The organism is Myxococcus dinghuensis (assembly GCF_024198235.1).
Taxonomy (GTDB): domain Bacteria; phylum Myxococcota; class Myxococcia; order Myxococcales; family Myxococcaceae; genus Myxococcus; species Myxococcus dinghuensis.
Genome location: NZ_JAKCFB010000038.1, coordinates 1 through 86,119 on the forward strand (window position 1 = coordinate 1; position 86,119 = coordinate 86,119).

The 86,119-nt window shown below is 69.4% G+C and carries 63 protein-coding genes, 1 tRNA gene and 1 pseudogene; 42 read left to right on the top strand and 23 right to left on the bottom strand.

Features of this window, described 5'->3' with window-relative positions:
- Positions 1–95: 95 nt before the first annotated feature.
- Complete coding sequence (tnpA, locus tag LZ198_RS33645) at positions 96–410, bottom strand: IS66 family insertion sequence element accessory protein TnpA (protein WP_253976231.1); 315 nt, start codon at positions 408–410, stop codon at positions 96–98.
- Positions 411–686: 276 nt separating this feature from the next.
- Positions 687–1,817: a protein kinase domain-containing protein gene (locus LZ198_RS33650; RefSeq protein WP_253976232.1), complete on the bottom strand. Its 1,131-nt coding sequence runs from the start codon at positions 1,815–1,817 to the stop codon at positions 687–689.
- A 210-nt stretch (positions 1,818–2,027) separates the two neighbouring features.
- Between LZ198_RS33650 and LZ198_RS33655 the strand changes: the two genes are divergently transcribed.
- The 12 genes from LZ198_RS33655 (at position 2,028) to LZ198_RS33710 (ending at position 14,798) form a co-directional block, all read left to right on the top strand.
- The gene (locus LZ198_RS33655) at positions 2,028–2,312 is read left to right on the top strand and encodes a hypothetical protein (RefSeq protein WP_253976233.1); all 285 of its coding nucleotides are present in this window, start codon (positions 2,028–2,030) and stop codon (positions 2,310–2,312) included.
- Entirely contained in the window at positions 2,312–2,845 is a 534-nt protein-coding gene (locus LZ198_RS33660) for a M15 family metallopeptidase (RefSeq protein ID WP_253976234.1), read from the top strand. The genes LZ198_RS33655 and LZ198_RS33660 overlap by 1 nt, the downstream gene beginning before the upstream one ends.
- 17 nt (positions 2,846–2,862) lie before the next feature.
- Positions 2,863–3,315 carry a hypothetical protein gene (locus LZ198_RS33665; RefSeq protein ID WP_253976235.1) on the top strand — a complete coding sequence of 151 codons (453 nt, stop codon included), beginning with the start codon at positions 2,863–2,865 and terminating at the stop codon, positions 3,313–3,315.
- Complete coding sequence (locus LZ198_RS33670) at positions 3,312–3,611, top strand: hypothetical protein (protein WP_253976236.1); 300 nt, start codon at positions 3,312–3,314, stop codon at positions 3,609–3,611. The genes LZ198_RS33665 and LZ198_RS33670 overlap by 4 nt, the downstream gene beginning before the upstream one ends.
- A gap of 259 nt (positions 3,612–3,870) precedes the next feature.
- On the top strand, positions 3,871–5,193 hold the full coding sequence (locus LZ198_RS33675) for an AHH domain-containing protein (protein WP_253976237.1): 1,323 nt from the start codon (positions 3,871–3,873) through the stop codon (positions 5,191–5,193).
- Positions 5,190–5,774, top strand: a complete 585-nt coding sequence (locus LZ198_RS33680; RefSeq protein WP_323383187.1) for an imm11 family protein — start codon at positions 5,190–5,192, stop codon at positions 5,772–5,774. Before LZ198_RS33675 ends, LZ198_RS33680 begins: the two co-directional genes overlap by 4 nt.
- Before the next feature lie 148 nt (positions 5,775–5,922).
- Positions 5,923–6,783: a DUF2381 family protein gene (locus tag LZ198_RS33685; RefSeq protein WP_253976238.1), complete on the top strand. Its 861-nt coding sequence runs from the start codon at positions 5,923–5,925 to the stop codon at positions 6,781–6,783.
- Positions 6,780–8,567 carry a serine/threonine protein kinase gene (locus tag LZ198_RS33690; RefSeq protein ID WP_253976239.1) on the top strand — a complete coding sequence of 596 codons (1,788 nt, stop codon included), beginning with the start codon at positions 6,780–6,782 and terminating at the stop codon, positions 8,565–8,567. The genes LZ198_RS33685 and LZ198_RS33690 overlap by 4 nt, the downstream gene beginning before the upstream one ends.
- A 155-nt stretch (positions 8,568–8,722) precedes the next feature.
- Positions 8,723–9,961: a serine/threonine protein kinase gene (locus tag LZ198_RS33695; RefSeq protein WP_253976240.1), complete on the top strand. Its 1,239-nt coding sequence runs from the start codon at positions 8,723–8,725 to the stop codon at positions 9,959–9,961.
- 208 nt (positions 9,962–10,169) lie between these two features.
- Positions 10,170–10,255 (top strand) — tRNA-Leu (locus LZ198_RS33700).
- Between the two features lie 454 nt (positions 10,256–10,709).
- Positions 10,710–12,356 carry a signal recognition particle protein gene (gene ffh, locus LZ198_RS33705; protein WP_253976241.1) on the top strand — a complete coding sequence of 549 codons (1,647 nt, stop codon included), beginning with the start codon at positions 10,710–10,712 and terminating at the stop codon, positions 12,354–12,356.
- A 270-nt stretch (positions 12,357–12,626) separates the two neighbouring features.
- Positions 12,627–14,798, top strand: coding sequence for an Ig-like domain-containing protein (locus LZ198_RS33710; protein WP_253976242.1), 2,172 nt, complete (start codon positions 12,627–12,629; stop codon positions 14,796–14,798).
- A gap of 53 nt (positions 14,799–14,851) precedes the next feature.
- Here the strand turns inward: LZ198_RS33710 and LZ198_RS33715 are convergent, their stop codons facing one another.
- The 11 genes from LZ198_RS33715 to LZ198_RS33765 all read right to left on the bottom strand — a co-directional run bounded on the left by LZ198_RS33715 (position 14,852) and on the right by LZ198_RS33765 (position 42,634).
- Positions 14,852–15,952 carry a TIGR04552 family protein gene (locus tag LZ198_RS33715; protein ID WP_253976243.1) on the bottom strand — a complete coding sequence of 367 codons (1,101 nt, stop codon included), beginning with the start codon at positions 15,950–15,952 and terminating at the stop codon, positions 14,852–14,854.
- Between the two features lie 117 nt (positions 15,953–16,069).
- A complete protein-coding gene (locus tag LZ198_RS33720; protein ID WP_253976244.1) occupies positions 16,070–16,360 on the bottom strand; it encodes a toxin-antitoxin system YwqK family antitoxin in 291 nt (96 codons plus the stop codon).
- 386 nt (positions 16,361–16,746) lie between these two features.
- Positions 16,747–17,676 carry a hypothetical protein gene (locus LZ198_RS33725; protein WP_253976245.1) on the bottom strand — a complete coding sequence of 310 codons (930 nt, stop codon included), beginning with the start codon at positions 17,674–17,676 and terminating at the stop codon, positions 16,747–16,749.
- 253 nt (positions 17,677–17,929) lie between these two features.
- On the bottom strand, positions 17,930–20,017 hold the full coding sequence (gene gltJ / locus LZ198_RS33730) for an adventurous gliding motility protein GltJ (protein ID WP_253976246.1): 2,088 nt from the start codon (positions 20,015–20,017) through the stop codon (positions 17,930–17,932).
- A gap of 135 nt (positions 20,018–20,152) precedes the next feature.
- A complete protein-coding gene (locus tag LZ198_RS33735; RefSeq protein ID WP_253976247.1) occupies positions 20,153–32,428 on the bottom strand; it encodes a tetratricopeptide repeat protein in 12,276 nt (4,091 codons plus the stop codon).
- A gap of 129 nt (positions 32,429–32,557) precedes the next feature.
- Positions 32,558–34,219, bottom strand: coding sequence for a CLH domain-containing protein (locus LZ198_RS33740; RefSeq protein ID WP_253976248.1), 1,662 nt, complete (start codon positions 34,217–34,219; stop codon positions 32,558–32,560).
- 210 nt (positions 34,220–34,429) lie between these two features.
- The gene (cglE, locus tag LZ198_RS33745; RefSeq protein ID WP_323383189.1) at positions 34,430–35,062 is read right to left on the bottom strand and encodes an adventurous gliding motility protein CglE; all 633 of its coding nucleotides are present in this window, start codon (positions 35,060–35,062) and stop codon (positions 34,430–34,432) included.
- 105 nt (positions 35,063–35,167) lie between these two features.
- On the bottom strand, positions 35,168–37,108 hold the full coding sequence (gene gltG / locus LZ198_RS33750; protein ID WP_253976250.1) for an adventurous gliding motility protein GltG: 1,941 nt from the start codon (positions 37,106–37,108) through the stop codon (positions 35,168–35,170).
- 92 nt (positions 37,109–37,200) lie between these two features.
- Positions 37,201–37,473, bottom strand: coding sequence for an adventurous gliding motility protein CglF (cglF, locus tag LZ198_RS33755; protein WP_253976251.1), 273 nt, complete (start codon positions 37,471–37,473; stop codon positions 37,201–37,203).
- A gap of 122 nt (positions 37,474–37,595) precedes the next feature.
- On the bottom strand, positions 37,596–39,059 hold the full coding sequence (gene gltE, locus LZ198_RS33760) for an adventurous gliding motility TPR repeat lipoprotein GltE (protein ID WP_253976252.1): 1,464 nt from the start codon (positions 39,057–39,059) through the stop codon (positions 37,596–37,598).
- A complete protein-coding gene (locus LZ198_RS33765) occupies positions 39,059–42,634 on the bottom strand; it encodes a tetratricopeptide repeat protein (RefSeq protein WP_253976253.1) in 3,576 nt (1,191 codons plus the stop codon). The genes gltE and LZ198_RS33765 overlap by 1 nt, the downstream gene beginning before the upstream one ends.
- A 282-nt stretch (positions 42,635–42,916) precedes the next feature.
- Between LZ198_RS33765 and LZ198_RS43290 the strand changes: the two genes are divergently transcribed.
- From LZ198_RS43290 to cutA, 3 genes are read left to right on the top strand one after another with little or no spacing between them, the layout of a single operon-like run.
- Entirely contained in the window at positions 42,917–43,573 is a 657-nt protein-coding gene (locus tag LZ198_RS43290; protein ID WP_267145496.1) for a hypothetical protein, read from the top strand.
- A gap of 57 nt (positions 43,574–43,630) precedes the next feature.
- On the top strand, positions 43,631–44,593 hold the full coding sequence (locus LZ198_RS33775; protein ID WP_253976254.1) for an ATP-binding protein: 963 nt from the start codon (positions 43,631–43,633) through the stop codon (positions 44,591–44,593).
- A 32-nt stretch (positions 44,594–44,625) separates the two neighbouring features.
- Positions 44,626–44,976: a divalent-cation tolerance protein CutA gene (cutA, locus tag LZ198_RS33780; RefSeq protein ID WP_253976255.1), complete on the top strand. Its 351-nt coding sequence runs from the start codon at positions 44,626–44,628 to the stop codon at positions 44,974–44,976.
- 97 nt (positions 44,977–45,073) lie between these two features.
- Here cutA and LZ198_RS33785 read toward each other — a convergent pair whose 3' ends face one another.
- Positions 45,074–47,755, bottom strand: a complete 2,682-nt coding sequence (locus LZ198_RS33785; protein ID WP_253976256.1) for an ATP-dependent Clp protease ATP-binding subunit — start codon at positions 47,753–47,755, stop codon at positions 45,074–45,076.
- 243 nt (positions 47,756–47,998) lie between these two features.
- Here LZ198_RS33785 and LZ198_RS33790 point away from each other — a divergent pair, with 243 nt between their 5' ends.
- The 3 genes from LZ198_RS33790 (at position 47,999) to LZ198_RS33800 (ending at position 50,692) form a co-directional block, all read left to right on the top strand.
- Complete coding sequence (locus tag LZ198_RS33790) at positions 47,999–48,166, top strand: FmdB family zinc ribbon protein (protein WP_253976257.1); 168 nt, start codon at positions 47,999–48,001, stop codon at positions 48,164–48,166.
- The gene (locus tag LZ198_RS33795; protein WP_253976258.1) at positions 48,166–48,585 is read left to right on the top strand and encodes a hypothetical protein; all 420 of its coding nucleotides are present in this window, start codon (positions 48,166–48,168) and stop codon (positions 48,583–48,585) included. Before LZ198_RS33790 ends, LZ198_RS33795 begins: the two co-directional genes overlap by 1 nt.
- A 490-nt stretch (positions 48,586–49,075) precedes the next feature.
- A complete protein-coding gene (locus tag LZ198_RS33800) occupies positions 49,076–50,692 on the top strand; it encodes a right-handed parallel beta-helix repeat-containing protein (protein WP_253976259.1) in 1,617 nt (538 codons plus the stop codon).
- A gap of 76 nt (positions 50,693–50,768) precedes the next feature.
- Here the strand turns inward: LZ198_RS33800 and LZ198_RS33805 are convergent, their stop codons facing one another.
- Positions 50,769–51,962, bottom strand: coding sequence for an aspartate kinase (locus LZ198_RS33805; protein ID WP_253976260.1), 1,194 nt, complete (start codon positions 51,960–51,962; stop codon positions 50,769–50,771).
- 217 nt (positions 51,963–52,179) lie between these two features.
- Here LZ198_RS33805 and LZ198_RS33810 point away from each other — a divergent pair, with 217 nt between their 5' ends.
- The 7 genes from LZ198_RS33810 to LZ198_RS33840 all read left to right on the top strand — a co-directional run bounded on the left by LZ198_RS33810 (position 52,180) and on the right by LZ198_RS33840 (position 59,842).
- Positions 52,180–52,902, top strand: a complete 723-nt coding sequence (locus LZ198_RS33810) for an ABC transporter ATP-binding protein (protein ID WP_253976289.1) — start codon at positions 52,180–52,182, stop codon at positions 52,900–52,902.
- Positions 52,903–52,940: 38 nt separating this feature from the next.
- Positions 52,941–53,744: an ABC transporter permease gene (locus LZ198_RS33815; RefSeq protein ID WP_253976261.1), complete on the top strand. Its 804-nt coding sequence runs from the start codon at positions 52,941–52,943 to the stop codon at positions 53,742–53,744.
- Between the two features lie 13 nt (positions 53,745–53,757).
- A complete protein-coding gene (locus LZ198_RS33820; RefSeq protein WP_253976262.1) occupies positions 53,758–55,329 on the top strand; it encodes a GldG family protein in 1,572 nt (523 codons plus the stop codon).
- Positions 55,326–56,792, top strand: a complete 1,467-nt coding sequence (locus LZ198_RS33825; protein ID WP_253976263.1) for a DUF4340 domain-containing protein — start codon at positions 55,326–55,328, stop codon at positions 56,790–56,792. The genes LZ198_RS33820 and LZ198_RS33825 overlap by 4 nt, the downstream gene beginning before the upstream one ends.
- A gap of 244 nt (positions 56,793–57,036) precedes the next feature.
- On the top strand, positions 57,037–58,110 hold the full coding sequence (hppD, locus tag LZ198_RS33830) for a 4-hydroxyphenylpyruvate dioxygenase (protein ID WP_253976264.1): 1,074 nt from the start codon (positions 57,037–57,039) through the stop codon (positions 58,108–58,110).
- A 32-nt stretch (positions 58,111–58,142) separates the two neighbouring features.
- The gene (gene hmgA, locus LZ198_RS33835; RefSeq protein ID WP_253976265.1) at positions 58,143–59,477 is read left to right on the top strand and encodes a homogentisate 1,2-dioxygenase; all 1,335 of its coding nucleotides are present in this window, start codon (positions 58,143–58,145) and stop codon (positions 59,475–59,477) included.
- A complete protein-coding gene (locus LZ198_RS33840) occupies positions 59,474–59,842 on the top strand; it encodes a Rieske (2Fe-2S) protein (RefSeq protein ID WP_253976266.1) in 369 nt (122 codons plus the stop codon). Before hmgA ends, LZ198_RS33840 begins: the two co-directional genes overlap by 4 nt.
- A 32-nt stretch (positions 59,843–59,874) precedes the next feature.
- On the opposite strand, the gene LZ198_RS33845 is transcribed toward LZ198_RS33840, so the two are convergent.
- Together LZ198_RS33845 and LZ198_RS33850 are read right to left on the bottom strand one after the other, a co-directional pair.
- The gene (locus LZ198_RS33845) at positions 59,875–60,579 is read right to left on the bottom strand and encodes a metallophosphoesterase family protein (RefSeq protein ID WP_253976267.1); all 705 of its coding nucleotides are present in this window, start codon (positions 60,577–60,579) and stop codon (positions 59,875–59,877) included.
- Positions 60,563–61,420, bottom strand: a complete 858-nt coding sequence (locus LZ198_RS33850; RefSeq protein WP_407667484.1) for a nucleotidyltransferase — start codon at positions 61,418–61,420, stop codon at positions 60,563–60,565. The genes LZ198_RS33845 and LZ198_RS33850 overlap by 17 nt, the downstream gene beginning before the upstream one ends.
- Positions 61,421–61,626: 206 nt before the next feature.
- On the opposite strand from LZ198_RS33850, the gene LZ198_RS33855 reads away from it, so the two are divergent.
- The 9 genes from LZ198_RS33855 to rpoZ all read left to right on the top strand — a co-directional run bounded on the left by LZ198_RS33855 (position 61,627) and on the right by rpoZ (position 70,702).
- A complete protein-coding gene (locus tag LZ198_RS33855) occupies positions 61,627–62,613 on the top strand; it encodes a hypothetical protein (RefSeq protein ID WP_253976268.1) in 987 nt (328 codons plus the stop codon).
- 25 nt (positions 62,614–62,638) lie between these two features.
- Positions 62,639–63,181, top strand: coding sequence for an RNA polymerase sigma factor (locus tag LZ198_RS33860; protein WP_253976269.1), 543 nt, complete (start codon positions 62,639–62,641; stop codon positions 63,179–63,181).
- Positions 63,178–63,942: a zf-HC2 domain-containing protein gene (locus LZ198_RS33865; RefSeq protein WP_253976270.1), complete on the top strand. Its 765-nt coding sequence runs from the start codon at positions 63,178–63,180 to the stop codon at positions 63,940–63,942. Before LZ198_RS33860 ends, LZ198_RS33865 begins: the two co-directional genes overlap by 4 nt.
- Complete coding sequence (locus tag LZ198_RS33870; RefSeq protein ID WP_407667486.1) at positions 63,942–65,531, top strand: caspase family protein; 1,590 nt, start codon at positions 63,942–63,944, stop codon at positions 65,529–65,531. The genes LZ198_RS33865 and LZ198_RS33870 overlap by 1 nt, the downstream gene beginning before the upstream one ends.
- 11 nt (positions 65,532–65,542) lie before the next feature.
- Positions 65,543–66,499, top strand: a complete 957-nt coding sequence (locus LZ198_RS33875; RefSeq protein ID WP_253976272.1) for a hypothetical protein — start codon at positions 65,543–65,545, stop codon at positions 66,497–66,499.
- Positions 66,500–66,612: 113 nt separating this feature from the next.
- A complete protein-coding gene (locus LZ198_RS33880) occupies positions 66,613–68,238 on the top strand; it encodes an AmpG family muropeptide MFS transporter (RefSeq protein WP_253976273.1) in 1,626 nt (541 codons plus the stop codon).
- Positions 68,239–68,335: 97 nt separating this feature from the next.
- A complete protein-coding gene (pgm, locus tag LZ198_RS33885; protein WP_253976274.1) occupies positions 68,336–69,973 on the top strand; it encodes a phosphoglucomutase (alpha-D-glucose-1,6-bisphosphate-dependent) in 1,638 nt (545 codons plus the stop codon).
- Positions 69,974–69,988: 15 nt separating this feature from the next.
- The gene (locus LZ198_RS33890) at positions 69,989–70,342 is read left to right on the top strand and encodes a DoxX family protein (RefSeq protein ID WP_253976275.1); all 354 of its coding nucleotides are present in this window, start codon (positions 69,989–69,991) and stop codon (positions 70,340–70,342) included.
- Positions 70,343–70,456: 114 nt separating this feature from the next.
- Complete coding sequence (rpoZ, locus tag LZ198_RS33895; RefSeq protein WP_253976276.1) at positions 70,457–70,702, top strand: DNA-directed RNA polymerase subunit omega; 246 nt, start codon at positions 70,457–70,459, stop codon at positions 70,700–70,702.
- Between the two features lie 10 nt (positions 70,703–70,712).
- Here rpoZ and LZ198_RS33900 read toward each other — a convergent pair whose 3' ends face one another.
- From LZ198_RS33900 to LZ198_RS33910, 3 genes are read right to left on the bottom strand one after another with little or no spacing between them, the layout of a single operon-like run.
- The gene (locus tag LZ198_RS33900) at positions 70,713–71,192 is read right to left on the bottom strand and encodes an NUDIX hydrolase (RefSeq protein WP_253976277.1); all 480 of its coding nucleotides are present in this window, start codon (positions 71,190–71,192) and stop codon (positions 70,713–70,715) included.
- Between the two features lie 36 nt (positions 71,193–71,228).
- A complete protein-coding gene (locus LZ198_RS33905; RefSeq protein WP_253976278.1) occupies positions 71,229–71,870 on the bottom strand; it encodes a hypothetical protein in 642 nt (213 codons plus the stop codon).
- Positions 71,871–71,889: 19 nt separating this feature from the next.
- Positions 71,890–72,489 (bottom strand): hypothetical protein, encoded by a 600-nt coding sequence (locus tag LZ198_RS33910; RefSeq protein ID WP_253976279.1) that lies wholly within the window; start codon positions 72,487–72,489, stop codon positions 71,890–71,892.
- Between the two features lie 420 nt (positions 72,490–72,909).
- Between LZ198_RS33910 and groES the strand changes: the two genes are divergently transcribed.
- From groES to LZ198_RS33940, 6 genes are all read left to right on the top strand, one after another.
- The gene (gene groES, locus LZ198_RS33915) at positions 72,910–73,200 is read left to right on the top strand and encodes a co-chaperone GroES (protein WP_002640434.1); all 291 of its coding nucleotides are present in this window, start codon (positions 72,910–72,912) and stop codon (positions 73,198–73,200) included.
- Positions 73,201–73,236: 36 nt separating this feature from the next.
- Positions 73,237–74,877 carry a chaperonin GroEL gene (gene groL / locus LZ198_RS33920; RefSeq protein WP_253976280.1) on the top strand — a complete coding sequence of 547 codons (1,641 nt, stop codon included), beginning with the start codon at positions 73,237–73,239 and terminating at the stop codon, positions 74,875–74,877.
- 144 nt (positions 74,878–75,021) lie between these two features.
- Positions 75,022–75,279 carry a glutaredoxin 3 gene (gene grxC / locus LZ198_RS33925; RefSeq protein ID WP_253976281.1) on the top strand — a complete coding sequence of 86 codons (258 nt, stop codon included), beginning with the start codon at positions 75,022–75,024 and terminating at the stop codon, positions 75,277–75,279.
- 94 nt (positions 75,280–75,373) lie between these two features.
- Positions 75,374–75,781 carry a hypothetical protein gene (locus tag LZ198_RS33930; protein WP_253976282.1) on the top strand — a complete coding sequence of 136 codons (408 nt, stop codon included), beginning with the start codon at positions 75,374–75,376 and terminating at the stop codon, positions 75,779–75,781.
- A 370-nt stretch (positions 75,782–76,151) separates the two neighbouring features.
- Positions 76,152–77,537 carry a sigma 54-dependent Fis family transcriptional regulator gene (locus LZ198_RS33935; RefSeq protein ID WP_323383195.1) on the top strand — a complete coding sequence of 462 codons (1,386 nt, stop codon included), beginning with the start codon at positions 76,152–76,154 and terminating at the stop codon, positions 77,535–77,537.
- 38 nt (positions 77,538–77,575) lie between these two features.
- A complete protein-coding gene (locus LZ198_RS33940) occupies positions 77,576–78,784 on the top strand; it encodes a hypothetical protein (RefSeq protein ID WP_253976284.1) in 1,209 nt (402 codons plus the stop codon).
- Between the two features lie 158 nt (positions 78,785–78,942).
- Here the strand turns inward: LZ198_RS33940 and smc are convergent, their stop codons facing one another.
- Positions 78,943–82,545, bottom strand: coding sequence for a chromosome segregation protein SMC (gene smc / locus LZ198_RS33945; protein WP_253976285.1), 3,603 nt, complete (start codon positions 82,543–82,545; stop codon positions 78,943–78,945).
- A 333-nt stretch (positions 82,546–82,878) separates the two neighbouring features.
- Between smc and LZ198_RS33950 the strand changes: the two genes are divergently transcribed.
- Entirely contained in the window at positions 82,879–83,592 is a 714-nt protein-coding gene (locus LZ198_RS33950; protein ID WP_253976286.1) for a TapB family protein, read from the top strand.
- Between the two features lie 26 nt (positions 83,593–83,618).
- Here the strand turns inward: LZ198_RS33950 and LZ198_RS33955 are convergent, their stop codons facing one another.
- Together LZ198_RS33955 and LZ198_RS43295 are read right to left on the bottom strand one after the other, a co-directional pair.
- Positions 83,619–85,055 (bottom strand): hemolysin family protein, encoded by a 1,437-nt coding sequence (locus LZ198_RS33955; protein ID WP_253976287.1) that lies wholly within the window; start codon positions 85,053–85,055, stop codon positions 83,619–83,621.
- Positions 85,056–85,058: 3 nt separating this feature from the next.
- Entirely contained in the window at positions 85,059–85,874 is an 816-nt protein-coding gene (locus tag LZ198_RS43295) for a tetratricopeptide repeat protein (protein WP_267145497.1), read from the bottom strand.
- Between the two features lie 63 nt (positions 85,875–85,937).
- Between LZ198_RS43295 and LZ198_RS33975 the strand changes: the two are divergent.
- A pseudogene (locus LZ198_RS33975) lies at positions 85,938–86,119 on the top strand (CapA family protein); the annotation flags it as partial.

Below are 86,119 nucleotides of genomic sequence, written 5' to 3' on the forward strand. Positions count from 1 at the left end.
TCACCAGCGCCATGAGGCCATCAATCGACTTGCGCATGTCCACCGCCTCGGTGGCCAGCACCACGCGCACGGACGCAGGAAGCGTGAACACTCGCTCACCTGCCCAGCGCGGTGACGAGCCGGGCCACGTATTCGATGTCGGCGCCCACGGGGAACCGCAGCCGGGCTCCGCTGGCCAGCACCACCTCGAGCAGCACGGGCCCCACCTGCGCGACGGTCGCCACTTCCACCGGCAACAGGCGCACCGCTGGGGCCTTCCGGGCGTGCTGGCGTCGGCGCCGGTACACCCACGACTGCAGCGTGCTCAGCCTCAACCCTCTCTGCGCGGAGAACGCCTTCTGCGTCAGCCCGCTCGCCTCGAACGCCTCGGCGACCTGCAACCACTCCTGCTTCTCACCCAGCTTCGACATTCCGGCCAGGGTCCACCACGACTGCTACCCCGGCAATGCCTCCCGACACGTCGCTCGCCGGACGGTTACCGCGGCTGGACTCGCACGGACGCACTTCTCCCGGGGGAAACGATTGAGGGCTTCGCCCCGGGCAGCGTGGCGTGCGTGGAGCCGACGGACTCAGGCGACGTGATGAAAGTCACCGTGCGCTGGGCGAAGACCTACGTCGTGCAGGGGTTGCTGGCGCACAATCTCAAACTGCGGGGCTGAGATGAGCGTGAATGTGTCGAGATTTGACTAGTATAGATGCTTCCAGTGCAACCAGTCTTCGGCAAAAAGTCCACACACCGAGCACCTACTTCCAAAAGGAGCTGTGAGTTGCTTGCAGTTTGGGCACACCCAGACGTCCCCATTGTTTTTCATGTATAGATCAATGAAGTAAGGGTCGTTGAGTTTATGGACGAGCCCTGCGAATAGCATGTCGGATGCCATTTTTGTAAAAGAACCATTATGTAGGCGGCGGTTTACGTCGACCTGAAGAAGCCCGTGAAGTAGGTGAAGAACGACATGGGCCTCGTTGTCGGTTGCTCCTACTATTGCTGGCTCTTGGAACTGGCCGGACCCGATGATGTTAATCAGATCGAAGTATGTCTCGCCAAAAAAGGGAGGCGCCCCGGAGAGCAGTTTGTAGAAAATCACCCCCAAAGACCACATGTCGGATTTTCCGGTGCCGGCTGTGGGAGTTTTGATTGACTCAGGGCTTGAATGGCTGATGGCGCCTACAGGCCGAAAGGTGTCTTCTGCGAAGTCGTCCGTTTTAAATAGCTTGGCGAGGCTGTTCAGGTGGACACCGAAATCAAGGATCTGAATGCCGGTGTTGAGGCATTCTTGCGTGGTTGGATCATATTTAAACGCGGAGTTGTTGACCATTATGTTTCCGGGGTGGAGGTCTCGATGGACAATGCCTGTTGTTAGGGAGGGGGTGAGTGCGCAGGCGATGCGCCATGTCATCATGAGTGCCTGCTCCCAGTTCCAGGGAGGAGGGGTGTTTTGAATGAATTTCGCGAGAGACTCGCCCTTGGCCAGTTCCATGAAGAAATAATGGACGGGGAGATTTGGAACCTGCTTTGCTGGCGTTAGGCCCTGGATGATTGAGGGATCTCGTGGGAGTTCAGTTCGACCTGCTGAGTGGTATCTGTAGCTGGGGGCACTTAGTTTCAGAAGGGCATCTGCCTCTCTGTAGAATCTATCCACCTCAGTGCTCTTCTTGGGTGCAATAAGAAACTTCGCCGCAACATGTACGCCGTTAGGATCTGCGTAGACGAACGTGACGCCCTGACCGCCAGCGCCAAGAGGTTCTATGAGTCGGTGTCCATCCAGTGATTCAAGACCTAGGCGCTTTAGTAGTTCGATGCTGTCTGTATTCATTGGGTTTGGCGGGGCAATGAGGGGTGGGCGTTGTGTTTTGGTGTATCAATTAGGGGTTGGAGAGTGCTGCGGTGTTCGGGTTGAGCTGCAAGGCGCAGCAATTCAAGAGTAGCCGATTGGCCCTAGATCGGCCAGACGCTGTGCTGGACTGAACCACTTCTAGAAGTCACACCCATTTACCAAGGGCAACCTCAAGCCCCTGGTGATGTTGTGACAGCAGAAGAGACCCAGTCCCTACAGCTCGTAGTCGGCTCCCTGCTCGGAACGGCAGGAGTCGGCGTCCTCACCTGGGCCGCGAAGTCCCTCGTGGGGGAGATTCGCGCCCTGGTCGAGAAGGTCGCGCGTCAGGACGAGCGCATCAACACCCTTGCCGTGGAGCTGGGCGCGCTTCGCAGGTGGCGCGACGAGTTCAGCACGGGCCTTCCCGCCCAGGTCCGGCAGACCGTCGAACTGGAGCTGCTGCGCATGTCCCAGGCCAGCAAAGGGGACGCCTGATGACCCGGGCCAACTTCAAGCGGGTCGACCTTGACCGCGTCTATCTGCCGTTCGTCGTCGTGTCCCTGGATGTCATCGCTCGGTGTATGGCCCGGGGCGCTCGCTACGTGGCCACATACGGCTTCCGGAGCCTCGAAGAGCAGGGCGAACTGCGGCGCCTCTACCTCGCGGGCAAGGGCGGCAAGGCATCGGCGGCGGGTCTGTCCGCGCACAACTACGGCCTCGCCTTCGACTTCGTCTGTGACGGCGACGCTCGGCCCGGTGTCCAACCCGATTGGCGCCTGCCGGCCTATCGCGTGCTGGGCGAGGAAGCGACGAAGGGGGGACTCGTCTGGGGCGGCCGGTTCGGTGACGCGCCCCATGTCCAGTGGCCGGGCTACGTGAGCGCGCTTCAGCTCACGCCCCTTCGCACGCGGGTTGAGCGCGAGTCGCTCGCGTCGGTGTGGGCCCAGTTGGACGAAGAACGCCAGTCGCCGAGGTGGCGCGCGGCAAACCCGAAGCTCGCGGCCGAACTGTCTCGGCTGGGCTTCTAACCCTGGAGGCAACACACATGGTCGACGTGAATGTCATCGGTCCGAACCCCGAGCAGTTCGAAGCCTTCGCGCAGCTCCTCCTCGACGCCGTGACGAGCCGGAACTACGCCCTCGTGGCGTCCCTGGTGGTCGTGGTGCTCGTCTACCTGCTGCGGAAATTCGGGAGCGCGTTCGTTCCCTTCTTCAACACGGACAGGGGCGGCGCGGTGCTGGTGCTGGCCGTGTCGCTGGCGGGTGCCGTCGCGAACGCACTGGCCGCTGGGGCGTCGTTCTCCCTGGCCCTGGTACTGACCGCCGTGAAGGTGGCCCTGACGGCGGCGGGTGGCTTCACGCTCATCAAGCGGCTTCTCTTCGGGGACGCCGCGATTGAGAGCGCCGAGGTCGCGGGCGAGATTGCCGCCGGCCAGGTCGCGGGCAAGGCCGCGGCGATTGCCGTCCTGGAGCAGCTCGACAAGCGGGGCGAGAAGTGAAGCTCGGCGCGCTCGTGCTGGCGGTGCTCGTCGCGGTGCCCGCTGCGGGCTCGGAGGTCGTCAGCGTCGAGCGCGCCCAGCTCTTTCCGGATGGAGGTGCGGCAGCCGTCGAAGTGAAGGGCGGCTGCTGGCTGTCGGAGGCGCGCTGCATTCGCACGGCTGCCGAGCTGGAGCGCCTCCGGGCTGAGAATGCTTCCTTGCGCGAGCACGCGGGCGACGTGTCCCTCACCGTTGCCGTGGTGGCGCTGGTGCTCGGACTCGGGGCCGGGGTCGCCGTCGCGAAGCTTGCGGACTGACAGGGTGGGCGTTTGTCCTGGGCGGATAAGTCTGCCGTTAGCCCGCACGGGTCCCCTGGCGGCATTCCCCAGCGAGCGACTGGCTGAGCGGGTCTAACTCCCTGGATAGACACGTAGAATGGCCAGTGAGCGGCATTCGACCTTCAAGGTCATAGACCTTAGAGGTTGAGTCAAATGCCATGAACTCTTGAGGCTGTCAGAGTCGGCTGCTATGCCGCGCATCGCCTGCCGATGTGCTGGCGGCTGACCCGGGGGCCACATGAGAGCTGTAGTTCTTGCTGCATTGCTGCTGCTTGCGAGCGGATGCGCTTCGACTCGCGTCGTCCACCTCGACACGGGGCGAGGCGACGCCATCGCCTTCACGCCTGAAGAGTCCGAACCCGTCGAGATTGGCGAAGACGCGTTCAAACGTGCGGTTGCACAGCTCGTCCTCGACATGCGGCTGGACGTCGCGTTTCGAGAGGTAGAGCAGGACGACCGCCGTTCGCTGCTCGCGTCCTCCGCTGGCATCGTTGATGGGGCCCAGGGAAGGTCGGTCCCCCCATCCTACGAGCGCATCTGCCAGCGACAGGACGAGCCCCAAAGCTGCCTGAGCCTGCTTGCCGGTGGACTGGTGCTCGGCCCCACGGAGCGGCGCATGTTCGCGCTCTACTTCGCGCTCGACACGGTGTGGGAAGGCGTCGAGGAAGCGATTCGGGACATGGTGAACGCCGCCGCCCTGCGTGCCATGGTGACGACGATGATAGGGACGGCGCTCGTGATGCTGGTGGCGCCCGAGCCCATTACGAAGCTGATTGCCATCGCCCTGACCGCCTCACTGATTGCGTACCTGGGGACGGGGCCGGTCTGGAACATCGGACAGGGCTTCCTCCGCCTCATGGACGAGTCTCGGGATGCGGTGCGCGTCGACGAGCTGGCGAGCGCTGGTCATCGCTTCGGGAGGGTGCTGGGGGACAACGGGGCCCGGGTCCTGGTGGTGGTCGCCCTCGCGGCGCTGGGTGGGAAGAACGCCATGGCCGCCCAAGGTCCCAGGATGCCGGGCTTCGCTCAGGCCGCGAGTCGGGCGCAGATGGAGGGCGGTTTTCAGCTCGCGGGGGCGTTGACCGGGGAGGTCCAGGCCATTTCCGTCGCGTCAGCCGGGGTCCTGAACGTGACGCTGGCGCCAACGGCGGTCGCCGCGGTCGCGATGGGGGCTGGCAAAGGCACTGGGGCCGTGACGGGAGCCGTGGGCGGCATCCAGGGCGACCCCGACGGGGAGGTGCATCACATCTGCACGGACAAGAACACGAAATCCGACGCGACCGGCGGACCCTGGACGCCTGAGTTCGAACGGGTCTTCAATCGTGCTGGGATGAAGCTGGATGACCCTGCGAACCTCATCCGCATCAGGGAGCACAAAGGCCCGCACCCGCGCGAGTATCACGAAGCGGTCTATTCGCGCATAGATCGTATGACGCGAGGCTGCCGAGGAACTGCGCGCTGCCGGGCGCTATTGGTGGAGGAGCTTGCCAAGATTGCTCGGGAACTCGTAAGGGAAGGGTCGGAGCTGCGCGCCCTCGTCACCAAGAGGGCTCAGGAATGAGCATGGACCGACGCTTTTACAGCCTGAAGATGGATCTGTCGGTGAAGGGGGGGCGCTGGCGGCTGGACGACCCTGTTGATACTCAGGGCACGAAGATTGACGACCTTTGGTTGTTTGGGCAGGGGAAGCCTGTTGCTCTTCACGAACAGTTGAGGATCCCGGTGGAGCAGTCGAGGGAGCCGCTCGACATCGGATTTGCTGGTGAAGGTCTCACACCGGTTGTTGCTGAGCGTGTGGCGTCTATTTTTCGAGAGATGGCGCCAAACGATGTGCAGCTCTTCCCGGTCGAGGTCGAAGGGCAGTTTCATCCCTACTTCATTCTGAATGTGGCGCGGGAGATCCGGTGCATTGACGATGCTGCAAGCAAGGAAGTGGAACTCATCTCGGCTGACGAAGAGCTACACGCAGATATGGCTGGGCAGTACAGGTCCGTCATCGGATTGCGGATCGACAAGTCGAAGGTTGGCGGGGCACGAGTGTTCCGATTGTGGGGATGGCCGTTGCCGATCATCGTCGACGAAGAGGTCAAGGATGCCTTGGAGGCAAATGGCATCTTCGGTGCGAGTTTTGAGGAGGTCTGAAGTGCCCCTTCGCAGTTGTTGAACTCGCCCCGGCGCTCCTCACGGCAGCGTCGGGGCGTTGCCGTTTGGCCAGGGCGTGCTGCCTCAATTGGTCCCACTGCGCGAGTTGCCTGGATGGTAGCTTCCGGCACCGGGAGGTCGTGCGCCTTTGAACCAGCCGGTTAGATTGGCCCTCGCGTTCGTTCTCGCGTGGGGAGCTGCGGGGCCTGCCGGGGCGGCACAGGCGGAACGTGGGAAGAGGGAGCGGGCATTGTCCGTTGCGGCCAGTCCCAGCGAGCCGCTTCCCGTCGTTCGCGTGGCACACGACACGCCGACGCTCTTCCTGTTCCCGGCCCCCATCAACAGGAAGACCCTTACCTTCGACGAGACGCGCATTCGTGTCCTCGATGCCGGTGAGCGCTCCATCATCGTTCAGCCCGTGGCCGACCTGCCGGAAGGCGAGCGCTACGAAGTCGGGGTTTTCTTCGCCGATGGTCGGGCACCCGCGAGAGCCGCCTTCGTCCTGGTGACGGACCCGGCCGAAGTGGACATTCGCATTGACGTACAACGTCCCGAGCAGGGGGCGGCATGTCCCACCGATGTGGTTCGCGAGCCCAAGCCGGAAGACTTCGTGTTGCTCGGACTTGTCGACCAAGAAGGTGTCACGGTGACCCCCATCAAAGGGCATGAGGATCCCGAGCGAGGGTTCTCCGTGTCGCGTGCATCGGCCTATCGAGGGAGTGGATGGGTACTTGTCGATGTCAAATTTGTGAACCAGTCGGGCGGCTCTCCCTGGACCCCGAGGGATGCGATGCTGACTGGGCGAGCAGGATTGCCAGTTCGAGCACGGGTCGTGACGGTCGAAACAGGCAGTTTTCAGCCTGGGAGCGTCGGGCGCGTCCTGGTTGCTGCTGATGTTGAACAACTAAGCGCTAACCCGGTCTTCACTCTGGAGATCTTGGGGAATGGTCGCACATTGGTCCTTCCAAACGTACGCCTTCCAAAGCGAGGCCCTGGGAGCAGTCAATGACGGTTCCGCCGCATGCGACGCCGTTGGGATTGTCCATCGATGGGTGGACCGTCCTGAAGGAACTCGGGAACGGTGGGTTTGCCGTCGTCTATCTCGTCGAAAAGCACTCGCGACAGTGCGCCCTCAAGCTGGCGCGCCATCGCGATTCGAGCGGCGACGACAAGCAGACCCACGCCCGAACGATGCGGGAGCTGGCGGCCCTTCTGCATCTCGACCATCCGAACATCATCCGGCATCAGGGGTACGGGTACTCTGAGCGAGGGAACGCATATCTCGCCCTTGAGTACGTCGACGGCTGGACGATGGCGGAGTGGGCGGAACGGAAGCATCCGACGGTTCGCGAGATTCTGACCGTCTTCGACAAGCTCGCGAACGCGCTTTCGTACATGCACAGTCGCGGTGTCCTGCATCGCGACCTAAAGCTCTCCAACGTGCTGGTTCGACGGAACGACGGAGAGCCCGTCATCATCGATTTTAGCTGCGCGACCTATGAGTCGGCCGAGGAGCTGACGGATAGCGGGCTTCCTCCGGGGACGGATCGCTTTCGTGCGCCGGAACAGTTCCGCTGGCTCCAAGCGCACAAGGACGAGCATCGAGCACGGTACGCCTATCAGGTCTCCGATGAGGTCTTCGCGTTGGGGGCGATGCTCTACGACCTGCTGACCGACTCTCGCCCGACTGCCGTCGAGGCACGGTTCTCGCTCAACAGCCCGGTCGTGAAGCCGCCCGCTGCGCGCACTTTGAATGCTCGTGTGCCGGAAGCCCTGAGTGACCTCGTCGAGAGCATGTTGTCGCGCGAGCCTGGACGCCGGCCGGTCGACACGGAGGCGCTACGCCGGGAACTAGGGGAACTGATGGCCGACCCCAGCGACGAGTACCTTCGCCCTGCCCATCCACCGTCGGAGCAGCTCCAGGTTGAGGCGGCTGGAGATGGGCTCCCTTTGCCGGGTGCGGTGTCGTCGCGTCCTGTATCGTCGGGGGCGATGATGGCGCGGGGGCTTGCCGCGTTCGTCACCTTGGGCGTCCTTGCGACGGCTGCGGCCCTCTGGTTCAACCCCGGGAGTCCTGCCCCAGTCCCCGCAGCTCAATCCGAGGGTGCGCGCTCGACGTCCCCGGCCCCGATTTCGCCCCCGCTCCAATCGGCTCCCCCTGCTATGTCCCAGACCAACCTCGCAGCCGTGGCGCAGCCGGGCCCGGAATCCGTAGCCGTCCAGGTCCAGAAGGAAGGTCCCACCGTGAAGAACACCCCGTCACCCGAGGCCACGACCCAAGGTCGCCAGTCGCGCGGGAAGGCAATTGCCGCAGAGTGCGCGACCATGACGCTTGTGGCGGCCCTCGCGGCGGGATGCCCTGGAGCGCAAATCCGACCGGAGTCCTTCACCTGCCCAGCGGGTTCCGAAGACGCAATGCGGGAAGATCTTCACTGGAAGATCAACGAGGGCTTTGACCTCACCTTGGATAGTCGCCATGACCCAATCGGCCGAGTGTGGTTCACGGCAGGGGCGGAGGTTGTGGGAATTGTGCCGCAGGGAGTGACGGATTCGAGGCAGAGGGCTGTTGCTCCACCTGGGACGCGCTTCTACGGGAAGGCGTATTACCTCTCCGACAAGATGGGGCGTGCGGAAGGTCCGGCGTTGGTTGTGCGCTATGACCGCGTGAAGTTGCCGGGACAAGACGAGCGGCCGGTGTGCTTCGTGGTCGAGATGACCGCCTACAAGTACGAGGACGGGCGTGTTCAGGCGAGCAATCTCGGGGGAGGCTACGTCGTGGACCGCTGGCCCTGAGTTCCCCGAGATTACCCATCAGGTAGGGCGTTCGAATTTGGCGATTGCCCCGATTTTGGGCAGGGGACTCGTGGAGGCGTTCACCCCACGGGGGGCCCTAGGTAGCTTGCCCGCCCTTCGCTTTCGCGAGATCACCAGCGGCAGGGGGTAACGGCATGGCAGCTTCGGCTATTGAGTTTGGGCTCCCCAGAGGGGCCATCCTCTTCTCGGCAGGCGGATTCTCCTACGAGTTCCGGGAGGACTTGGGCGCGTCGCACCATGGGCAGAGCCTCTTTCTGGCGAGGCGCCGGACCCCCGATGGCCACCCGCGCGGGAAGGTGCTGCTCAAGGCGATTCCCGACCAGTCCGCCGCGTCGGGGAATCGCGTCCGACGGGCTCGGGCGAAGCTGGATGAAGAAGTCCGCCTTGCCGAGCAGCTCGACCACCCCGGCATCCTGAAAGTGTTGGGGCTGCACAAGGTCTACGGCTACTGGTACGCCGTCCTGGAGCATCCAGCGGGAACCAGTCTGGCGGACCTGCTCACGCTGGTTGGTGAGCGGGGAACCTGGTTCTCGCCGACCCTGACGCTCTACATCGGCATGCAGGTGGCGAACGCGTTGGATCACGCTCACACCGCAAAGGACGACCACGGGAAGCCGCTCAATATCGTTCACCGCGCGATCGACGTAGACCGCATCTTCGTGGACTGGGACGGTTCGGCACAGCTCGCCGACTTCGGGCTCGCCCTGTGTTCCCTTCCGGGGCGTATCACGTCGTCGGTTCGTCGACCGCAGGGGGACTTCTTCTACGCATCCCCCGAAGCGTTGCTAGGCGGGAAGGTTGACGCGCGCTCAGACCTCTACAGCCTTGGCCTTGTGATGTTGGAGCTAGCGACGGGCAAGTGCCTCCTCTACCCCGACGAGCCGGTCACTGCGGAGAAAGGCTCGGCATTGTCTGAGCGGCGCCGTCGACGTGTTACTCGCGCCATTCGACGGGCGACACTGGCGGGAATGTCCCCCACTGTCGAGGACGCCATCTGGCGGGCCGCGACGTACACGGAGGCGGACGTAGACGAGATGACGCGCAAGCTGCCGCAGAGCCTTCGCGTTCTTCTCGGGAGATTGCTCGCGCCCTCCCCCGCTGCTCGCTACCAGTCAGCTCAGGAGCTTGCGGGGGACATCAAGGCGTGGATGGGAGGCATCTTCACAAAGGCTGATGCCATAGCCGAGCTGTCGCGCATCGCGGCGAAGTCTCTCGTGGGACGCAGGTTGGAAATGGGGGAGGCCGAGGAACAGGAAGAGGCAGGGCCGGCAAGTCACGAGGCGACGACGACAGCACGGCACCTTCGGACTTCGCCGCGAGCATCCGCGAAGGGCCCGCACGGCACCGATGATGGGGGCTCCAGCCGCAGCTAGTGACACGTCCCTTTCCTTCCGAATCTGGCTTGCTGGACTGTTCAGGGCGGGCCAGGATCAGCGGCGGAGTTGCAGGAAGGACACGAAGAGTGAAAGCCCCTTCGTGGCCGATGAAGGGTTGGAAGGCAGCGGGAACGGCCAGATTCGTTCCAACTCTCTTCCAACTATTGGGGACCATGGGGGACCACTAAGGTCCTGAAAACACTGAGCACGAGTGGCGGAACTGGCAGACGCAGCGGACTTAAAATCCGCTGACTCGCAAGGGTCGTCCGGGTTCGAGCCCCGGCTCGTGCACACCCAACCCATTGAACTTACTGGTGAATCACCGTCAGTTGGCCCTTGCGCTCCAAGCGGAGCCCGCCTTCGGAGGTGACAGCTCCGACCAGGAGGAGGGCCAACGAGGGCTTGGGGCTTCCTCGGAAGTCCCGGCGCCCGTTCGAGCGCCTCACGGCACCTTCCGTCCTGGCTCCTGGCGTCTGGAACAGGACCGTGAGGTCCCGCGCCTCGTGGTCCCTGGCCTCGTCGACCGCCAGGTCGGCGTGCCCGCGTCGGGAGGTGCCCCTTGTCCTGGGGTGGCCGCGACGGAGGCCGGGATGCGCCGTCCCTCGACGGGCGTTGAAGAAGACGGGCTTCGACGCCCTCGGGACCGTTCTCGGCTGGGGGGCCGGGGCCGGTGTCTCCACTCTTCGACGGCCTGGATGCGCTCCGCCGTCGCATCCCACCTCCCCCCTGTTATAAAGCGCCCCCCATGCTTGAGACCGTCACCAAGGGCTTCCGCGCCGCCAAGAACCGCCTCGCCGGCAAGAGCGAGCTCACTCCGGAGCTGGTCGACGAGTCGCTCCGCGACATCCGCGTCTCCCTCCTCGAGGCGGACGTGGCCTTCGACGTGGTGAAGAAGTTCGTCGCCCGCGTCCGCGAGAAGGCCGTGGGCGAACTCGTCCAGACGACCATCACCGACCCTTCGGGCAAGAAGCGCAAGGTCAGCCCGATGGACCACTTCATCAAGATCTGCCACGACGAGCTCGAGGCGCTGATGGGGCCGGTCAACACGGACCTGAACCTCAAGCCCAAGGGCCAACTGTCCGGCATCATGATGGTGGGTCTGCAGGGCTCCGGTAAGACGACCACCACGGGCAAGCTCGCCAGCCGCCTGCTCCAGCAGGGGCGCAAGCCGCTGCTCGTCGCCGCCGACATCTACCGTCCCGCCGCCGTGGATCAGCTCAAGGTCCTCGGCGAGCGCCTCAAGGTGCCCGTCTACCACGAGCCCGGCGTCCAGCCGCCCGAGCTCGCCAAGCGCGGCTACGCGGCCGCCCGCGAGCAGAAGTGCGACGTGGTGCTCATCGACACCGCCGGTCGCCTCGCCATCGACGAGGCCCTGATGACCGAGCTGGAGTCCATCAAGGGCAACGTCCACCCCGACAACATCCTCCTCGTCTGTGACGCGATGATCGGTCAGGACTCCGTGCGCACCGCCGCCGAGTTCGACCGCCGGCTGGGCCTGGACGGCTTCATCCTCACGAAGCTCGACGGCGATGCCCGTGGCGGCGCCGCGCTCTCCATCAAGGAAGTCACCGGCAAGCCCATCAAGTTCCTCGGCATGGGCGAGTCCATGGACAAGCTCGAGGAGTTCCGCCCGGAGGGCCTCGCCGGCCGCATCCTCGGGTTCGGCGACATCGTCGGCCTGATGAAGGACTTCGAGAAGGTCGTCGACGAGAAGAAGGCCGAGGAGGACGCGCGCAAGCTGCTGTCCGGCCAGTTCTCGATGAAGGACTTCGTCGAGCAGATCCGCATGGTGCGGAAGATGGGTCCGCTCAAGGACCTGCTCGAGAAGTTCCCCCTCTTCGGCGACCTGACCGAGCACCTCAACCCGGACGAGAAGGAGCTGACCAAGATCGAGTCGATGTACGACTCGATGACGGCCAAGGAGCGCCTGCGTCCGGACACCATCAACTCCAGCCGCATCAACCGCATCGCCAAGGGCAGCGGCCGCAAGCCCGAGGACGTGCGCGAACTGCTCCAGAAGTTCGGGATGATGCAGCAGGTGATGGGCACCATCGGCCAGAACCCGGGCCTGCTGGGCCGCATCCCGGGCTTCAAGCAACTGGGCCAGCTCTCCCAGATGCGCAACATGGACCTCTCCAGCATGTTCGGAGGGGACTCCAAGATGATGGAGAAGATGATGAGCGGCGGGATGCCCGGGATGGGCATGCCCATGCAGTTGCCCCAGGTGGCCCCCGGGTACACCCCGCCCATGGGCCAGGCCGCCATGGCCAAGGCCCGCCTCATGGGCTACGCCCCGCCCTCCAGCTCCGGCAAGCCCGAGGACCGCGACGCCATCAAGGAGCGCCGCAAGCGGGAGAAGGAAAACAAGAAGAAGAACCGCAAGAAGAAGTAGCGGCGGAGCCACCCCCTGGGTGGAGCAAGGCCCGTGCCCCAAGGACATCGTCCTCCTGGAGCACGGGCTTCGTCGTTTCGAGGCACCAGCCACCATGGACAGGCGTCCACCCGGAGAGACCACCTCCTGAGTGTCACTGCCCCCTTGGGCCGGGTCTCCAGGAAGTGTCGCGTTGGGGGACAAGAGGGGCACCGTGATACGCGTTGGGGCCAGAGCCCCAGCCCGCGTCCACGCAAGCAGTGGAACGACGACTGCATCCCCCGTCCCGCCATGACGCCCCGTCCCAGCCTGAGCCTTCTCCTCGTCGCGATGCTGACGTCGCTCGCATGCATCGACATCCCAGACGTCGCCCCCCCAACCGAGACACCAGACGCCGATGGAGGCTCGCAGCCCGACGGAGGCATCACACCTGACGCGGGAGTCGAGCAGGAGTCGGATTTCACTCTTTCCGTGAACCCCTCCGAGGACTCCATCCTCCAGGGAAGCGAGCGAAGCTTCACGGTGTCGATCCATCGCCAAGGCGGATTCACCGAGGCGGTCGACATCCAGCTTGCCTCTGCCCTATCAGGCATCTCGGCAACGCCGCTGAACATTGGCGCCGGCAGCACCAGTGGCACGTTGACGCTCTCTGTTTCGACGAGCACGACGGCCGGCGCGACGACGGTGACGGTACGTGGCACCTCCGGAACCCGGGTGAAGGAAACCCAGCTCATGCTGCAGATCGTCGCGCTGGGCGACCTGTCTGTCGGGTGGATCGAACCCACGGACTCGACTCGGTATACGCGCGAGCGAGCATCCTTCGACGTCCGCGTCGAAGGCGGACAGCCGGAGCAGGTCGAATTGCTGCATGGAAGCACGCTCATCCATCGCTGGACGGAGCCCCCCTATCTCCACGACTGGGACACGTCCAACCTCCCCGAGGGGACCTATGAAGTGACGGCTCGGGCCATTCGCGGAGGGACGACGTTCACGAGCCTGCCACGAACCATCATCGTGGACCGGACCGCGCCTCGCGTGGAGAGCCACCTACCAGCCCCTGGATTCGCGACGGTGAGCGTCCACACGGACATCGAAGTCACGTTCAGTGAGCCCATCCAGCCAAGCAGCCTCGCGGTGGGAGAGGTCCGCATTGTTACCGGTGGTGGCGCCACGCTCACCGTGACTCCGGAACTCTCCACGGACGGACGGAAACTCAAGCTCATCCCGAGTCAACCGCTGCCGGCGCCAAGCACCATCCGCGTGGAGCTGGGGTCTCCGGAGAAACGCGTCACGGACCTGGCGGGGAACAGCCTGAGCACCGGCAGCACGTGGGAGTTCACCGTCCCGGCGTGGCTACCGCTGGGCGGCATCATCAGCGCTCATCCAGGGAACACCCCAGCCGGGCAGGTGGTCATGAAGCGCGGCCTCAACGGGCTTCCTGTGATTGCGTGGTCCGAGTTCGATGGGACGACCAAGAACGTCCACGCGGCCAGATGGAACGGGAGCACCTGGGAGATGCTCGGGGGAGCGCAGAGCGCCCTTCCAGGCCCCGAGACTCATGCCTCCGAACCCGCGCTCTATGCAGATGCCACGGGGACGATGCTTCTCGCCTGGAGCGAGATCGCGGGCCAAGGGCTGAAACGCAGCACCTTCGTGCGGAGATGGGGCAACAACACGTGGCAATCCGTCCCACTGCTACCGATTTCAGGCGAGGCAGAGGTCTCTGTCGACTCGCCATCCATCACGACAACTCAGGCGGGAGCCATCATCCTCGATGTGGATGTCGACAACCAAGGAATTCTTACCATCGGGGCATTCAGCCTCGCCCCTGATGCAGCCACATGGGCAACCACTTTCGTCCAGATTCCGTTCGAGCAATTCAACGTCGGAGACTCCTCCGTCACTCGAAATGGAACCCAGCTCTACACTGTCTATAGCGCGTACTTCGACAACCTCGAGATTCGAGGGCTCGTGGTCCTTGTCAATCACAGGGATGCCCTTGGCGCGGCGCCCATCAATCGCTCGCCGATAGGCCCTTCCACGGATGCAACCATCGAGACCAACGGCAATGGCGAGCCCTCCATCGCATGGGTCGAGACCGCAATCGGGAGTACAGACGGGGCCCTCTTCTTCACGCATTGGAATGGAAGCGCGTGGGAGACGATCCAACGTATCAGCCCCCAGACGTCCTCCAACCTCACGCCTAGCATCGCCATTGGGGAGGACGGCAATCCAGTCGTTGCATGGAGCGGGTTCTCTGCCCCTGAGCGGTCCATCTTCGTCACGCGCCAGATCGATGGGAGCTGGGCTGCCGTCGGAACGCCTCTGAGTGCGACAACGGGAATCGACAGCCCCGCCGCGAAACCTGCCGTCATCGTCGGGCCCGACAATGTCCCGATCGTCGCGTGGCAGGAGCGCGATGGGACCAGCGAGGCCATCCACGTGCGTCGGCTCAACCAATAGCCAGAGACACTCTCGGGGCGGCCACGACGGTTTCCATCAGGGGCCGCCCCGAATCATGTCTGCTTCTTGGGAACCACGAGCCCCTGGCTCAAGCGCTTGAGGACCCGCTTCTTCTGGCGACGCTTGTAGGACTCGTGCGAGTTCTCCCCCAGCTCGTTCTGCCGGGCCGTCTCCTCGTCGACAATCTGGAACTCGACGAGGGAGATCACCACCCGCCCCTTCCGAGGCCGGGTGTCCTCCTCGGGAGGAGGCAGGTACGAATCCATCCGGATGGGGATGTCCACCACGAAATTGAGCGCGCGGTAGGAGTTCCCCGAGAAGGTATTTCCATTCCGGGACTCCCGAGCCTCGTAGTCGCGGTCCAGGTGGAGATTGGGGATGAACTGCTCGAAGTGCGGGTACTCCTCCAGCACTCCCTTGAACGGAAGGAGTGTGTTCTCCGTCTGGTCTGGAACCACCAGGTGGAACGGGAAGAGTCGCTGAGTCAGGTAATAGAGAACGGGCAGGAGGTCCTCTCGCGTGCGCGTGACGACCCGAAAGCGCGTCCGGTCATAGACCTGGGCCGCCACAGTCTCCTTCTTCGCGAGCAGCTTCGTGATCAGGGAGTCCTGCGTCTTGATGGAGTGCGCGAACTCGACGACGGGAAGCCCCTTCTCCTGCATCTCCGTCGCGACGCGGAGAACCTTCTCCATCACCAGTTCCGCGAGCTCTGCCTCGGAAACCGCCAGCCGGAAGAGGAGATCCCGCCCCTCGATATGCTGGATGACATGCATCACCTTCAGCACGACGCAGGCAATCCGCCGATGCCGGGAGTTCCCCATGGCGCCTGAGGCCAGGAGGAACAGGTCGTGGATCTCCCGAGGCTTCGCGACCGCATCCGCGACCCGGTAGTTGAAGGTCTTCCGGAGGTACTCGACGGCCTCCGCCAACACCAACTGCGCCCAGGCCTCGTCATAGGGACGAGAGACGTCGAGTTGGCACAACCGAAGGAACCGATCGACCTCGTCCCGCTCCTTGAAGTGCATCCGTCGCCAATCGATGACGGAGCCACCACGCAAGATGAGCCGGATGCGCTCGAGCTCGCGCAGGCCCATCTCCGCCACCGTGCGGATGGGGATGTCGGGAAGTACTGGGGCGAGGGAGGGGGGCTTCACATCAGGGTTCCTATCCGAGCCTCCCTCTCCAGGAAAGCCCTCAGGCGCGGGAAGACCCTCTCCGGACTTGACCCGGGAGGGTCCTCAACCGCCCCAGCGGACGAACCGGACCTACCGCTACTTCGACGCAACCTCTCGGTTGTTGCGCCACTCCGACTGCTTCACCAGCTTGCCGTCCGCGGCGAACTCCTGGACGGTGCCCTCGCGCGAGCCGTGGACGTAGTGCTCGACCTTCTTCGTCTTTCCGTTGGCGTGGAGTTCAACGACGTCGCCGTGGAAGTTCCCCCCCTGGAGCTGGGCGGTTCCGTTCACGTTGCCCTTCTCGTCGAAGAAGGTCCACTTGCCCGAACGGAAGCCATTCTCAGACTGGCCTTCGGCCTGCTTCGCCCCGTTGGGATAGAACCACATGGCGGGACCATGAGGCTGACCGTCACTCGTGCGCACGCACATCGTGGTGTCCTTGCCCTGCTCAACGCCACCCGTCTGGCGGGTCCCTGCCGGACAATTCAGCCTGGGAGTCGCAGCCATCGCAATGGAAGGCATCGCAACCAAGACAGTCAGGCCAACGAACCGGGTCCACTTTCCGAGCATCATGCTTTTCCCTCTTTCCATTCGACGAGACAGCCACCGTCACTTCGATACAAACAGACGGGCCGGACCTTCCTGATATTCAGCCTCACACCCGACCCGCCACCAGCGAACACGTGCGCTGAAATGCGAACCGCCCCACTCCCGAATGAATCCGGAAGGGGGGCGGCTCGAGGCATCAACACCTCAACCAAGAAGCCAGCGTCTTAGCGGGTGATGTTCTGGCAAACAGGGTTGCCGTTGGTGAAGTAGAAGCCCACCTGGATCGCCTGGGAACCCGTCGGGCGGCACAGGTAGACCTGGAACTCCGCGTCACGCAGGTTGGTCGTGCTGCGGTTGTAGCCCGTGCCCGGGACCAGCAGCCCCTTGCCGAAGACGTCGGTCTGCGACGCCGCCGTGGTCACGTAGAAGAAGCCAGCCAGACCGTTGCGGGTCGCCGGCCAGTCGGTGTCCGTGCGGTAGGCGCGAACGCTCACGATGAACGCGTCATCGGCGCCGGCGCCCTGCGCGCAGTAGCTGGAGTTCGTCTCATAACGAACGCGGGTCACCTGGTAGATGACCGGACCGTTGCTGCTGGTCACGTTCCAGCTCGGGCGGTTGCTCGAGAAGTTCTCGCAGGTCGACGGGGCCACCGGGGCGGCGGTGCAGGTCGAGCTGCTGCAGAACTCACCGTAGGAGCAGGTGCTCTGGGCCGTGCCGCTGCAGGTCTTGCCCGTCGTGTCGTCCTCCTCGCACTGACCCGTGCCGGTGTTGCACACGCGGCCGACGGAGCAGTCGGTGTCGGAGCCGCACTTCGGCACGCACACGTTGTCGAGGTCGGAGCAGACCAGGTCGGTAGACGTGGAGCCCGTGCCACCGTTGCAGAGCACGTCGGTGGAGCACTGGCAGATCTTGGTGTTCGCGTTCGAACCCGTGCCGCCCAGGGCCGCGCAGGTCTTCGCAGTGTCGGGACAGTCGGAGCCCGACTCACACGTGGTCACACAGACGCCCGCGGTGGGGTGGCAGATCTCCGTGCCCGCGCAGTCGTCGTTGGTGTTACAGCCGCTGGCGCTCGTCTCGTCGTCGCCGCAACCCGCCATCAAACCGCTCACCGCGCCCAGTGCCGAGAGCACCAGCATCATCTTGCGAAGCTGCATGTTGGGATTCCCTCCGTCAGTCTGCTTGGAAACGTCGCGCGGGGTCTCCGGCCTCTGAAGTCAGACCCCGACGTCCATGCGAACGGGCTCGGCTTTAGTCCTGCCCGTCCTGATGTGTCAACGAGTGTCGACCACACTCTAGACGCCGCGTTCCGAGCGAAATTCACCCCACTCGGAAGCGAACATTCCCACCGGACCGCACCGTGGCACAGTGCCACCCATGTCACGTGCGACCCTACCCTTCGCTCAAGTCTTAGAACGTGAAGGGGAAATCGATGGGGTCGCCCTGCTTCTTGTGACGAGGGAAGTTCCAGCTCTTGATGAGCCCGGAGATGCAGGACGCCATGTAGGTGCTCTTGAACTCGTCCGTCTTGCACGTGACATTCGACGTCTTGCCGCTCGGCTGGATGGTCCACCGCATCACCAGCTTGCCGCTCAGCGACGGGTCCTTCTTCTTCTGCTCGTTCACGCACTTCACGATGGCGGGCTTGTTGTTGAGCACCACCGCCATGACGTCGGAGGTCTGCAGCCGCTCGGGCACGGCGCTGCCCGGCTCCGGCGGGACATACGCGGTGCGCGTCGTCTCCGCCTGCTTGGTCTCGGGCTTCGCCTTCTTCACGCCGAACAAGTCGTCGAAATCGTCATCCTTGCTCGACGACTCCACGCGCTCGGTCCGAGCCACCGGCTGCTCGTCCGCCTCCTCGCGGCGGTTGTTTTGCGAGGAATTGGACCGTCGCGTCGACGGCCGCTCCACCTTCGCCACCACGGCATGCTCCGGAGGCTTCGCCGCCTCCACAGGCGCTGCGGGCGGAGGCGTCACAGGCGCTGAGGGCTGAGCCGTCGCCACCGCGGGCGGCGGCGTCGCCACGGGAGCACCCGCCACGGGAGCACCCTCCGCGGGTGGCGTCCCTGTCGTGGGAGTCCCCGGCGCGCCGGTGCCTGCCACGGGAGCCGTCCCCGCCGCGGGCACCGCGGCGACCGTGGTGGGCTGCGTTGGCGCCGCCGGCGGAGGCGTCACAGGCGCCGTCGGGGGAGGCTGCGTGTTCACCGCGACCTGCGCGGGAGGCGGCGGTTGCGCGGCCGCCACGGGCTGCTGCGCCGACTCCCCCTTGTTCGAGAGCATGGCGACCGCCGCGCCCCCCAGGCCCAGCACACCGACGACGATGCCGACGATGAGGCCCACCTTCCCCTTGCCCCCCGACGCAGGCGGAGGCGGGGCATACGCGGGCGCATAGCCCGGAGGCGGATACGGCGCGGGAACAGGCTGCGCGTAGTGCGGGGCAGGCTGCCCGTAGGGCACGGGCGCCGGCTGCCCGTATGCGGGCATGGGCTGCTGCGGATAGGGCGCGGGCGCCGGCTGCATGTGCGCCGCCATGGCCGCGCTCGCCCCCATCAGCGACGGCGACGACACAGGCTCCGGCGGCGGCATGGGCACGTCGAGCAGCCGGGACTGCGACACCGGCTCGCGGCCCAGCGCGGGAGCGGGCGTCGGAGGCGGCTTGGTCAGCGCGTCGTTCTCCTCCTTCACCAGCGAGGCCAGCACGCTGCCCACGGAGGGCTTCCACCCCACCGGGGCCTCGGCCGCGGAAGGCGGCGGCGTGGGCGAGCCCTTCGACTTGCCAGCGCTGAACGCCGACTGCACCGGCCCCGAGGCCACGGAGGGCGTCGTGCCCGACACCGGCTCGGGCGCGACGATGGTCGGCTTCGAGGGACGCGGCGCCAGCACCGACGCCAGCTCCGCCGTCTCCGACAGCGGAATCCAATCGCTGAAGCCCGAGCGCCAGCAGAGGCTGTCGGGCCCCACCTCGCCACGGTCCCACGCGTCCTTCACCTTCTCGACCGAGAGCGGGCCCACCTGCTTCTCGTCGATGGCGACGTACCACTCGTGCGACGTGGCCGCGGGCTTGGCGTCCTCCTTGTCGGGGGCATCCTCCGCCTCGGCCAGCTTGCGCACGTTCTCCGCCGTGGCCTCGCGCGCCGCGGCTTCGCCCGAGGACTCACCCGCCGGAATCTTGTGCGTCCCGGAGCTGAGCACCTGGTCGAACACCGCGCCGATCTCGTCCTCCTCCACGTCCGTGAAGAGGCCGCCTTCGGGCGGAGTCCCCAGCGACGTGGGCAGCGCGGCCGCCGCGGACGACTCGGCCTCCTTGCTCGCGCCGTTCGAGGTGGAGGGAGCGGTCGACGCGGAGTCCCCGGCGGCGTCCTTCCCGGCGGACGCACCTGCGGGACGCACGGTGATGGTATGGCCGCACTTCTTGCAACGAACCTTGACCCCCTTGGGGCCAACCTTGTCGTCGCTGATCATGTACTGCGCGCGGCAGCTGTCACAGACGAAGCGCATCTTTTCCGCCAAGCCTCGGAAATGACGGGAGAAATCCCGTCGGAATCGTAGAAGTCGCCACACGAGGGGTCAAGGATCAGCTCCTCGACCGCCCGGTTGGTCATCAACGCGTGAACCCTCGCTGGGGTTCTACCGCTACTTTCGTGCCTGGACCTCCACATGTGTGCCAACAGCCACACGGAGGTGCTGCAGCTCCTCGGAGGTCGCGAACACGAGCAACTCCTTGAGCTTGGTCCGCGGCGGCACCCGGAAGGAAGCCCCCGTCTCGCCCTGGACCATGCGGCGGACCGGCTCCATCTCCCCGGCGACGAAGAGCCCCACCCGCGCCGCGGTGAGCTCCGCCCCCTCCAGGAACTGTCGGACCGCCTGGGGTGTCGCGGTGGGCAACCAGGCCCTCGCGGCCTTGGCCAGCGCCGCCCGGTCCACCTCGGTGAGGCACTTCTCCAGGGCGCGGCGCTCCGGCTCCACGCCGTGGAGCGACTCGGCGACGCGCACGTTGCCCACCACCAGGTTGAGCGCCGCCTGGAGGATGGCCTCCAGCCGCTCCGCGGGCACGTAGTGCGTGAAGGCCAGCTCGGGACGCGCCAGCGCCAGCGCACGGCCCAGCAGGTAGTACACCTCCTTCTGCCCCTGCTCCGCGAAGTACTTGCCGCCCACGCGTACGCTGGGCGGATGCGTCTGCAGCAGCTCGACGTTCACGAGCGGCTCGGGGGCCGGCTCGTTGGAGCGACGCGCCATGCGCTCGCGCGTGGCCACGAGGAAGGGTGAGTACAGCTCCACGGCCTCCATGCCCAACAGCCGCGCGACGTAGCGGTAGTGGTGGACGTGGTACTCCTGGGCGCTGCCCACGTCGATGCGGTGCTTCTTGGGCACGAGCTGGTATTGCGTGAACGGCACCCCGTACAGGTGTCCCGCCTTCGCGAAGAGCAGGCCCAGCAGCTCCGCCAGCGGCCCGCGCGCCTTCGGGTGGAACAGGTGCGAGTGCCACAGCTGGTCGTCCACCGGCCGCTGCGCCACTTCCTTCTTCTTCGCGTAGGGCCCCAGCTTGGTGAGGATCTCCTTCTCGTCCTCGCCCGCCTCGCCGAGCAACCCCGACGCCGCCTGCGCCGCCAGCCAGGCTGCGTCGTAGTCCTTGCGCAGCGCCGACAGCCGCACCAACTGACCGCACACCTTGCGCGGGTCGGTGGTGTTGGGGAGCGCGCGGCGCAGGGCGACGACGGCCTCCTCCTCCTTGCCCGGCATGCTCCCGGCCAGTTCGGCGAAGGTCTCCTGCACGGCGGCGTCCTCCGGCAGGCCCTTGGCGGCCACGCCGTACGCGGCCACCGCGCCCTCCGGATGCTTGAGCACCTGGTGGTACAGGTCGCCCAGCGCGCGCCACAGCGCCATGCGCGCCGCGTGTGTCTCCGGCGTCTTCGGCAGCCGGCCGAGCATCTTCGTGTAGTTCTCCTCCAGCGGCTTCCACTGCCGGGCCCCACCCAGCATCGCCTCCAGTGCGCTGAAGGCCTCGACGAAGCGCGGATCCAGGTCCAGCGCGGCGTTGAAGGCCAGGGCCGCGCCGTCCACGTCGCGCAGGTCGTCGCGGCGTAGCTCGCCCAGCGCGAACCACACGCGCTTGGCCTTGTGCGGCTCCAAGGCGAGCGCGGGGAGCGCCAGCATGCGCGCGAGCACGTCCGCGGCCTTCTGGCCCTGCCGCGTCTCGCGCAGGAGCACGTACAACTGGTCCATCACCTCGAGCGTGTCCGGCTGGGCCCGCAGCGCGCCCGTGAAGGCGTCGATGGCCATGTACGGGTCGTGCAGCTCGTCGCGCGAGACGCGCCCCAGCTCCAGGTAGACCTTGGCCTTGGCCTCGCCCTCCAGCACGCCGACGAGTTGCTGGCGCAGGTCCGCCGACTTCTCGAACTGGCCCGCCTTGTCCATCAGGATGACGAGCGCGCGCAGCGTGGGCTCGTGGCCCGGGTCGATGGCGAGCGCCTTCTCGAAGTGGTTCTGGGCGCGGTCCGTCTGGCCGAGCGCGGCGTGGATGTCGCCCAGTTGCCAGTACACCTCCACCACCTCCAGGTCCGTCAGCTCCTCGCGGTGGTGGATGAGGATGGTCTGGAACACCTTGAGCGCGCCCTCGTAGCGGCGCGTCTGGACCAGCAGGTTGCCATAGCCCTCGAGCGCGGGCAGGTACGTCGCGTCCCGCTCGTAGGCCGTCTCGTAGCAACTGAGCGCCTTGTCACGCCGGCCCAGCTTCTCCGCGACGTAGCCCAGGCGATAGAGCTGGCGGCACAGGTCCGCGGCCGTGGCGGAGTCCTTCTCCACCATGGCCTTCTCCGACAGCTTGCGCGTGACGATGTCGAGCATGCGCTCGGCGGACGGCCACTCCTCGTGGGCGATGTAGATGTCCGCCAGCGGCCGCGCGGCCTCGATGCTGTCCGGGATGTGCTTGAGCGCCTCCTCCCAGTAGCCCGTCGCCGTGTCGCGGTCCTCGCGCGTCTCCGCGTGGTAGCGCGCCACGTCGAGCAGCGCGCGCCCCTTGGCCGCCGGGTCCTCCGTCTGCTCCGCCTCCTGGCGCAGCGTCTGCTCGTAGCCGGTCCAGTCCTTCTCCTGCTCCTGGATGCCCTTGAGGGCGCGGATGCTGGGCAGGTGGCCCACGTCGATGGCCAGGGCCTGCTGGTACGCGGAGCGGGCGCTGCCCGCGTCCATCAGCATGTCCTCGTTGATCTTCCCGAGCCGGTAGAACAGCTCCACCGCGTCCTTCGTCTGCCCGGCGAGCTCCGCCTCCTTCTGGAGCATCTCCAGGGCGAAGGGCCAGTTGCCGCTGCGCTCGTAGAGGTTGCCCAACGCGTGCAGCGCGGGCCGGCACGCGGGGTCCGCGGCGAGCGCGGCGTGGTAGCTGTTCACCGCCTTGTTGAGCGCCTTGAGCTGCTGGTACTGGACGTTGCCGATGTCGACGTACAGCTCCGCCTGCTCCTGCGTGCTGGCAGCCAACGAGAGCTGACGCTCGTACGCGACGATGAGGTCTTCCCAGCGCCCCTGGGCCCGCCGCAGCCGGATGAGCGACTTGATGGCCTGGACGTTCTGCGGGTCGATGGACAGCACGCCCTCGACGCACACGTCCGCGTTGGCCGGGTTCTGGTACTTGTCCTCCCAGATGGTGGCGCTGCGGAACAGGACGCGGACCTTCTCGCGCCAGTCCTCGCTCAGCTCCAGCATGCGCTCGTAGATGGCGAGCAGGTCGGCGGGCTGGTCCAGCTTGGTGTGCAGCCGCTCCAGCGCCTCGAGCGCCTCGCGGTTGACCGGATCCAGCTCCAGCGCCTGCCGGTAGGCCGCCACCGCGGACTCGTCGTCCCCGATGTCGCGCTCGTAGACGCCCGCGACCTCCACCTGGATGCGCGCGCGCTCCTCGGCCGTGTCCGCCAGGTCCCGCGTGCGCAGCAGGGTGATGGCCACGTCGCGCCACGCGCGCTGCCGCCGGTACAGCGCGGTGAGCACGCCGAGCGTCTCCACGTCCGGCTCCAGCTCGAGCGCGCGAAGGAGCGCGCCCGCGGACTCGACCGGGTCTTCCAGCTTCTCGTCCCAGACGCGGGCAATCTCACGGAGGATGCCCTTGCGCTGCTCGATGGAGCCGGCGGCCTCGAGCTTCTGCTCGAGGGCCACCACGTACTCGCGCTCGCGCCCGCGCCGCTGGAACACGGCGGCGAGGCCGTCCAGCGCCGTGGCGTTGGTCGGGTCGAACTCGAGGATCTTCCGGAACGCGCCCTCCGCGGCCTGCGGGTCATCCAGGCGCGTGTCGTGGATGCGCGCGAGCGTGACGTAGATGCGCTCGGCCAGCGGGCCGCGCGGCAGGCTCTCCGCCACCTCCTCGTAGACGGCGGCCATCTCCTCGTGGCTGCCGGTCTCCACCGCCAGCCGCTCGACCTCCTCGCGCAGCGTGTCGTCGGAGGCATCCAGTTGCAGCGCCCGGCACAGGGCCAGGAACGCCACGTCCTTCTGTCCCAGCCGCTCCTCCTGCACCCGGGCCAGCTCTCGCAGCGCGGCCAGCTTCTCCTCGTCCGTGACGAGGTGGGGCATGTACCGGTCCACCACGGTGGCGTAGGCGCGCCAGTCGTTGTGCGCCCGGTACAGCTCGCACGCGCGCTCGTACGCGGTGCGGTTGGCGGGGTCGAGCTCCAGCACCTTCTCCAGCGCGCCGGCGGACAGCTCCGGCTTGCCTCCCTGCCCCACCCACAGGTCCGCCACCATGAAGTACGTGGCGACGGCGTGCTCACGCTCCTCGGCGGCGAGGTGGACCTGCACCTTCAGCTCGAGCGCGCGGACCGCGTCGTTCCACGCGCGCAGGGACACGAACAACAGGTGCACGCGCTCCAGTTCGGGCACCCGGTGCGGCTCCACCTCGAGCGCGCGGCGGGCGGCGTCCAGCGCCTCCTCGCGACGCCCCATGCCCGCGAGCACCTCCGCGAGCCGCAGGCGCAGCGCCTTCACGCCCTCGCTGCTCTCCTGGAGGGGGATGAGCCGGCGCAGCACGCCCACCAGCTCCTCGCGCTGCCCCGTCTCGTCGTAGAGCTCCCGCAGCGTGTCGAGCACCGCGCGGTTGCGCGCGTCCCGGTCCAGCGCCGCCTTGAAGTACGGGACCGCCGCCTCGGGCTGCTTGAGCAGCCGGTACACGACGCGCCCCAGGCGCTCGTTGAGCCGGATCACCTCGCGGGGGTCCAGCGTCATCGCCAGCCGGCCCTCGAGGAGCTCGCGCAGGTCCTGCGGCCGATCCGCGCGCTCGTACAGCGACTCCAGCGCGGAGAAGGCCTGGTCGTTGCGCGCGTTCTTCGCCAGCAGCTCGCGATACAGCTCGATGGAGCGCGACAGGTCCGACAGGCCCTCGGCGGAGACCTGGGCCATCTTCGCCAGCACGCGGTCCCGCTCCGGGCCCGCCACCTTCTCCGACTGGAGCGTGAGGATGGCGTAGAGCTTCTCCGAAGCCCCCGCGGACTCGTAGATGCCCTCCAGCAGACGCGCGGAGGCGAGGTGCCCTGGCTCCAGCTTCAGGATGGCCTCGTAGGCCCCCGCCGCGCGGTCCGGACTGTCGAGGCGCTCCTGGTAGAGCTGGCCCACGCGGAACAGGTAGCCGATGCGCTCGGCGTTCTCCGTCGCCGTCGAGACGAGCGCCTCCAGGATGCTCGCCAGCTCCGGCCACGCCTGGAGCTCCAGGTAGAGGCGATCCAACGCCACCAGCGCCTTGTCCTGCACCGCCGCGTGCAGCGTGCGGGCGCGCTCGTAGTAGGTGACGGCGCGGTCGGCGTCGCGCAGCTTCGACTCCAGCATCTGCCCCAGCTTCAGGCAGACCTGCGCCGCGTCCGCGGCCTCGGCCACGCGCGGCAGGGCCTCCTCGTAGGCCACCACCAGCTCGTCGTAGCTGCCGGACGCATCCGTCGCGTTCTCCAGCCGACGGCGCACCTCGCCGTCGTTGGGGTCCTCCTTGAACGCGCGGAACAGCGCGAGGAACGCCAGCTCGGCCTCGCCCTGCGCCTCGCGCAGCGTGGCCAGCTCGCCCAACAACGCCTTGCGCTCGAACGCGTCCGAGGAGACGCCCACGCGCGTCTCGATGACCTGGGCCAGCCGCGCCACGTCTCCGCTGGCGCGGAAGGCCCGCAGCAGCGTCTCCACCGCGAGCAGGTTCTGCGGCTCGCGCGCCACCAACCCCTCCATCCGGCCCACCGCGCCCGGATGGTTGGGCTGCACCGACAGCACCTCGCCGTACAGCGCCAGTGCGCCCGTCTTGTCCAACAGGCGCGTCTCACGCACCTGCGCCAGCCGGAACTTCAGCTCCAGGCCCGCCTCGGGCGGCATCAGCGCGATGCGGCGGGACAACACGTCCGCCAGCTCCGGCCAACGCTCCTGCTTCTGGCAGAGCCCCTCCATGCGCTCCAGCGCCGCCACGTCGTCGGGCTTGAGCTCCAGCAGCCGGCGGAACGTCGCCAGCGCGCCCAGCGCGTCCTTGAGCTGCTCCTCCTGGAGCACGCCAATCTGGAGGAGCACCGCCGCGCGACGCGCCGGGTCCTCCGCCACCGCGAGCTGCCGGCGCAGGACCTCCAGCAGCTCCGTGGGCTTGCCCTGGGAGGCCACCAACCGGACGGTCCCGTCCAGCGCCTCCGTGTCCGTGGGGCGCAGCTCCAGCACGCGCTTCCAGGACGCCAGCGCCTCGGCCGGTTCACCCAGGTCCGTCTGAAGCCGCGCCAGGGCGCGGTACAGCTCGGCCCGGGAGGTGTCGCCCGCCTTGGGGGCGACCTCGGCGATGATGGCGCCCAGCTCTTCCGGAGCCTCGGCCTTGTCCACCAGGGACACGCACAGCTCCAGCGAGCGGAGGTCGTCCGGCAGCTCGCGCAGGGCGCGGGTCGCCGCGAGGAAGCCCATCTCCGCGTTCTCGAGCGGCCCGGCGTACATCTCCGCGATGCGACGCAGCAGCGCGACGCGCTCCTGCGGCACCGCCTCCGCCGACACGCGCGACTCCAGCATCTCCACCTGCTTCAGGTGGTTGCCCACGGAGACGAACACCGGCTCCAGGGCGCTGGCCGCCGCGCCGCGCAGCGGGCTCTCCGAGCGCGCCATCTCCTCCAGCGCGCCCACCGCGCCGGCGTGCCCCGCCCGGCGCCCCAGCACCTCCTGGTACAGCTCCAGCGCGCCGCGCGGGTCGTCGAGCCGCGAGAACCGCAGCCGGCCCAGGCGCACGCGCAGGTCGGACGCCTCTTCCTGGGCGCCCCGCGCGTCCGCGAGCTGGATCTCCCGCTCGATGTGCTGCGCCAACTCCGCCCAGCGCTCCATGTCCGCGAGCACGCGCCCGAGCAGCTTGAGCGCGTTCGTGTTCTCCGGCCTCAGGCCGAGAATCTCGCGGTACGCCTGCGCCGCCAGCGCCTTGTCCGCCAGCGTCTCCTCGGCCAGGTGCGCCAGCTCGAACAGCAGGTTCACCTGGGACGCGCTGTTCGGCTCCGCGGCCACCTGCCGGCGCATCACCAGCGCCAGCTCGCGGTGCGCCCCCGTCCGTCGGTGGACGCGGGCGATGGACTCCAGCACCACCTTGTTCTTCGGATCCCTCCGGCTGACCTCCTCCAGCGCGCGCACCGCGAGGTCGTAGCGCTTGAGGCGGTTGTCGTAGATGGCCGCGAGCCGGCGCCACAGGTCGCCCGCCAGGGGCTCCTGCGTGTCACGCTCGAGCTGGTCCTCGTACGCGCCCGCCACCTCCTCGAAGGAGCCCGAGTCGGCCGCGAGCCGCTCCAGCTCGTCGCGCACGGACACTTCCTGGGGGAACTCGTTGAAGGCCCGCAGGCGCGCGACGAAGGCCAGCGACGTCTGGCCCAGGGCCTCGCGCAGGGTGGCGATCTCCTGGATGTGCTCCAGCCGCCGCTCGGGCGCGACGCCCGGCAACAGCACATCCAGCACCTCCACCAGCTTCCGCGTGTCGTTGAGCCCGCGGTACACGGGCTCGAGCAGCCGCGCAGACTCCACGCGCGGGCCGTCGTGCGCCATCAACCGCTCGAGCCCCGCGACCACCTGGCCGTCCCCGGGCGCCAGCTCCAGCAGGCGGCGGTACACCGGCAGCGCCTCCGCCGGGCCCACTTCCTTCTCCAGCAACTGCGCCCGCTTGAGCAGCCAGCCGCGGCGCGTGCCCTCGTCCGTGGCGGCCTCCGCGAGCTGCTCCAGAACGTCCGCCTGCTCCACGAAGCGCCGTGCCTTCGCATACAGCCGCTCCAGCGCCAGCAGGCCCTCCGGTACGCGCCGCAAGGCCAGGGCCGAGCGGTACGTCTCCACCGCCTTCGCGTCCTCGCCCGCGTTCGCGTACGCCTCGCCCGCCTTGAGCAACAGGCCGACCCGCTCCTCGGGGTCCTGGGAGAGCTGCGCCTGGCGCGTGTAGACCTCGGAGAGGCTCTTGGCGTTCTGCCCCTTCTCGTACAGCCGTGAGAGGGCCTCCAGCGCCTGCCGGTCCTGCGGCGCGTCCGCCAGCAGGTTCTTCCAGAGGCGCGCGGCCTCCTCCGGCTGGTTCAGCGACTCGCGCAGCTCCGCGGAGCGCCGCAGCAGATCCAGCGCCGCGGGGTCCCCGGAGGGCAGCTCCGTCGCCGCCGTCTCGTAGATCTCCGCGAGCACCTCGTGGGAGCCCGTCTCCCGCGCCAGCCGCTCCAGGTCCGCGCGGACGCCGTCACGATCCCACCCCTGCGCGAACGACTTCACCGCGGACATGAAGGCCAGCGACGGCTGGCGCATGTCGCGCTCGTAGATGCGGCGGATCTCCCCCGACAGGAGGATCTTCTCCACGGACAGCGCCGACTCCATCCGCGCCTCGCGCAGCGCCACGCGGCGGGCATGGTCCCCCACCTGCACCAGCACCGGGTCCAGCACCTCCAGCGCGGCGCCACTGGCGGGCACCGCCGCCTTCACCCACGCCTCGAGCGCGGCCCGGGCCCCGGGGTGTCCGGAGTCCTCGGCGAGGATGCGCTTGTACAGCGACAGCGCCGCGTTCGGGTCGTCCAGCACCGTGCGCTGCAGCTCCGCCAGGCGGAAGGACACCTCACGCCCCTGCGGGCTCTGCCCCTCCTGCGTCCGCCGCAGCGCGAGCGTCCACGCCAGGTCCTGGTGGCGCTCCAGCTCCGTGTAGAGGCGGTCCAGCGTCGCCGCCGCCTCGCGGTTCCCCGCGTCGCGCTCGGCGAGGATGCGCCACGCGCTGGCGGCGCTCTCCGGGTCCGACAGCCGCGTCTCGTGCAGCAGGGCCGCCTCGCGCAGGAACGCCGACTGCTCGGCCGGCTCCGGCGACGCCGCGGCCAGCTTCTCCAGCACCTCGGCGAGCGCCGCCCACTCCTCGCCCGCGCGGTGCAGGCGCTGCAAGGCCCGCAGGCTGTCGAGGTTGCCCGGCTCCAACGCCAGCAACGAGCGCAGGGCCTTCACCGCCCCGGCCTTGTCGTCGAGCTTCTTCTCCTGCACCTCCGCCAGCTCGCGCAGCAGCGCCGCGCGCGCGGGGCCCACCTCGCCCTCCTCCGCCAGCTCGCCGATGATCTCCGCGTAGCTGTCGACCGCGTCCGCGTCCTCCGCCGCCTGCCGCGCCGTGGAGCGCAGGCCCGCGTCGCCCGGGGCCAACCGCAGGGCGCGCGCCAGCGCCGCGAAGGCCAGCTCCGGCTGACGCAGGTGCGCCAGGTGGACCTGCGCCGCCTGCCGCAACACCTGCACGCGCGCCCCGTCGTCCTTCGCCACCTCCGCCAGCACGTCCAGCGTGGCCACCAGCTTGCGGTGGTCCTTGGTCCGCTCGAGCGCGGGGACCAGCACGCGCGCCGCCGCCTCTCGCGACGGGCCCGAGGCGAGCATCGCCTCCAGCGCGGCGATCGCATCCGGGTCGGACGGACGCTGCAAGAGGATGTCCGCGTAGCTGCGCACCGCCTCCGCGCCACCATCCTGCAAGCCCTGCAACAACTGCGCGCGGCGCAGCTTCAGGCGAGACGCCTTGTCCGTCTCACCCGCGGACTCCGCGAGGCCGATCATCCGCGCCAGCGTGTCGCCCAGCTCCCGCGTGCGCCCGGCCTTCTCGTACAGGTCCGCCAGGCGAGGCAGGTGCCGCCCCTCCTCCGCTCCGTGCGACAGCGCGGACTGCAGCGCGTCCGCCGCCTGGTCGATGCGGCCCAGCTCCGTGTTCAGGTCCACCAGTTGGAGCAGCAGCTCCAGCCGCTCCGCGCCGCGCGCGCCCTGGATGCGCTTGCGCAGCAGCCCTTCCGCGTCCGCCGCGCGCCCCGCGCGCCCGTACAACCGCACCAGCCGCTGGAGCACCGCGTTCGACTCCGGCGCGCGCCCCACCGCCACCTCGAGCGCGGCGATGGCGTCCGCCACCAGCCCGCCCTCCTCCGCCAGCCCCGCCGCCTCGACGAGCAGCGGCACCGCCAGCCCCGGGTCCTCCGACTCCGTGGCGAGCGTACGCAGCACGCGCCCGAGCTCCGCGTGGGCGGAGAGGTCCCGCGCCAGGCGCAGCGCCTCGGCCCGCGCCGCCTCGTCCTTCGGGTCCTCGCGGAGCACGCGCACGCGGGTGTCGAAGGCCGCGCGGCTGTCCGCCAGTTGCTTCTCGTGGATGCCGGCCAGCACCCCGAAGAGGCGCTTGCGCGCCGCCAGGTCCGTCGTCGCCTCCAACTGCTGCTGGAGCGCCGACACCTGACGCTGGTGGTCACCCGCGCGGCCATAGTGCGCGGCCAGCGCCTCGGCCACCTCCACCGTGCGCACGCCGGCCGTCGCCAGCCGCTCCAGGCCGCCCACCACCACGCCCGTGGAGACGTTCTCCGACAGGAGCCCCAGGAAGAGGTCCGCCGCGTCCTGCTGCCGCCCGAGCCGCTCCGCGTACAGCTTCGCCTGGCGCGCGGTCCACTCGTTGCGCTCCAACTGCGACTCGGCGAGCCCGGCGAGCCGCCCGGCCAGCGCCGCCGCCTCGTCGAAGCGAGACAGCGCCACGCACAGGGCCTGCAACCGCTGCACGGCCGACAACTCCTCCGGCGCCAACTGCACCCACTCGCGCACGAGGGGCTCCAGCTCCTCGGGCGCCGCGCCCGCGGCCTCGCGCCGCGTCACCTCCGCCTCGAGCTTCGCCTTCGGGTCGTCCGCGAGCGCGGCCGCCGCCTGCAGCGACTTCACCGCCTCCGCCGCGACGGCATCCCCCGGCACGCGCGCCAGCACCTCGCGCCACGCGGCCTCCGCGCGCACGGGGTCCGCCAGCGGCCCCTGGAGGAGTTGGGCGAGCTGCCGCCACAGCGTCGCCGCGACCTCGGCCACGGGCGCCGCCTGCGCCGCGCGCTGGAGCGCCAGGGCGAGCGCGGGCTGCGCCTGCGCCTTCTCCGCGTGCTCCACCACCGAGCCGAGCAGCAGCGGCCGCGCGGGGTCCAGCTCCAGCGCCCGCGACAGCACCTCGAAGGCGCCGCGCGCGTCCTCCTTCTCCTCGAACATCAGCGCGAGCGCCTCACAGAAGGCCACCCGCTCCGCGCGCGGACGCGGCGCCAGGAGCGCCAGGTCCAGCAGCGGAATCACCGCCTCCAGCTCTTCGTCCTCGGCCAGCAGCCGCGCCAGTTGGAACGCCGCCAGCGCGTGCGCGGGGTCCAGCTTGAGCGCGGCCTCCAGGTGCGTGCGCGCCGAGGCCCCGTCCTTCAACTGCGACAGGCACAGCTCCGCCAGACGCAGGTGCATGGAGGCCTGGGCCGCCTTGTCCTTCACCGTGGCGAGGTAGCGCGCCAGCACCGCCACCGCGTCCTGCGCGCGCCCGCCCTCCAACAGCAGCTCCGCCGTCAGGCTCGCCGCGTCCGCGCGCGCGGCATCCGCCGCCACGGCCTTCTCGAAGGCCGCGAGCGCGCCGGGCGCGTCGTTCAGCCGCCCCAGCCGCAGCGTGCCCACGCGCAGCCAGAGGTCCACCTGCGCGGAGCGGTCCTTCACCTCGCCCGCCATCGCTTCGATCTGCTCGATGGCCGGCGCGAACTCCCCGCCCGCGCGCGCCGCCAGCTTCTCGATGAGCGACAGGCCCTCGGGCATGCCCGGCCACAGGAGGAAGCAGCGGTCCAACGCCTCCTTCACCTTTCCGGCCGAGCCCGGGTCGTACCAGGCGAACAGCTTCGCCACGAGCAGCGACAGGCGCGCCGCGCTCTTCCGGTCGCGCTCCTCCAACGACATGCTGCGCAGCATCCGCACGCGGTCGCGCCACGTCTGCTCGAAGCGCTGCAGCGCGCGCCCGGCCTTCTCCACCCGCGCGCTCTGGGGGTCCAGCCCCCGGGCCACGTCGAGCACCCGCTGCGCCAGCTCGTGCTCGGTGGGGTCGTCCACCAGCCGCTCCGCCAGCGCCGCGTACTCCTCCGCCATGCCCGCGTCGCCCAGCGCCGCGCGCTCCCGCTCCAACGCCTCGAATGCGGGCTGGAAGCGCTCCTCGGACAGCAGCAACTGGCGCACGCGCCGGAAGGTGCCGCGCTCCACCTTGGCGCGCGCCGCGCGCTGCAGGCACAGCACCGCGCGATCCCTCCGGAAGAGCTTCTGCTCGTACAGGTCCGCGGCCTTCAGGTAGTGGCCCGCGCTCTCCTCGCCCTGCGTGGCGCTGCCCAGCCGCTCCAGCACGTCCGCCAGCGCGGCCGAGTCCTGTCGCGTCTCGTGCAGCCGCTTGAGTCCCCGCAACGCCGGCAGCGGCTCGTGCGCCACCAGCAGCGCGCGCTTGAGCAGCTCCTCCGCGCGGGGCGCGTTGCGCTGACGCTCGTGGGCCAGCTCCGCGGCGCGGCACAGCAGGCGGACCGCCTCGTCGGAGACGACGTCGCGCGCGCGCCCCTCGTAGAGGCGGATCAGCTCTTCCACACGGCCGGCCTTCTCCAGGGCGGCTTCGGCTTCGGCGAAGCTCCGGTCATCGGACACGCGCAGCGTGGGTCGCGGGGACGTGGGCTGTTGCATGGGGAGGGCGGGCCTCGGGGGGTCAAAAGGAACGACGCGGGGGCGCCAGCCGCCGGACTCTACCGGCCGCGAGCGCCCCCGATCAATCGTGCAAAACCCGCCAAACGGCGGGAATCATTGGCCTTCTTGCTACTCCGCCGGGGGAGTGGCGGGCGGCTCACCGCCCCCCTCGCCCTCCGAGCCGGCATCGCTCGGGTCGGCGGGGGCCGGGGCCACGGCGGGCGCCTCCGGGAGGACCTTCGCGCGCTCGAGGCCAGCCTCGTCACCCAACTGGGTGTACAGGGCGATGGCCTTGTCACGCTGCTGCAGCTCCTCGGCGAGCTGGGCGGCGCGAGCCAGGTTGCCGAGCTTCTCGTGCAGCGGCAGGGCCTTGTCCTTGCGCCCCGCGGCCTCCCACGCCTCGGCGGCGGCGGTCACGTCACCGAGCAGCTCCAGCCACCGCGCGCGGCCGGCAGGCTTCTGCTCCTGCTCGGCGCGGGCCAGCTCGCGCTGCGCCAGCTCCTTGGCCTCCTCTTCGAGGTTGAGGCGCTGCATGAAGTGGAAGGCCTTGGGCGGAGGCAGCGTGCCCAGCACCTCCACCGCCTCGCGACGCTGGCCCACCGCCACCAGCAGGGTGGCCGCGCCCAGGCGATCCCCGCGCTCCACCAGGCTCTTCACCTCGAGCCCGCGGATGCGGTTGGCGCTGGCCATGTCGCGCGAGCGCTCGTACGACTTGCGCGCCAGGGTCAGCTTGCCCGCGCGCTCGTAGGCGAGCGCCGCCTGGTCGAACTGGCGCGCGCGCTCGTAGAGGCGGGCGACGTTCTCGAAGTCGGCCTTGCCCACGTAGTGCTCCATGAGGAGCTCGTAGGCACCGGCCTTCTCCAGCGTGGGCGCGAGCTGGTCGGCGGGCAGCGTCCCCACCAGCCGGCGCGCGGTGTCGTTGTCGGACCCGGCCAGCGCGTTGCGCAGGGCGCTCTTGAGGTCGCCGCCGGCCTCGAACAGGCGCGCGGCGTCCGCGAAGGCGTTGTTGCGCTCGAACATGCGGCCCGCGTCACGCGTGCGGCCCATGGCCTCGAGCTGCTTGGCCTGCTCGCGCCAGTCACCCGTCAGCTCGGGCATGGGGCGACGCTCGGGGCGCTCACCGCGCTCACCGCGCTCCGGACGGTCCCGACGCTCGCCGCGCTCGGGACGCTCCCGGCGCTCGCCAGCGGCGCCGCGCTCGGGACGCTCGCGACGCTCACCCCGCTCGGGACGCTCCCGACGCTCGGTGCGCTCGCGACGCTCCTCGGTGCGGGCGGGAGCCGCGGGCTCCTCGGCCTCGGCGCCGGGCTGGCGACCGCTGGCGGAGAAGGCGACCTCCGCGCGGTCGCCGTCACCCGCCGCCCGCCAGACCTGGCCCACCAGGAACATGACGTCCGTCCAGGCGTCGAACTTCTCGCGCGCCGGGTCCACCGCGGGAGCGGTGGGCGCCGTGCCCTCGGCGGGGGCGGCCCCTTCCGCCGGGGCAGCGCCTTCCGCGGCCTCGGCGGGCGCGGTGGCCTCCGCGGCGGGAGCCTCGGCCGGAGTCGGAGCGGCGGCCTCGGCGGGCGCGGCCTCCGGTGCGGGCGGCTTGGGCTGACGCTGCACGCGCAGCATCGTGGTGATGAGGCGACCTCGGGTGTTGAGGTCCAGGTCCTCGAGGGACTTCAGGCGCATGGGGCGCAGCGAGCGCACGATGGCCTGCAGCGGGGCCTTCTCCGCCGTGAAGTCCGTCTTCGAGAGCGCCTTCTCCAGGGTGCTCAGCTCGACGATGACGCGCTGGCCCGGGCCCACGGGCCCCTCGTCGCGCCCGCGCCCGCGGCCCTCGCCGCGCCCACGTCCCTCACCCCGTCCAGGGCCACCCGGGCCGCCTCGGCCTCCAAAACCACCGCCAGGACCGTCACGACGCTGGCCCTGACCCGGCGCACCCCCGTCACGACCACGCCCGCCCTGGCGCGGCCCACCGCTTCCATTCTCCTGAGGCACGTCTTTCTCCCGCTGGAACTAGAACGCGTAGCGAATGTTCGGCGCCACCGCGAACCCGAAAGAGCCTCCGGAGACGAGGTAGTTCCCCGTCACCTCGAGCCCCACGGAAAAGTGGCGCAACCGTGTGTAGTACTCCACTCCGGGCCCGGCAAACACAAGAATGTCGGAATCCGGAAGGAGACGCTTCGGCGAGAACATCGCATAACCCGCGCCAGCGCGGAGGTAGAACCACGTACGCTTCACTTCCTGACTGTCGGCGATGCCCACCAGGCGGGCGCGCAGGACGGCGCCGGGCACCAGGGTGGAGAAGTCGCCGGAGACGGAGCCGCCGGACTCGCCGATGTACTCGGCGCTCGTGCGGGTGCTGGAGCCCATGATGAACAGGCCCACGGACACCCGCTCGCCCAGGTCCACCCCCACCTCCACCTGGGCCATGGGCCCGGAGGAGAACGGCCGGGGCGTGCCCTCGGCGGCCGGCGGGTTGGTGACGAAGAGCGGGCCGCCGAGCAGCGCGAAGTACACGCCACGCTCGATTTCGTCGTAGGCGACGGCGGGGCGGTCACCCGCTGCCGTCGCGGAGGGTTGCTGTGCGCTCGCGGCCATGGGGAGGACGAACGCTGCGCACAGGGCAAGGGGAGCGAGGGCTTTCATGCGGTCCTGAGGGTGTCATGGCCCCCGTGGGGGACGGAGGCCGAGGTGACTTCCCGAGCGGGCCCTGGAAGGGGCCCGCCCGTCAAGCGCGGTGGAGCTCCGGCGTCACTCGCCGGACTGCTTGAAGATGAACGGGTAGGTGACGACCACCACGCCACCGCCCTTGGGTTCGGGGAACTTCCAGGTGCGCACGCGGCCAGCCACGCACGTCTCCAGCTCCGCGTTGCCCGCGGTGCTCTGCGCCACGGACGACGACGCCACGGAGCCCGTCGCGGTGATGACGAACTTCACCGACACCTTGCCTCCCAGCTTGGGGAAGCGGTTGAGGAGGCTCTCGTAGCAGTAGCGGATCTGCCCGCGGTTCATCTGGATGACCTTGCGGATGAGCTCCTTGTCGAGCGAACCCATGACGTCCACGTCCGACGACGTGATGCCCACGTCCACGCTGGACTTGCCACCCAGCACGCCCACGCCGGTGCCGTAGCTGCCGGTGCCACCGCCGCGGCCCTTGGTGCCGATGCCGCCGATGCCCACGGTGTCACCCGTGCCGCCGCCTCCGCCGCCGGAGCCGCGCATGCCCAGGCCGCCGAAGCCGCCGGAGTTGCCCGTCTTGGCGCCGAACATGTTGCCCATGGCGCTCTTCAGGTCGCCGCCCAGGCCGCTGCTGCCGAAGACGGTGGAGATGCCCCCCTTGCCGCCGCCGAAGATCTTCGCGGTCAGCGCGCGGGCCTCGTCCTTCTTGTTCGGGTCGCCCTTGGGCGCGGTGCGGTTGTTGGTCTTGGGCGCGTCCTTCTTGCCCATCTGACCCTCGTCACCGCGGCTCTTCGCCGCCATCTCCCCGCTCTTCTTCGCCTCCTTCTGCTGGTTGAGGCGCTCGAGGAACTTGTTCTTTTGCGTCTCCGGCGGCTTGATGATGAGCTTGGCGATCCGGGCCGAGTTGGCGGACAGCTCGTCCGCGTACTCGTCGCCCTCCGCCGTGCGGTTCATCGCGGTGATGACGAACGCGGTGGCCGCGAAGAAGACCACCAGGAAGATGTTGACCGCGGTGTAGTCCAGCGACTCGCCCAGCGGCGCGAAGACGCGCTTGGGCACCGACTGGAACGCGACCTCCAGCGTCACCCCGCCCAGGTCCACCCAGAAGAAGTCCTCGGAGTCCAGGGTCAGCGAATACGCGTCACCCTCGTGCGAGGCCTTGCCGGACTCGATGACCGCCTTGAGGTCCCGCGTCTCGCCCTTGCGGACCAGCTCGCCCTTCATCTTCCCCGTGAAGCACACGGAGAAGGTCTGCCCGTCGGTGCGCAGCACCTCGAAGCGGGGGCTGCCCAGCTTGCTGTCCCCCATGACGAAGTCGACGCCCGCCGCGCTGCCCACGGCGATGGCGCGCTTGCGGCCCGGGGCCACGAAGAACTCGCCCACGCGCTGATCTCCCCAGGAGAAGCGCAGCGAGACGCCCAGGGGGCCGTTGGACTTGGAGCGGCGCGCGGTGCGCGCGCGCGGTGTGGCCGGCTCGGCGGGCGCGGGGGCCGCCGGCTCTTCCGCGGCGGCGACCGTGGTGTGCTTCTGCGTGGGGGCGACGGAGGCGTCCAGCGCGCCCGTCCTCGGAGCGGGGGCCGGGGCTTCGGGCTCCGGGCTCACCGCGGCCTGCGCCAGGCCGGCGGCGGGCGCGGGGGCCCCCAGCACGGGGTTCTTCTCCGTGGTGGCGTCCGTGCTCGCGGCGGCCACGGCCAGGTTCGCCGCAGCCACGGCGGCCGGGTTCTCCAGACGGATGGTCGTGCCACCCACGCGGATCTCGTCGCCGAAGGCGAGCTGGCCCTTGTTGACCCGCTTGTTGTTGACGTAGGTGCCCTCCACGCTGCCCATGTCGATGATGGACATGGTGCCGTCGCTGGAGACCTCGATGACGGAGTGGATGCGGCTGACCTTCTCGTCCTCCAGGCACAGGTGCGCGGAGGAGAGCCGGCCAATCTTGATGATGTCGCGCTCGTAGTCCTTGGTGGCGACCAGCGTCTCGCCCTTGAAGACCTTGAGTGTCAGGGGAACGGCCATGGGGACTCCTACATGGAATGGGGGGTGTGCTCGCTACCAGCCATGACAACGCGCGCGGCGACAGGTTCCCGCGCCCGCGCGCCCGTCAGCCGCTACAGCTCACCCACCGACTGCATGACCTTGTCCTCGAAGTCCTCGCGGACGCGGATGAGGTTCGAGTGCTTCACCTTGTCGCGCGCGTCGATGTACTCGCCGTCGGGCTTGGTGAGGTCGCCCTCGATGGTGTCGCCCTCGAAGTCGATGTTGGTCGTCTTGGAGTAGCGCACATTGCCCTCCCCACCCCCACCCTGGGCCTTGGCACCCTCGTCCTGGGCGAACGCCGGAGCCGCCGCGAGCACCGCGCACAACATCAAAGCCTTCCGCATCACTGCCTCCACGGGGGCCCACCGGGCCCGTTCCACACCACGTACCCCTTTCGGGGCAGCGAAGGTTCGCATCATCCCCCCGGACCTCGCCACAGCGAAGGCACCGGGGGGCATCCCGACTTTCACATCAGGTCGTCTTCAGGCTCACCCGGCTCGGAAGGATCCGCCGGGGCTGCATTGTTCTTCCTGTCGCCCGCACCCTCCGTCGCGGTGGGGGTGGGAGCCTGGGGCGCGGCGCCTCCGGCGGGCGTGGCCTGGGGGGCCACGTTGGTGCCCGAGGCGGGCGTGGCGCCGGGCGGCGGCGGCGACGTCGGGGCCTGCTTCTTCTCCGCGGCCTGCATCTGGGACTGCTGCTTCTTCTGCAGGTCCTCCATCTGCTTCGCCTGCTGCTCGGCCATGGCGGCCTCGCGCTTGGCGTTGACGATGGTCTCCGCCTCGCGCAGCAGCCCGAACACGGGGGACTCCGCGGACAGGGCGACGTCGCCTCCGGCCATGGCGATGTACTTCTTGTACAGCTCGACGGCGCGCTCGGGGGCGTCCTTCACCTTGTGCAGGATGATGGCGCGGTTGAGGTTCACGGCGGCCAGCTCCTTGTCGAGCTTCTCCGCCTCGTCGTACTCCTGCATCGCCTTGTCGTACTGGCCCTGGCCCTTGTACGCGAGGCCCAGGTTGAGGTGCGCGGTGGCGTTCTTCCCGTCCGCCTGGAGGATGCGGCGCAGGTGCTCCTCCGCGCCCGGGAAGTCCTCGGAGTCGAGCGACAACTGGGCCAGCGCCACGTGGGACGGGACGTAGTCGTCACGCGCATCGAGGGCCTTCTTGAAGAACAGCCGCGCCTCGTCGACCTCGCCCTCGCGCTGGAGGATGACGCCCACCAGGTGCTGCAGCTCCGGGTCCGCGCCGTCGATCTTCGTGCCACGCAGCGCCACCAGCTTGGCCAGCGCCAGTTGCTTGCGGTCCAGGTAGCTGCGGATCATCACCTTGATGGCGGTGGTGGACTGCGGGTCGCGCATGAGGGCCGCGCGCGACAGCTCCATCGCCTTGTCGTGGTCGCCCTTCTGCCGGTAGATCTCCGCCAGACGGGCGCGGGACTGCGCGTCGTCCGGATAGCGCTGGAGCACCTCCTGGTAGAGGGTCACCGCGCCGGCGACGTTGCCGCTGTTCTGCTCGATGATGGCGAGGTTCTCCGAGGCCTGGCGCAGCGACGGCTTCTTCGTCAACGCCGCGCGGTAGCGGTTCTTCGCCTCCGGGATGTTCCCCTGGCGCTCGGCGATGACGCCCAGGTTGTACTCGGCCTCGGCCAGGTTCGCGTCGGACTCCAGCGCCGACTTGAACTTGCGCTCCAGCGCCGGGTAGTCGAACGCCTTGGCCTTCTTCTGCGTGTCGAAGGACTTCACCGCGTCCTCGAACTTGGCCTTGGCCGTGTTGGAGATGGGCGGCGGCGCGGCCTCCTTGGAGGGCTGGGGCGCGGTGTTCTTCACCGGCGCCGCGGGGCCCGTGGCCTTGGAGCTGGAGCAACCGGCGGCCACGAGCGACGTGGCCACGAGCAGGGGGAACAGGCGCATGGTGCGGGTCGTCGTCCGGTTCATTAGAGGAAGTCCTCCGGCTCCTCGTCGCCCCCACCCTGCTTCGCGGGCTTCGAGCCGTCAGGACTGGAGGCGGTGGGCTTGGCGTCCACCTGGGTCTCGGTCTGAGAACGAAGCTGCGCGGTGAGGTCCGTCAGGTCCTCCTGCAGCGTCGTCTTCTGGTCCTTCTGGGCCTCCGCCACGGCCTTGGGCGCGGGCGGCGGCACGTCCTGGATGCCCGCCAGCACGTCCCCGCCGATGAGCTGCTCACGCCCCTTGAGCGCGACCTTCTCCTCCGGCATGTCCGGGTAGCGGTCCGGCTGGTAGGTCGTGCGCAGCATCTTCAGGGCCTCGGCGGCGCACGCGTTGAACACGTCCAGCTCGCGGCTCTTGGCCACCGTGGCGGCGAACGCCTCCGTGGCCTTGTCCTTCAGCGGCTGGGCCTGGTTGGAGAACTCGTCGCGCAGCGCCTGCTGCGACTCCTCGTCGAGCCCGCGCGGCATGGGGGCGTTGACGACGCGGTCGGCGAAGTGGTCGTACGCCAGGCCGATGCGGTTGAGCGCGCACAGCGACGGCTCCGGCGCGCCCAGCGCCACCGTCTGCACGTACTTCTTCTCCACCACCTGCAGCGCGCGGCTCTTGTCCTGGATGCTCGCGCGGAAGCGGTCCGGCGACGGGGGCGCGCCCCAGAACAGCTTCAGGCGCTTGTACTCGGCCCAGTCCGGCTCGATGGCCAGGAACTGCGCCTGGGCGGCGGTGGCCAGCGCGGGCTTCTCCAGCGTGGTCTGCACGCGGCGCGGGAGCTGGTCGAAGTGCTCGCCCACGCGCTTGTACATGCGCGCCACGTCGCGCGTCTTGTTCATCTTCCCGTACAGCTCGATGATGCGGCCCTCGGCGCCCAGGAACTTGCTGGCCGAACGCATGTTGTCGCGCTCGTACTCCTCCAGCATCTTGATGGCCTTCATCGCCGCGCCGCTCTTGCCGGTCAGGTCGATGATGGACAGGCGGATCTCGTCCGCGTCCTTGGCGCGCGGCCACAGCTCCAGGTAGCGCTCGCGGTTGCGCAGCGCCGCCTTCGTCTGGCCCAGGCCCTCGCGGTAGGTGGCTGCGTTGAACAGCGCCACCTGCGCCTTGGACTCCTCCCACTTCTGGGGCACCGCCGGCTTGTCGTCCGCGGCGGCCTTCTTGGACTTGGCGTTGGACTTCGAGCGGCCCCCGGACTTCTCGTCGAGGCTGCGCTCGTAGCCGCGCACGTAGAGCTCGTAGGTGCCGGCGGCGTCCTCGAAGTCGCCGATGGCCTCCTGCGCCTCCGCGTTGGCGTAGATGGAATCAGGCACGTACTTCGAGCGCGGGTACTGGGCGAACAGGCGCTTTCGCACCTCGATGGTCTTATCCATCATCTTCGCTTTGTAGTAGTCGACGGACGCGTTGTAGAGCGCCAGGTCGGCGATCTCCGTCTGCGGGAAGTCGTGGACGAAGTTCAGGTATGCCTCGGCCGCCTTGGAGAACTCCTTCTTCTCCTCCAACTGGCTGACGAGCTTGAACGACGACTGCTCGATGAGCTTGGCCAGGTCCTCGCGGAACTTGCCGGTGGCGAGCTTGTCGTTGGCGTAGAAGCGCCGCGCCCACTCGTTCACCTTCGCGAAGTCCTGGAGCAGGTTGTACGAGTCCAGGATGAGGTTGGCGCTGATCTCCGCCGCGCGCTGGCCGTTCTCGAACTTGTACTCGGGGTAGCCGAGGGCGATCTCGCTGAAGCGCAGCACCGCCTCGTCGAAGTGGTTGTGGCGGTAGTAGATGTTGGCGGCCTTGAAGGCGATCTCCACCCGCTTCTCGCCCTTGGGCACGTACTTGAGGTAGCGCTCGCACGCGTCCAGCAGGGACTTCTTCACCGGGGGGATCGTGGCCTTCTTGGTGATGTCCGAGCCCACCGCCTCGCTCTTCGCGTCACCGCGGGCCTCGGCGGCCTTCACGACCTCGTCGTAGGCGAGCACCGCGTTGTAGGACGCGTTCTGCAGCCACTTGCCCGGCTTGCCCGGCTTGGGCTTGCCCTTGTCGTCCTTGGCCTCCAGCACCTTGGCGTCCTGGAGGACGACGAGCGTGTAGTTGGCGGCGGACTTCTCGTAGTTCTGCAGGTTGTCGTTGAGCAGCTCCGCCCAGAAGAAGCGCAGGTCGTACGCCTTCGGGTTCTCCGGGAAGAGCGTGAGGTAGTCGCTGTAGACGGCGTCCGCGTAGCGGAACGTCTCCTCGTTGCGAGTCTTCTTGCCCTCGTTGTGCCAGGTGACGGCGAGGTTGGAGAGGGTGCGCTCGGACAGCTCCTTCGCCTCGGCGAGCAGCCGCTTGTCCTTGTCGTCCTTGATGACGCCGGAGCCCTCGACCTCCTTCATGATCTTCACGAGCCGGCGGACCTGGGCGACGGTGCGCTCCTTGTTGCCCATGCGCAGGATGCAGTCGACGATCTTCCCCTGGAAGCCCGGCGCCTCCGGCGACAGCGGCTTCTCCTTGATGAGGGAGTTGAAGGTGATGGCCGCCTCGCGGTCCTTGCCGTCGCCGTAATAGATGTTGGCGAGCTGCTTCATCATCGTGAAGCGGTCCTCCGGATTGGAGGCCACCTTGCCGAAGTCCGCGCGGGCCTGCGCCACGTCACCCTGGTGGGCGTACGCACGCACATAGTCGGTGCGCGCCTCGCGGACCAGCGAGCCACGGCCGCTCTTGCCGCCGTCCTTCTCCACCGCGTTGGTGCCGGCCAGCTCGCCGTAGAGCACCACCGTCTTGAACTTGTCCTTGGCGGCCTCGTAGTCCGCCAGGTTGAAGTAGCACCAGCCCTGCTTGTAGAGCGCGAACGCGTAGACCTGGCTCTCGGGGAACTCGGCGGCCTTCTTGTACGCCGCGAGCGCCTTCTCCAGCTCCGGACGCTTGCCCTTGGAGTTGTTGAAGTAGTACTCGCCGAAGGCCAGGTACGCGTCCGGGATGAACTTGGACTGGGGATACTTCTCCACCAGGCGCTTGAACGCGACGAGCGCCTTGCGGTCCTGTCCTTCCTCCATCAGGTACTGGCCGAGGAAGAAGAGCACCTCGTCGGTGCGCTCGAACTGCGGGTGCTCCTGGATGATCTTCGTGTACTGCTCGACCGCGAGCTTGCCGTACTCCTTCTGCTTGCCGACGAGCTCCGCCTTCTCCGCCTTGGCGCGCTGCTGGGCGCCGGTGTCGTTGGCGTTCATGGCGCGCAGGAGGTCGTCGTCCTTGCGGTTCGCCTCGAAGAAGTAGAACTTCGACTCCTCCCAGTAGAACTCACCCAGGCGGAACAGGAGGCTGGGGACCTCCTTCGGATCCGGCGACAGGGAGATGATCTTCTTGAGCGAGGCGATCTGCTCGCGTCGCTTGGAGGCCACCTGCAGTTCGACGCCCAGACGGAACTGGTCGTACTGGAGCGCGGGCGCGATTTCTTCCTTCTTCTTCTCGCGGGTGATGTCTCCGGCCAGGGACTTGTCCACCGTGGTGGAGGCCTTCTGACCGAGCGCTGCATCACGCGGGGCTTTCTTCTCCTGCGCGGCGGAGGCCGTGGCCAGGAACACGAGGCAGACGAGGAGCGAACGGCGCATGGTCTTCCTAATCGAGGGGGACCGGCGTCCCCGGTTGCCTTCCGAACAGGCAAGTGGCCGGGAATCTTCGGGAATTTCGATTCGAGGGAATCCACTATGCGCGGTTTCCGAGCGACGGGTCAACCCTGACTGGCTGCCCCCTCGGCGCGTGGAAAGCAGGCCGGAAATCTTCCATTTGCGCTGTGAAAAGGGTGACAGAGGGGTTGCCTTGTCGGACCCAGCGGGTATGGGGGAGCGGACGGCCGGTTGCCCGGCCGTGTTGCCTGGAGCGCGTGTCGGATCATGAGCCTGTTGCCGGAGAGCGCCAGCTTCGAGGAGCTGGTGCAGGACTACTTCCTCGCGGTGCGTGGCGCGGGGCTCATGCTGTCCGCGCTGGACACGCAGTTGTTGACGGAGTGGGCGCGCGAAGGGGTGCCGTTCGAGGTGGTGGCGCGAGGCATCTCCCGTTCCGCGGAGAAGGCGTTGTGGGACGCGCGTCCCGGTGAGCCGGTCCTGCGCAACCTGCGCGCGTGCCGGCGGCAGGTGGACGCGGAGATCAAGAAATACCGCGCGCTGACGGCGGGCGCGGGCACCGAACCGGAGCCCACCCCGCGACGTCGCAAGGCGCTCACCTGGGAGCAGACGCGGCACGCCCGGCTGTGCCAGGTGCTGGAGGACCTGGCGGGACGGGAGGTGGGACTCGCGGCCCGGGTGACGTGGCTGCGGGGCACGGTGCTGGCCCACGTCCCGGACGAGCCCGCCCGGCTGGACGCGCAGGAGGCGCTGAGCTTCATGGCGCTGCTGCGCGCCCTCCCTTTCGACCAGCGACAGCAGGTGTGGCGCGAGGCACGCGCGGTGGGAGCCGAACAGCAGGTGATGTCCACCCACGCGCGGCGGCTGTCCCGGCGATTCCGGGTGGTCGCGGCGGTGCGGCGGCGGTTCGGGATGAAGGAAGTGTGAGCGGGGCCACCACTGCTCGGAAGTTCAGTTTTCGGACGGGCATGGAGGGGGTCTTCTATGGCGATGCGCGAGATGGGTGCGAAGGTGAACGGCGGCGAATCGTGCCGGATGTGTGGCGGGCGGACGTACGTCATCGAGCGGCAGGGTGACCAGGCCCAGGCGCGTGTGTGTGCGTGCTCCGCCAACTGCTCGGTGTGTGGTGGGCGTGGCCACGTCCTGGTGGAGCGCGAGGCCGTGTTCAGCCAGAAGGTCGGCCCCAAGCGCTACGAGGTGATGGAGCCGTGTACGTGCACCCGGCGGCGGCAGCGCGTGGTGCTCTTCAACGACATCCGCATGCCCGGCGTCGTCGCCCACGCGGGCTTCGACAACTACCGCGCCTTCAACGAGGCCCAGGACCGGGGTCGCGGCGTGGCGATGCACTTCGCCCACCAGTTCGTGAAGGGCGCGACGGCCAAGGGCTTCATCCTCAGCGGTCCGGTGGGGACCGGGAAGACGCACCTGCTGGCCGCGACGCTCGGACACCTGGTGCTCGAGATGGGCGTGCGCGCGCGCTACGTGGAGATCTCCCTGCTCTACGCGACCATCCGGCGCGGCTTCCAGGAGGGGAAGAGCGGCGGAGAGATCATCGGGCCGTTGTCGGAGGTGGAGGTCCTGGCCATCGACGAGATGGGCAAGGGCCGTGGCAGCGCGTTCGAGATGGAGACGCTCGACGAGCTGATCGCCCGCCGCTACAACGCGGGGCGCACCACGCTCTTCGCGACGAACTACTCGCTCGAGCCCGAGCGCAAGCAGGCGCGCGCCGCGGCCCCCACGGGCTATCGCTCGACGGATGACGCGCGCGCCGCGGTGCGCGCGGAGGAGCTGCTGCGCGAGCGCGTGGGTGAGCGCATCTACAGCCGCCTCTGCGAGATGTGCACCTTCGTCGAGTTGCCGAAGGACACGCCGGACCGGCGCCGGACGCGGCAGGAGATGGACGCGATGAACCACCCGCCCATGGGGATGCGCAACGCGGGGCGTTGAGGCACGCGCCTGGTCCACGCAGGAACGCCGACATGACCGACGCCTGTCTCGTCCTCGTCACCGCGCCCTCCGCCGACAAGGCCGCCGAGCTGGCGCGCACGGTGGTGGAGGAGAAGTTGGCCGCGTGCGGCAACATCCTCCCAGGCATCCGCTCCATCTACCGCTGGGAAGGCAAGGTCCAGGACGACGCGGAGGCGTTCATCCTGTTCAAGACGCGCACCGCCCTCTTCGAGGCGCTGCGAGCGCGACTCGTCGCCCTGCACCCCTACCAGGTCCCCGAGGTGCTCCGGGTGGACCTGGCCGCCGGGCACGCGCCCTACCTCGCGTGGATTCTCGACAGCACGCGCGCGTCGACGCCCATCGGCGGCAGTGGCGCGGACTGACCCCCAGGCGCCGTGGGCGTGAGGAGGTTCTCGCCCCTCCGCGCGTCACGTCCCCCGCCCCCTGGGTGCGCAGTCGGAGTCCCGCACGAGGCCGCGCTCAGGACGGCGACACCGGCGCGGCAGCCCCCGCCCCCTGCTCCGCGCTCGGCGCGCGCGGCGTCGTCGTGAAGACGAAGGCGCCGTCGCGGTAGTCCACGAGGATGCGTTGTCCCTCGCTGACCTCGCCGCGCAGCAGCATGCGGCTGATCTCCGTCTCCAGCTCACGCTGGATGACGCGCCGGAGCGGACGGGCACCGTAGCGAGGCTCGAAGCCCTGTTCGGCCAGTGCATCGCGGGCGGCGTCCGTCAGGTCCAACTGGAGGTTCTGCCCGTGCAGCTTGCGGCGCGTGGCCTCCAGCATGGTGTCCACGATGCGGCGCAACTGGTCCGGGTTCAGCGGATGGAAGACGACGATTTCGTCGATGCGGTTGATGAACTCCGGCCGGAAGTGGCCGCGCAGCGCGTTCATCACCGCCTCCGTGGCCCGGGCCTGCCCCGCCTTCTCCTCGTCGGCCGCGCGTTGGAAGCCGAGCGCCGCGCGCGCCGCGCCCATGGCCTCCGAGCCGAGGTTGGACGTCATGATGATGACCGCGTTCTTGAAGTCCACGGTGCGTCCCCGTGAGTCCGTGAGGCGACCGTCGTCCAATATCTGCAGCAGCAGGTTGAACACGTCCGGGTGCGCCTTCTCCACCTCGTCGAAGAGCAGCACCGAGTAGGGCCTGCGCCGCACCGCCTCGGTGAGCCGGCCGGCCTCCTCGTAGCCCACGTAGCCCGGAGGCGCGCCGATGAGCCGGCTCACCGTGTGGCGCTCCTGGAACTCGGACATGTCCAGGCGGATCATCGCGTTCTCGTCGTTGAAGAGGTAGTCCGCCAGGGCCCGCGCGGTCTCCGTCTTCCCCACACCCGTGGGCCCCAGGAACAGGAACGAACCGATGGGACGGTTCGGGTCCTTCAAGCCCGCGCGAGCCCGCCGCACCGCCTCGGAGATGGCGCGCAGCGCGTCCTCCTGGCCCACCACGCGTCGCTTGAGCGCGTCCTCCATCTCCAACAGCCGCTGCCCCTCCTCCAACTGGAGCTTCCGCGCGGGGATGCCCGTCCACTCGCTCACCACCGTGGCGATGTCCTCCGGGCTCACCGTGGGCTCGGTGACGCCGCGCTTCTGCTGCCACTGGGTGCGCAGCCCGTCCAGCTCCGCGCGCAGCGACTCGAGCTCCGCCTTGACGCGGCTGGCCTCGTCGTAGCGCTCCCCCGCCACCGCCGCGCTCTTGTCCTTCTCCTTCTGCGCGAGCAGCGTCTCCATCTCTCCCAGCCGGTCCGGCGCGGTGCGCGCCCCCAGCCGCACCATGGCCGAGGCCTCGTCGAGCAGGTCGATGGCCTTGTCCGGCAGGAAGCGGTCGTTGACGTACTTGTCCGACAACTCCACCGCCGCGGTGAGCGCGGTGTCGAGGATCTTCACGCGGTGGTGGGCCTCGTAGGCGTCGCGCAGCCCGCGCAGGATTTCGATGGCCTGCTCCGGCGTGGGCTCCGCCACCATGACGGGCTGGAAGCGGCGCTCCAGCGCGGCGTCCTTCTCGATGTTCTTCCGGTACTCATCCAGCGTGGTCGCGCCCAGGCACTGGAGTTCGCCACGCGCCAGGGCGGGCTTGAGGAGGTTGGCCGCGTCCACCGCGCCCTCGGCGTTCCCCGCCCCCACGACGGTGTGCACCTCGTCGATGAACAGGATGATCTGCCCCTTGAGGGCGCGAATCTCGTCCATCAATCCCTTGAAGCGCTCCTCGAACTCACCTCGGAACTTGGTCCCGCCCAGCACACTGCCGATGTCGAGCGACAGCACGCGCTTGCCCTTGAGCACCTCCGGAACGTCCCCCGTGACGATGCGCTGGGCCAGCCCCTCCGCGATGGCCGTCTTGCCCACGCCCGGCTCGCCGATGAGCACCGGGTTGTTCTTCGTCTTGCGGCTCAGGATGCGGATGACGCGGTGGATCTCCTTCTCCCGCCCGATGACGGGGTCCAGCTCCCCCGCGCGCGCCAGCACCGACAGGTCCCGCGTGAAGCGCGTGAGGTTCGGAGGCAGCCCACTCCCCTGCCGCCCACCGCCGCCCGGCGCTGGAGCCACCGGAGGGCCGCCCTGGGCCGCGATGCGCTTGCGCAGCTCGTTGACGTCCACGCCGGCGAGGAACTGCGCCGCGAAGCTCTCGCTCTCCATCAGGATTCCGAGCAGCAGGTGCTCCGGCCCGATGAAGCTGTAGCCCATCTGGAGCGCCTGGAGCCGGGCGATCTGCAACACGCGCTTGACGCCCGAGGACAGCGCGACGCCCTTCGCCTGACGTGGCTCGCGGCGCGGCATCACCGCGTCCAGCCGGGCCTCGAACTCGTCCACCGGCGCGCCCGCCTGCTTGAGGGTCTCGCGCAGCTCCGGCACCGAGTGCAGCAGCGACAACAACAGGTGCTCGATGCGCATGCGCTCGTATCCCGAATCGAGCGTCATCCGCGCGGCGCGCTCCAGCACCTGCTGGGCCATCTCCGACAACTGCGCGAGCAGGTTCTCCCGGGAGCGGGGCCGAGGCCCCATCATCTGCTCCACCAGGCTCTCCAGGCTCCCCAAGCCATCCGAGCCCTCGAGGGACATGCCCATCGCGCTCGCGCAGTGGTTGCAGAGGTTGAGCGTGGCCTCCTGGCCATTCACCCGCTTCTTGAACACGACCGCGGCTGGGCGGCTCCGGCAGTTCTGACACACCATGGTCGACGACCTCCACGCTCCACTCCCGCGCAAAGGTAGGAACCACGAGGCAGGTGGACCACGGAGGCGCCGCCCTCGAGCGGGCGACCCGACGAGGCCCCTCTCCATCACTCGGAGAGGCCTCCTCCGTCAGCGCCTGACCCTCCCCGGAGAGCCGGGCGGGCCTCGGGAATGCGCCACCTCCAGGCATTGCATGCGCCGAGCGCCAGACGAAGCGTGTGGCACAGCCCAGGAGGTGGAGCGATGCCCGACTACGACTTCTACTGCCGCCAGTGCAAACACCCCTTTTCGAGCCACATGAGCGTGCGCGAACATGACGAGCAGCCGGCGGAGTGTCCCCGGTGTCACAAGGCGCAGAACGTGGAGAAGCGCCTCTCGGCCTTCAGCGCGCATACTCGCAAGAAATCCTGATGACCCGCCCGCCCCGCGTCCCACCACCGCGCATCGTCGCCCCGCTCTTCGCGGCGGTGTGGCTCGGCGCGTGCGCCACCCGACACACGGGGGTCCGGGACGAGGGCACCGAGCGCATCGAGGCCATTCTCGGCAACGCCGCCCTCGAGGACCCCATCCCCGAGGGCATCGTCTTCATCCCGGACGCGACACCGGGTCCAGACGCTCCGGCCCTGGCGACACGGGAGGCCTCCGCGCCTCCCCCGCCAACCACCCCCACGTGGGGACCCTACGGCCTCCCCTTCTCCGGGCTGTGCTCCACCTCGCCCGCTGGCGGCCCCACCGTGGCGCATGTTCCCGCGTGCCTGCTCATGCCCGGCGCCGTCCGCATGGTCGTCACGCCCAGACCGGGTGGGAGCATCCCGGGCCTGCTGCCGTGAGGTCTCCGCGCTGAAGATTCCCGACCGTCTCCACACGCGGCACGAGACGGTCGACCCGGCGATTCGCCGAAGCGCCCCCCGCTGAACGCGGACACCCGCCTCACGGCGTCGACGCGCGCGCCCGTCCTCGCGACACCGCGCCTTCACCGTGCCCCCTGGTGACGCCCTCGGGTCGACACGACGGCGTGGCCACGCTCCATCCCCACACGTGAGCACCACACCGCTCCATCGCCAGGTCGTGGCCCGCGCGGGCACCCGCTGCCCGCCCACCAGGCGATCACGACTCGCTTTCCACCGTCACACCCGTTCGTGGTAGCGAAGGAGGACCGAGCCACGGCCCTCCTTCGCCCCACGCACTCGCGATGCCCGCGTGAGAGGGAAGCAAGGCCGCCTGCCCCACGAGGGCACGGTCGGCGCGAGGAAGCAGAATACCGCTCGTTCCGCCGAACGTTCTTGGCTCGCTCAACCCCCAAGAGGAGCCACACCCCCCATGTCCACACTGCGCAGCCTGTGCCTCGTCGGAGCGCTCTCCGCCGGGGCCCTCGCCTGTAAGGGAAGCACGGAGTCCCCCTCCACTTCGGGTGCCATCCCCAACACCACCACCCGCCCGCAGACGCCGACCACCGGGACGACCGAGCAGCCCTCGCCCGGAACCTCGACGCCTCCCGTCACCCAGACACCCGGGACGTCGACGCCGACGACTCCCACGACCGGGGAACCCTCGCAGCCCCGGTACTCGCGCGAGTGGTACGTCAGCCCGTCGGGCAACGACACCGCCGCCGGCACGCAGGCCAAGCCGCTGCGCACCATCTCCAAGGCCCTCTCGTTGGTGGGGCCCGGGGAAGTCGTCCGCGTCCTGTCCGGCACCTACGCGGAGAAGCTGGTCATCGACTCCACCGTGAGGGCCGGCACCGCCAACGCGCCCATCACCCTCCGGGGCGAGGGCAAGGCGAAGCTCGTCCCCACCTCCAGCGGTTGGTACATGGCCATGGTGCAGCGCCCCTACTGGCGCCTCGAGAACCTCGAGTTCGACGTGCGCGGCGCGCGCCAGGTGGCCGTGACGTTCGCGGGCAACAGCAACGGCTCGGTCCTCGCGAACAGCGAGCTCTACGGCGGCGCGTTCGGGAGCGGCATCAGCACCGACTCGGGCGCCCGGGGGGTCACCCTCGAGAACAACCACATCCACGACTTCGACCAGGGCTCGACCGACTCACACGGCATCGTCATCGCGCCCACGTCGCAGGACATCACCGTGCGCGGCAACGACATCCACGGCAACTCGGGTGACTCGGTGCAGTGCCTCGGCCCCGAGGGCTTCAGCAACGACACGCCCGCCAAGGGGGTCCTCATCGAGGACAACCACCTGCACGACAACCGCGAGAACGCGGTGGACCTCAAGACGTGCCACGACGTCACCGTGCGGAACAACCGCATGCACGGCTTCACCAAGTCGAGCACGTCCCGAGGCGAGGCCGTGGTGGTGCACTACTCCGCGAAGAACGTGGTCCTGGAGGGCAACGACATCTCCGACGCGGCCCTCGGCATCGCGGTGGGAGGCAACCGGGTGGACGCGCCGCCGACGAACATCTCCGTGCGCCGCAATCGCATCCACGGACTGAAGATGCCGGAGGGCTCGGCCATCCGCATCGAGAACGGCGTCGACGTGCGCGTGCTCCACAACACCGTCACCGGGACGGAGGGCTTCGCGCTCGTGCTCGGCCACGGGACCGGCGGCGACTCCACGCGCGTGGCGGTGCGGAACAACCTCTTCGCCACCCGCAACGCCGTCAACCTGGGGCCCTACGTGTCCGAGCTGGACCTGCGCTCCAACGTCTACCTGCCGCGCGCCAGCTTCACGACGGGCAAGTTCTTCGTGCCCGAGTCCTCGTGGGTCGGCGACGCGCTCTCCGCCTGGAAGCAGCAGGGCCAGGACACGGCCTCGTCCGAGGCCGCGGAGGCCCTCGCCGACGCGAAGACCTTCGCGCCGGGCGTCGGCGCGGTGGACAAGGGCATGGACCTGGGCCTGCCCTACTGCGGCGCGGCGCCGGACATCGGCGCGGTGGAGTCCGGCTGCCCCACGGCGGCGACGGCCTCCATCGCCGAGTAGCCCCGACGGAGAGCCTCGGGCCCGCCTCACGCGCGGCCCGGGGCGTCCCCTTCGCGAGCCCTCGGGCGGCGGCCGCTCAGCTCCCGAGCAGCTCGCGGTGCAGCCGCGCCGTCAGCGCCTTGAGGTGGGGCTTGTCCACCAGCAACGTGAGCTGGAGCGGAGAGGTGTGCACGGCGTGCACGCGCGCGCCCAGCTCCTCCGCGGCGGCGAGCGACTGTCGCAGCGGGACCCAGTCCGCGTTGAGCCCCACGCCCACGCAGGTGACGGTGCCCAGCTCCCCCCGCCACGAGACGGCGTCCCCGAAGCGCGTGGACAGGTCCTTGCGGAGCGCGTCCTCGCCGTGGATGTCCGCCAACGGCACGAGCAGGTAGGTGTGCCCCGAGCCACCCGACAGCGCGTCATGCCCGAGCGTCCGGCCCCGGACGCCGCGCGCGTCCAGGAACTCCAACAGCTCCGGCAGACGGACCTGCGCGCCGGCGCACAACACCGCCATCTCCACGTCCGCGGTGACGCCCTTCACGCGCGTGTCCTGGGCCGCGGTCAGCTCGCGCACCTCCGTGCCCGACCCCTGGGCGTGCGCCGTGCGAGCGAGGATGACGATGCCGCGCGACTTCGCCCACTCCACCGCCTGCGCGTTGAGCACCTTCGCTCCCGCGCTCGCCAGCTCCTGCATCTCGTCGTAGTTCAGCGACTCGAGCTTGCGCGCGTCCGGCACCACGCGCGGGTCCGCGCTGAAGATGCCGTCCACGTCGGAGTAGATTTCACACGCCTCCGCCTCCAACGCCGCGGCCAGCGCCACCGCCGTCGTGTCGGAGCCGCCCCGCCCCAGCGTGGTCACTTCCTTCTTGTAGGACACACCCTGGTAGCCGGCGACGATGACGACACGGCCCCGCGCCAGCTCGTCGTGGATGCGGTACGGCCGTACCTCGACGATGCGGGCCTGCGCGTGCGCGTCGTTGGTGATGATGCCGCTCTGGCTGCCCGTGAAGCTGATGGCCGGGACCTGCATCTCCTGGAGGGCCATGGACAACAGCGCCATGGAGATGCGCTCGCCGCAGGTGAGCAGCATGTCCAGCTCGCGCCGCGCCGGGTCCGGAGACACCTGCTTGGCCAGCGCCAGCAGCTCGTCCGTCGTGTCCCCCATGGCGCTGACCACCACCACCACCTGATACCCGGCGTCGCGCTTGTCCTTCACCCGCTGCGCCACCTTGCGAATCTTCTCCACGTCGGCCACCGACGAGCCGCCGTACTTCTGGACCACGATAGGCATGAGCGTCTCACTACCCCTGTTGGGCGTGTCCAAGGAACCACACCCCAGGCCATTCTTGCAGGAGCCCGGCCAGCCCGCCCGCTCCCGGTGCGTCGCCTTGACACCCCGAGGTCGGCTTCTATAGTCGGGCGCGGTCTGCCCGGGCCGCCCGAGAGTTGCTCTCACGCCCAGCGGCCCAGGGTCGAGCCTTCGCTTCCCTGGAGCCTTCCCCATGCCGATGATCGAGGTGCAGCACCTCACCAGGCGGTATCGCGACCGCGTGGCCATCGAGGACCTCAGCTTCGACGTCGCGGAGGGCGAGCTGCTCGGCTTCCTCGGGCCGAACGGCGCGGGCAAGTCCACCACGATGAAGATCCTCACCGGCTTCCTGCCCCCGTCCGAGGGCGTGGTGAAGGTGGGCGGCTTCGACGTGACGACCCACCCGCTCGAGGTGAAGCGCCGCATCGGCTACCTGCCGGAGACCCCGCCGCTCTACCCGGAGATGACGGTCCGGGGATACCTGCGGTTCGTGGCCTCGCTCAAGCGCCTGCCGTCGCGTGGCCTCGACACGGAGGTGGAGCGGGTGGCCAGCCTCACCGGCGTCACCCATGTCCTGGGCCGGCTCATCCAGAACCTGTCGAAGGGCTACAAGCAGCGCACGGGCATCGCGCAGGCGCTGCTCGGCGCGCCGCCGGTGCTCATCCTCGACGAGCCCACCGAGGGCCTGGACCCGGCGCAGCGCGCGGAGGTGCGCGCGCTCATCAAGGGGCTCGCGGGCAAGCACACCGTCATCCTCTCCACGCACATCCTCCCGGAGGTGACGATGACGTGCGAGCGTGTCCTCATCCTCAACCAGGGACGCATCGCCGCCCACGACGACCTCGGCAAGCTGGCCGGCCTCCACGGCCCGTCGGAGAGCGCGTCGTTGGAGGAAGTCTTCATCAAGCTGACCGCCGCCTGAGCGCGAGCGCGCCCACCCGCGAGGAACCCCGGCCCCACATGCGCACCGCCCTGGCCATCGCCCGCAAGGAACTGTCCCTCTACTTCACCACCCCGTGGGCCTACGTGGTCTTCACGGCGATGGTCGCCCTCTCGTCGTTCTTCTTCGCCGCGCTGCTGGAGACCTTCCAACAGGTCCAGCAGATGGCCCGGGAGACGACGTGGGCCCAGATGCCGCCGGAATACGACAGCTACCGCAACCTCACGGAGGGCGTGGCCGTGCAGCTCTGGGGCACCGTCATCATCATCACCCTCTTCGTCGCGCCCTTCCTCTCCATGCGCCTGTTCGCGGAGGAGAAGCGCAACAAGACGTTCGAGCTGTTGATGACCGCGCCGGTGCGGCCCATCGAGCTGGTGGTGGGCAAGTACCTGGGGGGCCTGGGCATCATCACCGCCACGCTCGCCCTCACCCTCCTCTTCCCCGCGCTCCTGTCGTTCTTCGGCCGCGCGGAGACGGGCACGGCGCTGGAGTGGTCCACCGTGCTGGTGGGCTTCGTCGGCGTCCTGTTGTGGGGCGCCACCTGCATGGCGGTGGGCCTGTTCATCTCCGCGCTCACGGAGAGCCAGATGCTGGCGGCCCTGCTCACCTTCGCGGTGCTCCTGCCGTGGATGCTGCTGACCAGCGTGGCCCAGGCCTCCGAGGAGCCCGTGCGCTCGGTGCTGACCTACCTCTCGTTCGACTCGCAGCTCCAGCACCTGCTCAAGGGCGTGCTGGACGTGCAGTCGTTCGTGTTCTTCGCCTCCGTCATCGCCTTCTCGCTGCTGCTCACCCACCGGGCCGTGGAAGTCCAGCGCCAGGCCTGAAGGGAACCCGGACATGAACGTGGCCCTCATCGGTCGATACCTGGGTGCCTTCGGGCTCCTGCTGCTGCTGTCGAGCCCCGCGACCCTCTTCTTCACCTCCGGCAGCCCCGTGGCCACCGCCGTGAAGGCGGGCGTCGGGCTCGTGCTGGTGGGCGTGTGCGTGGCCACGAACCTCCAGGCCTTCGGCAACGCGTCCGCCCGCCGCTCCAGCCTCCACCTGGTCCGCTCGGCGCTCATCGTGGCGGGCGCCCTGGTGGCGCTGGTCGTCGTCAACCTGGTCGCGTCCCGGCACAACACGCGGTGGGACCTGACACACGGCAAGCTCCACTCGCTCGCCCCCCAGACGGTGGCCACGCTGGAGGCGCTGCCGGAGCCGGTGCACGCCTACGGTTTCATGCCGCCCACGCACGCCTCGTATCCGCTGGTGGAGGAGCTGTTCCAGCGCTACCAGGCCCAGGCGCCGGGGCGCTTCACCTACACGCTCAAGGACCCGCGCCGGGCCCCCGACCTCGCGGCGAAGTACCAGCTCAAGGAGGGCCAGGCGACGGTGGTGCTCGTGCGCGGCGAGGGCCCCGAGGCGTCCCACACCACGCTGAACGTCGTCTCCGAGCAGGACCTCACCAACGCCCTCATCAAGCTGAACGCGGTGGGCACGCAGCACGTCTACTTCGTCACCGGCCATGGCGAGTGGCCGCTCGCGAAGGACGAGGCCGCGCCGGACGACCCGGGCGCCACCATGTCCGAGCTGCGACGGCAGCTCCTCCAGGAGGGCTACGCCGCGGAGGCGCTGTACCTGACGGGCGCGACGGACGTGCCGCGCGACGCGGCGCTCCTGGTCATCGCGGGGGCGCGGGTCCGCGTCTCCCAGCCCGAGGTGGACGTGCTGCGCCGCTACCTCGCCCAGGGCGGACGCGTGCTCTACTTCGCGGACGCGGGCCTGCGAGACGGGCTGGACGACCTACTCGCCGAGTACGGCGTGCTGCTGGACGAGGGCGTCGTCGCGGATTCGCAGTTCAACAGCGGCAACCCGTACGTGGTGCAGTCCGCCTTCTACAGCGCGCACGACATCGTCCGGCCCCTGAAGCAGCGCGGGCTGAACGTCGAGCTGCCCACCGCGCGAAGCCTCAGCCTGCTGCGCCAGGGGCTCGCCGAGGGCGTCCGCGTGGAGCCCCTGGTCCACACCTCCCAGAACGGCTGGGTGGAGACGAAGCCGGAGGAGAACGCGGTCCCCTCCGACGGCGAGAAGATGGGCCAGCTCACGCTCGCGGCCGCCATCACCCGGGACACGAAGGACGTGCCGGAGCGGCGCTTCGACCAGGCACGGCTGGTGGTGGTGGGTGACTCGGAGCTGCTGCTCGACCCGAACTGGGGCCACGAGCCCAACCGCAACCTGGTGATGAACGCGCTGGGCTGGGCCACCAACCAGGTCGCCAAGGTCACCCTGCGCCCACCCGACCGCGACGTGTCCACCATCAGCCTGGACCCGACGGCGATGTCGCACCTGCGCTTCATCACCACGGACCTCCTGCCGTTGACGCTCATGGGCATGGGGCTCGCCATCTGGCTGACGCGGAGGAACCAGTGAGCCGCGCGCGCCCGGTGCTCGCGGGGCTGCTCGCCACGACGGCGCTGGGCGCGACGCTGGCCCTGTCCGCCTGCGACAGCCGCAAGAAGGGCGGACCTCGCGACGCAGAGCCACAGGCCGCGGCCGAGAAGCTCTTCGCCGCCCCGACGCCTCCGGGCGCCCCCGCCCCCGTGTTCACCCACGTCACCGTGCGCGCGCAGGGAGACACCACCGAGCTGACGCGCGGGTCCGACGGCAAGTGGACGCTCACCGCCCCCGTGAAGGCGCGCGCGGAGGACACCGCCGTGGAGGCCATCCTGGGGACGCTCGAGTCGTCGAAGTCGAGCACCCTCGTCGACGCGGCCCCCACCGACGCCGCCCTCGCGAAGTACGGGCTGAAGCCCCCCGTGTTCAGCGTGACGGCCCGGACCTCCGCGGACGGCCCGGAGGCCCCGCACGCGGTGACCCTCCACGGCGGCGTCGAGAACACCTTCGACGGTTCGGTGTACGTGCGCCGCGAAGGAGACCCGCGCGTGTACGCGGCCCAGGGCTCCGTCCGGTGGAGCCTCGACCGGGGAACCTTCTCGCTGAGGGCCAAGGAGTTCCTCGGCGGGCTGGACGTCGCGTCGCTCACCGCCATCGACGTGAAGACCCGGGAACAGGCCTATTCGCTGACGCGCGAGCCGGGCGGCAAGGCGTGGCGGTTGGTGAAGCCCCTCGCGGAGCGCGCGGACGAGGCGAAGGTCGCCGGACTCCTGTCGGACCTGAAGGACCAGCGCGCCCTCGCCTTCCTCGACGACTCCGCGGCCACGCGCAAGAAGCTGGGCCTGGAGACGCCCGGGGTCGACGCGCGCTTCACGTCCACCGCGGGCGAGCCGGTACGCGTGCGCCTCTCCCGCGCCGTGGTCGATGGCGAGTCGCGCGTCTTCGCCCTGCGGGAGCAGGGCGCCGTCGTCGTGCTGGGTGAGGTGCCGGACAGCGCGCTCACCGCGCTGGACGTGGACACGCAAGACCTGAAGGACAAGCACGTCCTCCACTTCCGGCGCGAGGACGTCCGCCGCGTGGTGTTCCAACCCGGCAACGGGGCGCCCGTCATCACCGTGGAGAACACGAACACGGCCGACGCGGGCACGGCGGTCTGGGAGGTGACGACGCCCACGCCCGGCAAGGCCCTCCACTTCCGCATGGTCGCCCTGGTGCGCGCGCTGAACACGCTCAGGGCCTCCGCGTTCGGTGAGGCCCGGCCGCGGGACTGGTCGAGGTTCGGCATCGGCGAGACCTCTCCCCTCGTCGTGTTGTCGGGCGCGGGGGGCCGTGAGCTGGCGCGGCTGGTGCTCGGACACGAGGTCCCGGACGGCTCCGGCGAGCGCTACGCGCGTGGCGCCGGGGACGAGGTCGTGGAGATCTCTGTCGAAGGATTGGACCTTCCCCACCGCCCCGAAGACCTGATGGAGGCGCCGCCCACCGCGGAGCCCCAGCCCTGAGTCGTTCAATTCCAGACAAGCATGGAAGCGGTCGGCTGCTCGCCTCGTGGCAATCCACTACTGCGCGTCGGTGACGCACCACACCCCTGGTTTTGACGCGCGTGCTGCGCACATTCGCCGGAGCCTTCCCTCGGAAGACTGTGTGAAGCGCTGACAATCTCTGGCAGCGCTTTGTGCTTTCCTCGAATAGCCCCCATCCCTACCTTGACCACCGTACCCGTAGAGAACGTGTGGAGGCAGTGTCATGGTGAGCGCGGCGGAAAACCCTCTTGGGCTGAACGGCTTCGAGTTCGTGGAGTTCACGAGCCCGGACATCGACGCGATGGTGAAGCTGGTGGAGCGGCTGGGATTCACCGCCTACTCGCGGCACCCGACCAAGAACGTGGTCCGCTACAAGCAGGGTGACATCAACCTGCTCATCAACAGCGACGCCGCCGGGCAGGCCGCCGACTTCCGCGCCGCCCACGGTCCGTCCGCCAACGCCATGGCGTTCCGCGTGGCCAACGCCCGCGCCGCCTACGAGATGGCGCTGGAGCGCGGCGCCAAGGCCGCCGACCCGGCCACCAGCTCGCTGGGCGAGGGCTTCTATGTCCTCCAGGGCATCGGTGGCAGCCTGCTGTATCTCGTCGACCGGTATGGCGCGCAGGGCAGCATCTACGACACCTGGGTGCAGATTCCGGGCGCCGAGGAGGCCGAGGCCCGCAACAGCGTGGGCCTGGAGTCGCTGGACCACCTGACGCACAACGTGCGCCGGGGCCAGATGCGGACCTGGTCCACGTTCTACAACCGCGTCTTCGGCTTCACCGAGCAGAAGTACTTCGACATCAAGGGCCAGGCGACCGGCCTCTTCAGCCAGGCGATGATCGCCCCCGACCAGGCCATCCGCATCCCGCTCAACGAGAGCCAGGACGAGAAGTCGCAGATCGAGGAGTTCATCCGCGAGTACAAGGGCGAGGGCATCCAGCACCTGGCCCTGTCCACCCAGGACATCTACGGCACCGTGGAGAAGCTGCGCGCCCGGGGCGTGGACCTCCAGGACACCCTGGACGCCTACTACGACCTCGTCGACCAGCGCATCCCCGAGCACGGGGAGGACCTGGAGCGGATGCGCAAGAACCGCATCCTCATCGACGGCAACCAGCAGGAAGGCCTGCTACTCCAGATCTTCACCGAAAACCTGTTCGGCCCTATCTTCTTCGAGATCATCCAGCGCAAGGGCAACGAGGGCTTCGGCAACGGCAACTTCCAGGCGTTGTTCGAGTCCATCGAGCTGGACCAGATTCGACGGGGCGTCATCCAGGTGGACAAGAAGTCGTAGTCCCCCGCACGCCCCTTTCGGAGGAGACGTCGGTGAGCACAGAGAATCGAACCGCGGTGACTCCGAAGAGCGGGCTGAGGCAGGCGCCTGGCGGCTACCTCTCCGGCTTCGGCAACGAATTCGCGACGGAGGCCGTCCCAGGCGCGCTGCCCGTGGGGCAGAACTCGCCCCAGCGGGCGTCGTTCGGCCTGTACGCGGAGCAGCTGTCGGGCACGGCCTTCACGGTGGCGCGGCGTGAGAGCCGCCGCTCCTGGCTGTACCGGCTGCGGCCGACCGCCAGCCACCCGCCCTTCACGGCCCAGCCGCAGGGGCTGTTGGGGGGCGCGGCCTCCGAGGGCCCGGTGACGCCCAACCGGCTGCGCTGGAGTCCCCAGCCGCAGCCGGGCGCGCCCACCGACTTCGTCGAGGGCCTGACGACGTTCGCCGGCAACGGGGACGACGCCTCGGGCTCCGGCATCGCCATCCACCTGTACGCCGCCAACCGGTCGATGCAGGACAAGGTCTTCTTCGACTCCGACGGCGAGCTGCTCATCGTCCCCCAGGCCGGCCGGCTGACGCTCGTCACGGAGTTCGGCGTGCTCGAGCTGGCGCCCGGCGACGTGGGGGTGGTGCCGAGGGGTGTGCGCTTCCGCGCGGAGCTGCCCTCGGGGGCCGTGGCCGGCTACGTCTGCGAGAACCGCGGCGCCTACTTCCGCCTGCCGGACCTGGGCCCCATCGGCTCCAACGGCCTGGCCAACGCGCGCGACTTCCTCACGCCGGTGGCGGCGTTCGAGGACGTGGAGCGGCCGACGCAGGTGGTGCAGAAGTTCCAGGGTCGGCTGTGGTCGACGACGTTGGACCACTCGCCGCTCGACGTGGTGGCGTGGCACGGCAACCTGGCCCCGTACAAGTACGACCTGGCCCGGTTCAACACCATCGGCACGGTGAGCTACGACCACCCGGACCCGTCCATCTTCACGGTGCTCACCTCGCCCAGCGAGGTGCCCGGCGTGGCCAACTGCGACTTCGTCATCTTCCCGCCCCGGTGGATGGTGGCGGAGAACACGTTCCGGCCGCCCTGGTTCCACCGCAACGTGATGAGCGAGTTCATGGGCCTGGTCCACGGTGTCTACGACGCCAAGGCCGGGGGCTTCGCGCCGGGCGGCGCGTCGCTGCACAACTGCATGAGCGGTCACGGCCCCGACAAGGCCAGCTACGAGCAGGCCGTGAAGGTCGACCTGAAGCCGCACAAAATCCAGGACACGCTCGCCTTCATGTTCGAGTCACGCTGGGTCATCCGCCCCACGCGCCACGCGCTGGAGTCGCCGACGCTGCAGCACGACTACGACGGCTGCTGGAACGGCTTCGAGAAGGCCCGTCTGCCTTGAGCCTGCTCTCGCGCAAGCGGGTCTGGGAGACACCTCCGGAGGTGACGTTGTGCCCCGTGAGCAGCCTGGAGGACCCGGGCGCTCGCAACTTCGTCCTCCAGATAGGTGACGCGTACTTCCACGGCTTCCTCGTGCGACAGGGGGAGCGCGTGGTGGGCTACGTGGACCGCTGCCCGCATGCGGGCCTGCCCCTGGCGCGGCAGTTGGATCGCTACCTGTCTCCGGACAAGCAGCACATCGTCTGCTCGTGGCACGGCGCCATGTTCCAGCCGGAGGACGGGCGCTGCGTCGGAGGCCCCTGCAACGGCGCCTCGCTCACCGTCTGGCCCGTCAAGGTCGACGACGGCATGGTCGTCACCACCTGACCTCCGGGAGCGGGACTCCTCCCACGCGCGCGTCAGACTTCCATCAAGACATAGCGCTGGTCGGGCGTGTGCCGGGCCAGCAGCGGCATGGCGACGTTGAACACGGGGATGCCGCTCTTGGTCTTCCCATGGAGGGAGCCATGGTGCGCGTGACCATGGAAGACGGCCTCGGCGCCGTAGTGGTCGATGGGCATCGCCAGGCGGCTGGTGCCGAGGAACGGGCGGATCTCGATGTTCTCCCCCTCCAGCGTCTCCGGGATGGGGGCGTAGTGCATGATGATGATCTTCCTCGGCGTGTCGAGGTGGCTCAGCGCCGCCTCCAGCTTGAGGGACTCGGTCACCGCCTCCTGCACGAAGCCCTTCGTCTGCGCCTCGCCGAAGGCCTGCAGGGTCGCGTTGCCGTAGCCTCCGCCGAAGCCCTTCACGCCCGCGATGCCGAGCACCTTCTCGAAGATGAAGTGGTCCCCGTCGAGGATGTGGATGCCCACCTTGGCCAGCTCGGCGCAGATCTCCTTCACCTGACCGTGCTCGTAGTCGTGGTTGCCGAGCACCGCGGCGCACGGCACCCGCAGCGCGGACAGCTCCTCCGCGAGCACCTTGCCCTCCTCCAGCATCCCGCGGTCCGTGAGGTCCCCACACAGCACCAACAGGTCCGCCGTGGCGTTCACCTGCTTGACCAGGTGCCGGAAACGCCCGTGGTGGTCCTCACGGCAGTGCAGGTCACCGACCGCCGCCAACCGAACTTTCGAACCCGGGTCGCGCGCCACCATCCCCCTCCTGCTGTCGTTCGTTTTCGTCCCAGGCGCGCCCGTCCTGGAACCCCCAGTGGTGGATGTCCACGTGGTAGTTCACCTTGGAGACGAGGTTGCCTCGGCACAGCTTCTCCGCCCAGTGCCCGTCCCGGATGCTGTCCAGCGTGCGGCGCATCAGCTCCGCCATCACCCAGTCCGGGACGATGTCCCGCTCCGACGGATAGGTGAACCGGAACAACATCAGGTGACTGAGCAACACCTCCCAGTACCGGTCGAAGCGGCGCAAGAGCCGCTCCCAGTCCATGGCCGGGCCCGCCTTGAGGATGAGGTGGTTGACGTCCGCGCCGTCGTAGCGCTCACGCTCGATGACGAACGCCTTGGACCAGATCATCTCCTCCGCGGGCGCGACGAGGCACTCGTGGCCGAAGACGGTGGCCGTCTTCGCGTGCTGGAACCACTCGTCGTCCACGACGGCCACGCCGTTGCCGGACGAGAAGATGAAGTCCACGAAGTAGTCGCCCTTGAAGGCCTTGTAGAGCCACACCTCGTCGGTGCGCTCGGTGCGCCAGCCGTCCTGCTCGAGCACCTCCAGCGCCCGCAGCGCGTCCGCCTTGCGCGGGAAGAGGTCCAGGTCCTTCGTGTCCCGGTAGATGCCGGTATAGGTGGCATAGGCATACGCGCCGCCCACCACGAAGGGCACCTGGGCCTCGCGCAACAACCCCACGGCCCTGGCGCGGGCGTTGATTTCATCGGCGGTGCGTTCGCGTTCCGCGAGCGTCGCGTCCGTGCCCATCTCCCCGGGATGGTTGGGGTGTCGTTTTTCCATGGGCAAAAGGTAGGGATGATGCATTTCCGCCGTCCGACGGCCGGGTAAAGCCGCCCGGAGAGCAGTCAGGCGGATTCCAACCCCTTGGAATCAGGCCCATCCCTGGCACGAGCAGGCGCCTTTTCTGTTTTCCGGAGGAGCCGTGTCCATAGGGGCGAACACGCTGCCGCAAGGCCCTCCGGGGGCCTCCGAAAGGAAGAAGGACCATGCTGCGCAAGAGCCTGCTGTGTGCCGCCGCGTTGACGATCGCCGGATGCGGCAAGGACGCGAAGAACGACGAGGAGTCGTTCCGCCAGGGACTGCCGTCCAAGGAGATGGTGGAGATGAAGTCCCCGCAGAAGGGCGGCCAGGGGCTGACGTCCGCGTACTACGGCGAGCACCAGCTGTCGGAGAACTTCGCGCTCACGGCCGCCGCCGCGGTGTCGGTGAACGGGAGCACGCTGTGGGTGCTCGACCTCATCCAGGACATCGTCCGTCACCCGCCCAGCGCCATCGAGGGAGAGGTCGCCGTGTGGGGGCCGTACTCGGGGCCGCTCAGCCTGGTGACGTGGAAGCTGACCGTCACGCGCACCGACGACGACACGTATTCGTACGCGCTCGCGGGCAAGGGCAAGTCGCAGGACGACTCCGCGTACCAGACCATCCTGTCCGGCTCGCACACGGCCGCGGTGGACGGCGACGGCGAGCGCAAGCCGGGCTATGGCTCCGGCGATTTCCTCATCGACTGGGACCGCAACGGCACGCTGCCGGGCAACGACACCCGGGACGTGGGCTCGCTGGAGGTCCGCTACTCGCGCACGGGCGCGTCGACGGTGGCCACGGTGGAGGCGGACTTCCACCAGGTGCGTGACGACGAGGCGCAGGGCCAGCGGCTGGACGCGAACTACCGCTACGCGCGCACCCCGGGCGACGGCGGTGAGCTGGACTTCGTCATCAAGAAGAACATCGACCTGGACCCGACCCTGTCGCAGGTGGAGAAGCTGGCCATCAAGAGCCGCTGGGAGCACTCGGGCGCCGGCCGCTCGGACATCAAGCTGTCGGGCGGGGACCTGCACGGTGAGGCCACCCTCAACGAGTGCTGGGACTCGTCGTTCCTGAGCGTCTACTACGCGGCCAGCTACAACCCGTTCGTGGGCTATGGAACGGTGGCGGCCTGCGGCGGCTTCGACGCGGCGGTCTACTCCACGCTGTGACGCCGGTCGCGGTAGTCTGCGGCGCGTGACGGGAACGAGTCAGCCGGCCCTCCGGGTCATCCAGGGTGGTCCCCAGGGGGACCGGCGAGACGTCCTGCGCGAGCTGTATACGAAGCATGGTGGCAGCGTCCTGGGGCGCTGCCGCTATCTCCTGAAGGACGCGGCGAAGGCGGAGGACGCGATGCACGATGTCTTCGCGCGCGCCCTCACCCACGTGGAGGACTTCCGCGCGGACGCCTCGCCGCTGACGTGGTTGATGAAGATCGCCACGCACCACTGCCTCAACGTGCTGCGTTCGGAGCAGGCGGCGTGGCGGCGCTGGTTCGAGCGGGACGCGGCGGCGAGGTCGGAGGCGCACGGTGGCCAGGGCGAGATGGAGACGCGGGACCTGGTGCGCAGGTTGTTGTCGAGGGTGGACCTGGAGACCCAGGCGGCGGTGGTCCACTACCACGTGGATGGGATGACACTGGAAGAGGTGGCCGCGGTGCTGGGGCGCTCCGTGCCCACCATCCGCAAGCGGCTGGAGCGCTTCGCCGAACTGGGCGGAGAGGAACTGAGGGTCCGATGAGCGCGCACGAGTCGGAGTGGACACTGCGCCGCCTGCGCGCCGGGGAGCTCCCCGCCGCCGACGCCGCGCGCATCCGGACCCACGTGGCGGGCTGCGAGGCCTGTGGCGCCACGCTGCGCGCCCTGGAGCAGGAGCAGGCCGGGTTCGAGGCCGCCCTCTCCTTCGAGCACTTCGAAGCGGGGGTGCGTCGCGCCGAGGAGCGCCAGCGGGCCACACGCCCGGGCCTGCCGCGCCGCTGGGTGGGGCCCGCCGTCGCGCTGGCGGCCAGCGTGCTGGTGATGGTGCTCGCGCGCCCCCTGCTCTCCCAGGAGCGGGGTTGGGACCGGAGCAAGGGGAGCGACACCCAGGCGGAGCTGCGCATCGGCGGCGGCCCCGGCCCGCAGCGCGAGGCCCGGGTGGACGCGCCCGAGGCCCTGGATTCCGGCGAGCGGGTGATGCTGGGCTACAAGGCCGGCACGCACCGCTACGTCGCGGCGGTGTCCGTGGACGCCATCGGCGAGGTGACGGCGCTGCATCCCGAGTCCGGGCAGAGCGCGCCGGTGGAGCCCGGGGACGCGATGCAGTGGCTGCCGGGGAGCTGGGAGTTCACCGGCTCCGGCGTCGAGCGCGTGGTGCTGGTGCTCAGCGACGAGCCGCTCGCCGTGGAGACGCTCGTGGAAGCCGCGCGCGGCGCGTTCATGAACGCCAATGGAGATCTGGAGCACCTGCCGGCGCTCGCCGTCCCGGGCGAGCAGACGCACTGGGTGCTGCTCAAGCCATGATGCGCGCCGCCCTCCAGCGCTGGCTGGCCCTGGTCCTGGTCCTCGTGGCGCCCGTGTCCCACGCGGAGGGGCTGCGGCGCTTCGCGCTGGTGGTGGGCAACGACGAGGGCGGCGAGGAGACGCGCCCGCTGCGCTTCGCGCGGGGCGACGCGCGGAAGATGCACGCCCTGCTGTCTCGGCTGGGGGGCGTGGCCCCGGGTGACGGGCGGCTGTTGCTCGATGAGTCGTCCAAGGGCTTCCTGGCGGCGCTGACGGAGCTGGAGGCCCGATCGCGGGAGGCGCAGGCGCGCGGCGAGCGCACGGCGCTGCTCGTCTACTACTCCGGACACGCGAAGGACGGCGCGCTGCGGCTGGGGAACTCGCGCCTGGGGTTCGAGGACCTCAAGCGACGGCTGGCCGGGGCGCCGGCGGACATCCGCATCGCCATCCTGGACTCCTGTCGCTCCGGCGCGCTGACGCGCACCAAGGGCGCGCGCAGGGCCCCGGCGTTCGAGCTCGACTCCGGCGCGTCCCACGACGCGCGGGGACTGGTCATCCTCACCTCGAGCGCGGCGGACGAGGACTCGCAGGAGTCGGACGCGCTGGGGGGCAGCTACTTCTCGCACCACCTGGCCAGCGGCCTGCTGGGCGACGCGGACCGCAGCGGCGACGGGCGCGTGACGTTGTTCGAGGCGTACTCGCATGCCTATGCGCGCACGGTGGCGGACACGGCGGCCAGCAGCGCGGGCGCGCAGCACCCCACGTTCAGCTACGACCTGGCGGGCAACGGCGACGTGGTGCTGACGGACCTGCGCGCCAGCAGCGAGGGGCTGGTGGTACCGGGGCTCGCGCCCGCGGGCATGTACTACTTCGTGGATCCAGCGGGCCTGGTGGTCGCGGAGCTGGACAAGACGCCGGACGTGGAGCGCCGGGTGGCGCTGGCGCCGGGCACCTACCGCGTGAAGCGACGGATGAGCGACCGGCTGCGCATCGGCGAGGTGGAGGTGTCTCGCGGGCGGCAGGCGGTGCTGGAGGAGTCGCGGCTGCGTGACGCGCCGTTCTCCGACGACCCGGTGAAGGGCGTGGCCCCCGACGGCGGCTCGTGGTGGACGGTGGGCCTGTCCGGGAGCATGCAGTCCTTCTTCGACGCGCCCACGCGCGAGTCGCTCTTCCTGTCGGTGGGCATGGTGGGCGCGGAGGCCCAACTCCACGACTACTTCCGCCGCGACTGGGTGTGGGGCGTGGACGTGGCGGTGGGCGGCAAGCAGGCGCTGCTGGCGCTGCCCACGCTGTCGGGGCCGGCGTACCGGTACTCGGTGACGAGCCTGGGCACGACGCTCTTTTCAGAGTGGCCCCACGGCCGCGTGGCACCCTTCGTCGGCGCGCGCATGGCGTACCTCGTGATGCGACGCGACTTCGAGGACGCGAGCCTGCCGGACCAGAAGTACGCCATGTTCTCCCCGGGCCTCGTCGCGGGCCTGCGCTGGCAGCCGCTGCGGCACCTGCACCTGACGGGGCGAGCCCGGCTCCACTATCTCCTCTACACCGTGGACGAGCAGCGCTCCCTGGGCTTCTGGGAGCTGGGCGCGCTCGTCACCTACCAGCCATGAAGGAGCGCGCGATGCGATATCCCGTGCTGGCCTGCCTGTGTCTCGCGATGAGCGCGTGTGGCGGCGACTTCTCCAACGACGACCTGGAGTTCCTCAACGCCCTGCCCCAGCGCGAGGACCTCGCGGTGAAGCTGCCCGGCGGACGGCAGAAAGGCGCGGGCCAGCGGCTCTCGCCCGACAAGGGCGCGCTGGCGGTGAGGCTGGGCGAGGCGTCGCAGCTGGTGGGCGACACGGACGAGACAGGCCAGGAGTTCAACGAGGGCGTGGACGGGCTGCTGTCCTTCCTGGAGGCCATCCGCCAGCTGCCCCCCACCCGGCGCGAGCCGGACCGACGCATCTGGGGTCCGTACCGCGACAACAACCACCCGGGCTTCGACACGCGGTTCGTGATGACGCGCGCCGGGGAGCGGTTCGACTACCAGCTCGAGTACCGCCGGACGAACCAGGGCGAGGACGCGTGGTGGGCCTTCCTCGTGGGCGCGTTCCAGGCCGACGCGGGCATCCGCAAGGGCACCGGCGACATCTCCCTGGAGACGGGCCGCGCGCGCGGCAAGGCCTTCACCACGGGGATGGAGGCGCTGGACCGGCTGGAGATCCACTACCAGACCCAGGCGCTGCCCACGCGCGTGGAGCTGGTGTTCGACTACGCCCTGCCCGCGCTCTTGCCCGCGAAGTACGTGTTCCGCGAGGGCGCGGGGAGCGTCGTGGAGATGACGTTCGAGATAGGCGGCACGGACCTCGTCCCAGGGGGGCAGCCGGAGGACGTGGCCCTCACCACGCGGTGGGCGCCCGACGGGCGGGGGCTGGGCAGCCTCGAGGTGCTCAGGGGCGACATCACCGGGGCGAAGTACACCGAATGTTGGGACCGACTGGGCCGCGTGACGTTCATCGCCCGGAGCTGGGACTTCTTCACGCCCACCGAGGGCGACCGGACGACGTGCCCGGACGTGTCGGCGCTGGACCCGTAGCAGGCGTGCGGCCGGGGGCCTCCGGAGAGTCCCGTACCGGGCTGGCCGCTCCTCGGCCGAGAACCGCCAGGAGACCCTCGGGGTAGGAGACAGCTGGTATAGAGTCCGCCGCCATGAGCGAAGCGGTGAAGAGCGGGGAGCGGGCGGAGCGTCCGGGAACGTGGGCCAGCCTGGCCAGGGCCATGGCGTCCTGGCGCACGGCCGCCGTGACGCTGCTGTCGTTCTCCTCCGGCCTCCCGCTGGGCCTCGTGTGGATCGCCATCCCCGACTGGCTGCGCAGCATCGGCGTGGACATCCGCGTGGTGGGCCTCATCACGCTGGCGCAGGCGCCGTGGACGTTCAAGTTCCTCTGGTCGCCGCTGATGGACCGGTACGTGCCACCCTTCTGGGGACGGCGCCGCGGCTGGATGGCGGTGGCGCAGGTGGCGTTGTTCATCACCACGCTCATGCTGGCGGGCGTGGGCGAGCACCCGCAGACGGCGTGGGTGGTGGGCGCGCTCGCCATGGCGGTGGCGTTCGCGGCGGCGACGCAGGACATCGCCATCGACGCGTACGCGGTGGAGGTGCTGCGCAGGGACGAGCAGGGCGTGGCGGTGGGCGCGCGCGTGGCGCTCTACCGCGCGGCGATGTTCATCGCGGGCTCGGCGGCCATCACCCTGGCGGGCCGCGTGTCGTGGAAGGCGGTGGTCATCGGGCTGGCGGTGCTGTTCCTGCCCATGATCATCGTCACCCGCTTCGCGCCGGAGCCGGAGGAGAAGCCCATCCCTCCGACGTCGCTCAAGGACGCCGTCTGGTATCCGTTCGTGGGCTTCCTGTCGCGCCACCGCGCGTTGGAGATCCTGGCCTTCGTCTTCCTCTACAAGCTGGCGGACAACCTGGGGGGCACGCTGCTGCGTCCCTTCCTGGTGGACATGGGCTACAGCGACCTGCACCGGGGCGTGGCGCTGGGCACGCTCGGCCTGGTGGGCACCATCGCGGGGACGCTCATCGGCGGGGCGTGGACGACGGTGCTCGGGCTGGGCCGCGCGCTGTGGGTGTTCGGCGTCATCCAGATCGTCTCCAACCTGGGCTACGTGCTGGTGGCGCGCGCGGGCGAGCCCAACGTGTGGCTCATGTACAGCGCCATCGGCTTCGAGCAGGTGACGCAGGGCCTGGGCACCGGCGCCTTCTCCGTGCTGCTGATGCGGCTGACGCAGAAGCGCTTCTCCGCCACGCAGTTCGCGCTGCTCTCCAGCCTCTTCTCCATCCCCCGCGTGCTGGCGGGGCCCATCGCCGGCTTCATGGTGTACTCCATCGGCTGGGAGGCCTTCTTCTGGTTCACCATGGTGGGCGGCATCCCCGGCCTGCTGCTGCTGGCGCGCTTCGTCCCGCTGGGCGTGAGGGATCCGAACTTCGAGGTCCAGACGCGGCCCACGGCGCAGCCGGTCAGCCGCTCCGTGCTGTGGGGGAGCGCGACGTTCGCGGCGGTGGTGGGCATGGGCGTGGGCGCGGCCACGTCGGCGCTGCTCACCGCGCTGCAGAACTTCCGCAAGGCGCCCGCGCAGGGCTTCGACTACGGCACGCCCTTCGCCCAGTTGTTCCAGCCCGCGTCCGTCACGGACTGGGTGACGCTGGCGAGCATCGTCGTGCTCGGGCTCGTGGTGGGGATGCTCACCGCGGCCGTGCTGGCCGCGCGCTCCGGGGCCTTCTACCTTCCCGAGCAGGAAGCCCCCCCGGCCTCCAGCCCCGCTGGCTCGTAGGCCCCGGACCTTCCGGGGCGGGTCCGGGTCCACCCGACGACAGGCCCCCCACAACGGGGATCCATCCGCCGCGCCGCGTGCCTATGGTGGCGGCGACATGGCCCATCCCCTCGCAGGCAAGCTCCCTCCGGAAGACCTCCTCATCGACCCCGAGAAGCTCCGCGCCCGCTACTACACGGAGACGCCCGACGTGGGCATCCCCGAGCAGCGCGTCGCCTTCGGCACCTCGGGCCACCGGGGCTCGTCCGCGCGAACCAGCTTCAACGAGGCGCACATCGTCGCGGTGACCCAGGCCGTCTGCGAGTACCGCCGGCAGCAGGGCATCGACGGGCCGCTCTTCCTGGGCATGGACACCCACGCGCTCTCCCTGCCCGCGCAGCGGACGGCGCTGGAGGTGCTGGCCGCCAACGGCGTGCAGGTGCGCTTCACCGACGGCTTCGTGCCCACGCCCGTCATCTCCCACGCCATCCTCACCTACAACCGGGGCCGCGCCGCGGGGCTCGCGGACGGCATCGTCATCACCCCGTCCCACAACCCGCCCGAGGACGGCGGCATCAAATACAACCCGCCCAACGGCGGCCCCGCGGACACGAACATCACCGCGAGCGTCGAGAAGCGCGCCAACGCGCTGCTCGGCGCGGGCAACGCGGGCGTCCAGCGCATCCCCTACGAACGGGCCCGCGTCGCGTCCACCGTGAAGCCCCACGACTTCGTCACCCCGTACGTCGAGGACCTGGCGTCCGTGGTGGACATGGAGGCGCTGCGCGGGGCGAAGCTGCGCATCGGCGCGGATCCGCTCGGTGGCTCCAACGTCGCGTACTGGGAGCCCATCGCCGCGCGCTACGGGCTGGACCTGAAGGTGGTGAACCCCACGGTGGATCCGACGTTCCGCTTCATGCCGGTGGACCACGACGGGAAGATCCGCATGGACTGCTCGTCGCCCTACGCCATGGCGAACCTGGTGCGGCTCAAGGACCAGTACGACATCGCCTTCGGCAACGACGCGGACTCGGACCGGCACGGCATCGTCACGCGCTCCCTGGGGCTGCTGAACCCCAACCACTACCTCGCCGTGGCCATCTCCTACCTGTTCCAGAACCGCCCCGGGTGGAAGGCGGGCACCGCCGTCGGCAAGACGCTGGTGAGCAGCGGCCTCATCGACCGCGTGGCCAAGGACCTGGGCCGCCGCGTCGTCGAGGTGCCGGTGGGCTTCAAGTGGTTCGTGGAGGGTTTGTTGGACGGCTCGCTCGGCTTCGGCGGCGAGGAGAGCGCGGGCGCGTCCTTCCTGCGCCGCGACGGCACCACGTGGACCACCGACAAGGACGGGATGATCCTCGACCTGCTCGCGGTGGAGATCCTCGCGCGCACCGGCAAGGACCCGGGCGAGCACTACCAGGCGCTCGCGGCGCGCTTCGGCACGCCGTACTACGCGCGCATCGACCAGGCGGCCACGCCCGCGCAGAAGTCCGTGCTCAAGAAGCTGTCGCCGGACGCGGTGAAGGCCACCACGCTGGCCGGCGAGCCCATCCTCCAGCGCCTCACCCGCGCCCCCGGCAACGACGCCGAAATCGGCGGGCTCAAGGTCGTCGCGGAGAACGGCTGGTTCGCCGCGCGCCCCTCCGGCACCGAGGACGTCTACAAAATCTACGCGGAGAGCTTCCGCGACGAGGCCCATCTCCAGGCCATCCTCCAGGAGGCGCGCGCCATCGTCGACGCGGCCTTCGCCGCCGCCTGAAGCCCCCGACCCTCCATGGTGAAAGACATCCTGATGTACGTCCTCGGCCTCTTCATGGTGGCCGCGGGCGTCAACCACTTCGTCCACCCCCGCGTCTACGTCCGGATGATGCCGGGCTGGCTCCCGTGGCATGGGCCGCTGGTGTTCTGGAGCGGCGTGGCGGAGGTCGTGCTGGGCGTGGGACTCCTGGTGCCCGCCACCCGCGTGTGGGCCGCCTGGGGCCTCATCGCCCTGTTCCTGGCCGTGTTCCCCGCCAACCTCCAGATGGCCCTCGAGCCGGAGCGCTTCCGGAAGATTCCCCGGCCGCTGCTCTGGCTGCGGCTGCCGCTCCAACTGGTGCTGATCCTCTGGGCGGGGTGGTACACCTGAGCGCGGCGCCTGTCCGCCCGCCAGCCCTCCCGGTCGTCCTTCCTTGACTCCCCCCGGGGGGCTCTTTAGTTTTCAGCGTTTCTCGTAGCCCCACCGAAATCCGAAGGACGTTCCATGGCCCGCGTCACAGTCGAAGACTGCCTCCCCCTGGTCGACAACCGGTTCGCGCTGGTGCTGCTCGCGGCGAAGCGCGCGCGCCAGCTGATGGCCGGCGCCCGCCCCATCATCGAGCAGTCCAAGAACAAGCCCCCCGTCCTGTCGCTGCGCGAGGTCGCCACCGGCCACGTGAAGTTCGACCGGGACGTGCGCGAGGCGCTGTCCGGCAAGTACGCCGGCGACCCCTCGGGCAAGGCCCCCTGAAGTCCCGCTGCTAGTTCCCCTCCTCCACCGGCTTGCGCGCCGGGGAGGGGGGCTCCGGGAGCAGGCCCTGCGCGCGCATCCACCGCACGGCGCGCGCGGCGACGGCCTTCTCTCCCTTGTAGCCGAGCAGGGGCACCAGCTGTCCCACCGGCACCCAGCGCACCTCGTCCACCTCCACGCGCGGCCCCGGCAACGGCCCCAGCACCCCTTCCTGGTAGCGGAAGAGGAAGAAGTGCACGCGCTTGAAGATGCGCTGCCCGCGGAACTGGTAGACGTAGCGGATCTCCCCCAGCGGCGCGACGAGCGACGCGGTCAGCCCCGTCTCCTCGTGCACCTCCCGGCTCGCCGTCTGCTCCGGGCTCTCCCCCGGGTCCACGTGGCCCTTGGGCAGCGCCCACAAGGGACGGCCATGGGGACGGATGACGACCACCTCCCAGGTGCCGTCACTCTCCCGGATGACAATCCCGCCTGCGGACGCCTCGCGTGGCATGCCCACCTACCCTAACCGAAGCAGGTGGGCGGGTGCTCAACCACCGTGCGCGAAGTGGCGCAGTTTCGCCTCCGCGCCCAGCCGGTAGGCGTAGCGCAGGTCCCCGAGGAGCCGGTCCAACCGCCTCCCGGCGACGTGCCCCATCAACCGCGAGCAGAACCGCCGTGACACCCGGTTGGCCTCCTCGTACCGCCAGCGCTCCTGGGTGGACAGCCGGTCCCGGTACGACACCCGGTCGAACAGCCGCGTCAGGAGCTCCTGGGACCAGGCCCCCACCCCCTCGCCCCAACGGTGCAGCAGGCACACCGCGAACTTGTCCACCTCCGCCTGCGCCTCCAGCTCCAGGAGCGACACCGTCCGCCCGTGCGCCGCCGTGTGCGCCATGTAGAGGAAGTGGCTCACCCCTTCCGCCACCTGGCAGTAGCCGGCCAGGTCGCCATCCAACACGTACCCCAGCGGTCCGGCCTCGTAGGGCTTGAGCCGGTCGAGCAGCGCCGGGGACAGGTACAGCGCCAGCTCCAGCGCGTCCTCCGACTCGTGGACCAGCAGCTCCTCGTCGCTGCGGCCCGTGGCGCCGAGCAGGACGGCGGCCTCCGTGTCCACCACGAAGACCTCCGCCCGTGCCTCGCAGGTGAAGCCGTAGATGGCCTCCAGGTGGTCCTGAACGTGGCCAATCATCATGGCTGGACGCCTCCGCCTAGTTCGCGAGCCGTCCCTTGGCGCGCGGCATCATCCCCGCGTCCACCAGCACGCGCTCCAGGCGGTCGTTGCCGGTGCGCACCCAGGACTCGTAGACCTTCAGCGCGCCGCTCGGCCCGGCCTGGACCATGCCCCGCGCGGAGATCTCCTCCAGCACCTCCACCACCGCGCGGAACTTGTCGCGCAGCTCGCGGTACACCCCCGCGAAGCCCGCCGCCGGGGACAGGTCCGCCACCTGCCCGTACGCGGTGCCCCCCATCTGGATGTAATAGTCCGGCCCCACCACCCGGCCCTCGAGCGCGCCGGAGAAGAAGCCCACGGTGTAGAGCGAGACGTCCCCCAGCCGCCGCAGCGTGCGGATGCGCGCCTCGCGCTCCTGCTGGAGCGCCTGGTGGTAGAGCACCGCCAGCGGCTCCTGCGCCTTGCGGCCGTCCTCCTCGCGGTCGAACAGCGTGTCCGTGCTCGCGAACTCCGACAGGAGGTTGACCAGGTAGAACTCCGTCACCTCCGCCAGCGACACCCGTTGCCGCGTCGTGACCTCGGTCAGCAGCGACTTGAAGAACTCCTTCAGCGACAGGGACGCCACCAGTTGACTCATCGACACCTCCCGCCATCCCGCCGGGCCGACCGCGCCTTCGGGGAATAACCGAACGGTAGCAACCGACCCATCGCGTCGCAAAACCGACCTCAATGATTCCAAGCACTTGCGCTAGCACTCGCGCATCGAGAGTGCCAATCCGAGCCCGCAGCGCGCCCGGCCGGCAGGAGCGGGGCCAGGTGGGGCGGTGGCGGGAAAAGAACAGCAATGCCGGGCAGTTGGCAGCATGGGATGAGGGTGGCCGGCGTCGCTTGACGGGTCGACTTCGCTGGTTATTATCCGCCGCGCCTAGGCGTTAGCACTCGCGAGACACGAGTGCTAATTGCCGCGGGCCGTCACGGCCCATCTTCACCCCCAGCGGCGCTCCCAGCCCTCCGGACATCCCGGGCGGCGGACGGGACGCCCATCAAGGAGCAGACCATGAAGATTCGTCCCCTGCAGGATCGGCTCATCGTCAAGCGGGTCGCCGAGGAGAACAAGACCAAGGGCGGCCTCTTCATCCCGGACACGGCGAAGGAGAAGCCCCTCGAGGGCAAGGTCATCGCCGTCGGCAACGGCAAGGTGCAGGAGGACGGCAAGGTGCGTCCCCTGGACATCAAGGCCGGCGACACCATCCTCTTCAGCAAGTACGCCGGGACCGAGATCAAGCTCGACGGCGAGGAGCACCTCATCCTCCGTGAGGAGGATGTGCTCGGCGTCATCGAGAAGTAATCCCACCCCCCTTTGCTTTCCTAAGGAATCCCCATCATGGCGAAGGACCTTCTTTTCGACGTACGCGCGCGTGAGGCCATTCTCCGCGGCGTGAACATCCTGGCCGACGCGGTCAAGGTGACCCTGGGCCCCAAGGGCCGCAACGTGGTCATCGAGAAGAGCTTCGGCTCCCCCACCATCACCAAGGACGGTGTGACGGTGGCGAAGGAGATCGAGCTCGAGAACAAGTTCGAGAACATGGGCGCGCAGATGGTCAAGGAGGTCGCCTCCAAGACCTCCGACGTCGCCGGTGACGGCACGACCACCGCGACCGTGCTGGCGCAGGCCATCTTCCGCGAGGGCGCGAAGCTGGTGGCCGCCGGCCACAACCCGATGGACATCAAGCGCGGCATCGACAAGGCCGTCGCCGTCATCGTGGCCGAGCTGAAGAAGCTGGCCAAGCCGACCAAGGACAAGAAGGAGATCGCCCAGGTCGGCACCATCTCCGCCAACGGCGACGCCACCATCGGCCAGATCATCGCGGACGCGATGGAGAAGGTCGGCAAGGAGGGCGTCATCACCGTCGAGGAGGCCAAGGGCCTCGAGACGACGCTGGACGTGGTCGAGGGCATGCAGTTCGACCGCGGCTACCTCTCCCCGTACTTCGTGACGGATCCGGAGCGGATGGAGACGGTGCTCAACGACGCGCTCATCCTCATCCACGAGAAGAAGATCTCGTCGATGAAGGACCTGCTGCCCATCCTGGAGCAGACCGCGCGCGCCGGTAAGCCCCTGCTCATCATCGCCGAGGAGGTCGAGGGCGAGGCCCTGGCCACCCTGGTGGTGAACAAGATCCGCGGCGTGCTGAACGTGGCGGCGGTGAAGGCGCCGGGCTTCGGCGACCGCCGCAAGGCCATCCTCGAGGACATCGCCACCCTGACGGGCGGCCGGATGATCGCCGAGGACCTGGGCATCAAGCTGGACACGCTGACCCTGCAGGACCTGGGCAAGGCCAAGCGCATCACGGTCGACAAGGACAACACCACCATCGTCGACGGTGCCGGCAGCCAGCAGGAGATCGAGGCGCGCGTGAAGCAGATCCGCGCGCAGATCGAGGAGACGACCAGCGACTACGACCGCGAGAAGCTCCAGGAGCGCCTGGCGAAGCTCGTGGGCGGCGTGGCGGTCATCAACGTCGGCGCGGCCACCGAGACGGAGATGAAGGAGAAGAAGGCCCGCGTGGAGGACGCGCTCAACGCGACCCGCGCGGCCGTCGAGGAGGGCGTGGTGCCCGGCGGCGGCGTGGCGTACATCCGGTGCCTCAAGGCGCTGGAAGGCCAGACGTTCGTCGACGGTGAGAAGTTCGGCGTGGACATCATCCGCCGCGCCGTCGAGGAGCCGCTGCGGCAGATCGTCGGCAACGGCGGCCTCGAGGGCAGCGTGGTGGTGAACAAGGTCAAGGAGGGCACGGGCGCGTACGGCTTCAACGCGGCCACCGGCGCCTACGAGGACCTGCTCGCCGCCGGCGTCATCGACCCGGCCAAGGTGAGCCGCACGGCGCTGCAGAACTCCGCGTCCGTGGCCTCCCTGATGCTGACCACCGAGGCGATGGTGGCCGAGCGTCCGAAGGAGGAGAAGGAGGCCCCGGCCGGCGGTGGCATGGGCGGCATGGGCGGTATGGGCGGCATGGGCATGTAAGCCCCTCGCCCCGGCCCGTCCGGGGCGGTTGCCTGGCGTCGGCCTCCGGTTCCCTCGTGTGGAGCCGGGGGCCGTCGTGCTTCATGCGTCCAAGTGGCGCCGGCCCTGGCGGGCCCTTAGGTTTCAACGACAGGAGGAAGCACCGTGAAGCCCGTGAAGATCTACACCACGAACTATTGTGGCTTCTGTGTCCGCGCCAAGGACCTGCTCAAGCGCAAGGGCGTGGACTTCGAGGAGCTGGACGTCACCGGGGACGACGAGACCCGCGCGAAGCTGGTCGAGATGAGCGGAGGGCAGCGCACCGTGCCGCAGATCTTCATCGGCGACACGCACGTGGGCGGCTACTCGGACCTCGCCCAGCTCGACAAGGAAGGAAAGCTGGACCCCATGCTGCGGGCCTGAGCCCGAGCGGCCGGGCGGGCGCCCTCCCCGGGTGGCCCGCCGCGCCATGCATAGCTTCCCCCGGGTGGAACCCACACCAGCTCGGGAGGCGGAAATGGCGGGAAACGCGCGGCAGACGGGAACCCGGGACGAGCACTACAACCTCATCAGCACGCTGTACCACCTGCTCAAGGGCGCCTCGACGGCGGAGCAGTTCATCCGCGACGCCGAGCAGGCGGGCGACCCGGAGCTCGCCCAGTTCTTCCGCGACTGGCAGGAGGAGCAGCGCCACCTCGCGGAGCGGGCGAAGAACCTGCTCGGGGCGCGCGTCGCCGCGGTGGGCGACAAGGACGCCCCGGGCGGCCCACGCGCGAAGAAGGGCGCCGCGCGCGCGAAGCCGCAGCCCGCGCGTCAGCCGCCCGTCGAGGCAGGCGTGAAGTCCGGCGGCAGCGGCTCCGACGACATCGTCGACGAGGCCTCCAAGGAGTCCTTCCCCGCGAGCGACGCGCCCGCGAACTACTGACGTCCTCGCGGGCGCCCAGGGCCACGAGCGTGGGCGCGACCTGCGCGTGCCCGTGGCCTCACGCGGCACCCGGGCGAGCCGCGCCCGCCCACAACCCGCGAGGTTCGCGGAGCGTGGAGAAGTGGACATCCTGGCGGCCATCGCCAGCGACCCGCGCGCGCCTCATTCCACGAGAAAATGCGCGGAGTCCCCTCCCCACCCAACCCAGGTGATTCCGCTCTCGTATCGGCGCTGCGCCTCGGGCGGCGCACGTGCGACAGTCGTCCGGGAAGATTCTTTTACGGATGCTGCCTTGCCGCGAGGGGGACACGCGCAGTTCGTGCTCCGGGCTTGCCCGCCCGGTCCTCTCGCACCTAAAGAGGACCCCATGATGGACAGGCCCGAGGTCACCCAGACCACCCAGACGGAAGAGAAGGAAGGCCGCACCACCCGCATCCCCATTCACGAGTGGACCGTGGAGGTGGTGTCCGGTCCCGACAAGGGCAAGAAGGTGACGCCCCAGGATGGCGGGTTGGTCCGGGTGGGGTCGGATCCCGCCTGTGACCTCGTCTTGACGGACACCACGGTGAGCCGCCGCCACCTCGAGGTGGAGCGCACGCCGCGTGGGCTGCTCCTGCGCGACACCGGCAGTCGCAACGGCACCTTCATCGACGGGCGACAGGTGCTCCAGGCGTACCTGGGCCGCGGCGACAAGGTGGAGCTGGGCAAGACGAAGCTGGCCATCAAGGTCGCCGCGAAGCCCACGGAGATGGAGCTGGCGGGCGCGGAGTCCTTCGGCGCGCTGGTGGGCACGTCGGACAAGATGCGCTGGGTCTTCACGGAGCTGCGCCGCGTGGCCCGCGAGGACATGAGCCTGCTCATCGAGGGCGAGACGGGCACCGGCAAGGAGCTGGCGGCGCGCGCCGTGCACCAGCACTCCGCGCGGCGGCACGGCCCCTTCAAGGTCGTGGACTGCAACCTCATCTCCGAGGAGAAGGCGGAGCGCGAGCTGTTCGGCGGGCTGCGCGCCAGCGACCCGGAGGACAAGGAGGCGCGCGGCGTGTTCGAGGCCGCCCGCGGCGGCACCCTCTTCCTGGACGAAGTGGGCGAGCTGCCCCTCATGGTGCAGGGCAAGCTGCTGCGCGTGCTGGAGGCGCGCGAGGTGCCCTCGCTGGACGGCCAGCCGGTGCCGGTGGACGTGCGCGTCATCGCCTCCACGCACCGCAACCTGGAGGAGGACGTGCGCCAGGGCCGCTTCCGCGCGGACCTCTACTTCCGCCTCGCGGTGGCGCGCGTGCGCCTGCCGCCCCTGCGCACCCGGCGCGAGGACCTGCCCACGCTGGCGCAGGCCCTGTCCCAGACGCTGCGCGCCAGCGTGACGCTCACCCCGCAGACGCTGGCCCTCTTCGAGGGCTACGACTGGCCGGGCAACGTGCGCGAGCTGCGCAACGTGCTGGAGCGCGGCGCGCTCATGGAGGAGACGGGCAACACGAGCTGGCTCGACTTCCTCGCCCAGCCCTCGCGCCGCCCGGAGGGGCAGCCCCCCGGCAACCACGTGAGCACGCTCGTCACGGGCATGCCGTACCACGAGGCGAAGGATCGCGTGCTCGCGGACTTCGAGCGGCTGTACTTCGCCGAGGTCATGCGTACCGTGGGCTTCGACATGAAAGCCGCCGAGCAGCGCACCGGACTGTCGATGCAGAGCCTCTACCGCCTGCTCAAGAAGAACGGGCTTCGTCTCAAGGACCTCAAGAACGCCGAGGGCCTGGAGAAGTGAGGGCCCCCTCGCAGTATCACCCCAGGGAGAAAAACCGCATGTTGCGTCGTCTCGCCGTAGCCTCCATCGTCTTCACCGCCGCCTGCGCCGGTCAGCAGAAGACCGAAAGCGCCGAGGGCGCGGCCAAGCCGCAGTCCACCGAGGAGCGCGTGCGTATTGGCAACCAGCCCGCCTTCGACGTGGCCACCTGCTTCCCCCGCGACCTGAAGCTGCCCCCCTCCAACCAGGGTGTCCTCGTGGGCGCCATGCTCACCGCGCGGCCCGCGGTGCTCGAGTGCCTGGTGAGCCCCAAGGCCCGCGGCACCGCCGAGAAGACGGTGGTGACGGTGAAGACCACCGTGACGGACGCGGGCGCCACGCACGCGGTGTCCGGTGACGCCAACCTCACGCCCGAGGGCCAGCAGTGCATCCAGGGTGTGGTGGACAAGAGCGTCAAGCCGCAGCCGCTCGCCAAGGGCGCCGCGCCCGTGGAGTCCACGGCGACGTTCGAGCACGACACCACCAGCAGCGCCACCGTCAAGTTCGGCATGAACGACGGCTCGGACTTCTCCGGCGAGGTGCGCCTGGCCCAGCAGGGCTGGTGCGACTGCTACGCCGGCTACCAGGCGTCGACGCCCCCGGTGCTCACGTCCAAGGTGACGCTGACCAAGGGCCAGGCGGCCCCCGAGGTGACGTTCGACCCCTCCGGCAGCACCGAGGGTGACCAGCTCGCCGCGTGCCTCAAGCAGAAGATGCTCGCGCTGTCGGCCAAGTCCAACACGGACAAGCTGACCTACCCGCACCGCTTCGTGCACTTCAACTCCAGCGCCACCCAGCCGGCCACGAACCTGGAGCCGCAGCTCCAGTTCTTCCAGCTCGAGGTCGTCCGCAACCAGCGCGCCGCCGACGCAGCCATCGCCTTCGGTGCCCGCGCGGCCGCCGCGGAGGCGTTCGAGGGCGCCGTCGCGAAGTACAACAAGACGAAGGACTTCAAGCTCCTCAACGAGCTGACCACCACGTGCACCGCCATGGTGGACGCCGCCAAGGGCTGGGTGTCCGCGCTGGAGGCCCAGAAGGCCGTGGACCAGGACTCCGTGACGCTCGTCCAGTCGCTGAAGGCGACGGACGCCGAGGGCTGGGCCCCGGTGGAGACCGCCAGCCAGACGGCCCTCACCAACACGCAGCAGGACCTGGCCAACGCCCAGGCCCGCGTCGAGGCGGACCAGAAGGCGTGCCCCAAGGTGAGCTACAACCCCAAGAAGAAGTAGGCCCCTCACCGGCCTGAAAGCACGAAGGCGCGGGAGCCCGGACCACCGGGCCACCGCGCCTTCCGTGTTCCTGGCGTCCTGTCTTCCGTCACCCCGCGCGCGCGGGGCGCCGCGAGGGGCACCGGGGGAAGTCCCGGCCCCTCGCGGTGGCGGCCACCTCAGGCGGCCGTGATCTTGTCGTCGTTGGCGGCGCTGGCCTCGCGGATGCGCACGCTGACGAGCTTGGAGATGCCGGGCTCCTCCATGGTGACGCCATAGAGGGTGTTGGAGACCTCCATGGTCCGCTTGTTGTGGGTGATGAGGATGAACTGCGACTGGCTGCTCATCTCCTTCACCATGTCGTTGTAGCGGCCCACGTTGCCCTCATCCAGCGGCGCGTCGACCTCGTCCAGGAGGCAGAAGGGCGTGGGCTTGATGAGGAAGATGCCGAAGATGAGGCCCACGGCGGTGAGGGCCTTCTCGCCGCCCGACAGGAGGTTCACGCTCTGCAGCTTCTTGCCCGGGGGCTGGGCGACGATCTCCACGCCCGGCTCGCCGTTGGGGCCGTCGCTGGTGAGGACGAGGCTGGCGCGCCCGCCGCCGAACAGGCGGGGGAAGATGGCCTGGAACTTCTCGTTCACCACGTCGAAGGTCTGCTTGAAGCGCTCGCGGCTGGTGGCGTCGATGCGCTGGATGGCCTCCCGGAGCTGCTCCATGGAGGACTGCAGGTCCTTCTTCTGCGCGTTGAGGAAGTCGAAGCGCTTGTTCAGCTCCGCGTGCTCGTCGATGGCGGTGAGGTTGATCTCCCCCATCTTCTCCACCTGCGCGCGCAGGTCCTTCAGCTCCGCCTCCACCTCCGGCGTCAGCGACGGCAGCAGGTGGTAGCGGTGCAGCTCCTGGGCGAGCTCCACCTGGTGGCGCTCGCGGATGCCGGCCGACAGGTGCTCCAGCTCCAGCGCGATTTCACGCTCGCGCAGGGAGCTCTGCGCCAGCCCCTGCATGAGCTCCTCCACCCGGCCGCGCAGCTCGCGGAACTGGGTGTCCTGGTCGCGAACCTCGCCGGCCGCCGTGGCGTGCGCGGTGCGCCGGGCCTCCAGCCCCTCGGCCGCCGCCCGGTGCGCCTCCACGCGCTGGGAGAGCCCCGCCTCCACCTCCGCGGTGCGCCGCGCCAGCTCCTCGGTGCGCGAGGCGCCCTCGGCCAGCGTGGCCTGCAGGCGGTAGACGCGCGTCTCCATCTCCTTGCGCTGCGTCACCAGGCTGTCCAGCTCCTTGCGCGCGGACTCGCCGCGCTCGCTGCCGGCCGCCACCTTGATGCGCAGGCCCGTCAGGTCCCCGTTGGCCGTCTCCGCGCGCTGGCGCAGGGACTCCTGCTCCAGGGCCAGCTGCCGCACGCGCTCCTCGCGGCCCTCGCGGTCCGTCTGGCCGTGGGCCACCTCGCCGCGGCTGGTCTCCTCCTCGTGAGCCAGCGCCGTGTGGCTCTGCCCCAGTTGCGCGTCCTCCTGCTCCAGGGCGCGCACCCGCTCGCGCACGCGGGCCAGGTCCTCGCCCGCCTTGTGCAGGTCCTTCTCCTGGCTGGCGAGGTTCAGCTCCTCGGCGTGCTGGTTCTTGGCCAGCCCCTTGAGGACGCCCTCGGACTGCCCCATCTGCTTCTGGAGCGTGTAGTGGCGGGTGAGGATTTCGTTGTAGCGCTCCTCGACCCGCGCCACCTCGCCGGCCAGCTCCGCGATCTCCCGCTTCTTCTGGAGCGCGCCCACCGCGGCGCCCTCGCGCTCGCCGCCGACGATGGTGCCGTCCGCGCGGAACACCTCGCCGTCCTGCGTGACGAGCGTGCACGCCGGGCCGCCGGCCTCCGCGTACGCGCGCGCCGCGGCCATGTCCTGCACGATGACCACGTCCCCCAGCAGCAGCCGCACGACGGGGGCCAGCGCCTCCTCGCACGTCACCTCGCGCAGCGCGTGCGCCAGGACGCCCGGGCGCCCGAAGTCCGGCTCCAGCACCACGGGCAGCGCGTCCGTCGCGGGCACGGGCAGGAAGCTGCCGCGGCCCTCGGCGTGGCCCTTGAGGTACTCGACCAGCTCGACGCCCTTGTCCCGGCTCTCGACGATGACGTGCTGCAGCCGCTCGCCCAGCGCCGCCTCCACCGCGCGCTCGTAGCGCGGGGTGACGGTGAGCACGTCCGCGACCAGGCCGAAGATGCCCTGCTCGCGGGCCACGGTGCCGGCGCGCACCATGACGGCGCGCACGCCCCGGTCGAAGCCGTCGTAGTTCTTCTGGATGTCTTCCAGGGACGACAGGCGGCTGCGCTTGTCGCTCAGCTCCTCGCGCAGGGCGATGACCTGGATCTCGTTCTCCGTGAACGCCGCGCGGGTGCGGGTGAGGGACTCCTCCTCCTGCCCCTTGCGCTCGGCCAGCTCCGCGGCGAGGTGCCGGGTGTCCTCCACCCGCTTCGCCACGTCGCCGCGCACCGACTCCAGCTCCGACTCCTGCGCGCGCAGCGTCTCCAGCTCCGCCTGCAGCTTGGCGCGACGGCCCTCCAGGTCCGTGCGCTGACGGGCCAGGTTGACCAGGTTGCTCTCGTGGTTGGCCAGGCGCGCGGCCACGGCGACCAGCCCCGCGCGCTCCTGCTCCAGCCGCAGCGCGACCTCCGTCTGCAGGTGCGTCACGCGGCGCAGCTCCTCCTGCGCCACCTGCATCGCGACCTCGTCCTCCTTCCACGCCCCGGCGATGCCGGACAGCTCCGCCTCGCGCGCGGCCATGGCCTCGGACATCTCCGCCTGGCGGGCGAGCAGCACGTCCAGCTCGGAGCGGGCCTGGTCCGCGCGGGCCTGGGTCTCATCCAGGTCGCGGCGGCCGTACGACAGCTCCTGGGAGTCGCGCTGGACGGCGCTCTCCATCCCGTGGACCTCGGCGGCCAGCGCCTGCAGGGCCGCGGCCTCCGCGTCCAGCTCCGCGCGGCGCTGGGTGATGGCCTCCTCGAGCGCCTTCACCCGGTCCAGGCTCTCGCGCTCCTCGGTGCCCAGGTTCTCCAGGCGGGACTGGAGCACCTGCTTCTCCGCGAGCAGCTCCAGGTGCTTGTGGCTGGCCGCGTGCAGGTCGATGTCGCGCATGCGCGCGCGCAGCTTCTTGTACTTCTCCGCCTTCTTCGCCTGGCGCGACAGCGTCTCGAGCCGCTTCTCCAGCTCGTTGGTGATGTCCGTCACGCGCAGGAGGTTGGCCTCGGTGGCCTCCATCTTCCGCTCGGCGGCCTTGCGTCGCGCCTTGTACTTGGTGACGCCCGCGGCCTCCTCCAGCAGGTGCCGGCGGTCCTCCGGCTTGCTGGAGACGATGAGGCCCACGCGGCCCTGCTCGATGATGGAGTAGGCCTTGGTGCCCACGCCCGTGCCGAGGAACAGCTCGGTGATGTCGAGCAGGCGGCACAGCGTCTTGTTGATGAGGTACTCGGAGTCGCCGTTGCGGAACAGGCGGCGCGTGACGGTGATCTCCGAGAACCCCTGGTACTGCGGCGCGAGCTGGTCCGTGTCGTCCACGAGGAAGGTGAGCGACACCTCCGCCATCGACAGGGGCGGCTTGGACTCCGAGCCGTTGAAGATGACGTCCTCCATGCCACGGCCACGGAGGTTCTTCGCGCTCTGCTCCCCCATCACCCAGCGGATGGCGTCCACGACGTTCGACTTGCCGCAGCCGTTGGGTCCGACGATGCCCGTCACGCCCTCGTCGAACGTGAAGACGCTGCGCTCCATGAAGGACTTGAAGCCGGTGATGTCCAACCGCTTGATACGCATGCCAGCGGGCTCCTGGGGACGCTCGACGTCCGAGGTGAAAAGCGCGCGCGAGGCCGAAAAATCGGCCTCGGAACGATTCGGCAGGAGTACCAGCCGCTCTCCGGGCGATCAAGCGTGACCATGCCACGCATGGCCATACGTGCGGCTGCCTGCTCTCCTGCTCACTGTCTGTCGGGGACCGGGCAGGTCACTGCGCCCACGGGCTTGCGCCCCGAGCACCCCACCCTACCTTCCCATTGACTTTTCCGGAGGTTGCCTACGTTCCAGCCCTTCCTTGCCATGACGCTCCTCATGGGAGCGTCTCCTACGCCGGAGGTAGCACCCCGGTCTGACATGCAGGCGGTCGAGGCCGTCGCCGCCTGCCCCAACCCCTACTTCCCCCTGGAGGAAGGGCTGACGCTCACCTACCGGGCGGGCCGGTCGTCGGAGCTGGTGCTGACGACGCGCGACGTCGTGACGGCCCCGGACGGACTGCGCGGCAAGGTCGTGGTGAGCATCAAGGGGCGCCAGGGCGAGACTGAAGCAACCTGTAGCGCGGAGGGCGTGCGCATGGGGCTGGGCGGCCTGGAGGGCACGCTGCTGTCGGCGTCCGGCATGGACGTCCAGGTGGTGGCCTCCGAGGGCGTGGCGATGCCGGCCCCGTCGACGATGGTGCCGGGCGGCGCGTGGAAGAACAGCTTGTCGGTGAAGATGCAGCCGCCGGCGAGGAAGACGGGCGGCATCCGGCCCATCATCGCCACCACGTTCGACAAGGAGTCGACGGTGGTGGGCGAGGAGGAGGTGACGGTGGCCGCCGGGACGTTCAAGGCGCTGAAGGTGAAGAACCTCGTCACCGCGCGCGCCAGCCGCCCGGGCTCCGAGGGCCGCTCCATGGAGAGCCACGTCTGGTTCGCGCCGGGCGTGGGCATCCTCAAGCTGGCCACGGCGGACGGCACGGACCTGGAGCTGCTCGAGGTGAAGCGCCCGCAGGCCAAGGCGGAGGCGCCCGTGAAGGCGCGGCGCGGCCCCAAGGCCGTGGCGACGAAGAAGGAGCCCAAGGCGCCCTGAACCGGGCGCGAACGCCGGGCGGCGGCCTAGCTCGACTCGCCGCCGCCGGACGACGCCGGGGGCACCTCTCCGGAGCCGTTCGCCGCGCCCTCCCCCGCGCCCTGGGACGCCGCGGACGCGTCCGCCGGGGTGCGCGGCGCCTGGGCCGCGCGGGACTGCGGCTCCACCGTCACGCGCACCACGCGGGGTCCGTCGACCTCCTCCACGAGGATGCGCCACATGTCGAGCCGCAGCGAGTCGCCCTTCTCCGGCACGCGCCCCAGCTTCGTCATGAGGAAGCCGGCGATGGTCGTCACCTCGCCCTCCTCGTCCTCGTCCAGGTCGAAGCTGACGTCGAGCCGCTCCTCGAGGTCGTCCAACTGCGCGGTGCCCGGCAGCTCGAAGCGCCCCCCTGGCAGCGAGCGGACCTCCTCCACGCGCCGGCCCAGCTCCGCCACGTCGCCCACCACCTCCGCGACGACGTCCGCGATGGTGACCAGCCCCGACGTGCCGCCGTGCTCGTCCACCACCAGCGCCGTCTGGCGGCGCCGACGACGGAACTCCGCCAACAACTGCTCCAGCGTGGCGTTCTCCGGGATGAACAACACCGGGCGCTGCACCTGCGCCAGGCTGCGCAGCTCGCCGCGCGACAGCAGGAAGAAGAGGTCCTTGGCGTTCACCACGCCCTCGACCTCGTCCAGGTTGCCCCGGCACACCGGCAGCCACGTGTGCCCCGCCGCGCGCGCGTCCGCGATGCACTTGTCCAGGGGCTCCTCGACGTCGAGGAACTTCACCTGGTTGCGCGGCACCATGACCTGGCGCGCCGTCTTCTGCGCCATCTCCAGGGCGCGCTCGAGCAGCTCCGCGCGCGCGGTGGTGATGGCGCCCGCCTGCGCGGAGCTGTGGAGGATGACGCGCAGCTCGTCCTCGCTGTGCGCCTCGTGCGCCTCGCCCACGGACTGCAGGCCGAAGACCCGCAGCACCCACGCCGCCAGCCCGTTGAGCAGGACGATGGCCGGGTAGAACAGGAAGTAGAACGCCCGCATCGGCAGCGCCACGGCGAGCGTGGTGGCCTCCGCGCGCTGGATGGCGAGGCTCTTGGGCGCCAGCTCCCCGAGCACGATGTGCAGGAAGGTGATGATGCTGAAGGCGATGACCACCGACGCGGTGTGGGCCACCGTCTCGCTGGCGCCCTCCGGCACCAGCCGCGTGAGCAGCGGCTCCAGCAACTTCGCGAACGCGGGCTCACCCAACCAGCCCAGGCCCAGCGAGGCCAGGGTGATGCCGAACTGGGTGGCGGACAGGTACGCGTCCAGCTTCTCCACCATCCGCAGCGCCTGCGACGCGCCCGGCTGGCCCTCGTCCACGAGCGCCTGCAGCCGCGTGGCGCGAATCTTCACGATGGCGAACTCGGTCGCCACGAAGAAGCCGTTGGCGAAGACCAGGAGGATCGCCAGCCCCAGGAAGACCCATTCCATTCCCATGGCTCAGAACAGGGCGTCGAAGTCGGGGTCGCCCTTGAGGGCGTCGAACATGGGGTCGGTGGACAGCCACCCCATGACCTTCTGTCGGTCCGCCGCCAGCGCCGCGCGCAGGTACTGCACCGCGTCCTTGGGGCGACCCCACAGCGCGTACAGCGCCGACAGGTTGTAGTTGAGCAGCAGGTCCTCCGCGTTGAGCGCGCGGGCCCGCTCGTACGCGCGCTCCGCCTCCGCGTAGAAGCCCTTCTGGGCGTAGCAGATGCCCAGGTCCAGCTGCGCCTCGAAGTTGTCCGGCTCCAGCCGCACCACTTCCTTCAACTGGGTGATGGCCGAGCGGTAGTCCCCCTCGTCCATCATCAGCGCCGCCAGCTCGTGGCGGGGGAAGGCGTCCTGCGAGTCCAGCTCGATGGCCGTCTGGAGCTCGCGCATCGCCTCCTCGACCCGGCCCTGGTCCGCGTAGGTGAGGCCCAGGTTGAGGTGCGCGTCCGGGTACTCCGGATCCAGCTCGATGGCCTCCTTGTACTCCTCCACGGCCATCTCCCCGGCGTGGGTGGAGAGGAAGCACGCCAGGTTGTAGTGGGCCGTGGCGCTCTCCGGCTCCAGCTTCAACGCGGTGAGGTACTCGCCGAGCGCCTCGCGGAACAGCTTCTTCTCCGCGTAGACGGTGGCCAGGTTGTCGTGCGCATGGGCGGAGTTCGGGTCCAGGTCGATGGCCTTCTTGAACTCCTTGATGGCCTCGTCCAGCCAGCCCCGGTCCGCCAGCTCGATTCCACGAGTGTTGTGCTCGTCGGAGAGCGCGATGTTGTCCTTGTCCCGGGCCATGAGAGCGCCGGGCAATCTACGCGCCGCGCAAACACCGGTGCAAGGTAGAGTTTCCCTCCGCCCATGCGCCACGTCGCCCTGCTGCTGTTGCTGTTCGCCGCCTGTCATCCCCGCCCCGCCCCCCCGGTCGCGGAGGCGCCCGCCACGCCGCCCGCCCCGGCCCCCCGGGAGGCCCCCCCTGGGGACGCCCCGACCCCACCCACCCCGGCGCCGGCCGCGGGCCCGCCCGCCCCCCGGCCCGTCAC

Excerpts from the sequence above, each read along its gene's own strand:
- tnpA (WP_253976231.1), bottom strand. The coding sequence starts at position 410 with ATGTCGAAGCTGGGTGAGAAGCAGGAGTGGTTGCAGGTCGCCGAGGCG.
- LZ198_RS33650 (WP_253976232.1), bottom strand. The coding sequence starts at position 1,817 with ATGAATACAGACAGCATCGAACTACTAAAGCGCCTAGGTCTTGAATCA.
- LZ198_RS33660 (WP_253976234.1), top strand. The coding sequence starts at position 2,312 with ATGACCCGGGCCAACTTCAAGCGGGTCGACCTTGACCGCGTCTATCTG.
- LZ198_RS33665 (WP_253976235.1), top strand. The coding sequence starts at position 2,863 with ATGGTCGACGTGAATGTCATCGGTCCGAACCCCGAGCAGTTCGAAGCC.
- LZ198_RS33675 (WP_253976237.1), top strand. The coding sequence starts at position 3,871 with ATGAGAGCTGTAGTTCTTGCTGCATTGCTGCTGCTTGCGAGCGGATGC.
- LZ198_RS33680 (WP_323383187.1), top strand. The coding sequence starts at position 5,190 with ATGAGCATGGACCGACGCTTTTACAGCCTGAAGATGGATCTGTCGGTG.
- LZ198_RS33690 (WP_253976239.1), top strand. The coding sequence starts at position 6,780 with ATGACGGTTCCGCCGCATGCGACGCCGTTGGGATTGTCCATCGATGGG.
- LZ198_RS33695 (WP_253976240.1), top strand. The coding sequence starts at position 8,723 with ATGGCAGCTTCGGCTATTGAGTTTGGGCTCCCCAGAGGGGCCATCCTC.
- ffh (WP_253976241.1), top strand. The coding sequence starts at position 10,710 with ATGCTTGAGACCGTCACCAAGGGCTTCCGCGCCGCCAAGAACCGCCTC.
- LZ198_RS33710 (WP_253976242.1), top strand. The coding sequence starts at position 12,627 with ATGACGCCCCGTCCCAGCCTGAGCCTTCTCCTCGTCGCGATGCTGACG.
- LZ198_RS33720 (WP_253976244.1), bottom strand. The coding sequence starts at position 16,360 with ATGTGGTTCTATCCCAACGGGGCGAAGCAGGCCGAAGGCCAGTCTGAG.
- LZ198_RS33725 (WP_253976245.1), bottom strand. The coding sequence starts at position 17,676 with ATGCAGCTTCGCAAGATGATGCTGGTGCTCTCGGCACTGGGCGCGGTG.
- gltJ (WP_253976246.1), bottom strand. The coding sequence starts at position 20,017 with ATGCGCTTCGTCTGTGACAGCTGCCGCGCGCAGTACATGATCAGCGAC.
- LZ198_RS33735 (WP_253976247.1), bottom strand. The coding sequence starts at position 32,428 with ATGCAACAGCCCACGTCCCCGCGACCCACGCTGCGCGTGTCCGATGAC.
- cglE (WP_323383189.1), bottom strand. The coding sequence starts at position 35,062 with ATGAAAGCCCTCGCTCCCCTTGCCCTGTGCGCAGCGTTCGTCCTCCCC.
- gltG (WP_253976250.1), bottom strand. The coding sequence starts at position 37,108 with ATGGCCGTTCCCCTGACACTCAAGGTCTTCAAGGGCGAGACGCTGGTC.
- cglF (WP_253976251.1), bottom strand. The coding sequence starts at position 37,473 with ATGCGGAAGGCTTTGATGTTGTGCGCGGTGCTCGCGGCGGCTCCGGCG.
- gltE (WP_253976252.1), bottom strand. The coding sequence starts at position 39,059 with ATGAACCGGACGACGACCCGCACCATGCGCCTGTTCCCCCTGCTCGTG.
- LZ198_RS33765 (WP_253976253.1), bottom strand. The coding sequence starts at position 42,634 with ATGCGCCGTTCGCTCCTCGTCTGCCTCGTGTTCCTGGCCACGGCCTCC.
- LZ198_RS43290 (WP_267145496.1), top strand. The coding sequence starts at position 42,917 with ATGAGCCTGTTGCCGGAGAGCGCCAGCTTCGAGGAGCTGGTGCAGGAC.
- LZ198_RS33775 (WP_253976254.1), top strand. The coding sequence starts at position 43,631 with ATGGCGATGCGCGAGATGGGTGCGAAGGTGAACGGCGGCGAATCGTGC.
- cutA (WP_253976255.1), top strand. The coding sequence starts at position 44,626 with ATGACCGACGCCTGTCTCGTCCTCGTCACCGCGCCCTCCGCCGACAAG.
- LZ198_RS33785 (WP_253976256.1), bottom strand. The coding sequence starts at position 47,755 with ATGGTGTGTCAGAACTGCCGGAGCCGCCCAGCCGCGGTCGTGTTCAAG.
- LZ198_RS33790 (WP_253976257.1), top strand. The coding sequence starts at position 47,999 with ATGCCCGACTACGACTTCTACTGCCGCCAGTGCAAACACCCCTTTTCG.
- LZ198_RS33795 (WP_253976258.1), top strand. The coding sequence starts at position 48,166 with ATGACCCGCCCGCCCCGCGTCCCACCACCGCGCATCGTCGCCCCGCTC.
- LZ198_RS33800 (WP_253976259.1), top strand. The coding sequence starts at position 49,076 with ATGTCCACACTGCGCAGCCTGTGCCTCGTCGGAGCGCTCTCCGCCGGG.
- LZ198_RS33805 (WP_253976260.1), bottom strand. The coding sequence starts at position 51,962 with ATGCCTATCGTGGTCCAGAAGTACGGCGGCTCGTCGGTGGCCGACGTG.
- LZ198_RS33810 (WP_253976289.1), top strand. The coding sequence starts at position 52,180 with ATGATCGAGGTGCAGCACCTCACCAGGCGGTATCGCGACCGCGTGGCC.
- LZ198_RS33815 (WP_253976261.1), top strand. The coding sequence starts at position 52,941 with ATGCGCACCGCCCTGGCCATCGCCCGCAAGGAACTGTCCCTCTACTTC.
- LZ198_RS33820 (WP_253976262.1), top strand. The coding sequence starts at position 53,758 with ATGAACGTGGCCCTCATCGGTCGATACCTGGGTGCCTTCGGGCTCCTG.
- hppD (WP_253976264.1), top strand. The coding sequence starts at position 57,037 with ATGGTGAGCGCGGCGGAAAACCCTCTTGGGCTGAACGGCTTCGAGTTC.
- LZ198_RS33850 (WP_407667484.1), bottom strand. The coding sequence starts at position 61,420 with ATGGAAAAACGACACCCCAACCATCCCGGGGAGATGGGCACGGACGCG.
- LZ198_RS33855 (WP_253976268.1), top strand. The coding sequence starts at position 61,627 with ATGCTGCGCAAGAGCCTGCTGTGTGCCGCCGCGTTGACGATCGCCGGA.
- LZ198_RS33865 (WP_253976270.1), top strand. The coding sequence starts at position 63,178 with ATGAGCGCGCACGAGTCGGAGTGGACACTGCGCCGCCTGCGCGCCGGG.
- LZ198_RS33870 (WP_407667486.1), top strand. The coding sequence starts at position 63,942 with ATGCGCGCCGCCCTCCAGCGCTGGCTGGCCCTGGTCCTGGTCCTCGTG.
- LZ198_RS33875 (WP_253976272.1), top strand. The coding sequence starts at position 65,543 with ATGCGATATCCCGTGCTGGCCTGCCTGTGTCTCGCGATGAGCGCGTGT.
- LZ198_RS33880 (WP_253976273.1), top strand. The coding sequence starts at position 66,613 with ATGAGCGAAGCGGTGAAGAGCGGGGAGCGGGCGGAGCGTCCGGGAACG.
- pgm (WP_253976274.1), top strand. The coding sequence starts at position 68,336 with ATGGCCCATCCCCTCGCAGGCAAGCTCCCTCCGGAAGACCTCCTCATC.
- LZ198_RS33890 (WP_253976275.1), top strand. The coding sequence starts at position 69,989 with ATGGTGAAAGACATCCTGATGTACGTCCTCGGCCTCTTCATGGTGGCC.
- rpoZ (WP_253976276.1), top strand. The coding sequence starts at position 70,457 with ATGGCCCGCGTCACAGTCGAAGACTGCCTCCCCCTGGTCGACAACCGG.
- LZ198_RS33900 (WP_253976277.1), bottom strand. The coding sequence starts at position 71,192 with ATGCCACGCGAGGCGTCCGCAGGCGGGATTGTCATCCGGGAGAGTGAC.
- LZ198_RS33905 (WP_253976278.1), bottom strand. The coding sequence starts at position 71,870 with ATGATTGGCCACGTTCAGGACCACCTGGAGGCCATCTACGGCTTCACC.
- LZ198_RS33910 (WP_253976279.1), bottom strand. The coding sequence starts at position 72,489 with ATGAGTCAACTGGTGGCGTCCCTGTCGCTGAAGGAGTTCTTCAAGTCG.
- groES (WP_002640434.1), top strand. The coding sequence starts at position 72,910 with ATGAAGATTCGTCCCCTGCAGGATCGGCTCATCGTCAAGCGGGTCGCC.
- groL (WP_253976280.1), top strand. The coding sequence starts at position 73,237 with ATGGCGAAGGACCTTCTTTTCGACGTACGCGCGCGTGAGGCCATTCTC.
- LZ198_RS33930 (WP_253976282.1), top strand. The coding sequence starts at position 75,374 with ATGGCGGGAAACGCGCGGCAGACGGGAACCCGGGACGAGCACTACAAC.
- LZ198_RS33935 (WP_323383195.1), top strand. The coding sequence starts at position 76,152 with ATGGACAGGCCCGAGGTCACCCAGACCACCCAGACGGAAGAGAAGGAA.
- LZ198_RS33940 (WP_253976284.1), top strand. The coding sequence starts at position 77,576 with ATGTTGCGTCGTCTCGCCGTAGCCTCCATCGTCTTCACCGCCGCCTGC.
- smc (WP_253976285.1), bottom strand. The coding sequence starts at position 82,545 with ATGCGTATCAAGCGGTTGGACATCACCGGCTTCAAGTCCTTCATGGAG.
- LZ198_RS33950 (WP_253976286.1), top strand. The coding sequence starts at position 82,879 with ATGCAGGCGGTCGAGGCCGTCGCCGCCTGCCCCAACCCCTACTTCCCC.
- LZ198_RS33955 (WP_253976287.1), bottom strand. The coding sequence starts at position 85,055 with ATGGGAATGGAATGGGTCTTCCTGGGGCTGGCGATCCTCCTGGTCTTC.
- LZ198_RS43295 (WP_267145497.1), bottom strand. The coding sequence starts at position 85,874 with ATGGCCCGGGACAAGGACAACATCGCGCTCTCCGACGAGCACAACACT.